Origin of the sequence: Thalassospira lucentensis (genome assembly GCF_032921865.1) — a bacterium.
GTDB lineage: Bacteria > Pseudomonadota > Alphaproteobacteria > Rhodospirillales > Thalassospiraceae > Thalassospira > Thalassospira lucentensis_A.
Map to the genome: position 1 here is coordinate 1,445,057 of NZ_CP136684.1, position 115,343 is coordinate 1,560,399.

General features: G+C 53.2%; 113 protein-coding genes and 1 tRNA gene (1 of these 114 cut by a window edge). 49 read left to right on the plus strand and 65 right to left on the minus strand.

What is annotated here, in order from left to right:
- Together accD and R1T41_RS07190 are read left to right on the plus strand one after the other, a co-directional pair.
- On the plus strand, positions 1 to 147 hold the 3' end of the coding sequence (gene accD, locus R1T41_RS07185; RefSeq protein ID WP_062950184.1) for an acetyl-CoA carboxylase, carboxyltransferase subunit beta. It extends 789 nt beyond the left edge of the window; only the last 147 of its 936 coding nucleotides appear in the window; its start codon lies beyond the left edge, outside the window; it ends in the stop codon at positions 145 to 147.
- Positions 128 to 1,423 (plus strand): folylpolyglutamate synthase/dihydrofolate synthase family protein, encoded by a 1,296-nt coding sequence (locus tag R1T41_RS07190; RefSeq protein ID WP_317340900.1) that lies wholly within the window; start codon positions 128 to 130, stop codon positions 1,421 to 1,423. The genes accD and R1T41_RS07190 overlap by 20 nt, the downstream gene beginning before the upstream one ends.
- A 17-nt stretch (positions 1,424 to 1,440) precedes the next feature.
- Here the strand turns inward: R1T41_RS07190 and R1T41_RS07195 are convergent, their stop codons facing one another.
- Positions 1,441 to 2,223: a hypothetical protein gene (locus R1T41_RS07195; RefSeq protein ID WP_317340902.1), complete on the minus strand. Its 783-nt coding sequence runs from the start codon at positions 2,221 to 2,223 to the stop codon at positions 1,441 to 1,443.
- A 315-nt stretch (positions 2,224 to 2,538) separates the two neighbouring features.
- Between R1T41_RS07195 and polA the strand changes: the two genes are divergently transcribed.
- Positions 2,539 to 5,364 carry a DNA polymerase I gene (gene polA / locus R1T41_RS07200; protein WP_317340904.1) on the plus strand — a complete coding sequence of 942 codons (2,826 nt, stop codon included), beginning with the start codon at positions 2,539 to 2,541 and terminating at the stop codon, positions 5,362 to 5,364.
- An 88-nt stretch (positions 5,365 to 5,452) separates the two neighbouring features.
- On the opposite strand, the gene dapB is transcribed toward polA, so the two are convergent.
- Entirely contained in the window at positions 5,453 to 6,253 is an 801-nt protein-coding gene (gene dapB / locus R1T41_RS07205) for a 4-hydroxy-tetrahydrodipicolinate reductase (protein ID WP_114123166.1), read from the minus strand.
- 104 nt (positions 6,254 to 6,357) lie between these two features.
- A complete protein-coding gene (locus R1T41_RS07210) occupies positions 6,358 to 7,242 on the minus strand; it encodes an aldo/keto reductase family oxidoreductase (protein ID WP_317340906.1) in 885 nt (294 codons plus the stop codon).
- Between the two features lie 108 nt (positions 7,243 to 7,350).
- Between R1T41_RS07210 and R1T41_RS07215 the strand changes: the two genes are divergently transcribed.
- Positions 7,351 to 8,289 carry a LysR substrate-binding domain-containing protein gene (locus tag R1T41_RS07215; protein WP_317340908.1) on the plus strand — a complete coding sequence of 313 codons (939 nt, stop codon included), beginning with the start codon at positions 7,351 to 7,353 and terminating at the stop codon, positions 8,287 to 8,289.
- Positions 8,290 to 8,344: 55 nt separating this feature from the next.
- On the opposite strand, the gene dnaJ is transcribed toward R1T41_RS07215, so the two are convergent.
- The 3 genes from dnaJ to R1T41_RS07230 form a co-directional block, all read right to left on the minus strand.
- A complete protein-coding gene (dnaJ, locus tag R1T41_RS07220) occupies positions 8,345 to 9,490 on the minus strand; it encodes a molecular chaperone DnaJ (protein ID WP_007088588.1) in 1,146 nt (381 codons plus the stop codon).
- A 104-nt stretch (positions 9,491 to 9,594) separates the two neighbouring features.
- A complete protein-coding gene (gene dnaK, locus R1T41_RS07225) occupies positions 9,595 to 11,508 on the minus strand; it encodes a molecular chaperone DnaK (protein ID WP_317340910.1) in 1,914 nt (637 codons plus the stop codon).
- 365 nt (positions 11,509 to 11,873) lie between these two features.
- The gene (locus R1T41_RS07230; RefSeq protein ID WP_317340912.1) at positions 11,874 to 12,383 is read right to left on the minus strand and encodes a DUF2244 domain-containing protein; all 510 of its coding nucleotides are present in this window, start codon (positions 12,381 to 12,383) and stop codon (positions 11,874 to 11,876) included.
- Positions 12,384 to 12,595: 212 nt separating this feature from the next.
- Between R1T41_RS07230 and nth the strand changes: the two genes are divergently transcribed.
- Positions 12,596 to 13,237: an endonuclease III gene (gene nth, locus R1T41_RS07235; RefSeq protein ID WP_317341568.1), complete on the plus strand. Its 642-nt coding sequence runs from the start codon at positions 12,596 to 12,598 to the stop codon at positions 13,235 to 13,237.
- 46 nt (positions 13,238 to 13,283) lie between these two features.
- Here the strand turns inward: nth and R1T41_RS07240 are convergent, their stop codons facing one another.
- Positions 13,284 to 14,729: a penicillin-binding protein activator gene (locus R1T41_RS07240; RefSeq protein WP_317340914.1), complete on the minus strand. Its 1,446-nt coding sequence runs from the start codon at positions 14,727 to 14,729 to the stop codon at positions 13,284 to 13,286.
- A gap of 74 nt (positions 14,730 to 14,803) precedes the next feature.
- On the opposite strand from R1T41_RS07240, the gene rsmI reads away from it, so the two are divergent.
- Together rsmI and R1T41_RS07250 are read left to right on the plus strand one after the other, a co-directional pair.
- Entirely contained in the window at positions 14,804 to 15,655 is an 852-nt protein-coding gene (rsmI, locus tag R1T41_RS07245; protein WP_317340916.1) for a 16S rRNA (cytidine(1402)-2'-O)-methyltransferase, read from the plus strand.
- Positions 15,656 to 15,657: 2 nt separating this feature from the next.
- Complete coding sequence (locus R1T41_RS07250) at positions 15,658 to 16,041, plus strand: YraN family protein (protein WP_317340917.1); 384 nt, start codon at positions 15,658 to 15,660, stop codon at positions 16,039 to 16,041.
- A gap of 24 nt (positions 16,042 to 16,065) precedes the next feature.
- Here R1T41_RS07250 and R1T41_RS07255 read toward each other — a convergent pair whose 3' ends face one another.
- Positions 16,066 to 16,473 (minus strand): DUF2000 family protein, encoded by a 408-nt coding sequence (locus tag R1T41_RS07255; RefSeq protein WP_062950163.1) that lies wholly within the window; start codon positions 16,471 to 16,473, stop codon positions 16,066 to 16,068.
- Positions 16,474 to 16,521: 48 nt separating this feature from the next.
- Between R1T41_RS07255 and R1T41_RS07260 the strand changes: the two genes are divergently transcribed.
- From R1T41_RS07260 to R1T41_RS07285, 6 genes are all read left to right on the plus strand, one after another.
- Complete coding sequence (locus R1T41_RS07260; protein ID WP_317340919.1) at positions 16,522 to 17,385, plus strand: AraC family transcriptional regulator; 864 nt, start codon at positions 16,522 to 16,524, stop codon at positions 17,383 to 17,385.
- Positions 17,386 to 17,480: 95 nt separating this feature from the next.
- The gene (locus R1T41_RS07265) at positions 17,481 to 18,137 is read left to right on the plus strand and encodes a BON domain-containing protein (RefSeq protein WP_114109292.1); all 657 of its coding nucleotides are present in this window, start codon (positions 17,481 to 17,483) and stop codon (positions 18,135 to 18,137) included.
- Between the two features lie 158 nt (positions 18,138 to 18,295).
- Positions 18,296 to 19,153 (plus strand): transglutaminase-like domain-containing protein, encoded by an 858-nt coding sequence (locus tag R1T41_RS07270; protein ID WP_317340922.1) that lies wholly within the window; start codon positions 18,296 to 18,298, stop codon positions 19,151 to 19,153.
- Positions 19,154 to 19,770: 617 nt separating this feature from the next.
- Positions 19,771 to 20,760, plus strand: a complete 990-nt coding sequence (locus tag R1T41_RS07275) for an adenosine kinase (RefSeq protein ID WP_317340923.1) — start codon at positions 19,771 to 19,773, stop codon at positions 20,758 to 20,760.
- 424 nt (positions 20,761 to 21,184) lie between these two features.
- Positions 21,185 to 23,005 carry a translational GTPase TypA gene (gene typA, locus R1T41_RS07280; protein WP_317340925.1) on the plus strand — a complete coding sequence of 607 codons (1,821 nt, stop codon included), beginning with the start codon at positions 21,185 to 21,187 and terminating at the stop codon, positions 23,003 to 23,005.
- 145 nt (positions 23,006 to 23,150) lie between these two features.
- Positions 23,151 to 24,716, plus strand: a complete 1,566-nt coding sequence (locus R1T41_RS07285; RefSeq protein ID WP_317340927.1) for an AmpG family muropeptide MFS transporter — start codon at positions 23,151 to 23,153, stop codon at positions 24,714 to 24,716.
- A gap of 116 nt (positions 24,717 to 24,832) precedes the next feature.
- Here R1T41_RS07285 and ptsN read toward each other — a convergent pair whose 3' ends face one another.
- The 14 genes from ptsN to rph all read right to left on the minus strand — a co-directional run bounded on the left by ptsN (position 24,833) and on the right by rph (position 37,421).
- Positions 24,833 to 25,297: a PTS IIA-like nitrogen regulatory protein PtsN gene (gene ptsN / locus R1T41_RS07290; protein WP_062950151.1), complete on the minus strand. Its 465-nt coding sequence runs from the start codon at positions 25,295 to 25,297 to the stop codon at positions 24,833 to 24,835.
- A gap of 41 nt (positions 25,298 to 25,338) precedes the next feature.
- Positions 25,339 to 25,938, minus strand: coding sequence for a ribosome hibernation-promoting factor, HPF/YfiA family (gene hpf / locus R1T41_RS07295; RefSeq protein ID WP_062950150.1), 600 nt, complete (start codon positions 25,936 to 25,938; stop codon positions 25,339 to 25,341).
- 162 nt (positions 25,939 to 26,100) lie between these two features.
- Positions 26,101 to 27,666 carry an RNA polymerase factor sigma-54 gene (gene rpoN / locus R1T41_RS07300; protein WP_317340929.1) on the minus strand — a complete coding sequence of 522 codons (1,566 nt, stop codon included), beginning with the start codon at positions 27,664 to 27,666 and terminating at the stop codon, positions 26,101 to 26,103.
- A 49-nt stretch (positions 27,667 to 27,715) separates the two neighbouring features.
- Entirely contained in the window at positions 27,716 to 28,543 is an 828-nt protein-coding gene (lptB, locus tag R1T41_RS07305; RefSeq protein WP_097051825.1) for an LPS export ABC transporter ATP-binding protein, read from the minus strand.
- A 15-nt stretch (positions 28,544 to 28,558) separates the two neighbouring features.
- The gene (locus R1T41_RS07310; protein ID WP_317340930.1) at positions 28,559 to 29,422 is read right to left on the minus strand and encodes an LptA/OstA family protein; all 864 of its coding nucleotides are present in this window, start codon (positions 29,420 to 29,422) and stop codon (positions 28,559 to 28,561) included.
- Positions 29,419 to 30,126: an LPS export ABC transporter periplasmic protein LptC gene (gene lptC, locus R1T41_RS07315; protein WP_114109286.1), complete on the minus strand. Its 708-nt coding sequence runs from the start codon at positions 30,124 to 30,126 to the stop codon at positions 29,419 to 29,421. The genes R1T41_RS07310 and lptC overlap by 4 nt, the downstream gene beginning before the upstream one ends.
- Before the next feature lie 3 nt (positions 30,127 to 30,129).
- Complete coding sequence (locus R1T41_RS07320; RefSeq protein WP_062950553.1) at positions 30,130 to 31,128, minus strand: SIS domain-containing protein; 999 nt, start codon at positions 31,126 to 31,128, stop codon at positions 30,130 to 30,132.
- Between the two features lie 215 nt (positions 31,129 to 31,343).
- Positions 31,344 to 31,955, minus strand: coding sequence for a ribonuclease D (locus R1T41_RS07325; RefSeq protein WP_317340933.1), 612 nt, complete (start codon positions 31,953 to 31,955; stop codon positions 31,344 to 31,346).
- Positions 31,956 to 32,093: 138 nt separating this feature from the next.
- Complete coding sequence (locus R1T41_RS07330; RefSeq protein WP_317340934.1) at positions 32,094 to 33,320, minus strand: O-antigen ligase family protein; 1,227 nt, start codon at positions 33,318 to 33,320, stop codon at positions 32,094 to 32,096.
- Positions 33,321 to 33,355: 35 nt separating this feature from the next.
- A complete protein-coding gene (locus R1T41_RS07335) occupies positions 33,356 to 34,306 on the minus strand; it encodes a glycosyltransferase family 2 protein (protein ID WP_317340936.1) in 951 nt (316 codons plus the stop codon).
- 139 nt (positions 34,307 to 34,445) lie between these two features.
- Positions 34,446 to 34,532: transfer RNA gene (locus R1T41_RS07340), tRNA-Leu, on the minus strand.
- A 171-nt stretch (positions 34,533 to 34,703) separates the two neighbouring features.
- The gene (hemW, locus tag R1T41_RS07345) at positions 34,704 to 35,897 is read right to left on the minus strand and encodes a radical SAM family heme chaperone HemW (protein ID WP_317340938.1); all 1,194 of its coding nucleotides are present in this window, start codon (positions 35,895 to 35,897) and stop codon (positions 34,704 to 34,706) included.
- 112 nt (positions 35,898 to 36,009) lie between these two features.
- Positions 36,010 to 36,606 (minus strand): RdgB/HAM1 family non-canonical purine NTP pyrophosphatase, encoded by a 597-nt coding sequence (gene rdgB, locus R1T41_RS07350; protein WP_317340940.1) that lies wholly within the window; start codon positions 36,604 to 36,606, stop codon positions 36,010 to 36,012.
- A gap of 98 nt (positions 36,607 to 36,704) precedes the next feature.
- The gene (rph, locus tag R1T41_RS07355) at positions 36,705 to 37,421 is read right to left on the minus strand and encodes a ribonuclease PH (RefSeq protein ID WP_317340941.1); all 717 of its coding nucleotides are present in this window, start codon (positions 37,419 to 37,421) and stop codon (positions 36,705 to 36,707) included.
- Between the two features lie 334 nt (positions 37,422 to 37,755).
- Here rph and hrcA point away from each other — a divergent pair, with 334 nt between their 5' ends.
- The 4 genes from hrcA to R1T41_RS07375 all read left to right on the plus strand — a co-directional run bounded on the left by hrcA (position 37,756) and on the right by R1T41_RS07375 (position 40,910).
- On the plus strand, positions 37,756 to 38,814 hold the full coding sequence (hrcA, locus tag R1T41_RS07360) for a heat-inducible transcriptional repressor HrcA (protein WP_062950135.1): 1,059 nt from the start codon (positions 37,756 to 37,758) through the stop codon (positions 38,812 to 38,814).
- 49 nt (positions 38,815 to 38,863) lie between these two features.
- Positions 38,864 to 39,514, plus strand: a complete 651-nt coding sequence (gene grpE, locus R1T41_RS07365) for a nucleotide exchange factor GrpE (RefSeq protein WP_317340943.1) — start codon at positions 38,864 to 38,866, stop codon at positions 39,512 to 39,514.
- A gap of 149 nt (positions 39,515 to 39,663) precedes the next feature.
- On the plus strand, positions 39,664 to 40,410 hold the full coding sequence (locus R1T41_RS07370; protein ID WP_317340944.1) for an NAD-dependent deacylase: 747 nt from the start codon (positions 39,664 to 39,666) through the stop codon (positions 40,408 to 40,410).
- A 32-nt stretch (positions 40,411 to 40,442) separates the two neighbouring features.
- Positions 40,443 to 40,910 (plus strand): SRPBCC family protein, encoded by a 468-nt coding sequence (locus R1T41_RS07375; protein WP_317340945.1) that lies wholly within the window; start codon positions 40,443 to 40,445, stop codon positions 40,908 to 40,910.
- A gap of 20 nt (positions 40,911 to 40,930) precedes the next feature.
- On the opposite strand, the gene R1T41_RS07380 is transcribed toward R1T41_RS07375, so the two are convergent.
- Positions 40,931 to 41,638: an ArsR/SmtB family transcription factor gene (locus R1T41_RS07380; RefSeq protein WP_114109279.1), complete on the minus strand. Its 708-nt coding sequence runs from the start codon at positions 41,636 to 41,638 to the stop codon at positions 40,931 to 40,933.
- Positions 41,639 to 41,713: 75 nt separating this feature from the next.
- Between R1T41_RS07380 and R1T41_RS07385 the strand changes: the two genes are divergently transcribed.
- Genes R1T41_RS07385 through R1T41_RS07395 form a run of 3 tightly spaced genes read left to right on the plus strand, consistent with a single transcriptional unit; the run spans position 41,714 to position 43,357 of the window.
- Positions 41,714 to 42,637, plus strand: a complete 924-nt coding sequence (locus tag R1T41_RS07385; RefSeq protein WP_317340947.1) for a DMT family transporter — start codon at positions 41,714 to 41,716, stop codon at positions 42,635 to 42,637.
- A gap of 28 nt (positions 42,638 to 42,665) precedes the next feature.
- Positions 42,666 to 42,995 (plus strand): NIPSNAP family protein, encoded by a 330-nt coding sequence (locus R1T41_RS07390; RefSeq protein ID WP_317340949.1) that lies wholly within the window; start codon positions 42,666 to 42,668, stop codon positions 42,993 to 42,995.
- On the plus strand, positions 42,992 to 43,357 hold the full coding sequence (locus R1T41_RS07395; RefSeq protein WP_317340951.1) for an antibiotic biosynthesis monooxygenase: 366 nt from the start codon (positions 42,992 to 42,994) through the stop codon (positions 43,355 to 43,357). The genes R1T41_RS07390 and R1T41_RS07395 overlap by 4 nt, the downstream gene beginning before the upstream one ends.
- Before the next feature lie 41 nt (positions 43,358 to 43,398).
- Here the strand turns inward: R1T41_RS07395 and R1T41_RS07400 are convergent, their stop codons facing one another.
- Complete coding sequence (locus R1T41_RS07400; RefSeq protein WP_317340952.1) at positions 43,399 to 44,343, minus strand: DMT family transporter; 945 nt, start codon at positions 44,341 to 44,343, stop codon at positions 43,399 to 43,401.
- A 246-nt stretch (positions 44,344 to 44,589) separates the two neighbouring features.
- Between R1T41_RS07400 and R1T41_RS07405 the strand changes: the two genes are divergently transcribed.
- From R1T41_RS07405 to R1T41_RS07440, 8 genes are all read left to right on the plus strand, one after another.
- Positions 44,590 to 45,531, plus strand: coding sequence for a LysR family transcriptional regulator (locus R1T41_RS07405; RefSeq protein WP_317340954.1), 942 nt, complete (start codon positions 44,590 to 44,592; stop codon positions 45,529 to 45,531).
- Positions 45,532 to 45,632: 101 nt separating this feature from the next.
- Positions 45,633 to 46,481, plus strand: a complete 849-nt coding sequence (locus R1T41_RS07410) for a glycosyltransferase family 2 protein (RefSeq protein WP_317340956.1) — start codon at positions 45,633 to 45,635, stop codon at positions 46,479 to 46,481.
- 163 nt (positions 46,482 to 46,644) lie between these two features.
- Entirely contained in the window at positions 46,645 to 47,169 is a 525-nt protein-coding gene (gene ppa, locus R1T41_RS07415) for an inorganic diphosphatase (RefSeq protein ID WP_062950116.1), read from the plus strand.
- Positions 47,170 to 47,184: 15 nt separating this feature from the next.
- On the plus strand, positions 47,185 to 47,868 hold the full coding sequence (locus R1T41_RS07420) for an O-acetyl-ADP-ribose deacetylase (RefSeq protein ID WP_317340960.1): 684 nt from the start codon (positions 47,185 to 47,187) through the stop codon (positions 47,866 to 47,868).
- A 57-nt stretch (positions 47,869 to 47,925) separates the two neighbouring features.
- Positions 47,926 to 48,423: a L,D-transpeptidase gene (locus R1T41_RS07425; protein WP_317341569.1), complete on the plus strand. Its 498-nt coding sequence runs from the start codon at positions 47,926 to 47,928 to the stop codon at positions 48,421 to 48,423.
- A gap of 69 nt (positions 48,424 to 48,492) precedes the next feature.
- Positions 48,493 to 49,467 (plus strand): DUF2333 family protein, encoded by a 975-nt coding sequence (locus R1T41_RS07430; protein WP_317340962.1) that lies wholly within the window; start codon positions 48,493 to 48,495, stop codon positions 49,465 to 49,467.
- 163 nt (positions 49,468 to 49,630) lie between these two features.
- Positions 49,631 to 50,200: a NifU family protein gene (locus R1T41_RS07435; protein ID WP_317340964.1), complete on the plus strand. Its 570-nt coding sequence runs from the start codon at positions 49,631 to 49,633 to the stop codon at positions 50,198 to 50,200.
- Positions 50,201 to 50,394: 194 nt separating this feature from the next.
- Positions 50,395 to 51,381 carry a glucosaminidase domain-containing protein gene (locus R1T41_RS07440; protein WP_317340966.1) on the plus strand — a complete coding sequence of 329 codons (987 nt, stop codon included), beginning with the start codon at positions 50,395 to 50,397 and terminating at the stop codon, positions 51,379 to 51,381.
- Positions 51,382 to 51,457: 76 nt separating this feature from the next.
- Here R1T41_RS07440 and R1T41_RS07445 read toward each other — a convergent pair whose 3' ends face one another.
- The 5 genes from R1T41_RS07445 to R1T41_RS07460 all read right to left on the minus strand — a co-directional run bounded on the left by R1T41_RS07445 (position 51,458) and on the right by R1T41_RS07460 (position 56,251).
- Positions 51,458 to 51,919, minus strand: coding sequence for a hypothetical protein (locus R1T41_RS07445; protein WP_317340969.1), 462 nt, complete (start codon positions 51,917 to 51,919; stop codon positions 51,458 to 51,460).
- A gap of 103 nt (positions 51,920 to 52,022) precedes the next feature.
- Positions 52,023 to 52,367 carry a hypothetical protein gene (locus R1T41_RS07450; protein ID WP_317340971.1) on the minus strand — a complete coding sequence of 115 codons (345 nt, stop codon included), beginning with the start codon at positions 52,365 to 52,367 and terminating at the stop codon, positions 52,023 to 52,025.
- A gap of 216 nt (positions 52,368 to 52,583) precedes the next feature.
- Positions 52,584 to 54,851 (minus strand): NADP-dependent malic enzyme, encoded by a 2,268-nt coding sequence (locus R1T41_RS07455; protein WP_317340973.1) that lies wholly within the window; start codon positions 54,849 to 54,851, stop codon positions 52,584 to 52,586.
- A 228-nt stretch (positions 54,852 to 55,079) separates the two neighbouring features.
- Complete coding sequence (locus R1T41_RS21955; RefSeq protein WP_411045553.1) at positions 55,080 to 55,385, minus strand: DUF3892 domain-containing protein; 306 nt, start codon at positions 55,383 to 55,385, stop codon at positions 55,080 to 55,082.
- A gap of 368 nt (positions 55,386 to 55,753) precedes the next feature.
- Positions 55,754 to 56,251, minus strand: a complete 498-nt coding sequence (locus R1T41_RS07460) for a hypothetical protein (RefSeq protein ID WP_317340975.1) — start codon at positions 56,249 to 56,251, stop codon at positions 55,754 to 55,756.
- A 184-nt stretch (positions 56,252 to 56,435) separates the two neighbouring features.
- Between R1T41_RS07460 and mutS the strand changes: the two genes are divergently transcribed.
- The 4 genes from mutS (at position 56,436) to trpS (ending at position 65,409) form a co-directional block, all read left to right on the plus strand.
- On the plus strand, positions 56,436 to 59,159 hold the full coding sequence (gene mutS, locus R1T41_RS07465) for a DNA mismatch repair protein MutS (protein WP_317340976.1): 2,724 nt from the start codon (positions 56,436 to 56,438) through the stop codon (positions 59,157 to 59,159).
- Between the two features lie 228 nt (positions 59,160 to 59,387).
- Complete coding sequence (locus R1T41_RS07470) at positions 59,388 to 62,141, plus strand: [protein-PII] uridylyltransferase (protein WP_317340978.1); 2,754 nt, start codon at positions 59,388 to 59,390, stop codon at positions 62,139 to 62,141.
- A gap of 545 nt (positions 62,142 to 62,686) precedes the next feature.
- Positions 62,687 to 64,237, plus strand: coding sequence for a murein biosynthesis integral membrane protein MurJ (murJ, locus tag R1T41_RS07475; RefSeq protein WP_317340979.1), 1,551 nt, complete (start codon positions 62,687 to 62,689; stop codon positions 64,235 to 64,237).
- A 173-nt stretch (positions 64,238 to 64,410) separates the two neighbouring features.
- Positions 64,411 to 65,409, plus strand: coding sequence for a tryptophan--tRNA ligase (trpS, locus tag R1T41_RS07480; protein WP_317340980.1), 999 nt, complete (start codon positions 64,411 to 64,413; stop codon positions 65,407 to 65,409).
- A gap of 75 nt (positions 65,410 to 65,484) precedes the next feature.
- On the opposite strand, the gene R1T41_RS07485 is transcribed toward trpS, so the two are convergent.
- Together R1T41_RS07485 and ribA are read right to left on the minus strand one after the other, a co-directional pair.
- Complete coding sequence (locus tag R1T41_RS07485) at positions 65,485 to 67,014, minus strand: hypothetical protein (protein WP_317340981.1); 1,530 nt, start codon at positions 67,012 to 67,014, stop codon at positions 65,485 to 65,487.
- Between the two features lie 195 nt (positions 67,015 to 67,209).
- On the minus strand, positions 67,210 to 68,358 hold the full coding sequence (gene ribA, locus R1T41_RS07490) for a GTP cyclohydrolase II (RefSeq protein ID WP_062950086.1): 1,149 nt from the start codon (positions 68,356 to 68,358) through the stop codon (positions 67,210 to 67,212).
- A gap of 236 nt (positions 68,359 to 68,594) precedes the next feature.
- On the opposite strand from ribA, the gene R1T41_RS07495 reads away from it, so the two are divergent.
- Positions 68,595 to 69,284 (plus strand): response regulator transcription factor, encoded by a 690-nt coding sequence (locus R1T41_RS07495; protein WP_062950084.1) that lies wholly within the window; start codon positions 68,595 to 68,597, stop codon positions 69,282 to 69,284.
- On the opposite strand, the gene R1T41_RS07500 is transcribed toward R1T41_RS07495, so the two are convergent.
- Both R1T41_RS07500 and R1T41_RS07505 read right to left on the minus strand, forming a co-directional pair.
- A complete protein-coding gene (locus R1T41_RS07500) occupies positions 69,266 to 69,526 on the minus strand; it encodes a hypothetical protein (RefSeq protein ID WP_317340985.1) in 261 nt (86 codons plus the stop codon). The two genes, R1T41_RS07495 and R1T41_RS07500, sit on opposite strands and share 19 nt — an antisense overlap.
- 33 nt (positions 69,527 to 69,559) lie before the next feature.
- The gene (locus R1T41_RS07505; protein ID WP_317340987.1) at positions 69,560 to 70,255 is read right to left on the minus strand and encodes a YggS family pyridoxal phosphate-dependent enzyme; all 696 of its coding nucleotides are present in this window, start codon (positions 70,253 to 70,255) and stop codon (positions 69,560 to 69,562) included.
- Between the two features lie 55 nt (positions 70,256 to 70,310).
- On the opposite strand from R1T41_RS07505, the gene R1T41_RS07510 reads away from it, so the two are divergent.
- Entirely contained in the window at positions 70,311 to 70,949 is a 639-nt protein-coding gene (locus R1T41_RS07510) for a thiamine phosphate synthase (protein WP_062950081.1), read from the plus strand.
- Between the two features lie 34 nt (positions 70,950 to 70,983).
- Positions 70,984 to 72,204 carry a glycosyltransferase family 9 protein gene (locus R1T41_RS07515; protein WP_317340989.1) on the plus strand — a complete coding sequence of 407 codons (1,221 nt, stop codon included), beginning with the start codon at positions 70,984 to 70,986 and terminating at the stop codon, positions 72,202 to 72,204.
- Between the two features lie 77 nt (positions 72,205 to 72,281).
- On the opposite strand, the gene R1T41_RS07520 is transcribed toward R1T41_RS07515, so the two are convergent.
- From R1T41_RS07520 to R1T41_RS07535, 4 genes are all read right to left on the minus strand, one after another.
- A complete protein-coding gene (locus R1T41_RS07520; RefSeq protein ID WP_317340991.1) occupies positions 72,282 to 73,286 on the minus strand; it encodes a porin in 1,005 nt (334 codons plus the stop codon).
- A gap of 311 nt (positions 73,287 to 73,597) precedes the next feature.
- Positions 73,598 to 74,620 (minus strand): porin, encoded by a 1,023-nt coding sequence (locus R1T41_RS07525; RefSeq protein WP_317340992.1) that lies wholly within the window; start codon positions 74,618 to 74,620, stop codon positions 73,598 to 73,600.
- Between the two features lie 513 nt (positions 74,621 to 75,133).
- Entirely contained in the window at positions 75,134 to 76,159 is a 1,026-nt protein-coding gene (locus tag R1T41_RS07530) for a porin (RefSeq protein WP_062960392.1), read from the minus strand.
- 433 nt (positions 76,160 to 76,592) lie between these two features.
- Positions 76,593 to 77,591, minus strand: a complete 999-nt coding sequence (locus R1T41_RS07535) for a porin (protein ID WP_317340994.1) — start codon at positions 77,589 to 77,591, stop codon at positions 76,593 to 76,595.
- Between the two features lie 293 nt (positions 77,592 to 77,884).
- Between R1T41_RS07535 and R1T41_RS07540 the strand changes: the two genes are divergently transcribed.
- Genes R1T41_RS07540 through holA form a run of 4 tightly spaced genes read left to right on the plus strand, consistent with a single transcriptional unit; the run spans position 77,885 to position 80,666 of the window.
- Positions 77,885 to 78,415, plus strand: a complete 531-nt coding sequence (locus tag R1T41_RS07540) for a DUF3576 domain-containing protein (protein ID WP_317340995.1) — start codon at positions 77,885 to 77,887, stop codon at positions 78,413 to 78,415.
- Positions 78,416 to 78,446: 31 nt separating this feature from the next.
- A complete protein-coding gene (locus tag R1T41_RS07545; protein ID WP_317340997.1) occupies positions 78,447 to 79,115 on the plus strand; it encodes a hypothetical protein in 669 nt (222 codons plus the stop codon).
- Entirely contained in the window at positions 79,112 to 79,621 is a 510-nt protein-coding gene (locus tag R1T41_RS07550) for a hypothetical protein (protein ID WP_114109255.1), read from the plus strand. The genes R1T41_RS07545 and R1T41_RS07550 overlap by 4 nt, the downstream gene beginning before the upstream one ends.
- 13 nt (positions 79,622 to 79,634) lie before the next feature.
- Positions 79,635 to 80,666 (plus strand): DNA polymerase III subunit delta, encoded by a 1,032-nt coding sequence (gene holA, locus R1T41_RS07555; protein ID WP_317341000.1) that lies wholly within the window; start codon positions 79,635 to 79,637, stop codon positions 80,664 to 80,666.
- Between the two features lie 89 nt (positions 80,667 to 80,755).
- On the opposite strand, the gene R1T41_RS07560 is transcribed toward holA, so the two are convergent.
- The 8 genes from R1T41_RS07560 to R1T41_RS07595 form a co-directional block, all read right to left on the minus strand.
- Positions 80,756 to 81,007: a hypothetical protein gene (locus R1T41_RS07560; RefSeq protein WP_317341001.1), complete on the minus strand. Its 252-nt coding sequence runs from the start codon at positions 81,005 to 81,007 to the stop codon at positions 80,756 to 80,758.
- 98 nt (positions 81,008 to 81,105) lie between these two features.
- Positions 81,106 to 81,999: a ParB/RepB/Spo0J family partition protein gene (locus R1T41_RS07565; RefSeq protein WP_317341002.1), complete on the minus strand. Its 894-nt coding sequence runs from the start codon at positions 81,997 to 81,999 to the stop codon at positions 81,106 to 81,108.
- Positions 81,996 to 82,820 carry a ParA family protein gene (locus R1T41_RS07570; RefSeq protein ID WP_062950071.1) on the minus strand — a complete coding sequence of 275 codons (825 nt, stop codon included), beginning with the start codon at positions 82,818 to 82,820 and terminating at the stop codon, positions 81,996 to 81,998. The genes R1T41_RS07565 and R1T41_RS07570 overlap by 4 nt, the downstream gene beginning before the upstream one ends.
- Positions 82,817 to 83,611 carry a 16S rRNA (guanine(527)-N(7))-methyltransferase RsmG gene (gene rsmG, locus R1T41_RS07575; protein WP_317341004.1) on the minus strand — a complete coding sequence of 265 codons (795 nt, stop codon included), beginning with the start codon at positions 83,609 to 83,611 and terminating at the stop codon, positions 82,817 to 82,819. The genes R1T41_RS07570 and rsmG overlap by 4 nt, the downstream gene beginning before the upstream one ends.
- A gap of 50 nt (positions 83,612 to 83,661) precedes the next feature.
- Positions 83,662 to 85,560, minus strand: a complete 1,899-nt coding sequence (gene mnmG, locus R1T41_RS07580; RefSeq protein ID WP_317341005.1) for a tRNA uridine-5-carboxymethylaminomethyl(34) synthesis enzyme MnmG — start codon at positions 85,558 to 85,560, stop codon at positions 83,662 to 83,664.
- Between the two features lie 146 nt (positions 85,561 to 85,706).
- Positions 85,707 to 87,116, minus strand: coding sequence for a tRNA uridine-5-carboxymethylaminomethyl(34) synthesis GTPase MnmE (mnmE, locus tag R1T41_RS07585; RefSeq protein ID WP_317341007.1), 1,410 nt, complete (start codon positions 87,114 to 87,116; stop codon positions 85,707 to 85,709).
- 250 nt (positions 87,117 to 87,366) lie between these two features.
- Entirely contained in the window at positions 87,367 to 87,696 is a 330-nt protein-coding gene (locus R1T41_RS07590; RefSeq protein ID WP_062950065.1) for a (2Fe-2S) ferredoxin domain-containing protein, read from the minus strand.
- A gap of 5 nt (positions 87,697 to 87,701) precedes the next feature.
- Positions 87,702 to 87,962: a DUF6489 family protein gene (locus R1T41_RS07595; RefSeq protein ID WP_062950063.1), complete on the minus strand. Its 261-nt coding sequence runs from the start codon at positions 87,960 to 87,962 to the stop codon at positions 87,702 to 87,704.
- Between the two features lie 287 nt (positions 87,963 to 88,249).
- Here R1T41_RS07595 and R1T41_RS07600 point away from each other — a divergent pair, with 287 nt between their 5' ends.
- The 3 genes from R1T41_RS07600 to R1T41_RS07610 all read left to right on the plus strand — a co-directional run bounded on the left by R1T41_RS07600 (position 88,250) and on the right by R1T41_RS07610 (position 91,998).
- A complete protein-coding gene (locus R1T41_RS07600; protein WP_317341010.1) occupies positions 88,250 to 90,301 on the plus strand; it encodes a thioredoxin domain-containing protein in 2,052 nt (683 codons plus the stop codon).
- Positions 90,302 to 90,437: 136 nt separating this feature from the next.
- Positions 90,438 to 90,923, plus strand: a complete 486-nt coding sequence (locus tag R1T41_RS07605) for a methylated-DNA--[protein]-cysteine S-methyltransferase (protein ID WP_062960381.1) — start codon at positions 90,438 to 90,440, stop codon at positions 90,921 to 90,923.
- A 100-nt stretch (positions 90,924 to 91,023) separates the two neighbouring features.
- Positions 91,024 to 91,998, plus strand: a complete 975-nt coding sequence (locus R1T41_RS07610; protein ID WP_317341012.1) for a quinone oxidoreductase — start codon at positions 91,024 to 91,026, stop codon at positions 91,996 to 91,998.
- A 68-nt stretch (positions 91,999 to 92,066) separates the two neighbouring features.
- Here R1T41_RS07610 and R1T41_RS07615 read toward each other — a convergent pair whose 3' ends face one another.
- On the minus strand, positions 92,067 to 92,618 hold the full coding sequence (locus R1T41_RS07615) for an HD domain-containing protein (RefSeq protein ID WP_317341014.1): 552 nt from the start codon (positions 92,616 to 92,618) through the stop codon (positions 92,067 to 92,069).
- A 137-nt stretch (positions 92,619 to 92,755) separates the two neighbouring features.
- Between R1T41_RS07615 and R1T41_RS07620 the strand changes: the two genes are divergently transcribed.
- A complete protein-coding gene (locus tag R1T41_RS07620; RefSeq protein ID WP_317341016.1) occupies positions 92,756 to 93,058 on the plus strand; it encodes a hypothetical protein in 303 nt (100 codons plus the stop codon).
- 14 nt (positions 93,059 to 93,072) lie between these two features.
- Here R1T41_RS07620 and R1T41_RS07625 read toward each other — a convergent pair whose 3' ends face one another.
- The 12 genes from R1T41_RS07625 to R1T41_RS07680 all read right to left on the minus strand — a co-directional run bounded on the left by R1T41_RS07625 (position 93,073) and on the right by R1T41_RS07680 (position 102,288).
- A complete protein-coding gene (locus tag R1T41_RS07625; RefSeq protein ID WP_062960378.1) occupies positions 93,073 to 93,726 on the minus strand; it encodes a LysE family translocator in 654 nt (217 codons plus the stop codon).
- Between the two features lie 103 nt (positions 93,727 to 93,829).
- Positions 93,830 to 94,405: a GNAT family protein gene (locus tag R1T41_RS07630; RefSeq protein WP_317341018.1), complete on the minus strand. Its 576-nt coding sequence runs from the start codon at positions 94,403 to 94,405 to the stop codon at positions 93,830 to 93,832.
- A 215-nt stretch (positions 94,406 to 94,620) separates the two neighbouring features.
- Complete coding sequence (gene rho, locus R1T41_RS07635) at positions 94,621 to 95,883, minus strand: transcription termination factor Rho (protein ID WP_007088512.1); 1,263 nt, start codon at positions 95,881 to 95,883, stop codon at positions 94,621 to 94,623.
- A 335-nt stretch (positions 95,884 to 96,218) separates the two neighbouring features.
- Complete coding sequence (locus R1T41_RS07640; RefSeq protein ID WP_062950047.1) at positions 96,219 to 96,578, minus strand: helix-turn-helix domain-containing protein; 360 nt, start codon at positions 96,576 to 96,578, stop codon at positions 96,219 to 96,221.
- Positions 96,575 to 97,222, minus strand: a complete 648-nt coding sequence (locus R1T41_RS07645) for a Smr/MutS family protein (RefSeq protein WP_317341022.1) — start codon at positions 97,220 to 97,222, stop codon at positions 96,575 to 96,577. Before R1T41_RS07645 ends, R1T41_RS07640 begins: the two co-directional genes overlap by 4 nt.
- Entirely contained in the window at positions 97,200 to 97,532 is a 333-nt protein-coding gene (locus R1T41_RS07650) for a lactate utilization protein C (RefSeq protein WP_317341024.1), read from the minus strand. Before R1T41_RS07650 ends, R1T41_RS07645 begins: the two co-directional genes overlap by 23 nt.
- 70 nt (positions 97,533 to 97,602) lie before the next feature.
- Positions 97,603 to 98,676 (minus strand): transporter substrate-binding domain-containing protein, encoded by a 1,074-nt coding sequence (locus R1T41_RS07655; RefSeq protein ID WP_317341026.1) that lies wholly within the window; start codon positions 98,674 to 98,676, stop codon positions 97,603 to 97,605.
- The gene (dnaQ, locus tag R1T41_RS07660; RefSeq protein WP_114109242.1) at positions 98,606 to 99,310 is read right to left on the minus strand and encodes a DNA polymerase III subunit epsilon; all 705 of its coding nucleotides are present in this window, start codon (positions 99,308 to 99,310) and stop codon (positions 98,606 to 98,608) included. Before dnaQ ends, R1T41_RS07655 begins: the two co-directional genes overlap by 71 nt.
- 1 nt (position 99,311) lies before the next feature.
- Entirely contained in the window at positions 99,312 to 99,905 is a 594-nt protein-coding gene (gene coaE / locus R1T41_RS07665) for a dephospho-CoA kinase (RefSeq protein WP_317341029.1), read from the minus strand.
- 31 nt (positions 99,906 to 99,936) lie between these two features.
- Positions 99,937 to 100,803 (minus strand): shikimate dehydrogenase, encoded by an 867-nt coding sequence (locus tag R1T41_RS07670; RefSeq protein WP_317341031.1) that lies wholly within the window; start codon positions 100,801 to 100,803, stop codon positions 99,937 to 99,939.
- Positions 100,804 to 100,833: 30 nt separating this feature from the next.
- Positions 100,834 to 101,430, minus strand: a complete 597-nt coding sequence (locus tag R1T41_RS07675; RefSeq protein WP_317341032.1) for a Maf family protein — start codon at positions 101,428 to 101,430, stop codon at positions 100,834 to 100,836.
- 33 nt (positions 101,431 to 101,463) lie between these two features.
- Positions 101,464 to 102,288, minus strand: a complete 825-nt coding sequence (locus R1T41_RS07680) for a pyruvate, water dikinase regulatory protein (RefSeq protein WP_037989244.1) — start codon at positions 102,286 to 102,288, stop codon at positions 101,464 to 101,466.
- Between the two features lie 666 nt (positions 102,289 to 102,954).
- Between R1T41_RS07680 and hemE the strand changes: the two genes are divergently transcribed.
- The 3 genes from hemE to hemJ all read left to right on the plus strand — a co-directional run bounded on the left by hemE (position 102,955) and on the right by hemJ (position 105,843).
- Complete coding sequence (gene hemE, locus R1T41_RS07685) at positions 102,955 to 103,992, plus strand: uroporphyrinogen decarboxylase (RefSeq protein ID WP_317341036.1); 1,038 nt, start codon at positions 102,955 to 102,957, stop codon at positions 103,990 to 103,992.
- Between the two features lie 179 nt (positions 103,993 to 104,171).
- Complete coding sequence (gene hemH, locus R1T41_RS07690) at positions 104,172 to 105,284, plus strand: ferrochelatase (RefSeq protein WP_317341038.1); 1,113 nt, start codon at positions 104,172 to 104,174, stop codon at positions 105,282 to 105,284.
- Between the two features lie 130 nt (positions 105,285 to 105,414).
- Positions 105,415 to 105,843, plus strand: coding sequence for a protoporphyrinogen oxidase HemJ (gene hemJ, locus R1T41_RS07695; protein ID WP_317341039.1), 429 nt, complete (start codon positions 105,415 to 105,417; stop codon positions 105,841 to 105,843).
- A gap of 111 nt (positions 105,844 to 105,954) precedes the next feature.
- Here the strand turns inward: hemJ and secB are convergent, their stop codons facing one another.
- Positions 105,955 to 106,449 carry a protein-export chaperone SecB gene (gene secB / locus R1T41_RS07700; protein ID WP_062950026.1) on the minus strand — a complete coding sequence of 165 codons (495 nt, stop codon included), beginning with the start codon at positions 106,447 to 106,449 and terminating at the stop codon, positions 105,955 to 105,957.
- Positions 106,450 to 106,838: 389 nt separating this feature from the next.
- Positions 106,839 to 107,417 (minus strand): FxsA family protein, encoded by a 579-nt coding sequence (locus R1T41_RS07705; RefSeq protein ID WP_062950024.1) that lies wholly within the window; start codon positions 107,415 to 107,417, stop codon positions 106,839 to 106,841.
- A 382-nt stretch (positions 107,418 to 107,799) separates the two neighbouring features.
- On the opposite strand from R1T41_RS07705, the gene R1T41_RS07710 reads away from it, so the two are divergent.
- The 3 genes from R1T41_RS07710 (at position 107,800) to R1T41_RS07720 (ending at position 110,389) form a co-directional block, all read left to right on the plus strand.
- A complete protein-coding gene (locus R1T41_RS07710; RefSeq protein ID WP_209220759.1) occupies positions 107,800 to 108,516 on the plus strand; it encodes a Tim44/TimA family putative adaptor protein in 717 nt (238 codons plus the stop codon).
- A gap of 236 nt (positions 108,517 to 108,752) precedes the next feature.
- Positions 108,753 to 110,024, plus strand: a complete 1,272-nt coding sequence (locus R1T41_RS07715; protein ID WP_317341043.1) for a murein transglycosylase A — start codon at positions 108,753 to 108,755, stop codon at positions 110,022 to 110,024.
- Entirely contained in the window at positions 110,024 to 110,389 is a 366-nt protein-coding gene (locus R1T41_RS07720; RefSeq protein ID WP_062960362.1) for a Dabb family protein, read from the plus strand. Before R1T41_RS07715 ends, R1T41_RS07720 begins: the two co-directional genes overlap by 1 nt.
- 153 nt (positions 110,390 to 110,542) lie before the next feature.
- Here R1T41_RS07720 and rlmN read toward each other — a convergent pair whose 3' ends face one another.
- The 5 genes from rlmN to R1T41_RS07745 form a co-directional block, all read right to left on the minus strand.
- Complete coding sequence (gene rlmN / locus R1T41_RS07725) at positions 110,543 to 111,787, minus strand: 23S rRNA (adenine(2503)-C(2))-methyltransferase RlmN (protein ID WP_317341045.1); 1,245 nt, start codon at positions 111,785 to 111,787, stop codon at positions 110,543 to 110,545.
- 289 nt (positions 111,788 to 112,076) lie between these two features.
- Positions 112,077 to 112,625: an invasion associated locus B family protein gene (locus R1T41_RS07730; RefSeq protein WP_062950014.1), complete on the minus strand. Its 549-nt coding sequence runs from the start codon at positions 112,623 to 112,625 to the stop codon at positions 112,077 to 112,079.
- Positions 112,626 to 112,822: 197 nt separating this feature from the next.
- Complete coding sequence (locus R1T41_RS07735) at positions 112,823 to 113,080, minus strand: hypothetical protein (protein ID WP_147253485.1); 258 nt, start codon at positions 113,078 to 113,080, stop codon at positions 112,823 to 112,825.
- Positions 113,081 to 113,461: 381 nt separating this feature from the next.
- Positions 113,462 to 113,959 carry a polymer-forming cytoskeletal protein gene (locus tag R1T41_RS07740; RefSeq protein ID WP_231858178.1) on the minus strand — a complete coding sequence of 166 codons (498 nt, stop codon included), beginning with the start codon at positions 113,957 to 113,959 and terminating at the stop codon, positions 113,462 to 113,464.
- A 303-nt stretch (positions 113,960 to 114,262) separates the two neighbouring features.
- Positions 114,263 to 114,943 (minus strand): EI24 domain-containing protein, encoded by a 681-nt coding sequence (locus R1T41_RS07745; RefSeq protein ID WP_209220762.1) that lies wholly within the window; start codon positions 114,941 to 114,943, stop codon positions 114,263 to 114,265.
- Positions 114,944 to 115,343: the final 400 nt, after the last annotated feature.

The window sequence follows — 115,343 nt, forward strand, 5'->3', positions numbered from 1 at the left end:
CCGCGCGGTGAACTGAATGAAACCATCGGTCACCTGATCGATATGATCCGCCGCACCAAGCCGGGTGCCGCGATCGTTCCGATCAAGGATGCGAAGAAGAAACCCGCGAAAAAGGCCGAGACCGAAGGTGACAACGCCAAGAAGTGACGCGATTCTTGCGCGTCTGGGCCAGCTTCATCCAAAAGTGATCGATCTTTCATTGGGTCGGATTACCCGCTTGCTCGCCAAGCTGGGTAATCCGCACCTGAATTTGCCACCCGTCATTCATCTGGCCGGAACCAATGGCAAGGGATCGACATTGGCCTACCTGCGTGCCATCTATGAGGCTGCGGGTCTTCGTGTTCATACATCGACTTCCCCCCATCTTGTTCGCTTTCACGAACGCATACGTCTGGCCGGTGAACTGATCACCGAAGACGTGCTGTGCGACCTTCTTGAAGAAGTCGAAGCAATCAATGACGGCGAACAGATAACATTTTTTGAAATCACCCAGGCAGCAGCTTTTCTGGCCTATTCACGGGTTCCGGCAGACGTTGTCCTGCTTGAAACCGGTCTTGGCGGGCGGGTTGATGCATCAAACGTGATTGATAAACCGGCTCTGACCGTTATTACACCAATCTCGCTTGATCATCAGGGCTTCCTTGGCGATACCATTGCCAAGATCGCCTTTGAAAAGGCCGGGATCATGAAGCCGGGTGTACCGTGTGTGCTTGCACCTCAAAGCCTTGAGGCCTTTGATACGCTTGCCCGCCACGCCAACGATATCGGCAGCTCCCTGATCACGAATTTCGGCATCACCGCCGAACGCGAGGACGGCTTTACGCTTCGCATTACCGAAGAAGAATTTGATTTGCCTTTGCCTGCCTTGCCGGGGCGCCATCAATTTATCAATGCCGCGACCGCCATTACCGCTGCACGCTACGCCGGTATTCCCGATGTCGCAGGGCCGGATTTGGCAATAGTAGCGCGTGGGATCAGCCAAGCCAGCTGGCCCGCACGCCTTCAGAAGCTATTCACCGGACCACTTTGTGATGCTCTGCCTGAGGGGTGCGAGCTTATTCTGGATGGGGGACACAATATCGCAGCTGCCGAAGTCATCGCAGACTGGCTGTCCCGGCAGCCCAAAGGCGATACCGTCGCGATCATGGGAATGCTTGATAACAGGGACCCGGTCGCATTTCTCCAACCGCTGGCCCCTCATATCACATCATTTGCCGGCATTCCGATCCCGGGAGATCACGAAGTCCACAGCGCCGATACGTTGCGTGATGCTGCCGCCACGGCAGGAATCGCAAATGCATATGCCTGCGAAACCCTGGATGATGCGTTGGCCGTTCTGAAGAACGCTGTTGCAAAACCCAAAAGAGTTTTGATTTTGGGGTCGCTATATCTGGCAGGTGTTGTACTGGAAAATCACACCTGATCTGGCCCGTCTCGCGATCAGATTTCCGGTAAACGCACTTTATTGTTTACTGCTGACGAACTGCCGCCCCCCGTGCCACTGCCGTTTGATGATCCGTCATCATCCTTGCGCAGGCGAAGACTGCCAGCTTTGTGCACCTTGCGCCGGTCTCCGGCCACACCGGGCGGCAATCCGGCAGAGGCACCCTCTTTCGAAATCTGGTTCCTTACATGCTCCATCCGGTCATAACGATCTGCTTCGCGCCGAACAGTGCGACCGGTAACCCATGTGTAACCCAACACATAAAGCAGAAATCCCCCTACGCCGATGGTAAGGGTCAGGAACTGCAAAACCGGCAGAAAACTACCGAATAGCTGCCCACCGCCATAAATCATGAAAATGCAAACCGCCGCCACGGGGGCGAGTGCAAGGAAGAATATCCCGCGCACCTTGTGGCGGATCGGCCCGTAATGCATCAGCATCGCGTAAAACAGGTACATCAGCGCGATGAACACCACGAGTTTGATCAGCAGCACGAAATGGTCGACCGCCGGAAGGCGCTGGTTACGGTCATAAACGCCAAAGACAACGAACAAACCGTGCAGGAAAAGCCCGAAAATTCCAAACGTAATAAGAAAGCGCATCCATGAGGACGCACTAAAGAACCTGCGCCATCCCGATCCGTTGGACCGCGCAACCCGTTCGGCTTTTTTGGCCTTCTTGCGCCGATTTACCAGCTTCATGTCGTCATGCAGCTCGCGCGTCGGTTCTGCGGTTTCAATGCCGATGCCTTGTGGCTTGAAAACCGGTTTATCTTCCATCGCCGGCAATGACCGGTTCTCCCGTTTCCCGAAGGGAAGTTGCACTGCGATAGACCATATCAATCCCTGTGCGTCCTGATAAGCCCAAAGCGACATCCTGACATAAATGGTCAGAATACGATCATGACCGAAGTTTTCATTTCGATATCGACACGATAGTCAAAATTCTTGCTCTCTCCTGACAGTCTCCTGTCAGTAGTAGAGCCGGAAACAGCCAATATATTCCCGCTTTCGGCGATGCCCCACTCGACTTAGCCCGCTGGATCGGGCATTCTGCGGGCCATCAAATCACACGAATGAATGAGCATTAGACGCATGACAGATTCTGCGCCATCCACCGGTAAATCCCCCCGTCGCGTTGTTCTGGTTGACGGATCGGGCTTTATTTTCCGGGCCTTCCATGCCTTGCCTCCGATGACCAGTCCGGATGGTACACCGGTGAATGCGGTGTATGGTTTCTGTACCATGCTGATGAAATTGCGCGAAGATACCAAGCCCGATCATATGGCGGTTATCTTCGATACCAAGGGTAAGTCGTTCAGAAACGACTTCTATCCCGAATACAAAGCGCACCGTCCGCCGCCGCCCGAAGAACTGGTCCCCCAGTTCGGGCTTATCCGCGATGCGACGCGTGCCTTCAACCTGCCTTCGATCGAACTCGAAGGATACGAGGCCGATGATCTGATCGCGACCTACGCCCGACAGGCTGAGGCCGAAGGTTCCGATGTGATTATCGTGTCTTCAGACAAGGACCTGATGCAACTTGTCACGGACCGGGTGCAAATGTTTGATGCGATGAAGAATCGCACCATTGGCGCACCAGAGGTTCTCGAAAAATTCGGCGTCACACCGGATAAGGTCATTGATATTCAGGCATTGGCTGGCGATTCCGTTGATAACGTACCCGGTGTACCAGGCATCGGTATCAAAACCGCAGCCCAACTGATTGATGAATATGGCGATCTGGATGGTTTGCTGGAACGTGCAGGAGAAATCAAGCAACCCAAACGCCGTGAGAAACTGATCGAGAATGCCGAACTGGCCCGCATTTCGCGCGATCTGGTGACCCTCAAAACCGACGTTCCGGTTGTCGAGAAACTTGATGGTTTCGAACTGCGCGAACCTGATCCGGATGTTCTTTTAAGCTTTGTTTCAACACACGGCTTTAAATCTTTGGTTTCTAAAATAAAGGCGAAATTCGGTGGTTCTGTTGATGCCGAGGGCATTGTCGAACCCGGAACCGGTGTCAATGATATCAGTGTTGAAAAGGCAGAATATGAACTTGTGCAGGATGAAGACCGCCTAAGACACTGGATTTCAATGGCTGAATATGCCGGTACGCTTGCTGTCGATACCGAAACCACATCACTTAATGCCCATCAGGCCAAGCTGGTTGGCATTTCGCTTTCGACCGAACCGGGCAATGGTTGTTATATCCCTGTCGGACACGGACAGGGTCACAGCGAAAGTGGCGAAGCGCAGGGTGGTTTCGATTTCGATGCCCCTGCCGAGGCACCGGCAAAAATAGATGTCCCAAAACAAATCCCGCTTGATCGCGCGATTGCCTTACTCAAACCTCTTCTGGAAGACCCGGGCGTTCTTAAGGTCGGCCAGAACCTGAAATACGATATGATCGTATTGTCCCGTCATGGCATCAATGTCGCCCCGATAGACGACACCATGGTGCTGTCCTATGTTCTGGACGGCACAAGCCACGGCCATGGCATGGATGAATTGGCCGAACTGCATCTGGATTACAAACCAATCAAGTTTTCCGATGTTTGCGGATCGGGCAAGACCCAGATCACGTTTGATCAGGTTCCGCTCGACAAGGCGCTTGAATACGCTGCCGAAGACGCCGATATCACATTGCGCCTGCACCGGCTTCTGAAGCCCCGCATTGCGCAGGAACATATGGCCAGCGTCTATGAAACGCTGGATCGGCCGCTTGTACCGGTACTGGCCAAAATGGAAAGCCTTGGCATCCGTATTGACGCGGACAAACTCAAAACCCTATCGAACGATTTTGCCAAACGGATGGCCGCCCTTGAAGAAACCATCCATGAAATGGCCGGTGAACCGTTCAATCTGGGCAGCCCCAAACAGCTTGGCGAAATCCTGTTTGAAAAGATGCGCCTGCCGGGCGGGAAAAAGACCAAAACCGGTGCGTGGCAGACCGGCGCGGATGTTCTTGAAGCATTGGCGGCCCAGGGACATGACCTGCCAACCAAAATCCTTGAATGGCGGCAGCTTTCAAAGCTTAAAAGCACTTATACCGACGCGCTTGCCCATCATATCAATCCGGAAACCGGCCGCGTCCACACAAGTTACGGCCAGACCAATGTGAATACCGGTCGTCTGTCGTCAAACGACCCAAACCTGCAAAACATTCCGATCAGAAGCGAGGAAGGCCGTAAAATCCGTACTGCCTTTATCTCGGAACCCGGTTGCAAACTGATTTCTGCCGACTATTCGCAGATTGAATTGCGTCTTCTGGCGCATGTCGCCGAAATCGACGCCCTACGCGATGCGTTCAAAGATGGCAAGGATATCCACGCCGCGACGGCATCCAAGGTATTCGGCGTACCAATCGAAGGCATGGATCCGATGGTCCGCCGCAAAGCCAAGGCCATCAATTTCGGCATCATTTACGGTATTTCGGCCTTTGGCCTCGCCAACCAGCTTGGTATCCCGCAAAAAGAAGCCAAAGCCTTTATCGAAGCCTATTTCGAAATCTATCCCGGCATTCGCGATTACATGGAACAGGCCAAAGATTTCGCCAAAAAGCATGGCTTTGTCAGAACCCTGTTTGGCCGCCAGATTCATATCAACGGCATCAATGATAAAAACGGCATGCGCCGAAGCTTTGGCGAACGTGCCGCGATCAACGCCCCGATTCAGGGCGGTGCTGCTGACATCATCAAACGCGCGATGATTGCCGTTCCGGGTGCGCTTCTTGATGCGGGGCTTAAAACCCGCATGCTGCTTCAGGTCCACGATGAATTGATATTTGAAGCCCCTGAAGACGAAACCGAAAAAGCCGTCAAGGTGATCCGTGAGGTCATGGAAAATGCCGCACAGCTGTCCGTACCGCTTATCGCGGATGCCGGTATCGGGGATAGCTGGGCGGATGCCCATTGATCGGATCAATATCCGGATACCTCAGCAAAACAAAAGCCCCGGCAGCACTGCCGGGGCTTTTGCATAAAATGACCCGATCAGGGCTGGTTTAAAGGCCCAGAACGTCGCGCATCGAATAAAGACCGGGCTTCTTGCCTTCGGCCCATTTCGCGGCACGTACCGCACCTTTGGCGAAAACCTCGCGTGATGATGCCTTGTGTGTAATTTCGATCCGCTCGCCCTCGCAGGCAAAAACAACCGTGTGATCGCCAACAACATCGCCACCACGCAGCGTTGCAAAGCCGATGGTGCCGTTTTCACGTGCGCCGGTATGCCCGTCGCGTGACCGCACCGAAACCGCATCCAGATCAACCCCACGACCCTTTGCCGCCGCTTCACCAAGGCCAAGTGCCGTGCCTGATGGTGCATCAACTTTATGTTTATGATGCATTTCGACGATTTCGATATCAGCCGTATCCTTATCAAGGACCGCAGCAACCTTCTCGACCAGTGCAAAGGCAAGGTTCACACCGACACTCATATTCGGTGCGAAAATGATGGTTGCAGTTTTGGCTGCAAGCTTAAGCTCCGCTTTCTGATCGTTTGAAAGCCCGGTCGTACCGATCACAAGGATTTTGCCGGTTTCAGCTGCCAGTTTGGCATGGTTCATGGTCGCAGCCGGTGCGGTGAAATCAATCACCGCATCAACAGCTTTAAACAATGCCTTGGGATCGTCACCGACCAGAACGCCACTTTCTTCCAGACCAGCAATCAGGGTGACGTCCTTGCCGACAAACGGACTGTCTGGCAGATCGGTACCACCGCCAACCTCGCAGCCGTTGGTTTTGAACGTTTCATTGACCAGCATGCGCCCCATACGGCCGGCACATCCGACAATCCCGATTTTCATTTCCGGTCTCCTCCGGCAAGCAATTTCAAACGTGTCATTGCTTTAGCACATGCCGCCCTGCGATGAAATCATCGGAAATGTCCAAATGTCGGACAAATCAACAATCAGCCTGTTGTCGCGGATTGCACTGCAATCCCGTCAAGTTCGGCAACGGCGTCAACCGGAAGCTTAAGGCTGGCAGCCGCAAGGTTCTGCGTCAAATGCTCGAACGATGACGTACCCGGAATCAACAGGATATTGGCCGAACGCTGCAACAACCAGGCAAGGGCAACCTGCATCGGCGTTGCGTCAAGGCGCCTGGCAACCTGTGAAAGGGTTTCTGACTGCAATGGCGAAAAACCGCCAAGCGGGAAAAACGGCACATAGGGAATGCCATCAGCCGCAAGGCTATCGATCAATCCGTCATCATCGCGATGCGCCAGATTGTACTGATTCTGCACACAGACGATGTCACAAATCTTGCGCCCTTCCTCGATCTGGGTCGGTGTCACATTCGACAATCCGATATGTCGGATCAATCCCTGCTGCTGTAATTTGGCCAAAACGCTAAGCTGTTCTTCAATTGAACCTTCCGCCGGTCCGTGCAACCCGTGCATCGATCGGAAATTGACAACATCAATCACATCAATCCCCAGATTGCGCAGATTATCATGCACTGCGGAGGTCAATTCAGCAGCCGACAGTGCTGGCAACCACGACCCGTCATCGCCTCGCTTTGCACTGATCTTTGTCACGATCACAAGATCATCCTGATAAGGATGAAGGGCTTCACGAATCAGCCGGTTGGTAATATGCGGGCCATAAAAGTCGCTGGTATCAATATGATTGACGCCTGCTTCGACCGCCTTGCGCAGCACCCTGATCGCACTGTCGCGATCTTTGGGTGGGCCAAAAACACCAGGCCCGGCCAACTGCATCGCGCCATAACCCATACGTTTAACGCTTAGATCACCGATCTTGAAATTCCCGGCTTGCTCGATATTGGACATGGAAATCTCCTTTCATGTCAGACATTCGATTTCTGTCCCGAAGCTAGACCCTACTGTTTTGATCAACAATCCGGTACAATCAGAACAAGCTGTACGGGACTCAAAACAATGAAAATTGATCTGCCCAATATCACCGCATTCGTCACCGTTGCCCGCGCGGGCGGTTTTCGCGAAGGTGCCCGTATCAGCGGTGGAAGCGCATCACGTCTAAGCGATCAGGTCAGACGACTGGAAGCCGAGCTTGGCGTAAGGCTGTTTAACCGCAGCACACGCAGTGTTGCGCTGACCGAAGCCGGTGAAGGATTGTTAAACCGGCTTTCTCCTGCCCTTGATGAAATGGAACTGGCTCTTGATGTGGTGAACAGCTTCCGCAGCCGTCCGGCAGGGACTCTGAAACTGAACGTGCCTGTAAGTGCGGCACGCCTTGTTCTACCGCACTTTATTCCACCTTTTCTTGCTGCCTATCCCGATATCCGCGTCGAGGTCATTACCGAGGAAAACTTCGTCGATGTTCTGGCCGAAGGATGCGATGCCGGTATTCGTTATGACGAAAGTCTGGAACTAGACATGATCGCAATTCCGATTGGCCCGCGCACCCAGCGTTTTGCTGCCGCGGCGTCACCGGGATATCTGGAAAAACACGGTATGCCAGAACATCCCCGCGATCTTCTGGAACATGCCTGCCTGCGCGGACGCTTTGCAAGCGGGACCATGATCTCATGGGAATTTGAGCGCGGTGATGAAACCATTGAACTAAACCCCGGCGGGCCGTTGCTTGTGCGCCCTGGCGGGGGAACTGACCTTGCGACTCACGCCGCCTGTATGGGCACGGGTATCGTTTACCTGTTTGAGGACTGGCTTCAGCCCTATTTTGATAGCGGTGCGCTCGTCCCGGTGCTTGCGGACTGGTGGCCGCGGTTTCCGGGTCCCAAACTGTATTATCCAGGGCGACGCCTTGTCCCCACACCGTTGCGGACCTTCATCGATTTCATCAAAAGTCGTCCGTGGCCAAACGATCAAGCCAAAGAGAAACCCCGCTCGGAATAACAGAGCGGGGTTAAAATATATTTCGTTCCGAAATCGGAACGATCTGGTGCAGCACCTAATCCGTCAGATCTTTCCAGATTTCCTTCATCTTGGAAAAGAACCCTTCGCTTTCCGGGTTACTGCCTTCTTCGCGCGAAATCTCGTCAAACTCTTTCAAAAGCTCTTTCTGCCGCTCGGTCAGTCTGACCGGGGTTTCGACACTGATTTCAACGAACATGTCACCACGTGCCTGCGACCGCAGGATGGTCATGCCCTTGCCACGCAGACGCAATTGCTGTCCCGATTGCGTACCTTCCGGGATGTTGATCCGGGTGCGAGTTCCCTCAATTGTCGGCACCTCAATGGTGCCGCCAAGGGCTGCCTTGCTCATCGGGATCGGAATCCGGCAATACAGGTTCGCCCCATCACGCTGGAAGAAGCGATGATTCTGGATATCAAGGAAGATATACAAATCACCTGCCGGTGCGCCATTGGCACCCGCTTCACCCTCGCCCGCAAGACGGATACGCGTGCCATCCTCAACCCCGGCCGGGATCGTCACCGACAGGGTCTTTTCCTGTTCGACACGACCGACACCATGGCAGGATTTGCACGGATTCTTGATGATTTTGCCTTTGCCATGACAGCTCGGGCAGGTACGCTCGATCGTAAAGAAGCCCTGCTGCGCGCGGACCTTGCCATGACCATTACAGGTCGGACAGGTTACCGGCTGCGAACCTGCCTCGGCACCGCTGCCATGGCATTCTTCGCAGGCAACCGAGCCCGGAATGGTGATCTCGGCCTTTTTGCCTTCAAACGCTTCTTCAAGCGAGATGGCCATATTGTAACGAAGGTCGGCGCCGCGCGACGATCCACCGCCACGGCGACCACCACCCATGGCCCCGAAAATCTCGTCGAAAACGTCGGCAAATCCGCCGCCTCCGAAACCACCGCCAAAGCCGCCACCGAAACCACCGGCACCGCCCGGTCCACCTTGCTCAAACGCAGCATGACCAAACCGGTCATAGGCAGCACGCTTTTCCTGATCTTTCAGGACTTCATAGGCTTCGTTGACTTGCTTGAATTTTACTTCGGCTTCGGTATCGCCCGGATTTTTATCCGGATGGTACTTCATCGCCTGTTTACGATAGGCGCTTTTGAGCGCGGCTGCGTCGGCATCTTTGCCAACACCCAACAGCTCGTAATAATCTTCTTTCGCCATCTGTAACTCCGAAACACGGTCGGGCCGTTCCCGCAATTATCTGCGTCCGGAACGGCCCGATTTTTATTTACAGGGCGTCGTTCAAGACGACCTCTGCGGTCGCCTTACTTGTCTTTTTTGCTGTCATCGACTTCTTCAAAGTCGGCGTCAACAACACCGTCATCGGCCTGTGCAGATGCGCCGGCAGTTTCACCTTCGCCACCTTCTTCGGCCTGCTGTGCCTGATACATGGCTTCGCCAAGTTTCATCGCAGCCTGCTGAAGTTCGTTGACCTTCGCGGTGATCGCTTCCGGATCTTCGCCGTCCTTGGCTTCTTTCAGCGCCGACAGAGCATCTTCGATCATTGATTTCGCACCGGCATCAACCTTGTCACCGTGTTCGGCAAGGTTTTTCTCGGTCGAATGGATAACTGCTTCTGCCTGGTTACGGGCTTCGACAAGCGCTTTACGCTTTTTATCGGATTCCGCGTTGGCTTCGGCATCCTTGACCATTTTTTCGATTTCGTCATCGCCAAGACCACCAGATGCCTGAATGCGGATCTGCTGTTCCTTGTTGGTCGCCTTGTCTTTGGCAGACACGTTGACGATACCGTTGGCATCAATGTCGAAAGTCACCTCAATCTGCGGAACACCGCGCGGTGCCGGCGGGATACCGACCAGATCGAACTGGCCAAGCATCTTGTTGTCGGCAGCCATTTCGCGTTCACCCTGGAAGACACGGATGGTAACAGCCGTCTGGTTGTCTTCCGCGGTCGAGAAAGTCTGCGACTTACGGGTCGGGATCGTGGTGTTGCGGTCGATCAGTCGGGTGAATACGCCACCAAGGGTTTCAATACCCAGCGACAGCGGAGTCACGTCAAGCAGAAGAACGTCTTTGACATCACCCTGCAGGACACCGCCCTGAATGGCGGCACCAAGTGCAACCACTTCATCCGGGTTCACACCCTTGTGCGGATCACGGCCAAAGAATTCCTTCACGCGTTCCTGAACCTTCGGCATACGGGTCATGCCGCCAACCAGGATCACGTCATCGATTTCACCTGCAGTGATACCGGCGTCTTTCAGGGCCGCTTTGCACGGGGTCATCGTGCGTTCGATCAGATCACCAACAAGGCTTTCAAGCTTCGCACGCGACAGCTTGATATTCAGGTGTTTCGGGCCTGATGCGTCAGCGGTGATAAACGGCAGGTTCACTTCGGTCTGCATCGACGAGGAAAGCTCGATCTTGGCTTTCTCTGCAGCTTCTTTCAGACGCTGCAGGGCCAGACGATCTTTACGCAGGTCGATCTGCTGTTCTTTTTTGAACTCTTCAGCAAGGTAATCGATGATGTTTTTATCGAAGTCTTCACCACCAAGGAAGGTATCGCCGTTGGTCGATTTAACTTCGAAGACACCGTCACCGATTTCAAGAACCGACACGTCAAAGGTACCGCCACCAAGGTCATAAACGACCACGGTGCCACCATCTTTCTTGTCCAGACCATAAGCCAGTGCGGCTGCGGTCGGCTCGTTGATGATGCGTTTGACTTCAAGACCGGCAATTTTACCGGCATCCTTGGTTGCCTGACGCTGGCTATCGTTGAAATATGCCGGAACGGTAATAACGGCTTCGGTTACCGGCTCACCCAGATGGGCTTCTGCGGTTTCCTTCATTTTCTGAAGCACCATGGCTGCGATCTGGCTCGGTGCCATTTTCTCACCATTAACTTCAACCCATGCGTCGCCATTCTCGCCGGCAACAATTTTGTACGGGACAAGGTCTTTGTCTTTTTCGACTTCCGGGTCGCCGTAACGACGGCCGATCAGACGTTTAATCGCAAACAGGGTGTTTTCCGGGTTGGTCACAGCCTGACGTTTCGCAGGCTGACCGACAAGGCGCTCACCGTCATTGGTGAAAGCGACCATCGACGGTGTGGTACGGGCACCTTCGCTGTTCTCGATCACGCGGCCTTCTTTGCCGTCCATGACTGCGACGCAGGAGTTGGTGGTGCCAAGGTCGATACCGATAATCTTGCCCATAGTAAGTTCCTCTTTTAGCGGCCGGTCCGTCCCGCAGCCTTCACGATCTAAGCGCTGCGCAGGACCTCCTGGGACCAATGGTTGTAATAGTCTCAAATTTCGTGGGGTAATTACCCCGCGCACCTATATATGAAAGTCATCAAAAACTCGCAAGCGGTGAAAACGGGGAATCTCGGGTGAATTTTACTCTGAAACGCGGAATCCGGTATCCGGAACCCGTTCCCGAAGCGATTTCACGGCCAAAATTGCATCTTTTCAGACTGTTTTCGCAATTAATTATGGGGGAATTCACCCAAAGCATATCGGGGATACCAAGACTGCAAAGCAGTCTGGAAATTGGGGAAAAGCACCGCCGCGCCTTGATTTCAGGATAATCCCGCGGGCTGTAGGTCAGGATGGCATCGTGCCTGACGCAGCAAACGATCAAGCTTTCCGGCCAGATCCGTCTTTTCCTCGGCCCCCAGGAACCCCGCGATCTCGAAACGCTTGCCGTGCGATCGCAAATAAAGTTCGCATTGATCATCCTCACCCCGTTCCAGCACCACCTGAAGCCAATAGGGCTGAAAATCAAATTCCTGCCGCGTACCCCGCGCAGAAATTCTGATGACACGCAAATTGCCCCGACGGAGTTCGATCCGCTCTTCTGCTCTTGCCGCGCGAAAACTGAAATGAAAAGCCAGCGCCAGCAATATCACATCAATGCCCAGAAATCCGATTACCGGCCACGCACCAACAGCCCAGAAAATCAAACCGATTGATGTCGTGACGCATGCAAGTATTACGACAATATTGCGCGCTGCCCGCCTGCTTAACGAACGTGGCGGGCGCAGATCGATGCGAAATATCGGTTTTTCGGTTCTTGGTACGGCTGGCATCGTAATCGACCGGTTTGCAGCGTTTCCAATCTGTCAATTCTGGAACGCTTCCATATCTGCCGCAATCAAAATTCGACCTTTGCAGAACGGCAGTTTATATATTTCGATGTCAGTAGATCAGACCGGCGATAGAGGAAGCCAAACTCTTAACATCCCGAAAATGACCGCAAAATGCGGCATCAACACAGAGATAAAGACCCATGTCCCGCCCGATGAGCAAAGCCGCCATAGAAGAATTTTTCCAGCGTCTTTCGGACGCCGACCCGGAACCGAGAGGGGAACTGGACTACTCCAATCCCTATACGCTTCTGGTGGCAGTCGCCCTGTCGGCACAGGCAACCGATGTTGGTGTCAACAAAGCCACCAAGAAGTTGTTCCAGATTGTCGAAACACCCCAGGACATGCTGGATCTTGGCGAAGAAGCCCTGATCGAACATATCAAAACCATCGGGCTCTATCGCGGCAAGGCCAAGAATGTAATGGCAGCGGCACGCATACTTGTTGAAAAGCATGGCGGGATTGTACCCAACGATCAGGATGCCCTTGAAGAACTGCCGGGTGTCGGTCGAAAAACCGCCAATGTTGTCCGCAACATTGCGTGGGGCGAACACACGATGGCTGTTGATACCCATATTTTCCGGCTCGGCAACCGGACGGGCATGGCAAACGGTAAAAACGTGCTTGCCGTCGAAAAGGGCCTTTTGAAAAAGGTGCCGTCACGCTTCATGACACATGCTCATCACTGGCTAATCCTGCATGGCCGTTATATCTGCAAGGCACGCAAACCGCGTTGTGGTGACTGCATTGTCAATGATCTGTGCAACTATAAAGACAAAACGCCCGCCGAAGCATAATCGGCGGGCATTCTGTATCAATTAAAGCCTTTGCTATCCTGTCGGCTCAGAAGACCTGATCAAATGCCGCGGGTGCCGGTGCAACAACTTTGGCACCGTCAGGCTGGATCTGCATCACAGCATAACCGCGTTCCGAACGCCCCTGTGCTGTGAGACGGAAAATGCCATCCACCCCGACAAAGCCATTGGCGTTGGTAACGGCATCGCGGGTCATGTCACCAGAATCGCGCGATAATACTGCGGCCAAGGCTGCGCTGTCATAGGCAAGGCTTGAAATGCGCGGCGGTTGTTCTCCAAATGTCCGCTCGAAACGGTCCGAGAACAGTTTCCAGTTTTCCGGATCCGGTGCAGCAAAGATACCGCCCTTAAGTGCCGGCTCCGAAAAAAGCCCCGGATCGTTCCAACCGAATGTTCCGATGAACTGTACTTCGGAACTATCGATATCGAAATACGCCAGAAGGGCAGAGACCTGCCTTAACTCTCCGCCGGTCGCCGGAAGGATCAACGCATCGAAGTCAAGTTCGCCCAGTGTGTCGACACCTTCGAGCCGCTTTAATGCACGCTGGGACGCTGCCGAACCATCTGCCTGCAATTCGCGCTTGCGTGCCCGCAAGTTTGCACGGCGTGCATCGTAATTGGCAAAATCGCGGATCGTCTGTTCCAGATTCTCGGAACCCGGTGCATAGAACGCGACCCGACCTAGGCTGCCCCCGACCCGCGAAACAATCCCCTGAAGGGCACCTGCGATTTGTCTGCCATAATCGTTTTGCGGTAACAAAGCCGCAAAACGATATTTGCCTTGCGTGGTTGCATACCCGGAAGCACGTGCGATCTGGTCTTCTGGGACAAATCCGTTAACCCACACACCGCTTTCGGCAACCCGCTGATTGTTTGAAAACGCAATCACCGGAACACCGGCAGCTTTGGCGATTTCACTGGCACCACTAACCGATTCGGCAAAGAGCGGCCCAAGGATCATTTTCGCACCGGCATTGATCGCCTGATGGGCTGCGGCCTGTCCGCCCTGATACGTTCCTGCCGTATCAATCGGCATAAGGACGAAATCGTCACCGGCAATGTCAAACATCGCCAGTTCTGCCGCATGACGCATGGCGCGCCCCAGTTCCTCGTTGGGACCTGATAATGGCAGCAAAAGCGCGACGCGCTTTTCATTCAATGCCGCCTCGTCGTTATAAAGTGTCAGTATTTCCTGACCCTCTCCCTCAGGCAGGGCAGAATCGCCCGGCCAAGGGTTTGCGTCCGTCAGAAGCCCCTGATCAGGGGCCCTGGTCGGGTCGTTTGCAGGGTTATTTGCCGTTTCTACAGGTGCCCCATCCCGTTGCATGCCCAACAGGTCCGTGATACTCGTGGTGCCACTGCATGCCGCAAGCCCCAGCGAAAGGACCACCACAGATGCCGTCCGGCGCGCGACCCGGCACCATGCCGAATTCCCGTCCAGATTCTGCAACGGATGACGTTTCGGAAAACCCACTCTCACCTCCCGATAGCTCGTTTCGCACGCAGGGTAATGCGCGCGACGGATCAAGTAAACCGGATGAACGACTCTTGCCACTTTCATCAGGTCTTTATCTTGTCGCTACTCCAATCGGTAATTTGGGCGATATTACGTTTCGTGCGCTCGATATCCTTAAACGTGCCGATATTATCCTGTGCGAAGACACCAGAACGTCTGGCAAATTACTGTCGCGATATGGCGTAAAAACCAAGCGGATCGCCTATCACGAACATAATGCAGCCAAAATGCGCCCCGAAATCATGGACCGCCTTGGCAAGGGACAGGCGCTTGCCCTGATTTCCGATGCAGGAACGCCGCTGATCAATGATCCCGGCTATAAACTGGTACGTGATTGCAAGACCGAGGGCTTTAACGTCACGGCAGCCCCTGGGGCTTCATCACCGATTGTCGCCCTTGTTTTATCCGGCCTGCCCAGTGACCACTTCTTTTACGCTGGCTTTCTGCCGCCCAAAACATCAGCCCGCAAAAAGGAACTGACACGCTTTTCCGGTATACCCGGGAGCCTGATCTTTCTTGAAAGTCCCAAACGGCTGGCTGGCAGTCTTGCCGATATGGCCGAAATGCTGGGTGATGCGCGCGAAGCCGCTGTCGCCCGTGAACTGACCAAGATGTTCGAGGAAGTCCGGACAGAAACACTTGGCAATCTGGCTGCTCATTACGCTGCCGAGGGTGCACCCAAGGGTGAAATCGTTGTGATCATCGGCCCGCAGAACGAACGGGATGCCGAGCCCGATGCTGACGACATTGATGCGCGTCTGGTCGAACTGTTGAAAACCTTGCGAACAAAAGAAGCTGCCGAACAGGTTGCCAAAGAGACCGGCTTGAAAAAGCGTGACCTTTATAATCGTGCGCTTGAGCTTTCCAAACCATCCGGAGCATAGCGATGAAATCCGGTCGGACTGCCCACAACGCAGGAATATATGAACGACGCAAGGCCGAAAGAGCCGGAAGACGCGCAGAATGGGTATGTACCTTGTGGCTCAGACTATGCGGTTACCGCATTCTTGCAACCCGGTTTCGCTGCCCGGTCGGGGAGATCGATATTATCGCCCAAAAGGGCAATCTGATCGCCGCTGTCGAGGTTAAAAATCGCCGCAACATTGACGATGCACTGAATGCATTGCGCCCCAAGCAGCAACAGCGCATCGCCCGTGCGCTTTCAACTTTCGCCAAACGAATCGACCATCATGGCGATCTGCGTTTTGACATCATTGCAATCAGCAACAGGTGGCGTCTCAAGCACCTCAAAAATGTGTGGATGTTGTAGGGGGAGGAAATGGCATATCGGTCGTCAGGGATGCATTTTCGCACCCTTGATGATTTTATCCGCCACCCGTTTTTCCGCCCGCAGAGCAATTCCCACAACCTTTGCATCATCTGGCGAAAACTGGCCAAAAACTTCCCGATTGGCGGCGTCGTGCCCGGTGGAAAACATTTCCTCTACATAAAGCGATGTGGTCACGCCGCGTTCCAGTGCGCGACGATGAACCTTTGCGATTGTATCCTGATCCGCTGTCAAAACGATGGCTGGCTGTCGGGACAAGGGATTATAAATATTCTTGTCGCGATCAATATAGGGTTCCCCGATAATATCGGGGTGCTGGGCAACGATGCCGCTCATCAAAAAGGCCGTGACATTCAGCAATTGCCAATTTTTCAGATCGTTGCGAAGAACAATGGCGACTTTGGTATCAAACATTTGTGCATCCGTTGATTTTGAAGAACCGGGGTTTTCGGGAAAACCGTCATGCAAAATGCTGTAGACCAAACCGTATCGGACGGTCTTGAACGTTTGTGCAAATCGCGCGAACGCTTCATTTCTGCAGCCCCGCTTCCGGGAATTGAACGAATGGAAGCCCTTTTTTTTGGCAATATGTTTGCGCCACACCGGCACGATACCTATGCATTGGGTATAACCATGCAGGGGGTTCAGACTTTCAATTATCGTGGTTCTTTCCGTGCCAGCCAGCCAGGCAACGTGATTGTCCTGCATCCCGACGAACTTCATGACGGGGGCGCAGGAACCGATGACGGCTTGCGTTACCGGATGCTTTATCTTGAACCATCATTGCTCCGTCAGGGACTTGGCGCTGAGACGGCTTCGCTGCCTTTTGTTTCAGATCCGGTGATTGCCGACCCGGAACTGGCTTCTACTCTGGCCTCAGTGCTGGCTCATCTTGATGAAGATGTCGATCCGCTGCTGATAGATCAATTTGTCTCTGACATTGCCTCCGGTCTCGCGCGTCATGCCAAAGGGCCCGTCAAGCCTGTGGGTCTTCTGGCGCTGGACCGTATGGAACGGGCCAGACGATATCTCGAAGATAATTTTGATCGAGCCGTGCAATCAGATGAGCTTGAAGAGGTCACCGGGCTTGATCGATATCGCCTGATCCGCCAATTCCGCGCCTGTTTTGCAACAACACCGTATCGGTATCTGATTATGCGTCGTCTGCAAAAAGCGCGCTCGCTGATTACCCTTTGCCATCCGTTGGTAGATATCGCGGGTGAAACGGGGTTTGCCGATCAAAGCCACCTTAACCGGCATTTCAAACGTGCCTTTGGTGTCACACCCGGTCGCTGGGCGGAACTCACATGCGAAAAAAGTCATTAATCGTCCAAACCCCGCTTTGAATTTAAAACTCCTTAACCGGCTACCCTCATATTGGCAGTTGAGACGACGGGGGAAGCGGGGCGAGAAACCGATTAATGACATCACTGTCACGCATATTGCGACGGTCAAAAGACCGTGTTGTTAAAGTCAGACATTATATCGCGCAAGCCGGACCGGCTCTGGTAATCGTTGCCATTTTGCCGCTTGCCGGATGCACATCACTTGCGATTGGTGCTGGCGCAACCGCCGGTGTGGCGGCCATGCAGGAACGGGGGTTTGGCGGGGCAGTCAGTGATACCGCCATCACTGCCGAAATCTGGCAAAAGTTTCTCGCAGAAGATGAAAACCTGTTTCGCCGGATCGAAATCGAAGTGGTCGAAGGTGAGGTGTTGCTGGCAGGTACAGTTGACAACACCGAGAGCGAATTGAAAGCCGTCGAACTGGCTTGGCAAGCCAACGGAGTAAACCGGGTCATCAATGAGATCACTGTTGGGCAAGGCAGCAGTCTGATGGACAATGCCAGCGATCTTCTGATCACGACCCGCATTAAAACCGCCCTGATGTTTGACACAGACGTCTATGCGATTAACTACAGTATCGAAACCATCAATGGTACTGTCCACATTATGGGCATTGCGCAAAGCGAACATGAACGGAATCTTGTTATCGCCCATGCTCGCGGTACCAGTTATGTCAGGCGCGTCGTCAGTCATGTGCGGCTGAAAGACGACCCGCAACGCCAGAGGACCTGAGCATTATTATCGATCGGGAAAAGGACATTACTGCGAATGATCGCCAATGGCTTACCGATTACGGTAACGGCCAGTACCCCGATGCAACCGCAGCCGAAGCTGCCCTGCGCTTTGCCCGGCTAAATGATCCCGATCGCAACATTTCGGCCTATCTTGATTTGCTTGATAGGATTTCTGACGATGTCCATGACCGAATCGCCGCCCTATGTGAAAAAGCCGGTGCGGATGATCAAAGCCATCCATCAGTCGATATTATCGTGCAGGCATTGCAGGACATTATTCCCGGCACTTATCAGTTTCAAGGCGACGCGGAAAATTATGACGATATCGCCAATGCCGATCTGATGGCGGTCATTGATCGCAAACGTGGTTTGCCGGTTGCACTCGCCCTGCTTTACATACATGCGGTAAAGCGCTGCCAGATCGAGATTACCGGTATTGATTTTCCCGGTCATTTTCTTCTTCGCCTGCAATCTGGTGGTGCCCGAAAAATGATCGATCCGTTCCACGGGGGCATTACGCTGGGATCGGCTGAACTGCGCGAATTGCTCAAAGCATTTCAGGGGCTGGACGCGGAATTGCAACCCGGCCATTACCGCGAAGCATCCGACATCGCAATATTGTTACGACTTCAAAACAACATAAAGGTTCGGGCGCTTCGGCAGGGCGAATTGGCCTTGGCAGCACGTGTTATCGACAGCAGCCTACTGATCGCACCCGACCATGACGGGCTTTGGCATCAGCTCGGTGCGCTTTATGCCCGGTTGCATGAAGATGAAAAAGCACTCCATGCCTTCACACAGTTCGTTGGGCTGTGCAAGGACCCGATGCATCGGGCGCGGATCAGTGCCGTTATCGAAGAATTGCGTGATCGTCTCGGTCATGGAACTTCAAACCAAAAAAACGATAGCAGGAACACGACGAATTCGGATGCACTGGTGCAACTGTATCCGGTTCGCCCGCAAAATGCGGACCACAAATATCCGTCAGACACCCCCGACCCCAGCCAGCCATAAGGCCCGATTTCACCTCTGAGATCACCTGAGGCTTACAGCGTTTCAAACATGTAAAACCTCAATATACGATTAGTCATAAAATCTTATATTGTGGATAATAGATATATTTAGAAACTCCTATATGAATACATAATAGTCTGTTTGAAGTTCTGACGAATTTGGGACTGCAGAAATCGTGAAATTAAGCCCATTCAAACAATCCTGAATGTAGATTTTCACCCTAATTTTGCAGCTATAGACCTTCTCGCCTGTGTCATTCATCTAAGCGAAGCCATCGCGTGTCCGGACAGCCCAAAAGCCCGCTTTTCTGCGCGTTACAGAATCACACTCCCAATTCGGGCCAATTGATTTTTCAAAACTCGAAACAATTCCGATTGGCAAAGATCAAAATTCTGTCCCATGACAACGAGAAAAACTACGAACGCAGTTTTTCTCGTTCTTAACGCAGGGTTAAAAGACCGGACACGAAACGGTCGCGATGCTTGCACCGGAATTTTCATTCTCTATACTCCGGCCAAACCATTTGGCCGGATATGGTATTGATCGCATGGCACTTTGATGGGCCTGCACTGTACCGGACTGCCCTCTATTCGAAAAAGCGCAGGAAATTCAAGTTCATGAGTGACACCAAATTCGACGTCGTCGGGATCGGCAATGCCATTGTCGACGTCCTTGCCCATTGCAAGGAAGAAGACCTTGGCCGTTTGAACCTCGTAAAGAACGCCATGACCCTGATCGATGCCGAAACTGCCGACAGCCTTTACGCCCAGATGGGCCCGGGCCTTGAAATGTCAGGTGGATCTGCGGGCAATACCATGGCAGGCATTGCTGCTCTTGGTGGCAAAGGTGCCTATATTGGTAAAGTACGTAACGATCAGCTTGGCGAAGTTTTCAGCCACGATATCCGCGCCATGGGGGTTTCCTTCAACTCGACCCCGGCCACATCCGGCTCACCGACGGCACGCTGCCTGATCTTCGTTACGCCGGACGGGCACCGCACCATGAACACCTTCCTCGGCGCATGCACGGAACTTGGTCCGGATGATATCGATGCCGAACTGATCGCATCGGCCAAGATTACCTATATGGAAGGTTATCTTTGGGATCGTCCGGAAGCCAAGGAAGCCTTTATCAAGGCAGCCAAGATTGCCCATGAAGCTGGCCGTCAGGTTTCAATCAGCCTGTCTGATTCCTTCTGCGTTGATCGCCATCGCAATTCATTCCGCGACCTAGTTCACAATCATATCGACGTGCTGTTTGCCAACGAAGACGAGATCAAATCGCTTTATGAAGTCGATACCTTTGAAGAGGCTCTCGCCGAAGTTCGCGTCCATTGCAAGGTCGCAGCCCTGACCCGCAGCGAAAAGGGTTCCGTCATCGTCTCGGGTGACGAAGTCATCGAAGTCCATGCCGAACCGGTTGCCCATGTCGTCGATACCACTGGCGCAGGTGACCTTTTTGCATCGGGTTTCCTCTATGGCTACACCCGCGGTGATGATCTCGCGACCTGTGGTCGCCTCGGTTCGATCTCCGCAGCCGAGGTAATTTCACACATGGGCGCACGCCCGGATGCGGACCTCAAGGAACTGGTCGCAAAGACTCTTTGATCATTGATCAGTCGGGCACGATAAAATTCACGGGACGGCAACATTTGATTGCTGTCCCGTTTTTTCTGCATCAATTGCCGGTATTCTGCGGTTTTGCAATGCACACAAAGATTGACTTTCTCCAGTTAATGGCGCAAGAACCCGGCATTGCATAAAAATCAACCCCGCATGTCATGCACGAGGCTGGTCTTTCGCCTCGACATTGGCTATGACAGGGCGGCTTTCGAGCCAGGCTGCAATTTGTCTTTTGGGCCAGTAAACATTCAGCATGTTCTGCACGACGCAAATTGCGCGGGTTTGACCTTGCCGACCGAACGACATCGGTCTTAGGCGGCTGAATATCTACTGGCCTTGAAACTTTTACTGACCGATGCGCAAGGGACGTATCCCGGCGCGCGGCATTTTTATTCTGGAGTCCGCGCCAATGAACTTGCGCAATATCGCCATTATCGCACACGTCGACCATGGCAAAACCACCCTCGTCGACGCGATGTTCCGTCAGTCCGGTGTTTATCGCGACAACCAGCGCGTTGATGAACGTGCGATGGACAGTAACGATCTGGAACGCGAACGCGGCATTACCATCATGGCAAAGCCTACCGCAATTCAGTGGGGCGATACGCGTATCAATATCGTCGATACTCCGGGCCACGCCGATTTCGGTGGTGAAGTCGAACGTATCCTGTCGATGGTTGACGGTGTTGTTCTGTTGGTTGACTCGGCTGAAGGTCCGATGCCGCAGACCAAATTCGTTCTTGGCAAGGCCCTCAAACTCGGTCTGAAGCCAATCGTGATTATCAACAAGATCGACCGTCCGGACCAGCGCGCCGAAGAAGTTCTCGACGAGATTTTCGATCTGTTCGTTTCGCTTGAAGCCAACGACGAACAGCTCGACTTCCCGGTTCTGTACGCATCCGGTCGTGATGGCTGGGCTGCAGAAGCACCGGAAGGCCCGAAAGAGAACCTGACGCCGCTGATGAACCTGGTTCTGAACTATGTTCCGGCGCCGAAGGCGGAAGTTGACGCACCGTTCGCAATGATTGCAACCATGCTGCATGCTGACAACTTCCTTGGCCGTATCCTGACTGGTCGTGTCGCGCAGGGTCGTGCAAAACTGAACATGCCGGTCAAGGTTCTGCGTGGTGATGGCACAGTCGAAACCGGTCGTCTTTCGAAACTGATGGGCTTCCGTGGCCTTGATCGTGTGCCGCAGGAAGAAGCTGTTGCCGGCGACATCATCGCGATTGCCGGCCTGACGGATGCCACCGTTGCCGACACCATCTGCTCGCCAGAAGTCACAAACCCGATCGCAAGCCAGCCGATTGATCCGCCGACCCTTGCGATGACCTTCTCGGTCAACAACTCGCCGCTTGCCGGTCAGGAAGGTGACAAGGTTACCTCGCGTATGATCCGTGCGCGTCTGGAACGTGAAGTCGAAGGCAACATCGCCATTCAGCTTTCCGAAACCGCCGACAAGGATGCCTTTGAGGTTGCCGGTCGTGGTGAACTTCAGCTTGGCGTTCTGATCGAAACCATGCGTCGCGAAGGCTATGAACTGTCGATCTCACGTCCGCGCGTTCTGATCAAGGAGATCGACGGCGTCCTGTCCGAGCCGTTCGAAGAAGTCCAGGTCGATGTTGACGAAGAATTTGCCGGTGCCGTCGTTGAAAAGATGAGCCTGCGCAAAGCCGAAATGACCGACATGCGCTCAAGCGGTGGCGGCAAGACCCGTATCATGTTCCTCGCCCCGTCGCGTGGCCTGATCGGTTATCATGGTGAATTTCTGACCGATACCCGCGGTACCGGCGTGATGAACCGTGTGTTCCATTCCTACGGACCGGTCAAAGGCTCGATCGCTGGTCGTCGTAATGGCGTTCTGATCTCGAACGATCAGGGCGATGCGGTTGCCTATGCTCTTTGGGGTCTGGAAGATCGTGGTTCGATGTTCATCAATCCGGGCGAACGTGTCTATGAAGGCATGATCATTGGCGAACACAACCGTAACAACGACCTTGAAGTCAACATTCTCAAGGGCAAAAAACTGACCAACGTCCGCGCATCGGGCAAGGATGATGCCATCACCCTGACCCCGCCACGTCGTATGTCGCTTGAAGAAGCGCTGGCTTATATCCAGAACGACGAACTGGTCGAAGTTACCCCGCAAAGCATCCGTATTCGCAAGCTGCACCTTGATCCGAACGTGCGCAAACGCGAAAGCCGCAAATCGGAATCCGAAACCGTCTAATCCGGTTTGTATCCAGATTGAAAAAGCCGACCCGCTTGGGTCGGCTTTTTTGTTTTTCCTCATATATTTGGCGCCAAGCGTTTCGGCATTCCTTAACCTGTTTTCCCTACCTTCAGACAAGGTGGCACTTAGACTGGGGAAATCCATGCACAACACCGCTTTGCGCAGTTGGGGTGATTCATTTCGCGCCTTTATCCATCCGCGCGTCATCACCATGCTGTTCATGGGCTTGTCAGCCGGGATTCCAATCCTGCTGATATTTTCCACCCTGTCGATCTGGTTGCGAGAAGCCGGGGTAGAACGTTCAACCGTCACTTATTTCAGTTGGGCGGCCCTTGGCTATTCCTTCAAATTTGTCTGGGCGCCGCTAATTGACCGGCTACCATTCCCTATTTTGTACGGAGTTCTGGGCCGCCGGCGAAGCTGGCTGATTGCTGCCCAATGCGCCATCATAAGTGCCATCCTTTGGATGGGCTTTACCGATCCGGCCCAAAACCTGACCATCATGGCCTTTGCTGCCGTTGCGCTTGGCTTTGCATCTGCAACACAGGATATCGTAATTGACGCTTATCGTATCGAGGCCGCAGACACTGACCTGCAAGCCATGATGAGTTCTGCCTATATCGGTGGCTACCGTATTGGGATGATTGTTGCCGGTGCCGGCGCATTGACCATTGCCGGGTTATTCGAGGCCGAAGGCAGTTATGAACCGTTGGCCTGGACAATTGCCTATGGCTGCATGGCACTCGCGATGGGGATCGGCGTGATCACCACCTTGCTCATTCGCGAACCCGCCGTAAATCGCACTGACAGCAAGTATTTTCATAGAACATCCGATTACGGCCGTTTCCTTTTGATGTTTGTGCTGACCGTGATCGCCTTCATCATCGCCAACATCTATGCCAGCGATCTGACCGATCCGTTGAAAACAGCTTTGGTTGAAAACGGAATGATCGACGAGCTGGCTAGTTTCATCGCAGGATTTCTCAAACTTGCTATCTCGGTCGCTGCCGCGATCCTTGTCGCATGGCTTACCACCAGTATCGGCTTAACCCCAACCGGTATGGTTCAGGAAACCTATATCGCGCCGGTCAAGGATTTTATCGACCGCTATGGCAAAGCCGCGATAGTTGTTCTGGCCCTTATTGGCCTCTATCGGATTGCCGATATCGTTATGGGGGTCATGGCCAATGTTTTCTATACCGATCTGGGGTTTTCCAAGGAAGAAATCGCGGCTGTTTCCAAAACATTTGGCCTGTTCATGACGATTGCCGGCAGCTTCCTTGGCGGCCTACTTTCGGTTCGCTACGGGGTCGTGCGTATCCTGTTCCTTGGTGCACTTCTGTCAGCCATAACCAACATCCTGTTCGCCGTTATGGCGCATCTGGGTCCTAACACCGTCATGTTTGCCGGTGTAATCATGGCAGACAACCTGTCAGGTGGTCTGGCAACTGCAGCCTTCATAGCCTACCTCTCTGGCCTGACCAATATTTCCTTTACCGCCATGCAATATGCGATCTTCAGCTCGATCATGACGCTCTTTCCCAAGATCCTTGCCGGATTCTCCGGCACTGTGGTCGATGCAGTCGGTTATAGCTGGTTCTTTGTAGGCACAGCCTTGATTGGCGTTCCTGTGCTGTATCTGGTGGTTCTGGCCAGTCGCATGACTGCGCTCAATGCAGCGGAAAAACCCGAACCAAAGCCAAAATAGACCACAGGTGCCGTACGCCCCTTTGTTCAGAAAAAGTAAAGCCGGGCACCGTTAAGACGGTGCCCGGCTTTTGATATCTTGCTATTTGCCGAACTTGCACCCGGTCAATTGCGCGTTCAAGCGGCCTGTTCGGCCTCATCCTGGGTCAGCAGTGCATAGATCGCATCGGCTGAACCAGCGCCGCGCAACTTGTCGCACATACCCTGATTACGCAGCAGACGGGAAATCCGCGCCAGTGCCTTCAGATGGTCGGCACCGGCTTCTTCCGGTGCTATCAACATGCAGAACAAATCGACAGGATGTTCGTCAACGGCATCGAACTCGATCGGGTTTTGCGCACGCGCAAAGATCATGTGTAATCGGTCGAGATCAGCCAGCTTGCCATGCGGAATCGCGACGCCGCCACCTACGCCGGTGCTGCCAAGTTTCTCGCGATCAAGCAGAACGGAAAAAATTTCGCCTGCTTCACGCCCGGTAACTTCCGCTGCCTTTTCGGCAAGTTCCTCAAGGACAGCTTTTTTCGCGCCGGACCGCAAGGCCGGTATCACCCCCGAAGGGGAAAGTATCGATGATATGTCCATTTTTCGCGTTGCGTTGTTTGGCTCGGAAGAATCTGTATCCGTCACGCTGCACCAGCCTCCTTATCGGATGGGTCAAGCCACCCGATATTGCCGTCAGCACGACGATATACAACATTCAATCCGCCATGTTTGCCATTCCGGAACATAAGCGCCGGAATGTCCCCCAAGTCGAGCCGCATAACAGCTTCTCCGACAGAGAGCGTGTCAATGCGATCCGGTGTTTCAGCGACGATCACCGGCTCAAAGCCGTTGAGATGTTCGTCCTCTGAATGGTCTTCATCTTCCTGTGCGATCACATAATGTGTCGCATCAATTCTTGCCTGCTCATACTGATCACGGTTGGCATTGTGGTGATCACGCAATCGCCGCTTGTAACGTCGCAACTGTTTGGCGACGCGATCACAGGCAGAATCGAAAGCAGGATACACCTCATTCGCCGATGCCTTCGCCTGAACCAACATGCCTTTGCCGACATGGACCGATATCTGCGCAATATAGAGATGAGCCTGTTTGGTGATGGTCACCGTGGCTTCGATCGCGTGATCGAAATATTTCTCTACCGCAGGGTCCAACGTCTCGACGACGTGTTGACGGAGTGCGTTACCAACGTCGAGTTGTTTACCAATAACCGTAATTTGCATGGATCGCCTATCCCCAGTTGAGTGACTTCCCAGTACATATGGACCTTCAGTGCCCCTCAATCAGGAGGCCGCACCATATTCCCTCGTTAATGCCAAGTCAACATTTGGGTATTATTGGTTAATATACAATACCTTAGGGTATATTTTGCAGTGTTTGACCGGCTAGGAAACCCGCGACTTTTTTTCGCGCCGTCGCTGGACCGACGAGGGAATTCTCATCGCTTCGCGGTATTTTGCCACTGTTCGGCGGGCGATGTCGATCCCTTCCTTTTGAAGCAGCTCGACAAGTTTGTCATCGGACAAAATCTTTTTCGGATCTTCCCCATCTATCAATGACTTGATGCGATGTCGAACAGATTCAGAAGAATGCGCATCCCCCCCGTCCGCAGACGAAATTGCAGTGGTGAAAAAATATTTCAATTCATAAACGCCACGCGGGGTCGCCATAAACTTGCCGTTGGTCACCCGTGATACCGTGCTTTCGTGCATCCCGATTGCTTCGGCGATGTCGCGCAGGATCAGCGGACGCAGATGCGATACGCCGTGATTGAAGAATCCGTCCTGCTGGCGCACGATCTCACTTGCGACCTTCATGATCGTAGTTGCACGTTGATGCAGGGCCTTTACCAGCCAGTTCGCATTCTGGAGCTTCTCGCTCAGGAAGCTGCGTTCCTCTCGGTTCCGCACCCCCTGCCCAATCTGTACGGCGTAATCCTCATTCACCAGAACACGCGGCAATGCCTCGCTGTTTAGTTCCAGATGCCAGTCGCCATTTCCGGCCGCACGCATCAAAACATCCGGGATTACCGGCGTTGCCGGTTCCCCATCAGCTGTTCGCCCCGGACGCGGGTCAAGTGTCCGGATTTCGGCAATCATATCCGCAAGATCGTCAGCATCGACCCCGCAAATCCGGCGCAGACGATCAAATTCACGCCGGGCCAGCAGATCCAGATTAGCAAGCAAAGCCGACATTGCCGGATCGAACCGGTTACGTTCACGGAGTTGCAACTCAAGGCATTCTGAAAGGTTACGGGCAAATATGCCGACCGGCTCGAATCCCTGCATGGCTGCGAGCACACGCAACACATCCTTCATATCGCATTCAAGGGACTCGGCAACTTCTTCCAGTGGCCCTGCCACATAACCGCTTTCATCAAGCATATCGATCAGATAACTGCCGATCATGCGTGATACGGGATCGGCAAAGGCAATGTTGAGCTGATCATCAAGCAACTGTCTCAGGGTCGCCTGATCGGCCAGAGTCTGTTCAAGCCCTGGTAAATCTTCGCTACTGCCGCCACCTGTTCCACCGCTGTAAGGTGCCGAATAATCACGATTTCCGGCAACAGGGGAACCATCAGAGCTGATATCACCTTCGCCATTATAAAGGGCGTCCGGGGCACAATCGAGCGGACCGGAATCGCCGTCACTCATGGTTTCACTGGATGTCAGCCGGTCGGTACCGAAACGGTCCTCGCGATCCGAAAAATCATCGTTTGTACGGGAATCGATGCCCTGATCGCCGTTGCCAACCGCGCCATCGCCTTCTTCGGCAAAAGTCTGACCGGGATCAACACGTTCCAGAAGCGGGTTTTCCAATAACTCGCTATCGATGAAATTGGAAAGCTCGATATTGTTAAATTGCAGCAGTTTGATCGCCTGCTGCAATTGAGGCGTCATAACAAGAGACTGGGACTGACGAAGATCAAGCCGCGCCTTCAGGGCCATTATGAACTACCCCGTGTCAATCCGAACTCCCCAAGAAGCAGGTGTTTCATCAAAGGCTGAAACGATCGCCCAGATAAACCCTTCTGACATCGTCATTCCTGACGATTTCATCGGGACCACCTTCCATCAAAACCCGACCGTCATGCAAGATATATGCCCGGTCAATGATGTCCAGAGTCTCGCGCACATTGTGGTCGGTAATCAAGACCCCAATGCCACGATCTTTCAGATGACGTACAAGATCGCGAATATCACCGACTGCAATCGGGTCAATCCCGGCCAGCGGTTCGTCCAACAGAACGAAATTCGGATGGGCTGCAAGGGCACGTGCGATTTCGCAACGGCGGCGTTCCCCACCCGACAGGGCAAGGGCCGGAGTCCGGCGCAAATGCTCGATGGCAAATTCGGCCAGAAGATCTTCGAGATTCTGCTCGCGCTTGATCCGGTCATCCTCGACAACCTCAAGCACGGCCATGATGTTTTGCTCGACGGTCATACCGCGGAAGATGGATGCTTCCTGGGGCAAATAGCCGATTCCCATGCGGGCACGCTGATACATCGGCATCATGGTGATATCCCGCCCGTCCAGCGAAATATTACCCCGATCCGGGGAAATCAGGCCGGTAATGATGTAAAAACTGGTGGTCTTGCCTGCTCCATTCGGCCCCAAAAGACCAACAGCCTCACCACGCTGAACCGACATCGAAACATCTTTCAGCACCGGGCGCTTCTTGAAACTTTTACCAAGATTGTGCGCAACCAGCCCCTTGTTGGCTGTTACCAGTCGCGGGCCGGTGCCGGAAGATGCATTACTGCCACTGCCAGCCTTGTTTGCATGTGTGCTGTCGGATTTTCCGCTTTTGCGCGACCAGAACAAATTCCCGACCCTTCGTCAGTTGCCATTCCCGGATTGACCCGGGCTGTTTTCTTCGTCTTTTTCCGGCACAAGCAGGCCGCGAACGCGACTTTTGCCATCGCCATTTCCGTTGGCGGTCAATCGGCTGACACCCGTATTCAGGTCAACAACAGCACGGTCACCGTTCAATTGGTTCTCGCCGCGTGTGATCTTAACCGATCCAACAAGGGTTGCGATACCCGTTTTCGCATCGTAAACGCCTTGATTGCCAACCACAAAGTCCGTTGGTGTGCGAATGGTAACGTTTCCGTTGCCATCAATCCGGCTCAGCTCGTTTTCGCCGTTCTCGCCCATCTCGAACCGTGCTGTCAGCACATCCCCCCGAAGAGTGCGGTCATCAGCAACAGCAACCGCATTGCCACGGGCGACTGCCATTCGTTCAGTTTCCCAATATTCAAGGCTTTCTTCAGCTGTCAGCGTCTCGGTCGGCGTTTTGTACTGCAGATCTTCACCCGTCAACACGACGACCGCATCGTCAATATCATAAATTGCCTGATCACCGGTCGCGACGTCGGTTTCCGATGACAGTTTGACGTTTCCGGTCGCGATAATGCGGTAAATCTCGCTTTGTCCGTCACGATCACGATAAAGCGCGCGCAGCTCGTCGGCATCAACACGCGAATTGCCGCGTTTGGCAACTGCATTGCCACGTGCGATCAAAACCTGCTCGTTGCGACGCCACTCAATACCATTGTCGGACTCGACCTCAAGCCCGCCACCGCCGCTTTGAGCAAGACCAAGCGGATCGGCATAGGCGCCCCCGCACGGAACCATCATCGCACCACCCAAAACTGCTGCCAGCAAAAAACGACGCATTGCAAAAGGCGCAATTGCGATCATGACTTCCCTTTCAATGCACTATCGAAAATCACCAGTCGAGCATTTCCCAAAAAGCGGATTATCGCCCCCTTGTCTTCAAGCTCGAAACCGGTGTCTGATTTAATCGTTCCAAACGGCCCCTGCCCGTCGACCGGTTCATTGCCTTTCGCACTTCCATTACCTAATTCAATCTCTGCCTGCTCGGTATGAATTTCAAACCCCTGATCGTGATACATATTCACGGTTCCGACCAGATCGAGGAGCTCGTCGCTTTCGGTATAGAACCCCGTATCGGCGGTCAGTGCAATCCAGGAGCCGTCCTCAAGCGTGATATCAGCCTGCGGTGCATCCAGCCGCACATGCGCAAGACGATCTTCGTTTTCGGGCTGTTCGACGGCTTCATTAGCCGTCACGGTAAAGGGCTGCCGGTTGCTGTCCACGCCAAAAAAGCGTGGATTGCTCATGGTGACATTTTCCATCAGATCGTCGGGCGTGGTCGAAAAACCAAGCCGAAAACCGCTTTCCTGAACTTTTTCGATCTGAGGCCACAACACGACAAGGGCGACAAGCGTTGCCGCAATCAGCGGCAGAACCAGCTTGAGCATATTAACAATCGTTCGGCGGAACGGATTGATCTGCACATCGCGCCTACCGGACGGCAGGCGATCGTTCATGCGCGCCGTGCGCGCCGCCCGTTCGACCTCTGCCTTCCGATCCTCGCTCATGGATTACGCAACCCCCAGACGCAGAAGGTCATGGATATGAACAAGCCCTACCGGTTTGCCGATATCGTCAACAACAAACAGGGCAGTGATGCTGCGATCATTCATAACGGCAAGCGCCTCGACCGCCAGAAGATCGGATCTGGTTGCTTTGGGGTTGCGCGTCATAACGTCAGCAACCCGCATCGCCACCAGATTGTCCGCCATATGCCGGCGTAAATCGCCATCGGTCACGATACCGGTCATCTTGCCGTCACCATCAAGCACACCGACACAGCCAAACGATTTTCCGGTCATGATCACCAATGCTTCGGACATCAGGGCGTCTTCGCCGATCAACGGAATATCGGCAACACCATGCATGACGTCGCTTACATGCAGCAACCGCTGCCCCAGCTTGCCGCCGGGATGGAATGTGCGGAAATCATCGGCACTAAAGCCGCGGCGCTCCATCAGCGTAACGGCAAGTGCATCGGCAAACGCCAGCATCGCTGTAGTTGATGTTGTCGGCGCCTGTTTGTTGGGGCATGCTTCCGGACTGTTGGGTAGAATCAGTGGATAATCGGACTGCATTGCCAACGAACTTTCCGGGCGACGGGTCATCCCGATCAGCGGAACGTTAAAGCGTCTGGTATAGGCAATGATGTCGGACAATTCCGGCGTTTCACCTGAATTCGACAGGGCAAGCACCGCATCGTCCTTGCCGATCATGCCCAGATCGCCATGGCTGGCTTCGGCCGGATGGACAAAGAAGGATGGCGTCCCGGTCGAAGCGAAGGTCGCAGCAATTTTCTTTGCGATATGACCGCTTTTTCCCATGCCAGTCACGACCAGACGTCCTGCAAGACTTTCAATCAGATCAATTGCCTTGCAGAAATCACCATTCAGCGATTCCGAGAGATCGCGCAGCGCATCGGCTTCAATCGCCAAAACCCGGCGGGCGACTTCAAGATCCTTTTCCGTTGCCGGTTCGGGTGTGTTTTGCAGTTTGGGGGTCACTGTCATCGGTTTCTTTTTCATTTCCCTGCAAAAGCATTCCAGAAATATTCACAGGGAAGAGATGGGCGGGAATATCTGTGCTGGCAAGCCATGAAAACCAATATGTACCTGCGCTTCAACATGGTCAATTCCCATACCCGAAGCCTGTTTACACAGAATTAACACCGCAGGCCTGCAACGCAAAAATTTGACGGACAAAATCGGCTGGAAAAGGGGTGGGTTTAGTGCGCGAAAATATCCGTCTCTTCCCAACCCAACAGATCCAGCGTCGCCCGTGTCGGCAAGAACTCAAAGCAGGCCTGTGCCAGTTCGGTGCGACCTTCCCGGGCCAAACGACGATCAAGCTCTTCCTTGGCCTTATGCAGATACAGCACATCGGATGCAGCATAGGTAATCTGTTCGTCTGAAAGATCAGCCGATCCCCAGTCAGAACTTTGCTGCTGCTTGTCCAGATTAACGTCAACCAGTTCGCGCACCAGATCCTTCAGGCCATGCCGGTCGGTATAGGTACGCACCAGTTTCGATGCGATCTTGGTGCAATAGACAGGTGCGCACCGCACACCGAGATATTTGTCCATCACGGCGATATCGAACCGCCCAAAGTGAAACAGCTTCAGAACCGACGGATCAGCCAAAAGCTTCTTAAGGTTAGGTGCCTCATAATTTTCCCCGTCAAACTTCACCAGATGGGCATCCCCATCACCAGCCGAAAGCTGAACAACGCACAGACGATCGCGGTGCGGATTAAGGCCCATCGTTTCGCTGTCAACGGCAACGACTTTGCCAAGATCAAGCCCGTCGGGCAAATCTCCGTGATAGAGGAAATTGGTCATCGAAATTCTCCAGAATGCTGGTTTGGCCCTGTCTTAACACAGCATCTGCAGCCTCGCGACGCAAAAGACGCGCCGTTAATGGCTTTTCTGCCGCCCCGACTTCCAATGATTGAACATCAAGTTGCAGGGATATATCGGTCAAGCGGCGGACTTATCGACTTTTCCCTGCGACAACCGCAAAGCAGCAACAGCAACAGCAATCGAATTCCATGCCATGATTGCTGGCCAGTTTGAAAATGCACTTTGGGTTGCCGCCAGTGGAAACAATGAAAGAACCATGGTGCCCAGATACAGACCCGCAACAAGGCTTTGGCTATGACCATTACGGAAATGACGCAGGCCAGCCCACACGATCATACCCACAAAAACCAACCAGGGGAGCGTGCCGAGCAAACCAGTATCGGATAACCATTCAACATAAAAGTTATGGGGGTGTGGGTGGCATTCGCTGATCAGGCCTCGCGCCTGATATTCAGGGCAAACCAAGCCAAAATTTCCCATGCCTGTTCCAACAATCGGGTTTTCCGTGAACAACCGCCAACCAAGTGATGTCAATTCTCCATAGATCGAACCACTATAATCGCTGACAACGTCCCCAAGTGCCATCACACGTGCAAGAATGCGGTCACTGATCGTCAGAAGGGCCCCGATCCCTCCAAAAACAAAAACAGCTATACCCGCAGCAGCGAGGCGACTTTTGCCCCCCACAAGAAACAGCCCAACCAGACTGCAACCAATTGCCAAAAGGCTCAGAACACTTGCTGTACGCTCCCCACTCAGGAACACGATCATTAGCGCAAAGGGAGAAACAACTAACCCGATACGAAAGGCATTCTGTTTCATCATGTCTGACAGATATAGGGCCAAAGCCAGTGTGAACGTCGCAAAGCCTGTCTTGGCAAGGTAAATGCCGATATTGGGTCGATCAAGCGGCCCCGTCAGGCGACCTGTCATCGGTTGCCCGCCCAAAAGGGAATAACCGGCAAAGAACTGATAAAACGCGTCGGCTGCGGCAACCATAATTGTTGTCAGAGAAGCGATCAAAACCCAGCGAACCGCCTTCTGGTCGACCAGAATCCAGCGCGTTACCGCTGCATAAAAAACGACAAACCGTAACCAGCTTGCGGATCGCCCAAAACTTTTGCCACTAAATTCAGCAAAGGGAGATACCAACAAATTCATGATCAGCCAGATCACCAGCAAGATTGCGATATCGCTCTGCCGCACCCAAGACCAGTCCCGATGAACAGCACTGCGGACGAGGAACAATAACGTAATCAATACCACCGCCCCATCCGCGGCACCGCGCGCAAATAAAAGGAAGGCTGGAATCGTTGACAGGAAAAAAGTCGCAGCAAGATGCATCCGGGACTCGAATGCATCTGAAAATTGGGCGGAAGTCACGGTTTGATCGGCCTCCTGATGCCGGAAAGATTTTGAAAAACAAACGCAAAACGGCTCAAGCCCACCGGGTCATTCCGACCAAGGCCAATTTTATGTGCCAGATAACGAAGCTCGAGATCAAGTGTGTTGAAGGGAGCGCCATCGCGTTTCGCCTTGCGTGCCGCCGAGATGCACTTGCCAAATATTTTGCGACGCTTGTCAGATGCTATCTCTGGATGCTCGCACAAAAAATTCGCATAGGTTAAAAAGCGGTCATGATGCTGCTGCATTTTATTCACCGAAAGATGACTTCCCGCATCGGGAATGCTGGTCACGACCATGTTGGCATCAATCACACGGCGTGCATGTAACGACAAGCGCAACGGCAGAGATTCATCCTGAATAAACACATCGGGATCGCATCCTCCCGCCTGGTTGAACAACACTCGTTCCACCAGCCATGTCATCCGAACCATACCCCGCCCCAAAATGCGGTCCAAGGCATCATCAAATGTCTTTACATCAATATCACTGCCGATCATCCCGGCTTTTGCCTGCTCGATTGATGCGTCGGTTTTTCGTCCCTTGCCATGCACCATATCGGCGTCATGATCGCGTGCCAGTTCTAGCATCACCGCAATCGCATCGGGGGCCAGCAACTCATCACAATCAAATAGTGCAAGGTATTTTCCCTGCGCCTGTGCCGCTCCCTGATTAAGCCGGATTGCAGGGCCTGCATTGTTATCATTGGAAATCACCCGGACAAAATCATGCTTTGCCGCAAAGCTGTCCAGTATTGAGCGGGATGCATCCGTTGATGCATCATCAATAAATATTACCTCACACGAAAACTGTCCCTGCTGTGCAAGCAGACTCGTGAAAAAATACGGCAAGGCGGTCGCCTTGTTATAGACCGGCAGAATGAAACTAACGTCAGGTGCCATGCCATCAGGGCGAGAAGAAAACATCTCAACTCTCTGTTATGCGGGTGTTCAGCCGTCTTAACACAGCCATCCGCCAGCCGCGACGCAAAAGTCATGTGCAGCAAGGCTTTTGCCAAAGCCCGAAACGACAATACCCCAGCACACCGTCGGGTGTACTGGGGTATGGTGCCCAGGAGAAGACTCGAACTTCCACGACCTTGCGGCCACTGGCACCTGAAGCCAGCGCGTCTACCAATTCCGCCACCTGGGCATAGGGGCTTGTGGTGTTTGCCCAGCGGAACCCGCCGGAACGGGGCGCAATATACGCTGCCAAATTCCAGTGTCAACAACCTTTTTGAAGGTTTTGCGAAACGATTCCGCTAAAATCGGTCACCGCAACGACACACAGGAAAATTCCTGAAATTCACACCTGTCCCACACATCACGCCGAATGGTCGAACAAGTATCGAAGAACCCCGTTCAAACGGTTTCGCCCCTGATCGGTTGCGCGCAAACCGGACAGGTCACAAACCAGGTCGCCAGAAACGATCAGGGTCTCAAGCCTCTCCGAATCCAGTGCTTCACGCGGACCTTTGCCAATAATCCGTTCAAAGCGCAAGGTTGGAATGGCTTCATTAAGGCGCAGCCCCATCATCACCATTTCGATCAAACGTTCATCGGCTGCCAACGCCATTTCTTCCTGCGTGCCATGCCCCTGTTTTTCCACCCGGTCCAGCCAGATGTCCGGCGCGCGATGACGGCGTACCGCCATCGGTTTAGTACTGCCATCAGGCTGGATAACCGCTTCGCGACCATGTGCCCCTGGCCCAATACCAAGATAGTCACCGTAACGCCAATACACCAGATTATGGCGGCTTTCCTGTCCCGGACGGGCATGGTTGGAAATCTCGTAGCAACCATAACCGGCGGCGCTGGTTTCTTCTTGGGTGATTTCATAAAGATCGGTCGCAAGATCTTCGTCGGGTACCACAAGATCACCACGCTGATGCAGAGTATAGAACTGCGTACCCGGTTCGATGGTCAGCTGATAAAGCGAGATATGACCGCGCGCGATATCAAGTGCCTCGCGCAGTTCCCGACGCCATGCTTTCCGATCATGTTCGGGCCGGGCATAAATCAGATCAAACGAAAAACGGTCAAACACATTGGCCGCAACATCAAGGGCACGCATGGCTTCCGCCGAATTGTGCACCCGCCCCAGAAATTTAAGATCGCGGTCATTCAGCGCCTGAATACCAATCGACACCCGGTTGATGCCATTGGCCGCAAAAGCGGAAAACCGGTTGATTTCAACTGTTCCCGGATTGGCTTCCAGCGTAATTTCGATGTCATCGGTTACCGGCCAGAAAGTTTTGATATCGGCAATCAATGCCCCTGCCGTTTCCGGATCCATAAGCGATGGCGTACCACCACCAAAGAACACCGACCCAACAGTGCGTCCAGGATGACGTGCCGCTCCCGCCGCCAGTTCGGCCCGAAGGGCAGCCCGCCAACGCGCATGATCAACCTTGTCCGCAACGTGACTGTTGAAATCACAATAGGGACATTTCGACAGGCAAAACGGCCAATGGATATAGATGCCAAAAGGGACAGCTTCTGCGTTTGCTTGGGACACGCGGTTCTCGATCTTCGACTGCGGGAAAGACGGATAAAGTAACACGCACCGCCGATGGTTACATCAGCCATGCGTGCATAGGTTCGATGCAGGCAGCTTAACCGCCAAATCCTTACTCGAAGCAAGCCCTGACCAACTGGCGGAACGCGTCCGCCCGATGGCTCATTTCATGCTTCTTTGCCGGGTCCATTTCGCCAAAGGTCTGATCATAACCCTTCGGCTGGAAAATCGGGTCATAGCCAAAACCATGTCCGCCACGTTTCGGCCAGACAATTTCACCTTCGACCCGACCTTCAAAATTCTCGACATGGCCATCGGGCCAGGCCAGCGACAGGGCGCAGATAAAAGCCGCCCGTCGATCAGGGTGGTTGCCAATGCCATTCTGGACCTTTTCCATCGCCATGTCGAAATCCTTGTCCGGCCCGGCCCAGCGGGCCGAATAGATCCCCGGTGCCCCGTCAAGAGCCGAAACAGCCATGCCGCTATCATCGGACAAAGCCGGCAAATTCGCAGCCCGGGTCGCGGCAAGCGACTTTAACTGCGCATTGCCGATAAAGCTGTTTTCGGTTTCTTCGGGTTCGGGAAGGTTCAAATCACCAGCTGAAATCACTTCGATCCCGAACGAATCGAGCAATTCGACGATTTCCTTGATCTTGCCTTTGTTATGGCTGGCGATGACGAGTTTTTTTTCCGTAAAGCGACGGGCCATGATGCTGCCTGAGATAGTCGGGTCGTTAAGACGGGGACGGGTGGGAAACACAGATGCAGTTCCGGGCGAGACAGCAAATGCCCCACCCGAGGAAATCCTTAAAGACCTATGGCCGCACGCTGTTTGGCAAACAGTTCTTTGCAACCTTTTTCAGCCAGTTCAAACATCCTGTCATAAGCAGAACGATAAAACGGCACATCTTCGGCTGTCGCCTGAACTTCGACAATGCCGCCATTGCCCGCCAGGACGAAATTGGCATCTGCGCCGGCATTGCTGTCCTCGGCATAATCAAGATCAAGCACCGCTTCGCCCTGATAAATCCCGCAGGAAATTGCTGCAACCGGCTGGGTCAACGGGATTTCTTTGATCAAACCCAGGCGACGCACACCCTGAAACGCCAGATGGGCCGCAACATAGGCCCCGGTGATTGATGCGGTGCGCGTACCGCCATCGGCCTGAATGACGTCGCAATCAAGGCGCATCTGCATTTCGCCCATGCCCTTGAGGTCTGCCACCGCACGGATCGAACGACCGATCAAACGCTGGATTTCCTGAGTACGTCCTGACTGACCACCGCGCGCGGCCTCGCGCTGCATACGACTGTCGGTTGCGCGCGGCAGCATGCCGTATTCGGCAGTGATCCAGCCCTTGCCGGAATTACGCATCCAGCCCGGCACCTTATCCTCAACCGTCGCGGTACAAATCACATGGGTATCCCCAAATTTGATCAGGCAGGAGCCTTCAGCATATTTGGAAACACCGGTTTCGATGGAAACGTCGCGAAGCTGATCGAAATTACGGCCGGATGGACGCATGGGGTCTAAACCTCTTTGTTCTGGATCGGATCGGCCTTTACGGCTGATCAACGATAGCTGAAATTGCGGCCAAAGCTACTGAGCATCGCCGCAAAGGTCCAGCAGTTTCCCGGAAAATAACGGCAAAAACCCGGCAGGAACATCTCCCGTCTGTGATCGAAAAAACCGTGACCAAGCCCGATTCGAGACGAATTCAACGGGTTTCAAGATCAAGTTGCTGATCCGTGTCCAACTTTGGATATCGGATGAGCCATTCCAATCTGCCAGCTTCATTGACGCCTGCCTGACACCTCACTAAATTCCACGCAGCACATTTGGTTTTGACAGGTTGGACATGGCGCTGTTTGACGACACATTATTGGGCGATATGAATGCGCGGTCCCGCGAAGTCTTTCGCCAGATCGTCGATGCCTATGTCGAAACCGGCGAACCGATTGGCTCGCGGTCGATTGCACGCCGCATGTCGGAAAATCTTTCGGCGGCAACCATCCGCAATGTGATGTCCGATCTTGAAGAAATGGGACTTCTGGTCGCTCCCCATATTTCGGCGGGTCGGTTACCCAGCGAAAAAGGCCTGCGTCTTTTCGTCAATGCCCTGATGGAAGTTGGCGATTTGCCGAATGCCGAACGCGATCAATTGACCAAGAATTGTGAACAGGCGGGCTATTCGCTTGATCAGATGCTGGGCGAAGCCACCAGCATGCTATCGGGCCTGTCACGATGTGCCGGGCTTGTCGTTGCTCCTAAAACCGATGGCATCCGTTTAAAGCAGATTGAATTTGTTGCCCTTTCACCGGGCAAGGTTCTTGCCGTTCTGGTGTCGCAAACTGGCAATGTCGAGAATCGTATCCTTGATGTTCCGCCCGATTTGCCGACCTCGGCATTGACAGAAGCGTCGAACTATCTAAATACCCGGTTGGCCGGAAAGACACTTGATGACGCCCGGCAATTGATGAGTCTCGAACGCGACCGCATCAAACAGGAACTTGACGAATTATCGGCAGGCCTGATTGATGCGGGGCTTGCGACATGGGCAGGCGGGGTCAAGGGTTCGTCCCTGATCGTCAAGGGCCAGTCGCAGTTGCTTGAAAATATCGACACGATCGAACAGCTCGAAACTGTCAGACGGCTGTTTAATGTGCTCGAAGCACGCGATCAGATGATTGAATTGCTTGATGTCACCACGATTGCCCAAGGGGTGCAGATTTTCATCGGATCCGAGAATAAATTGTTCGGCGGATCGGGACTTTCGATGGTGATTTCGCCTTATCAGAATGCCGAAGGCAGCATTGTGGGCGCAATCGGGGTTGTCGGACCGACCCGGATCAATTATGCCCGGATCATTCCGCTGGTCGATTACACCGCCAAGCTGGTCGGGCGACTGATTGGATAAACGTTGGCGCTGCGTGTCAGGCCACACAAATTGAAGGTACAGGTTAGCCATGTCGGAAACCGCAAAGAATAACCCGGAAGATCTGAGCGGCGCTGCTCGCGCAGACGAAGCTGCCGTTGAAGATGTCGCAGCAGAGGCGATGGATGCCGAAGCAGAAGGCGGCGAAACTGCGAATGCTGATCCCGTTGCCGTACTTGAGGCCGAAGTTGCCGAATTGAAGGATCGTCTGTTGCGCGCCGCCGCCGAGGTGGAAAACACCCGTCGCCGCGCCAAAAAAGACGTCGAAGACGCCAGCAACTATGCCGTCACAAAATTCGCCCGTGATCTTCTTGATGTTGGCGATAACCTTCGCCGTGCTCTTGAAGCCGCGGGCAACGATGCCAATGCCGACCCGGCAATGAAGACCCTGATTGACGGTGTCGAAATGACCGAAAAGTCCCTGCTCAAGGCGTTCGAGCAGAATGGCATCGAAAAGCTGGAACCGCTGGGTGAAAAGCTTGATCCGAACCAGCATCAGGCCGTGTTCGAAATGCCGAATCCCGCCTATCCCGATGGCTATGTCGCCCAGGTAATGCAGGCGGGTTATGTGCTCAAAGGACGCCTGCTACGGCCGGCAATGGTCGGGGTTACCAAAAACCCGGCTGGTCAGGAAACCGCAAAAAGCGATGAACCGGGCAGCAACATCGACACATCCGCCTGATCAGTTGGCGGATTAAAAAGCAGAATACAAAACGGTTTTAGCGGATCGGGTTTTACAAACGGCCCTGCCACAGACGCGGCGGGGCCGTTTCATTTTGTGCGATCTGGCGCTAGGCTGAGCCAATTGCAACATTGCAAATGGAAACCACCATGCCACTTCGCCCTGATATTATCGATATTCTGCGCGCTGATGCTGCCGCGATTGTCATTCTGACCGGAGCCGGGATATCAAAGGAAAGCGGCCTGCATACCTTTCGCGATCCCGATGGCATATGGGCACGGTATGACATTTCCGAGGTCGCAACCCCCGAGGCGTTCATCAATAATCCCGATCTGGTGCATCATTTCTATAATGACCGGCGCGCAGGCTTGCTTGATCCGGCCGTTCAACCCAATGCGGCACATCTGGCTCTTGCCCGGCTCGAAGCAGAATGGCCGGGTGATGTGCTTCTGGTAACCCAGAATATTGACGATCTGCATGACCGGGCCGGGTCAAAAAACCTGATCCATATGCATGGCGAGTTACTGAAAATCCGCTGCAATCATTGTGATCTTTTGACCAACTGGTCCAAGCCGCTCGATCTGGGCATCCCCTGCCCGTCCTGCGCCAAGCCGGGCGGACTGCGCCCGCATGTTGTCTGGTTCGGGGAAATGCCGCTGGAAATGGAACGCATTTATACTGCCTTGGCCGATTGCGGCCTGTTCATCTCGATCGGGACATCGGGAAATGTTTATCCGGCAGCCGGTTTTGTGCAGATGGCCGGCAAGGAATCAGGTGCCGAAACCGTAGAACTCAATCTGGAGCCAAGCAATGGTGCAACATTGTTTGAATACAGCCACTACGGGGCTGCCAGTGAAATCGTTCCATCATTTGTCTCGTCACTGATCGGCTGTTAAATTACCTCCTCAATCAGAAGAGGAGCGCCATCATGAATTTTAAACCGGAAACACATGAACTGAGCCTGACCCGACTGCTTGATGCCCCGCGCGAAAAACTTTTCCGCTGCTGGACCGATGCCGAATTGCTCAAACAATGGTTTGTTCCCAAACCCTGGACTATTGCCCGGGTCGACTTGGATGTTCGCCCCGGTGGATCAACCCTGATTGTTATGAAAAACCCCGAAGGCGATGAATTCCCCAATCCGGGTATCTATCTTGAAATCGTTGAAAATGAAAAAATCGTCCTGACCGACGCCTATACAAGTGCGTGGGTCCCGTCGGCAAAGCCATTCATGACCGCAATCGTCACCTTTGCCGATGAAGGCGATAAAACCCGTTACACCGCAATCGCCCGCCATTGGTCCGAAGAAGACCGAAAGGCGCACGAGGAAATGGGCTTTCATGAAGGTTGGGGCATTTGTGCCGATCAGCTTGAAAAACTCGCCCAAAGCCTTTGAGGCAGGGTTAGGGGATCATCTCAACTGATTCTTCCTGCCGCGGGCTCCTGACCGTCACAAAGCGTGTGGAACTGCTTTTCGCCTTCCGGGCTGAAGCGGACCACACGCGAGTCCCGGCTGCGCTGCGCCCAACCCAATTCATAGAACCGGTTCAATAATGCCGCCCCGAATGCCCCGGCCAGATGTGATTGCCGTGCACTCCAATCCAGACATTCTCGGCATAGCGGCCGACGCGTATTGCGCAACGCCATAAGATCAATGCCAAACCCGGCGGCAAAATCCGCCCCTGCATCGGTCAGCATCACACCATTATGATCAATGGCGATCAGTTCACGTTCTTCAAGTGCGGCAAAAAGGGCGACTCCCATTTCGCCAGCCAGATGATCGTAACAGACTCGCGCCTTGCGCAATTCCGGGTCCTTCGGGCCAGTTCGCACCCGGTTATGGCCAACTCGGCTGGCAATCCCCATCAGGACTTCCAGTGCCTCGACAATATCTGGGCCTGAAAGCGTGAAATAACGATGCCGCCCCTGTTTGCGCGGGGTAACGATCTGCCCGGCTTCAAGCTTTGCCAGATGCGAACTTGCCGTTTGGGGCGTCACACCAGCCTCTTGTGCAAGTTCGGCAGCAGTCAGGGCGCGGCCACTCATCAGAGCGGTCAGCATGTTCGCGCGCGCCGGATCGCCAAGCAATGCAGCCACGCGGGCAATATCGGGTCCTTCTTTCATAGTTCGATGTTAATCGAAGCATTGACTACCAGCAATCGGTTATCTGTTCGGAATTGCCCCTGCCCGGAGATCCGAATGACACCGTCCAAAATATCGCTGCCCCTTGAAATTGGTTTGCTGGTTGTGCTCGCCCTGCTTTGGGGGTCGTCGTATCTGTTTATCAAAATCGCGCTGACAGATATCCCGCCGGTCACCCTGATCGCAATCAGGGTAGGCATCGCATCGTTGTTTCTTTTTGCCATCATGTCCTGGCGTGGCGAACATTTTCCACGTGATGGCAAGGTTATCGGCATGTTGCTGATACAGTCGGTTTTCAACAGCCTCGGCGCATGGACCGTCCTAGCCTGGGGACAGCAACATGTCGAAAGCGGCCTCGCCAGTGTGCTGAATTCGACGTCACCGGTTTTTGTATTCCTGATCACGGCCCTTCTGACACGGCATGAGCGGATTGACCGGTTTCGTCTTGCCGGTGCGTGCCTTGGCATTGCAGGTGTGGTGCTGATTGTCGGCCCCGGTGCGCTTACCGGGCTTGGGCTACATCTCGGCGGGCAAATCGCCATTATTACCGGGGCGATCCTTTATGCCGGGGCTGCGATCTATGGCAAACGCTTCAATACCCTGCCAGCGACGGTAACCGCCGCAGCAACCATGATCTGGGCCAGCATCTTTCTGGTCCCAGCAAGTCTGGTGCTGGATCAACCCTGGGCCATAACACCTTCAATACCCGCCATTCTGGCAACGCTTGCCCTGTCGGTCTTTTGTACCGCAATTGCCTTGCTGATCTATTTTCGGCTGTTGCGCACGCTCGGATCAATCGGGGTTGCCAGTCAAAGCTATCTGCGTGCCGGGATCGGCGTAGTGCTTGGCAGCCTGTTGCTTGGTGAAACCATAAGCCCGCCGGTTCTTGCCGGTATCCTCTGCACGCTCGTCGGCGTCGCCATCATCAATCTGCCGCGCACATTCTGGCAGGCATCCACATCACCTTCTGCGAAATCGTAAAACGATCAACTATCCAGGGAAATTGAAAATGATCACCTGTTTCATCCGCTATGAAATCGATCCTTACAAAAAGAACGCCTTTGTCGAATATGCCCGTAACTGGGGCGAGGCAATCCCGCGTTGCGGGGCTGATCTGGTCGGCTATTTCGCCCCGCATGAAGGATCGATCTCGACCGCATATGGTGTCTACCATTTGCCCGATCTGGCATCATATGAAGCTTATCGTGCACGCCTGTCGCAAGATCCGTTGGGCCGTGAAAACTATGAGTTCGCCCAACGCGAAAAGTTCATCCTGCGCGAAGAACGCCAGTTCTTCAAAATCGCTTCCACCCCGCATGCGGAGCTGATCAAGCCATGATTGCCGTCATTTTCGAAGTCCTGCCCCACAAACAACACCGTGACGAATATTTCTCGATCGCCGGTGACCTGCGTCCGATCCTTGAAACCATCGACGGGTTCATCTCGATTGAACGGTTTGAAAGCCTTACCGAACCGGGAAAAGTTTTATCTCTGTCCTTCTGGCGCGACGAAAAGACCGTCATGGCCTGGCGCAATGTCGGGGAACACCGCATTGCCCAAGGCAAAGGCCGCAACCGGATTTTCGATGATTATCGGCTGCGTGTCGCCCATGTCATACGTGACTACGGAATGCATGAACGTGCGCAAACACCGGACGATTCCCGCAAATTGCATGGCGATACATCTTCAGGAATCAACTGAGAAAATCGCGCATACCCGCATTGGACATAACCGGGTGTGCGCTAAACCTTTGCCGTCGCGACCTTGCTATCATCATCGTCATTGTCATGCCCTGCGAGAGCAACAGGTACCGGTTTTGCGCCGCCTTTATAGTCAAGCAATGCAACCGCCAGCACAACAATCCCTGCACCGATAAAAATGACGGGCACGGGCAACATGTCAAAAAAGATCAGATCCATCGCCACTGAAAACGGCAAGGCCGTATAAGCCGCCGGTGAAATGACACTGGCATCAGCCACCCGGACAGCACGCAGGACCATATAATTGGTCAGAATGGCAAAAAAACCTGCCCCGGCGGAATAAAGCCAGTCAGCAAGGGCGGCTGGTTGCCACATGATAACCGCGACCGGCACCCAGATGACAATGGCAACAATCTGTGGCCAGAACAGCATTGAAAAATTCGTCTCTGTCCGGGTCATCACTTTGGCAAAAAGCGTCTGGGCGGAAAAACAGAATGCCCCGATCAGGGCGGCCGCAACGCCGAGCGGCACGCCAAACCCGTCCATCTTCGGCACACACATCACCCAGACACCGACAAGGCCAAGCACGGTGGCAGTCACTTTGCGCGCTGTCAGCTTTTCACCCAGTATCACAACCGCCAGCATCACGGTCAGCAATGCCTCAATAAACAGATAGGCATTAACCTCGGCAATGCTCATCTGCCGAAGTGCAAAGAACACAAAAAACAGCGATCCATACCACAACATCCCGCGCGCCAGATGGGCATAGGGCCGCTTGGTCCGGATTGACCGGGTACCGATAAACGTCAGGATGACCAAGAATACAGCCACTGTGGTTACCGCACGCATGGCTAGGATCTGTGCGGTCGGCACATCATGGGATACCAGCTTGGCACAGACATCGACAAAAACGCCCGATGCCATCGCCGCTGTCATCCATAAAACGCCGCGAAAATTACCGCTGAGGCGCAAAAGCGTCCCGGTCATTACCTTTGATCCTGATCACTGAAGTAAAAAGGGGGTTTCCGACAACGGGGAGACTGCTGCGGGGTGGCGCAAGGAGACTATCTATTGATCAGCCGGAAACCCTTTTCATTCATCAGTGTGCCCGCAAAAATTGAAAAATACGAATGAGGACTTTTCAGCGATTGATGAGAATTTTTTGCCCCAAACCACTTTCAGGCCTGCTACACAGGAACGAACCATAAAAACCTTGTCCTACGGAAATGTTCGATGCGCCGCAAACTGCCCCCATTACGCGCGCTTGTCGCCTTTGAAGCCACCGCCCGCCACCAAAGTGTTAAGGCGGCAGCCGAAGAACTGCATGTCACGCAAAGTGCGATCAGTCACCAGCTTCGACAACTCGAAGAATGCCTCGGCGTTGTCCTGTTTGTCCGTAAGGGACGTGGTTTAAGTCTGACGAAATCGGCAATACAGCTACTGCCCCGCCTCACCGAGGCACTGGACGGCATTGCAGACATAACCGGGGAAGTTGGCCCGGACAAGGGAAAGGCAATCCGCATCGGTGCACTGGCAACCCCTGCCTTGACGATTTTGCTGAACGAGCTTGGCGGCCTGCAGGCCCGCATGCCCTCCGACATCCCTGTCCAGTTTCGCAAAATCGAATTTGATGATGATCTCGATCCGCTGGAAATTGATATCGCGCTTCAGATCGCGCCAAAAGATTTGCCGGGTCTGGATGGCTGGGTCACGGAACTTCTCACACCCGAAATTTACAATGCTTTTGCCGCGCCGGAATGGCTGGAAAAGCGCGGGCTTGATCCTTGCAATATCAATGTCGGTTCACTCGGCCCACGCGATATCCTGCTGATCGACAGCGATAGCGAACAATTTTCCCAAATTGCAAACTGGTTTGATCAGGCAACTTTCTCGCTCGATGATTGCTGGACCTTCAGCCATCACATCTGGGCACTCGAAGCCGCTCGCGCTGGTCAGGGGATCGTCGCCAGCACTGATGTCGTTGCGCGCAACTTTGTTGACCGCGGCGAACTGGTACCGCTTAATTTCCCCGATTTCGTATCGCATTGGTGGTACCGGCTACTCATACGCCCGGCAAGGGAAAAGGACCCCGCCGTAATTGCGACCGCCAACTGGATCCGCGAATTGATCAACCCGCATACGGCATCACTGTCGAGAGAAAAAAGCTTTAACTGACTTGTCCATTGTCCTGCTTGAGTAGTCACGTTAATAAGTAAGAAAATAACAGTTGGGACAAGTTGTTTTAGCAAAACAGACGTTGGGGAATTTCGGGGGAAATGACTTCATTGGTGTCGGTCGTAGTAACGACCTACAATTGGCCTAACGCGTTGCGTTTGGTCCTATATTCACTTGCTGATCAATCAGATCGCAATTTTGAAATCATTATCGCAGATGACGGATCAAGCTTCGAAACACGTCAGGTTATTGAAGACTTTGCAGCTAATTGCCCTTTACCTATTAAACATTTCTGGCAAGAAGACGCAGGCTTTCGCGTTGCGCGCGCGCGCAATGGTGCGATTTCCATGTCCGAAGGTGAACTTGTCATCTTTATCGATGGCGATTGCTGTGTGATGCCCGACTTTGTCGCCCGACACCGTAATGCAGCAGAAGAAGGCTGTCTGGTCGCGGGCAAACGAGTCTTTATCAAAAAGCGACTAACCAAATACCTGATGGCCAAAAATATTGCATTCCATAAATGGCCGCGGTCGGCTTTGTTCTTAATCGCGCTATTCGGGTTTTGTAATCGCCCGTTCCAGTTTGTAAGACTACCTCATAAAGGGCCATGGTTATGGAAACATATGGCTTGCTGGCGCAAGGCGCAGACCTGCAATCTGGCGGTTTTCCGTAAAGATATTGAACGTGTTGGTGGCTTCGACGAGGCCTATGAAGGCCACGGCCTTGAGGATTCAGATTTTGTTCTTCGTCTACTGCGGTCCGGTCTGAAGCGTAAAAATGTAGAGTATTGTTCACCAGTTCTGCATCTTTATCATGGTCGTAAAATTGCCTCACGGCATACGGGATCACAAAACAATAACCATCACTTCCAACAGCTTATAAACGATGAAAATCGCTATCTTCCTCGTTCCGACACATTGCAACCCATTCCGGAATCGGCTACCGCATGAATTTCGACCAATGATGCATGTGCGAAGCCTTGGAACTGCCGAATTTTCGAGATAAAAGAGGCTGCACCATTCATCTTCGGTAATTTGGTCTTGGTACCACCGAAGGCTGCAAATTCAGTCTGTACCCTAGGGCACAGTAAAAAAGCGAAAGGGATTTTCCCAAATGGATCTCAGCAAGATTGCCGTTGGCAAAGATGTTCCTTGGGACGTTAACGTCGTCATCGAAATCCCGCAGGGCGGGCCGATCAAGTACGAAGTCGACAAAGACTCCGGCGCTGTCTTCGTTGACCGTTTCCTGCATACCTCGATGTATTACCCGGTCAATTACGGTTTCATCCCGAACACTCTTGGCCTTGACGGAGATCCGGTCGATGCCATGGTCATGTTCCGCGAGCCTGTCGTCGCCGGTTCGGTTATCCGCGCCCGTCCGATTGGCGTGCTGATGATGGAAGATGAAGCCGGTCAGGATGAAAAACTGATCTGTGTACCGCACGATAAAATCGATCCATATTACACCGATATCAAATCCCATGAAGATCTTCCGCAAATTCTGCGCGATCAGATTCAGCACTTCTTCGAGCGTTACAAAGACCTTGAGAAAGGCAAATGGGTTAAAGTCACCGGCTGGGAAGGCGCTGAAAAAGCAGCCAAACTGATTGAAGAAGGTGTGACGCGTCTCGGCAAATAAGCCGGTTGATGTGTAATGGCTTTAACCGCCCCGCCCGGTTCTTCCGGTGCGGGGCGTCCTTATTTTGACACGAAACCAAAAAAATACATAATCTCAATTGGTGGGGGATCTATCAGGCAAAGGATTTGTTCCGTGTCTATGTCTTCTGACAAGCGATCATATCGAACTCCATCCGCTACGATACATATCGTCGAAGCCGATATTACCGGCCTTGAAGTCGATGCCATCGTAAATGCTGCGAACGAGGTTCTTTTGCCAGGTGGCGGTGTTTGTGGTGCCATACATCGTGCTGCCGGGCCGGAACTAACGCACGCATGTAAACCCTTGGCCCCCTGTCCAACCGGCCATGCCCGTCTGACGCCAGCATTCAACCTTCCAGCCCAATATGTGATCCACACAGTCGGGCCTGTCTGGCACGGCGGAGATCAGGGTGAGGCCGAACTTCTCGCATCCTGTTACCGGAATTCCATTCTCCTCGCCCGGCAGGACGGACTGCGATCCATTGCCTTTCCCGCCATTTCCACAGGTATTTTTGGTTACCCCGAGGACCTGGCCGCAAATATTACCGTATCAACCTTGCGTAACCTGATTGCCGCTGAGACTGCGTTGCCACAAATTTACCTTTGTTGTTTTTCAGCATCTTCCCGCGATTTTCTCCAAAGCGCCCTGAGATCAATACGTAATGTATCCGGGATTTAGAGTTTCGAACCGATGCAAAGTAACCTGCTACTCACTACCCCGTTCGAACCTGTCGAAATGATTGTCTCGACAGATGGATTGCTGCACTTTGAAGACAGGGAATTTTGCTGTGCGCTTGGGAAAAACGGCATGGTATCTTCCCATGCCAAGACTGAAGGAGACGGCAAAACTCCAGCAGGAATCTGGCGGTTGCATTATGTCATGTATCGTTCGGATCGTCGGCCCTGCCCACACACCGATCTTCCGGTAACGACGATTTCCTTTTCAGACGGCTGGTGCGATGATCCAGCCCATCCCGATTACAACCGACCTGTAAAGCTGCCGTTTGATGCCAGCCACGAAAAGCTGTTTCGTAAAGACGGGCTTTACAACATCATTGTCGTGCTTGGACACAATGACAATCCACCTGTCCCCGGCAAGGGTTCGGCAATCTTCATGCATATTGCCCGACCGGACTACAGCGGTACCGAGGGCTGCATCGCCCTATCAGAACGCGATCTTGAGACCGTGTTGTCAATGTGCACCGCAGAAAGCTATATCCGGATCGATATGTAAAATCATGGACTTGCCGTCACGGCAATGACAACCTAGTTTCATGCGGTAAGACATTGACCGGGACGGATCATGATTGAAGACGATTATCTCTACAAAAAAGACGGCATTTCCGGCTTCGGAGCACGCATGAGAAGTGTTTTCGGATCGCGCAAGCTCTGGCTGCGTGGCCTTGCTGTTATTGTATTGGTTGCTGTCGTTTATTATCCGGTCGGCATGGCCATCGTGCACAAGGTCGATGATAATCCTGATTTCACAGGTAACTATCAAGGTGGCAGTCATTCGGTCAGCACCGCGTCCGCCCTGATTAACCGGGAAATCAATCAGAACCGCTGGACGGCAAACGATCCCTTCTTCCTACCAAGTGCCGCATTGGACAACATGCCGAACTTTCAGACCGGTATTGTCTATGCCCTGTCGCGCTTTGCCATTGAACTGTCCGATCAGATCGGTCGTACTCGCGGATCCAGTCAGGTCGATCCGGATCTGGATGATGCCGCTGGGCTCCTGAAATTCCGCGGCGACAAATGGGTTTTTGATCCCAGCATATCCCTATTGCCCGGGGTTACCTCCGAACAGCAATACCGTCAGGCAATTGCCGCACTTGACCGTTACAACCAGCGCCTGGCAGACGGTCAGGCCGTTTTTGAACGCCGTGCCGACAATCTGCAGGAAACCCTGAATCGTTTTGCCAATGACCTTGGGTCCGCCTCGGCCCTGATTGATGACAAGGTCGAAGACCCGTCATTGTTTGATCGCACGGCAGATGACGTATTCTACGCCACCAAGGGGCGTCTTTACGCTTACAGCCTGATCCTGCGTGATCTGGGTACGGATTTCGAACAGGTCATCAATGAACGTCAGGTTGCGCCAGCTTGGGCAGAAATGATCGGATCGCTTCAGGCTGCTGCCGCACTTGATCCGATGGTAGTCGTCAACGGTTCGGCTGATGGCATTATTTTTCCCAATCATCTGGCCGGGCTTGGCTTTTACCTGCTTCGCGCCCGCACCCAGATGCGTGAAATCAGCTCTATCCTGCAGCGATAAAACTGGCTCCCTAACATCGGGTATCAGATCACGAATACCTGAGTTGCGCGCTCAGACTTGATCTTTTCCTGTTTTTGCCCCATTTAGGGCCTAACCAGATGAAATAGGGAACGCCGTGCGGGCAGGTTTTGCCCCGGCACCCAGAGTGAGAGGACAAGCCGACATGTTCATTCAAACCGAACCGACACCGAACCCGGCGACACTGAAATTCCTACCCGGCGAGGATGTCATGGGCCGTCAGGGCACCGCCAACTTCACGGTAACCGATGCTGATGTGAAATCACCGCTGGCCCGAAAGCTGTTTGAAGTTGAAGGCATCACCGGGGTGTTTCTGGGTGGTGATTTCATCACCATTACCAAGGATGATGCCAAGGACTGGCAGACGCTGAAGCCACAAATCCTTGGCGGTATCATGGAGCATTACACCTCGGGACAGCCAGTTCTGGATCAGAATTCCGGGGCGGCCACAGGTGCAAGCACTGCGTCCGATGGCGACGATGAACTGGTCAGTCAGATCAAGGAACTGCTTGATACCCGTGTGCGCCCGGCCGTGGCACAGGATGGTGGCGATATCGTCTTCCACAAGTTCGAAGATGGCGTTGTCTTCCTTGAAATGCATGGCGCATGTGCCGGTTGCCCCAGCAGCACCGCGACGCTGAAAATGGGTATCGAAAACATGCTACGTTATTACGTGCCTGAAGTTCAGGCCGTTGAACCAGTCATGGCTGACTGATTTCCCGATTCGCAAAATTTTTTTCCGCCCGGCGCGCACAAAACGCGATGCCGGGCGTTGTCATTCCGCGCCCAACGCAAACGTGGTTAAGGGAAAATTAACCTTTGTGATATTGCAGGTTGCGATTAAACCTGCGGACGGGCATAGATAACGGCTCTTTTGAACCGACAGTTTTACTGATCTGGAGAAACATAATGAATAGCGCAAAAGAAGGCAGTTACCGTAAAATTGCGCTTGCTTCAGTGTTTGGAGCAGTAGGATTACTGTATGTTGGTATTATTGGCGGATGGGATGTGACCCCTCCCCCAAAAGGAATGAGCTTTGATGAAGTGGCTGCAACCACCGTTGCGCCGGAAAAGAAAAACGTCAAATCGCTCTACCGCCGCGATCCGGAAGTGATCGCGCTTAACCAGTATTATCAAAGCATCGGTTACAGCCTGTCGGGTGTACAGGAAATTCCGCGCGTCTATATTAAACGCGTCCCGAAAGGCCTGCGAGATCTGGCATCGGTTGACGAACGCAAACAGATTTTCCTGCGTATCATGTTGCCTCTTTCTCTGCGCGTGAACGAGGAAATCATGGCACGTCGCGAACGCCTGATGGCCATCCAGAGCAAGAAATATTCCGGTGACCCGATCAGCTCGGCTGAAAAAGAATGGGTCGACCAGATGCTCAAACGCTATCGCGTAACCGACGGTGGTGTGACTGCACTGCTTGAGCGCATCGATATCATTCCGCCATCGCTGATGCTTGCACAATCAGCGGAAGAAAGCGGCTGGGGCACCTCCCGGTTCGTGCGTAAGGGTAATGCCCTGTTCGGTCAGTGGGCCTGGGATGAAGAAGGCATCGTTCCCGAGGACCGTGCCGAAGGCAAAACCCATGTGATCAAGTCGTTCAACAGCCTGATCGATAGTGTTCGTGCCTATGCACGCAACATCAACTCGCATCCGGCATATGCCGAATTGCGGGCCGAGCGCGCCAAGCTTCGCGAAGGTGGTGAAGTGGTGCTTGGTTGGGACCTCGCGGATACCCTGACTAAATATTCCGAGCGCGGTGCAGAATATGTCGACTCGCTGCATGCGATCATGCGCGTAAACGGTCTGGAGGCATTTGACGGGATCGGATTTGCATCCGGTGACATTCCGCCACCGCCAAATCTCTTGGCTCTGCTGTCAGACTGATTGCACAGACCATGTATAAAAGAAGGGGCCGCGCATAAGCGGGTCCCTTTTTTATTTGACGAAGGATATTGCGGATTTAAGGCCTGTAAATCCAGCCCTTCTCGGATTTGACCAGCCTGATTTCACTTTCAACGATACGTCGGTCACCGGCTTTGAAATAGCCTTCCTTCAGGGCCAGCATCTTGGTCTTCACGAGGTCGATCGCCTCGCTGACCGTATTGCCAACCGTATCAAGATCACCGGCCGACTTACCCTTTTCCGTCACATCATCTGCGAAATCGGCAATCGAACGATCAAATACCAGCTCGTAACGCACCATGACGGTCGTTTCATCATTTGCTTCTTTGATGCTGTTGGTCTTGGTCACATTTTCAACGTGGCCGACTTTGGCATACGGATCATCACGAAACCGTTCGATCACTGCTGTGGTGATTTCATCCCCGGTTGGCCCTTCCGTCGTCGCATCATCACAGGCAGACAATATCGCCAGCGACGGCAAAATCAGGAAAAATGCAAAAAAACGGCTGATGCGCTGCATCTATAAGTTCCTTGTACCTGAATGCGGTCTATGGCGCTGACCTATTACAGTCCGATGTGGCAGAAATCGGGTCGATATGCCGGTAACGAACCAGTATCAATCGTCAGGGTTGCCCAACCCATTTCCCTTTTATCTTAACGAAATCGATCTCGCGGATCACGTTAAAGCGCTGACCTTTTTCAAATTCACCATAAAAACTGGTTAGCCCTGTCAATTCGACAGTTCCAATAATACCAAGATGATCCCGAAACCGTTCACGTTCACCCCCGGAAACCGAACCCGGATCGGCCAATATGCGGATGGCTCGGGAGAAATCCATGTCAAACACAAGTTCATACCGAACCGATACCCGACTGCGATCACTGGCAATCGGTTCGATCCCCGAAATCGTGACATCTTCAAGATGCGATACTAACCCGATCAGGGTTTCTTCATGAGACTCTTTCAAGCTGGCTGTAACGATCTCCGGCAATGGCCCGGATTCATTGCAAGCAACCAGCATCAATAGAACGGCACAAAATCCGATGCGCCATTTGTGTATAAATTCCAACGTCTCGTTCCCACGATTAACGGTTGTTTTTTGTTATATAACAGCCTCTTAAAGTAAAATGGCGGAGATTGCATCCGCAATTCCGCCATTTCAAAAATATTGTTTTGCTGAGGTTTAGCCGTGTTCGGCCTCGTGTGCGGCCAATGCAGCCAGATTGACAAGGTCGTTGACCGTACTGCCCATCTGGGTGATCTGTGCCGGCTTCTCGAGCCCGATCATCACCGGACCAACAACCGTACCACCGCCGAGCTTATCCAGAAGCTTTGATGCTGTTGTCGCCGCATGAAGGGCCGGCATTACAAGCACGTTGGCCGGGCCGGAAAGGCGGCAGAATGGATAAAGCTTCAACAGTTCGGTATCAAGCGCCACATCCACCGCAATATCACCATCGAACTCAAAGTCGACATTGCTGCGTTCAAGGATGCCAACCGCCTCGCGGATACGGTCCGTATCAGCACTCCAGGGGTTGCCAAACGTCGAATGCGACACCATCGCCACGCGTGGCTCATGACCAAGCTGACGGGCTTTCTCGGCCGCCTGGATCGCAATCTCGGCAAGCTGCTCGGCATCAGGCATGTTATGCACGCGCGTATCCGCAATAAACACGGTGCGGCCTTTGGCAATTGCAATCGAAAGACCCATCGGGATTTCACCCGGCTTGGCATCAATTACCGAACTGATATCGGTAAAGCTGCGATGGAAGTTGCGCGTCAATCCGGTAATCAGGCCGTCCGCATCACCTTTTGCCACCATAACAGCGGCAAAGACGTTGCGCTTCTGGTTGACCATGCGCTGGCAATCACGCCACAGGAAACCTTTACGTTGCAGGCGGCCATACAGGAACTCGGCATATTCCTTGTTCTTGTGCGAAAGTGCCGCGTTGCTGATTTCAACGCCCTCAAGGCTTTCAATACCAAGCGATTTGGCCGATTCCGCGATCCGGTCCTCACGCCCGATCAGGATCGGGGTACCATAACCGGAATTGCGATACGCCACAGCTGCCCGAATAACCGTTTCTTCTTCGCCCTCGGCAAAGGCGATACGTTTCGGATGCGCCCGTACATAGTCGGAAATCAGCTGCAGATGTGCCGCCGTCGGGTCAAGACGCCCGCGCAGCTGATTTTCATATTCGGCCATATCGATGATCGGGCGACGTGCCACACCGCTATCCATCGCGGCTTGCGCAACGGCCTTGGGCACCGCAATGATCAGACGCGGGTCAAACGGTGCAGGAATGATATATTCCGGACCATATTGCAGGCGACGACCGGAATAAGCCGCCGCAACCTCGTCAGGAACATCTTCACGCGCCAGCGACGCCACCGCGTGGGCCGCGGCAATTTTCATGTCTTCGTTGATTGTCGATGCCTGCACATCAAGTGCACCGCGGAAGATATAGGGGAAACCAAGCACGTTATTGATCTGGTTGGCATAGTCCGAACGCCCGGTGGCACAGATCGCGTCATTGCGGATCGCAGCGACTTCTTCCGGGCTGATTTCCGGGTCCGGGTTTGCCATGGCAAAGATGATCGGCTGTTTGGCCATGCTTTTGACCATGGCTGCGGTAACCGCGCCCTTGACCGACAGGCCAAAGAACGCATCCGCCCCGTCCATTGCTTCTTCCAACGTGCGGGCATCTGTTTCGGCCGCGTGCGCCGATTTCCACTGGTTCATGCCGTCTTCACGGCCCTTGTAAATCACCCCGCGCGAATCGCACATGATGACGTTATCGGGGGTCACCCCCATGCTTTTGACCAGTTCGCAACATGCGATGGCCGCAGCACCCGCACCGTTGATGACCAACTTGATGTCTTTAAGCTTGCGCCCTGTCAGGTCACAGGCATTGATCAGGCCGGATGCGGCAATAATTGCTGTACCATGCTGGTCATCATGGAAGACCGGAATATCCATCAGTTCGCGCAGACGTTGCTCGATGATGAAGCATTCCGGGGCCTTGATGTCTTCAAGGTTGATCCCGCCAAACGACGCGCCAAGGAAGCGCACGCAATTGACGAACTCGTCGACGTCTTCGGTAGATACCTCTAGGTCAAAACCGTCAACATCGGCAAAACGCTTGAACAGGACCGCCTTGCCTTCCATTACCGGCTTGGATGCCAGCGCACCCAGATTGCCAAGTCCCAGAACGGCCGTACCGTTCGAGATTACGGCGACAATATTGCCCTTGGACGTATAGTCATAGGCCGTCGCCGGGTTCTTGGCAATTTCGAGGCATGGCACCGCCACACCTGGTGAATAGGCAAGTGAAAGATCGCGCTGTGTGGTCAGCGGCTTCGACGGAGTGATTTCGATTTTTCCGGGGCGGCCACTTGAATGAAACAGCAGCGCTTCACGGTCACGAACCTTGATTTCTGAATCTGACATGTATTTTCACTGACGCTTGCGTGGTGGGTTGGAAAGCGGTGAGGACCTGTATTCTGTGTTCCGGCAATCAGGTGTGGAGCCATCCCGCCGGACCGCCCAATAAATCAGGCTTCGCGCCCCGGGTCAAAGGTGACGTTAACGGTAACCGAAAAATTACGTAGCGTTTTCCGTATGTTGCAGCGCAAAAAAGCCCCTGACAGTGGTCAGGGGCTTAATCAGTTGTCAGTTTCAAGGGCAAGTAGGCAAACTCAGAAGATTGTTAGGTTGGTCGCCGTCTGCCTCAGTCTTAAGGTATTTGTTACCATATCGACTTGTCGCGATGACTACGTTCACTGATCGACCAGATTGGTGAACATAAAAACGGTATTTCCCGCTTTCGATGCCAGAAATTGCATCAACTTGTGTCAACTTCCATCGCGTACCATTTGGGTTAATGCCACCCACATGTGTGATCCTCTCATGAGGATCATACCGATCTGTTTTCACGATGCACTGTACTTGAGCTGTTATTGTACTAGCCTTACTCATAGTCATGACAAAACTCCTGTTGCCTAAAACCAGAGACAGCCTTGACCAAGGTAAATAAGATTCCTAGTATGAACCTTGTTAGTACATACCTTGCCGTGCGGCAGTCTCAGCTGTTGCACGGATTATGTCAAAGAGCCGAGATGCCGCCAGCATTTCGGCTCTTTTCATTTACAGGATTCCACTGCAAACCATCTACATCAAGTTATTTTTGATTCAAGTCGATACTACATGTTGTATGCAACGAAAATCGTTGCTTTTTTGTGCATTAACAGGAATAAGATCCTTTATTTTAGAACAAAACATGATCAACATGCATGGTGGAATCAGCTATCCTTCCTGTGCGCTCTGACATAAATCGAGCCGACTCGAAATCTTCATGATTGGTGCAGGTGGATATTTTCCGCACCATGTTTTTTCAGGATTGCGGTCGCCTTGGCTTCTGCATCGTCCTTGTCGGGATCAATCCGCACCCAAAGGATTACAGAACCGGCATTGATCGCACGTGCGAAATCCTCGGTATGCGGAGTGGATGTCACTTCTTCGATAAATTCTCGCAGTGCTACTGCGCCCACACCGGCACCAATCGCAAGTGCCACCGGCGCGGTTGCCGCCCCGCCAAACAGCGCAATGGCTCCCGATGCCACCAGCGGCACCTCATATTTCGCTTCACCGACCAGTGCGGTCAGCACATCGGACCAGGACCGACCATCCGCCCCGGCAACATCGATCGATTCATGGGAACTTAAAACCGACAGATCCGTGCGCGAAAATCCGCTGTCGCGCAATTCCCGAACCGCGGCATCAAAGCTGTCTTTTGTTTCGAACAATCCAACCAGTTCCGGTGCCTGACGGGTCGCTTGGTCTGCTGCCATCTTCTTAGTCTCCTTGGTCACTGGTCAAAGGACGGCAAATCAGCGATGATCGCGCTGCTTTGCTGCCTGCGTATCTTAACATATTTTACAGAAAATCAGGCATTGCAATGGCATAGGTCAAAAACGGCTACCGGGCCGTTTCATCCCCTCGTCAATGCCTTCAGGGTTTGCTATCACACTCGTCATGAACAATATTGCCGATCCTTCCGATACCAAAACCGTCCCACTTTCGTTCGATACCGAAGGTGCGACCCCGATGATGATGCAGTTCCTTGAAATAAAGGAACAGTATCAGGACTGCCTTCTGTTTTACCGGATGGGCGACTTTTACGAGCTGTTCTTCGACGATGCCGTGAAAGCGGCCGAGGCGCTCGATATCGCACTGACAAAACGCGGCAAGCACCAGGGTAACGAAATTCCCATGGCCGGTGTTCCGGTCCACAGTCACGAAACCTATTTGCAGCGTCTGATCCGCAAAGGTTTCCGTGTGGCTGTTTGCGAACAGATGGAAGACCCGGCCGAAGCTAAAAAACGCGGTGCCAAATCCGTTGTCAAACGCGGTGTCGTTCGTTTGATCACGCCTGGTACCCTTACCGAAGACAGTCTTCTGGATGCGCGACGCCATAACTATCTGGCCGCTGTATCTGAGGTCCGCGGTAAAGTCGGTCTGGCGTGGCTTGATATGTCGACTGGCGATTTTTACGTTCAACCCTGCGATATGGGGGGGCTTCCGGCTGCACTGGCACGTCTTGACGCGGGTGAACTTCTGATATCGGACAAACTTCTGAACCGTTCGGAAATGTTCGATATCTATGCTGAATATAAAAACATTATTACCCCGCAGCCCGCATCGCGCTTTGATGCCGAAAATGCCCAGTTGCGCCTGAAGAAACTTTATGAAGTCGCCGCACTTGATGCATTTGGCGGCTTTGAAGTTGCCGAACTTTCCGCTGCCGGTGCCCTGATCGATTATGTCGATCTGACCCAGAAGGGCCAGATGCCGCGCCTTTCCCCGCCGCAACGCATGGCTGCGGGTGCCGCGATGGAAATCGATGCCGCCACCCGGCGGTCGCTGGAACTGACCCAGACCCAATCAGGCGAACGCAAGGGATCGCTTCTTTCGGTCATCGACCGTACCCGGACTGGCGCCGGGGCTCGCTTGCTGGCTGCCCGCCTGTCCGCACCGCTGACCGATGCGAGCACGATCAATAAACGTCTTGATCTGGTTTCATATTTCCATGATCGCGATGCCCTGCGGTCCGATTTGCGGTCCGCCCTCGGCGAATGCCCCGATATTGAACGTGCGCTGTCGCGTCTTTCGGTAGGCCGTGGCGGCCCGCGCGACCTTGCTGCGATGCGCGATGGCCTGGCCTGTGCCTTTGCAATTGGCAACCTTCTGCACAAGCCCGATGGCGGCAATGACGGGCTAACGACCCAGCCTGCTGCACTTGTCGATCATCTGACCGATATGGGCCATCACGGCGATCTGGTTGATTTGCTGCGCCGGTCGCTCAGCGAGAATCTGCCGCTGCTGGCACGTGACGGCGGCTTTATAGCGGGCGGCTATCACCCACCGCTTGATGAACTGCGCATGCTTTCAAGCGAAAGCAAAAAGCTGATCGCCAATCTTCAAGCCCGCTATACCGAACAAACGGCCATCACCAGCCTTAAGGTCAAGCACAACAACGTCCTTGGCTACTTCATCGAAGTACCGGCCAAGCAGGCCGACCGGATGATGGAAATCGATGAATTTATTCATCGCCAGACCATGGCTAATGCGGTCCGTTTTACCACAGTCGAGTTATCCGAACTCGAAAGCAAGGTTTCCAAGGCCGGGGATCAGGCGCTTGCGCTTGAACTTGAACTGTTTGACACACTGGTCTCAAATGTACTTGAACATGCCGATGCCATTGCCCTCTGCGCGCAGGCGCTGGCCGGACTTGATGTGTCGGCCGCCTTGGCCGAACTGGCGCGTGATCAGGGATGCATCCGCCCGACCATTGATGACAGCCTTGCCTTTGATATTCGTGGTGGTCGCCATCCGGTGGTGGAAGCCGCCCTGCGCGAAAATGGCGACAGCCCCTTTGTCGCCAATGACTGCCGCCTTGAAGGCGAACAAAGCCTGTGGCTGATTACTGGCCCTAACATGGCCGGTAAATCGACTTTCCTGCGGCAGAATGCCCTGATCGCGGTTCTGGCCCAAATCGGTGCCTTTGTGCCCGCTGAAACCGCCCATATCGGTGTGATTGACCGGCTGTTTTCGCGCGTCGGGGCAGCGGATGATCTGGCGCGTGGCCGGTCGACCTTCATGGTTGAAATGGTCGAAACCGCCGCCATCCTTAATCAGGCATCCGATCGTTCACTGGTGATCCTTGATGAAATCGGGCGCGGCACGGCAACATTTGATGGTTTGTCGATTGCCTGGGCGGTTGTCGAAAATCTGCATGAGGTCAATAAATGTCGCGGCCTTTTCGCAACTCACTATCATGAACTGACAGCCCTTGCCGCCAAGCTCGCCCATCTGTCCTGTCACACAATGCTGATCAAGGAATGGCAGGGCGAAGTCGTCTTCCTCCACGAAGTTGGCGCGGGCAGTGCGGATCGGTCTTATGGCATTCATGTCGCCCAGCTTGCTGGCCTGCCCAAACCGGTAATCAAACGCGCCGAACAGGTGCTTAAGACCCTTGAAAAGGGCGAACAGGGCGGTGCCGTTTCAAAACTGGCTGACGATCTGCCGCTTTTTGCTGCCGCGATTGAGCAGGTTAAACAGGAAGAAAAAGTCAAAACCCCGGCATTATCGCCGGTACAGAAGGCTCTTCTGGACGCGGTGGGTGAAATCGATCCCGACAACATGACCCCACGCGAAGCCCTTGACGCGCTATATCGTTTGCGTGCCATGCGCGATTGATTCCGGGTCGCCCGAAAATAACGGTCGGTCATCGCATTAAAAGCAGGCACTTTGCCCTTATATCAGGCAAGTGCCTGTTTGCTTTTTGATGCTACACTCTCTGGAGGGCCGCTTGCGACTGGCATTGGCAATACGGCATGCCATATGCATTGGGACATGCCCAAAGGGCAACCTGCCTATTAAGATCTAACTGGCCAAACCAGACCCGACCCAAGGAAACCGCTTCAAGTGACGTATAGAATCAAGAAACAGCGCGAAATCATCGACCGCCGCAAAATCTTTGCCGAGCTTGAGTCCATCGCTGCCAATGCAGAGCTGACATCCTTCAAACAGCGTGCAGAAATCCTCAAACGCCTCAAAACCGTTCTTGAAGAAGGCCGTAAGGTCATTCGTGCCCGCTTCGAAGAAACCAATTCCGGGCAGGACGCGGTATTCTCCAACAGCTTCCTGATCGATCAGATCGTGCGTTTGATCCACGATTTCGCCCTGAAATTCGTCTATCCTCTGCACAATCCAACCAATGAACAACGCATGGCGGTTGTCGCAGTTGGCGGTTACGGTCGCGGCGATATGGCGCCGCAATCCGATGTCGATATCTTGTTTCTGTTTCCCTACAAACAAACCGCGCATGGCGAACAGGTTGTCGAATACATCCTTTATATGCTTTGGGATCTGGGGCTTAAGGTCGGTCATGCCACCCGTTCGATCGATGATTGCCTGCGCATGGGCAAACAGGACATCACCATCCGCACAAACCTGCTTGAAAGCCGGTTCGTGTGGGCGGATGAGGATGTCTATAAAACCTTCCGCACCCGATTCATGGAAGAACTGGTCAAGGGCACCGGGCTTGAATTCATCGAAGGCAAACTGAACGAGCGCGATGAACGCCATATCCGCATGGGTGACTCACGTTATGTCGTTGAACCCAATGTCAAGGATGGGAAGGGTGGCCTTCGCGATCTTCATACACTGTTCTGGATTGGCAAATACCTTTACCGCGTCAGCAACCCGCTTGAACTGGTCGACCTCAAGGTGCTGACCCGCAAGGAAGCACAAGGATTTCTGAAAGCACAAAACTTCCTGTGGTCGGTGCGCTGCTGGCTGCACTACCTGACCGGGCGTGAAGAAGACCGCCTGACATTTGATATGCAGCGCGATATTGCCGATAAGCTTGGCTATACCGATCATGCCGGCGCGTCAGGCGTCGAACGCTTCATGAAACACTATTATCTGATGGTGAAGCATGTCGGCAACCTAACCCGCATCTTCTGTGCTGCCCTTGAAGAACGTCATCAACGCAAACCCCTGATTCGCTTTCCGGCCCGCTTCTTTGGCAGCAAGGAAGTCGACGGTTTTCAGCTACGCAATGATCGCCTGACGGTCGATAGCCTCGAAACCCTTCAAAATGATCCGATCCAGATTTTGCGCCTGTTTCTTGTCGCCCATCAGAACGGGGTTGGCATTCACCCCGAAACACTGCGATGGGTGACGCAAAGTCTGAAACTAGTTGATCACAAGCTGCAAAAAGATCCGGCCGCAAACGAGGTCTTCCTTGAAATCCTCACCCACCGCGATACCCCGGATATCCCGCTTCGCAAAATGAACGAGGCTGGATTGCTGGGCCGCTTCATCCCGGATTTCGGTCGTGTCGTTGCCCAGATGCAATATGACATGTACCACACCTATACGGTGGACGAGCATACCATCCGTGCGATTGGCATATTGAACCAGATCGAACGTGGCGAGCTGGCCGAAGAAGCCCCGGTTGCAACCCGCATCATGGAAAAGGTGATTTCACGTCGCGTACTTTATGTCGCGGTATTACTCCATGATATAGCCAAAGGCCGGGGCGGTGATCATTCCGAACTCGGTGCCGAAGTCGCCGAAAAGCTTTGCCCGCGTCTTGGTCTGTCGCCTGCTGATACCGAAACCGTCGCATGGCTGGTTAAGGCCCATCTGTGGATGAGCCTGACCGCATTCAAGCGCGATCTGAACGATCCGACTACCATTCGCGCCTTTGCCGATCTGGTCCAGTCACAGGAACGGTTGCGTTTGTTGCTGTGCCTCACGGTTGCCGATATCCGAGCAGTAGGTCCGAATGTCTGGAATGGGTGGAAAGCGACGCTCCTACGCGAACTTTTCTATGCCACCGATGATCTGCTTTCGGGTGGCCTGAATGCCGACAGTCGCGATTCGCGCGTCGCGCGCGCCCAGCAGGAATTGCGTGATGCCCTTACCGCACCCGGTTCTGACTGGTCAGAACAGGATGTCGAGGATTTCATTGATCGCGGCTATCCTTCCTACTGGCTCAGTTTTGATACCGAAACCCATGTGCGTCATGCCCATCTGACCCGTGATGCCAAAGCAAGCGGGGCGGACATCACCGTCGATATGCGTATCGAAACCGACATCGACGCCACCGAAATTATTGTTCACACCACCGACCATCCTGGCCTGTTTTCCCAGATTGCCGGGTCGATGGCGCTTTGCGGGGCCAACGTTGTCGATGCCAAAATCCTGACCCTTGCCGATGGCATGGCACTTGATACCTTCTTTATTCAGGATACCAATGGCGAGGCATTTAACGACAAAGCCAAGCTCGAAAAACTGCGCGAAACGCTTGAACAGGTGATTTCGGGTCGTCTGCGTCCCAGTCAGGAAATCGAACGCCGCCAGATCAAGGATAACAAGCACCGCACGGCAGTCTTCAAGGTCGAGCCAAATGTCATCATCGATAACAAGGCCAGCCGCACCCACACCGTGATCGAAATCACCGCGCGTGACCGGCAAGGTCTGCTTTACGATGTCACCCGCACATTGCGCGATTTGTCGCTGCAAATCGCTTCAGCCCGTATTTCAACCTTTGGCGAACGCGCGGTTGACGTTTTCTACGTCAAGGATGTGTTTGGTTTGAAAATTGACAGCCGCACCAAGTTTCTGCAGGTCAAGGAAACCCTGACACAGACATTGGAAAACGGCTGAACACGATCCCGAAAACACAAAACCCCCGCCCCTGCGATTGGCCAAACGCCAAATCGCCCCGGCGGGGATCCGTGTTCAATGGCGCAAGCGCCATGATCGAATTCTGTTTTGTATCGGAAGTTTGAACGGACGAGGGCTGGTCGGTCCTGAAACCTGATGTTATGGCCTGTTGTCCCGTAACATCATATTCCTCGGAGTGCAGCAGGTTGAGGTGGAGCGCCTTTATCCCTCGTCCGGTCAGAATAGCGAGGCTCGCGTCCCAACGAATCCTCAGCGAGATGCAATGTATGAGGAATGCGACATGTTTTCTGTGACGGCTATCACAACCAGCTGAATTTTTTTACAAAAACACGCGCCATTTCACAAAAGTTCAACGTTCGGACGTCACTGTGCATAGAAATGATCCCGCTTTAACCACCGCCAATCCGCCGTCATTACGAGTTATTCACTTTCGACTGGCAGATTTCATACCTGCCGAGCTGGCTGCATCTTTGCTGCCATAAAAACATACTCTGGTTCATAATCTAATTCGGATTTGATCGCGAATGTCGCTTGTACGTTCCATTGCCACGGTCAGTGGTTTTACCCTGATCTCGCGTCTTCTGGGCTTTGCCCGTGACATCATGATTGCCGCGATGCTCGGTGCCGGCGGCATGGCCGATGCCTTTTTCGTGGCGTTCAAATTCCCCAACCTGTTTCGCCGCCTGTTTGGCGAAGGCGCGTTTAACGCTGCCTTTGTGCCCATGCTGGCCGGTGATATCGAAAAACGCGGCATTGATGTGGCGCGCGAATTTGCCGCACGCGCCATGTCGATGCTAGTCCTGATTACCGGCTTTCTGGTCGCGATCATCGAAATCACCATGCCCTGGGCAATGCATGTCTTTGCACCAGGCTTTGCCGAAGACCCGGAAAAATTCTCCCTTGCTGTCGAACTGTCACGCATTACCTTCCCCTATCTCGCGTTCATTTCGGCTGTTGCCCTGATGTCAGGGGTTCTGAACACCCTGCACCGCTACGCCGCTGCCGCTGGTGCCCCGATCATCCTTAATATCTGTCTGATTGGTGCCCTTCTGGGGCTGACACCCATGACCGAAACCCCGGCCCATGCCCTGTCATGGGGGGTTGCGATTGCCGGTGTCGCTCAGTTCATCTGTCTGGTGATTGCCTGCAAGCGCGCCGGCTTTGCCATCAAATGGCAATTGCCCAAAATTGATGACCGCGTGAAACTGCTGGGCAAACGAATGATCCCGGGCATGATCGGTGCAGGCGTCTATCAGTTGAACCTTCTGATTGATACCATGCTGGCATCTCTTGTTTCGGATGGTGCGGTATCCTGGCTTTACTACGCTGACCGCGTCCATCAATTACCGCTTGGCGTCATAGGCATTGCAATTGGCACTGCACTGCTGCCTACCCTGTCGCGCCAGCTTCAGGGTTCAGACCCGAAAATCGCAATGTATAGCCAGAATCGCGGTATCGAAATCGCCTTGCTGCTGACGCTGCCTTCTGCCGTCGCACTTGGTGTGATGGGGATTCCGATTATCAATGTCCTGTTTGAGCGCGGCGCCTTTGGCACCAGTGAAACACTGATGACCGGAATGGCCCTGACCATTTTTGCCTTTGGCCTGCCGGCGTCGGTTCTGGTCAAAGTTCTGGCCCCCGGCTTTTTCGCACGCGAAGACACCAAAACCCCGATCCGCATCGGCATTACCGCCATGGTGATCAATATCGTGCTGATTGTCGCCCTGATGCCGGCATTTGGCCATCTTGGCATCGCAGCCGCGACCTCGACTTCGGTCTGGATCAATGCCCTGTCACTGGGATGGATTTTGCACAAACGCGGCGATCTTGTTTTTGACGACCGACTCAAACGCCGCGTTCCGCGCATCCTGCTATCATCGGTATTGATGGGGGTGGCGCTATGGTTTGCCATCACCTGGCTTTGGCAGAATGATGCTCTGTCGATCACGCGCATCATCACCATGGCCGGTCTGGTCTGTGGCGGATTACTGGTTTACGCCATTACCGCCCAGCTTTGCGGTGCCACCAGTTTTTCCGAACTCAAGACCACGCTGAAACGCGGCAAAACCGTCTGAGTACGGATATTGCATGTTATTTCGGTCATTTCGGGACAAGCCGCTTGACCAAATCCGGTCCGGCGGCTTAACTCCCGCCCGAAGATTTGCAGGCTCGTCCGCCGGCGGGTGTCCAAAACCTGGCGGAGCATGCAGGTCACTCAACATATTTTTTGGAAATGGACGACATCGTTATGGAACGTGTTTTTTCAGGTGCTCAGCCCACCGGTAATCTTCATCTTGGCAACTATCTTGGCGCGATCCGCAACTGGGTCACCCTTCAGAAGGATTTCGAATGCATCTTCTGCGTCGTTGACCTTCATGCCATCACCGTCTGGCAAGAGCCCAATGAACTGCGTTCCAATATCCGCGAACTTGCTGCCAGTATGATTGCATCTGGCATCGATCCGGAAAAACATGTCCTGTTCAATCAAAGCCAGGTTTCGGCCCATGCTGAACTGGCTTGGATTTTCAACTGTGTCGCGCGCATCGGCTGGCTCAATCGCATGACCCAGTTCAAGGAAAAGGCTGGCAAGAATCGTGAAAACGCATCACTTGGTCTTTATGCCTATCCGAGTCTGATGGCAGCCGACATTCTGGCTTACAAGGCCACCCATGTGCCAGTTGGCGAAGACCAGAAGCAGCATCTTGAACTGACCCGCGACATCGCGATCAAATTCAACAACGATTTCGGTGTCGAGTTTTTCCCCCAGCCGGATCCGCTAATCCTTGGTCCGGCAACACGTGTGATGTCACTGCGTGACGGTTCGAAAAAGATGTCGAAATCCGATGCATCGGACATGTCGCGCATCAACATGACGGATGATGCCGATACGCTGGCCAAAAAAATCCGCAAGGCCAAAACCGATCCGGAACCGCTACCAAGCGAAGCCGCCGGTCTTGAGGGCCGCCCCGAAGCCAAGAATCTGATCACCATCTATGCGGCCTTGACCGATGCAAATGTCGCTGACGTTTTGGCCGAACATGGTGGAACCCAATTCTCGGGCTTCAAGCAGGCTCTGACCGATGTCGTTGTCGAAAAACTGGCCCCGATCACCGAAGAAATGGCACGTCTCAAGGCCGATAACACCTATATCGACGCAATTCTGGCAAAGGGTGCAGAACGTGCCAATGCAATTGCCCAGCCGATCCTCAAAGAGGTCAAGGAAATCGTTGGTTTCCTGAACAGCTAGAATTTTATTGCCAAATCAAAACAAAAACCGGCAATCATATGACTGCCGGTTTTTTTATGCCTCGAGATCTGATGATCAGATCGAATTGCCCACAGGCTGCTGGCGGCTTTGCTGCATTGCCTGATATTTTTTCAATCCGTCCATCATGGTCTGGCTGAACCAGACACCGACCGGCTCGTCATTCTGCACATGGGTTTGCGCCTGCTCCATCAGGGGATGGACGGTTTCGACCTCGGCTGCACTATCGTTGCGCGCAACTTGCCGGGTATTGATAGCGCCATCATTGCGGTTGGCCTGATTGCTAACCGTGGGTTTATCCTGCGCAACTGCATTGGTCGACGCAACAGCATCATTTGCCATCGTCTGCGCGCGGTCACGGCCAAGGGCCGCATTAAAGCGTGCCGCCATTTCCGCAGCACTCAACGGGCCTTGTTGCCCCTGCTGTGCTGATAGTCCTGTATTGGGCTTCTGCGATGCCGCCTGTTTGGTCACGTCATCCTGATTAAGCTTGGCATATTTTGCGTCGCGCGCGGCGATTTCCGGGGACACACCAAATTGCGAAGGACCACGGCTCAGACGGCCGGAACTTTGTGCACGTGCCCAGACCGTATCGCCATTATCGCTGTTAAAGGAGGCGCGCTGGATCATGCCCTGATGACCATTCCGGCTGGCTTCTGCAGCGCGCATGGTCATGTTTGATGCAATATCGGTCTGTCCAGCACGGGCTATCGCCACGGCCAGTTCGGCCGGATCGGCATCCTGTGCATTGATATTCGTGCCAGCAACATCATCGCCTGCCTGCGCCAAAAGGCGCTGGGCAGCCTGGATTGCCGGATCATCGGAAGGTGCTGCTGGTTGCGGGGCAACCGACTGCGCCACGGTTTGCGCTGTGGTCGGGCTGGTTACCAGTTTGGTACCGGTATTACTTTCTACACCACCCCACGGCGTCACCAGATCAGCCGCATTGTATGCGTTCGTACCGGATTTGGCTGCCGCGGCTGACGCGCCGTTCATTGCCAGCGTTTCAACACCGGCCACTGGGGCGACATTGGTAATAGTTGCCTGTTCGGCCGGATCGACCGGCACGCCATTGATACCCGCCATTGATGTATCACCAGCCGCCCATGGCAGAACAAGATCGCCTGCACCACCGGTGGCGACACCGGCACCGGATGCATCAGCCATCACAGGCAGGTCTGCCGGGGCTTGGTCGTCCTCGAACATTGCCATGATGTGCGAACCGGTATCCTCTCCGGTCGTCAGATCGACAACCGCATCAACGGCTGCACCGGCCAGACCGAAAATACCGCCAAACAAACCACCGCCGACAACCCGCGCACCATTCCCCAGCTCGTCACCGGTGATGCTGCGGTAAATCATGCCCACGCCGGGGATATGCTGCAAAGGATTGATCACGTCGAGGAAATCGGTGAATTCAAAGCCGTCATCGCCGAATACATATTCGGAAAAGCTTCGTTCTTCCGGCTCACCATCGACAAGCTGCTTGGCCGCACTTGATCCGGCAGAAGCGCTACCAGCCGTTCCGCTTGCAATGCTTGCCCCGTTGCCGGGCGATATTTGCCGCCAATCTGCACCAATCGACATGTCTGTCCTCCTCTTGCCGACTATTTTGCAAAAGGAGTGCCAGTTTTGGAATTTATCAATTCGTTGATTTTAAAAGGATTTTTATAATTCAGACATGACGTAAAACTGCCCGTCGGAATCTTCTGCCGGGTGGCAATCAGGAAGGTCATGATAATGCCTCCCTGCTGTTAACCCACGCGAGCCGTCATGCAAGGATTAAAACAGGTGACCGGCCCGATCCTTCTTGGTCTGAAGGTAAAATTCGTTATGACCGTTGGAAGGAAATTTGTGCGGTACGCGTTCAACCACGGTCACGCCCCAGCTTTCAAGTCCGGTAAGCTTTTCGGGGTTGTTGGTCAAAAGCCGAACGGTTTCAAAGCCCATCTGGCGCAGCATTTCAGCCGCCGGACGATAAACACGTTCATCGGCATCAAAGCCAAGTTCCTCGTTGGCATCAAGCGTATCAAATCCGCGGTCCTGCAACGCATAGGCACGCAGCTTGTTCACAAGCCCGATACCGCGCCCTTCCTGTCGCAGATAAAGGATAATCCCGCCCTGCCCGCTTTTGGCAATTTCGGCAATTGCCCCGCGCAATTGCGGCCCACAATCGCACCTGAGCGATCCGATCAAATCCCCGGTAAAGCATTCCGAATGCAAGCGGATCAAAACCGGCTGATCATGTGCCGGTTCATCGATCACAATCGCCAGATGTTCCTGGCCGCCATCTTCGGGACGAAACGCAATCACCGTGGCATTTTCGGCATTTTCCAGCGGCACGCGCGCTTCACTGACCTGACGCAGGGTCGCAGCGGATGCGTCTTCGTATCCGTTGATGCTCTCAGACTGCAGCACCAGAAGGTTCTGCGCCTTCGACAACATTTCAAGCTGCTCAGGTTCAACCGGCGCGATCACGACAGCTGGCAACAACCTTGCCAGCTTGGCAAGCCGTATGGCTGCACTTTCGGCCATAGTAACCGGGCGCCATGCACCAGCAGGCATGCTTTCAAGGTCCAGCAACGGATTGGCGATCTCGGCCAGGGTCTGTGCATCAACGCCGGACTTTTTTGCACTTACAAAAGCAATGAAATGATCGTTCTTGCAGGCCTGTCCCAGTGACTTGGCCCGCACGCGCGGCAAAACAATCGCGGTATTTCCGCTTTTACCGGCAATGTCATGAAGCCTTGCAAGCCCTTGATCCGAAAGCGGTTCGGCGGCAATAACTGCAACACAATGGGCAATGCCGTTTGCCTGTCCCTGAACCAGAACGATTTCACCGCGCCGCAAATCGGCAACAGCACGCGATACGGTCACCAGATCGGTCGCGGAAACATTGGCTTTCGATGGCACGGCAGCAGATTGGGTCATTGCAGTCTTTGTTTCTTCAGGGTCTGTCACGGATGATCACAACATCGCGATCCGGTCGGTATGGGGCTGGATAAGATGCACGTCAATGGGCTAAAGCGAAAACAGTTTGTTCTTGAAAACGCAGTATGAGACTCTAATCCTAAGTATATGGCGGGCCTACGAGAACAATGCCACAAAAAGAACCGTCGGCAGGCTCAGAATATAGACGGGATTTAGCAAGCAGCAAGGGATGGCGAATGTCGACAGGTAAACAGGTTCTGGTGGTTGAAGATGACGCGGCACTGAGCCAGTCTCTCACCGAACAACTCCGGCTTCATGAGGAATTCGAATGTGTCGTTGCCAATAGCGGCCAAAACGCCCTCGAAGTCGCCAAAGAAAATTACTACGACATTATCCTTCTTGATGTCGGTCTGCCCGATATGGATGGCCGCGATGTCTGCAAGCTGATGCGGCGCGCCGGGGTCAAATCCCCGATCATCATGCTGACCGGTGCCGATAGCGATTCCGACACGATCCTAGGCCTTGAATCGGGTGCCAACGACTATGTTACCAAACCGTTCCGCCTGAACGTGCTGCTGGCACGCATTCGTGCCCATATCCGCCAGCACGAACAAAGCGAAGACGCTGTTTTCGTGATCGGCCCCTACAGCTTTCAGCCCAGCGCCAAACTTCTGATCGAAACAGCGACCGAGAAAAAAGTTCGCCTGACGGAAAAGGAAACCTCGATCCTGAAATTCTTGTTCCGGGCTGGCGACAAGCCGGTCACACGCGAAACCCTGCTTGATGAGGTTTGGGGCTATAACGCAGGGGTGACGACCCACACGCTGGAAACCCACGTCTATCGCCTGCGCCAGAAAATTGAAAAGGATCCATCAAACGCGACGATTCTGGTGACCGAACCGGGTGGTTATAAACTGGTTCCCTGATCCGCACGCGTGCTCCCCCTTGAAATCATGCCGATTTGCAAGAAACCCGCCGGACCAAACCGTCCGGCGGGATTTTTTTTGATTTTTTTCGTCACAAAACGGCTTTGAATGCGTCCTATACTTCTGGCCAAGTTATCCACATTTTTTGCCAGATTCCGGATTTTGCTCAAAAACAACGCTTTAATGGTCTTAAACCGGCCTAAACAGCACTTTATTTGCAATAAGATCGGCTGAAATTGCATTTTTGGTGCCCCTGAATGGCACCTTCTGGCAATTTAATAGCCCCGCGACCCAAAAATGGCTGTCCCGACACGGATATGTGTCGCGCCAAGCCGGATTGCCGCCTCGTAATCACCACTCATTCCCATGCTGCGAATGGTCAGGCCATGACGGTCGGCGATTTTACCCAATAGCGCAAAATGCTGTGCCGGTTCCTCATCCACCGGCGGTATGCACATTAGTCCCTTGATCGGCAATTTCAGGCGTTCGATGCAATCGGTGATAAACGGGTCGGCATCCGCCGGGTCTATGCCTGCCTTTTGCGGTTCTTCACCGATATTGATCTGGATATAAAGGTCAGGGCATTCACCGGTATTGTCCCGGTGTTTTGCCAGCGCATTGGCAAGTTTTGGCCGGTCAACGGTCTCAATCACATCAAACAGGGCAACGGCATCCTTCAGCTTGTTGGTCTGAAGCGGCCCGATAAGGTGCAGCTCGATATCGGGGAACTGTTCGCGCAAGCCCGGCCACTTTCCTGCGGCTTCCTGCACCCGGTTTTCACCAAACACCCGACGCCCGGCGACAAGTGCAGGGCGCACATGATCTGCATCATGGTTCTTGCTGACGCAGATCAGGGTCACATCGCTGTTTTCGCGGCCAACCACCGCACAGGCTGTGTCGATATTTTGCTGAATTTTGGCAAGATTGGCCGCGATATCGGCATTGCCGGATGACAGAATATGATCGCTCATGGATGATGGCCTAAATCGGAACAGGAATCGGTTGAACAGAATCGGGATACTATCAATGGATGCCACACTGGCAAAGCAGGCACGCCAACTCAATTTACGCAATGGCGGCCCGAACTGCCCGATCCCGTCGATCGTGCTGATGACCGATGAAAAGCGCCTGCCCGATCCGATCCCAGCTATCATCGGCCTGCCATCCCGAAGTATGGTGATCTTTCGTCATTACGACCTCGCGCCTGCGGACCGCAGCAAACTAGCCTACCGGGTCCGACGCACCTGTCGCCAATACGGCCATCTCTGTCTGATCGCCGATGATCTGGCATTGGCATTGCACCTTGATGCCGACGGTATCCATTTGCCGGAATACCGCATTAGGAAAACACCGCATGCCTATCGGCAAATTCCACGCGACATGCTTGTGACGTCTGCCTGCCACAGATTGCAAACGCTGCACCTGCTGGCACTTCTTACCCCCGATCAACGCCCGGACGGGGTTCTGATCTCGCCGGTTTTTGCCACCGAAAGCCATCCTGACCAACCGGGTATGGCATTTTCGGCCTTTCTGCAACGAACCGCCCTTTGCCGGAGTCTTGGCCTCATCCCCATTGCCCTTGGCGGCATAAACCCTGACAATGTTGCCATGTTAAGGGGATCTGGCGTTGCATCTTTGGCCGGGATCGGGTTCTCTGCCACATAACACCGAGTAAAAGGTGACCGGAGATCGCCCGCCAATGCCTGCACATCACCATCCCGCCCGGAAAAAATTTACCCGGTTCGCGTCAAAACAGCCGTTCCGGTTCGGTCTGCCCAATGTCAGTGCGGAGCTCACACAAGCATCCGACAACAGCCCTGCATATCTGACGCGTACAACATCGCTTTTGCGGCAACAAGTTCTGGCCAATGCCCCGTCGGTAAAGATCATTTCAGACACTGTTCATCCTGATGTGTTGGCACGCGATGCATGGGCCGATACTGATTTTGATCGCAAACGGGTTCTGTTCCTGATCCCCGATGATGCGATTGGCGATTGTGTTGGCATGGCCCTGTTTTTGCGGGCTTTTGCGGTAAAATATCCTCGTGCAAAGATTGCCGTGCTTAACAGTGGTAGCGCATCGGACATATTTGCAACCCTTTCCGATGTCACGGTTTTTCAGCTTTTTATTTCGGTCAAACGACTGAAGACATTTGATTACCTGATCGACTTCAGCGAGATGGAAGGTTGGAAAGATATCGCGACCATGCCGGTAAACCCGGAAGAGGCACTTTGCGAGGCTTTCGACATTTCCCCAATCCCGCTTGCATCGAAGCGTTCGCCGAAGCTGGCACCGGGTGCCAGGATCGGCATTCTGCCAATGGCATCTTCGCCGCTTCGCACCCTGCCGCCTGCACTGGTACGCGAAATCGCAGAATTTCTTGCAAAAGCCGGATTTGACATCACCCTGATCCTTAACGCCTATCAGGGTGTGATGAAGAAGTACAAGGATACGATAGGACCGTTTGACCAGCCGAATATCCGGATTGTCGATGGCTTCAAAACCATCGGAAATCTTGTGTCTTTCATCAGCGAACAGGATTATGTCGTGCTGGCCGATAGCGGCCCGGCCCACATCACAAAACTGTTTCAGACACCGGGAATTGGTATTTATAGTTCAGCCTCTGCAGCCATCTTGCAAGGCCGTCACCAGAACCTTCTGCCTTGGCAAAGTACTTACAGGGGAGATTTCTGCGAAGCACCCTGTGGACTTGCCAAATTACGCGCAACAGTGTCCGGTACAATCGGCTGCATGGGCAGCCTTGGAGTCCCTGTGTCGGAACTGATTAACCTGCCCGTCAATTCGGACAAGTCACTGGCAGAACGGCTCGTCACTGAAAAACCGGTGCCCTGTGTCGCCGATCTTATCGCGAAAAAAGAACCCTTGTTCACCTTCCTGCGCAAGGATCTCGGGATTTAAACCGGAATTCGACAGAACAATAATAAGTAAGGGGGCGGAAATCCGCCCCCTTTAATCCTATGTTTCACCTGATCAGATCAGAAATCAAGGCGAATACCGGTTACAGCGCCATAACCGTCATTATCCGGATCGGTGTCATTTTTTTCGTCAAACCAGAAGACGGATGACTGCCAAGCCACCCCGGCACCCAGTTCATAGGCCAAGCCAAGATCGACAGCCTGAACGTCACCAGTCCCAAAATCTTCATAGCCATAACTCAGCGAGACAGATGCTGCATCGATGGCATAGGAAACACCGACATCAAACGCGTCGAGGTCCTGACCATCTTCATTCAGACCGTAATCGTCTTCGGTATGACCATAGGAACCACCAACGGTAAAGTTGCCAACCCCGACATTGGCACCAAAGCCGTACCAGGCACCGTCCCCCGATTCTTCACCGGTTGCCGATAGGCCAAGCGACCAGCCATCAAAATCGCTCAGATATTCAAGACCGGCGGAAGCAATATTGTCGCCTGCACCATTGATACCGTTATAGGTTTCATCGTTTGCCTGACTATCGTCGGCAAAAGATACACCTGCACGGAAACCGCTCAGTATAGGAGTATAGTAGGTTACACGATTCTGGGTCCCGCTCGAACGAACGGTGTCAATCAGATATACATCAACCCAGTTCGACATATCACCATCGTTGACACCGACCGGACCTACAGCCGGTGCAATGATTCCCATTGCGTCGGCAGCACTGTCGTTTTTACCCATCTCGAAACGGCCAAATCCGCCATTCACATACAGATATTGCGCATCAATCTGGTCGTCAGAGGTTTCACCTTCAAGCTGAACAGTTGCACCGATTTCGATGCCGTTATCAAGGGTGGTCGAACCGTCAAAGTGAACTTCTGTATCTGACTGGAAGGCATTCGGGCGACCTTCGCTGTCAATACCTGCACCATCTTCGTCAGAAAAGCCAGCCCATTGTTCCATGAAGCCGCCGACCGATAGCTTAATCGGTTCGGATGCAGAAGCCTGACCCGCAAAAGCAACAGCAGCAAGCGCAGTAGACGCAACAAGAATCTTCTTCATTTTACCCCCGCACAAAAATGACTGATTGAGATCAAGATCGGGTCATCTCGTTTTCGTTGATGAGCCCTCCACTATGATGGAGCCACTTTCCCGATTACGGGGCAATTACAATTGTGTGTAAATGTTACTTATTCGCAACCATGTTGCACTGCAGCAACACTTGTGCCTATGTTATTCAATAAAACTGCTGGCAAGACCTGAAATGCAGTTCCAGAACGCTTTCTGATATGACGCTCCACCGCACATTTTAACTCAATAATAAAAGGGGACGAAAAATCCGCCCCCTTTTGAATCATGCCAATTCAGAAGAGCTAGAAGGTCAGTGCAAAACCGGTCACAACACCGTAACCGTCGTTGTCTTCCGCGCCGTCAACTTCGTCGTCGAACCAAAAGATTGACGATTTCCATTCAACACCGGCACCAAGGGTGTAGGCCAGACCGAGATCAGCTGTACTGATTTCGCCGGTACCATCACCACGGCTGCCGTTACCATATTCTGCATAGCCATAGGTCAGGGAAACAGCGGCTGCATCCATTTCATAGGAAACGCCGATGTCGAACTGATCGGTGTCATCCGGGTCGCTGTCACCTTCGCTGAAGCCATAATCATCATCGGTATGGGAATAGGAACCACCGACGGTGAAGTTGCCAAAGCCGACATTCAAGCCACCGCCAACGAGGTTGCCTTCACCCCAGTTTTCGCCAATCGCAGAAACACCAAGGGAAATGCCGTTCAGATCAGCTTCGTATTCCAAACCGCCAGAGACAATATTGTCGCCCGAACCATCTTGGTTGTTATAACCGTTTGCACCGTTGCGATTGCTGTCATCAGCAAAGGACACACCGGCACGGAAACCACCAAAGCTTGGCGTGTAATAGGTCACGCGGTTCTGGTCACCGGTCGGGATTGTCGTGTCGATCAGGTAGGAATCGACCCAGATATCCAGATCCCCATCGTTGATGCCAACCGGACCAACCGCAGGAGCAACAAGTTGCATTGAATCGGCAGCACTATCGTTTTTGCCCATTTCAATACGACCAAAGCCGCCGTTAACGAACAGGTATTGCTCGTCGATCTGGTCGCCAGAGGTTTCACCCTCAAGCTCGACAACCGCACCAACCTCAATCCCGTTGTCAAGGGTGGTTGAACCCTTGAAGTGGATTTCAGTATCGGATTGGAAGGCATTGTTGCGATCACCGACTTCCTGATCGGCAAAACCAGCCCACTGGTTCATGTAACCGCCAACCGATAGTTTGATCGGTTCGGAGGCCTGCGCCTGGCCTGTGAAAGCAACAGCTACGAGCGCGCTCGTAGCAATCAGAATCTTTTTCATCTTACCCTCTTGGATTCATGTGTGAATCGAACATACCCAACCCCGATATGTCCGAACTCTCCAAAGCAAGAGAACAATTAAAATGACCGATGGTCAACTAACTTAACGCGGAGGATGTCTTTTCCTGATACGAGTGTTGCATATTGATCACTTTCATGTCGGAATATGCTGGTTATTCTGTTATACAGAACGTTCAAAAAGGACCTTGCAAAACTTCGACACATAAAATATATGACCATTGGTCATTTAACTTCCAAGCCTGAAGCAACAGTATCAAAAACGCGGCTGCCACACACAGCCAAAGGTGGCAATCGCGCAGACATACCCTCATGCCTGCGCGAACTTTTATCCGAACACAAATTTCTAGCCGCCCAAAGAAATCCCAGAATGTTATTTGAAATCAGGCAAGAAAGCCAAAAAATCCAGCACTTTCAATAAGATAACGGGATCTCCAGAACAAAAAAAGAAGGGGACGGTAAACCGCCCCCTTCCAGTTGTACCAATCCAAATGGATTAGAAGTCGAGACGAATACCAGTAACTACACCGTAGCCGTCATTGTCGCCGTCGAGGTCGGTTACACCGGTATTGGTGCTATCCGCACTCTGGTCGAACCAGTAAACAGAAGATTTCCAAGTCACGCCTGCGCCAAGAGCATAGGCAAGACCGAGATCAACAGCACTGATGTCGCCTTCGCCGTCAACTTCTTCGTAACCATAGGTCAGGGAGACAGTTGCCGCATCCAGAGCATAAGAAACACCGATGTCATACGCATCAAGTTCGCGACCATCAGACAGACCGTAATCGTCTTCGGTGTGACCATAGGAACCACCAACCGTGAAGTTGCCGAAACCAACATTCACACCGGCACCGTACCATGCGCCATCACCAGACTCTTCACCGGTTGCCGACAGACCAAGCGACCAGCCATCGAAGTCATTCAGATATTCAAGACCACCCGAAACGATGTTGTCACCCGAACCAGACTGGTTGTCATAGCCGTTTGCACCATTACGGTTGCTATCGTCAGCAAAGGACACACCCGCGCGGAAACCGCTGATCGACGGGGTGTAGTAGGTCAGACGGTTCTGATCGCCGCTCGAACGAACGGTGTCGATCAGATACGCATTGACCCAGTTGGACATGTCGCCATCGTTGACGCCAACCGGACCAACGGACGGTGCGGTGATGCCCATATCGTCTGCTGCACTGTCGTCTTTACCAAGTTTGACCTGACCGAAGCCACCATTGATATACAGGTACTGTTCATCAACCTGGTCACCAGAGGTCTCGCCTTCGAGTTCTACAGTCGCACCAACTTCGATGCCGTTATCAAGGGTGGTCGAACCTTTGAAGTGGATTTCGGTGTCGGACTGGAATGCGTTTGTGCGACCGCCAGCAGCAGTATTGTCTTCGTCAGCGAAGCCAGCCCACTGCTCCATGTAACCGCCGACCGACAGTTTGATTTTTTCGGAAGCATTTGCCTGACCGGCAAAAGCGACAGCGACGAGCGCGGTAGAAGCAACAAGAATCTTTTTCATCTTACCCTCTTGATGATTTGTAGCCGATCGGTAACACCGCAGACCACACATCGCGGCGACCGATCACTGAAAGAGAGTAAAACGGATATAATGACTTATGGTCAATTGATTTAAATGACCATAAACCAGTTATACGGTTAAGTGTGATAATTAAGTCACTAATTTTGGCATATTTTTGCCATTATTCCTGACCGAACGTCGGTAATATAAATAAGTCAGCCGAACATCTGATAAAAATTTAAAATTAATAATATACATGACCAAAATTCATTAAAATGGCCTGCTCCTGTCGAGGAGCTTGATTGATTGTCTAAGGGCTCGTGTTCGATGACGCCGCCAACAAACGCCCACCGAAAAAACCACACATATCCGCAGACAAAAAAGAAGGGGATGGAAAACCATCCCCTTCTCGCTTTAGCTAATCCTGAATGGATTAGAAGTCGAGGCGAATACCGGTAACAACGCCGTAACCGTCGTTGTCTACGGTATCTTCTTCGTCGAACCAGAAGACCGACGATTTCCAAGCAACGCCAGCACCAAGGGTGTATGCAAAGCCAAGGTCAACAGCCTGAACTTCATTGTCGCCGGTTTCTTCATAACCATAGGTCAAGGAAACAGCAGCAGCATCCATTGCGTAGGAAACACCGATGTCGAAGGCTTCGGTATCATCAGCATTCGGAGCAGCATTGTTGGCAAGGTTATAGTCGTCTTCGGTGAGACCGTAAGAACCACCAACGGTGAAGTTGCCGAAGCCAACATTTACGCCTGCGCCATACCAGTTGCCTTCGTTGTTGTTTTCGCCTTCAGCCGAGAGGCCGAGCGAGAAACCATCGAAGTCACCTTTGTATTCGAGGCCAACAGAAACAACGTTTTCACCGTTATTGGCTTTTTCGTTGTCGTTGGTTGAAGTATCCTGATCGGCATAGGAAATGCCTGCACGGAAACCACCAAGAACCGGTGAATAGTAGGTAACGCGTTTCTGGTCACTGCTCGACGGAACAGTATCGATCAGCTCGACATTTGCCCAGTTAGACATGTCGCCATCGTTAACACCAACCGGGCCAACTGCTGGTGCGGTAACGCCCATCGCGTCAGCTGCACTGTCGTTTTTGCCCATTTCAACGCGACCGAAGCCGCCATTAACGAACATATACTGTTCATCAATCTGATCGGTTGAGGTCTCACCTTCAAGCTCGATTACGGCACCGATTTCAATGCCGTTATCAAGGGTGGTCGAACCACGGAAATAAACTTCGGTATCGGACTGGAATGCGTTGTAACGACCACCAGAAACGGTGTTGTCTTCATCAGCAAAGCCAGCCCACTGTTCCATGTAACCGCCAACGGCGAGTTTGATTTTCTCGGAAGCCGAAGCCTGGCCTGCGAAAGCAACAGCGACGATTGCGCTGGAAGCAAACAGAATCTTTTTCATCTTTTCCCTCAACGTCTTTGCAAGTGCGGAAAACCGCCTAACAAAAATAGGTGAACGACTTTTCCGCCGTTCGGTTCGTGGTGAATGGAGCCAGCAAAAGAGCGTCCCGTCAACAACACTGTGATCCAAAAGCGACATTTACGCAGGAAAGTTGCAAATTTAGCACACATGTTTTTGTTTGCTGAAAGCCATGTCGGCCCTATAGTGCGGGCACGTATATATGTCGTCTTCTATTCAAGGAACGGACCGTGCGATTGTCTCTCGTAAAACTATTAGCCTCAACGATGATCTGTATGTTCGTGGCAGCCTGTGCTGGCTCCCAATCAGATTATGACAGTTATCCCGGATCTGCCCCCGGCGACAAACGTGTAGGGACAACAGGACGCTCACAAACACTTGCCGACCAGAAAAGAGAAGGTACGCTTTTTGGACCGGACGGCTTCAGCTTCCTCGGCGAGGACAATAATCAACAGCAAGGCGGCGGCACTGGTATTGGCGTCAACAGCTTCCTTTGGCGCGCGTCGCTTGATACACTGTCCTTTATGCCACTCAACTCGGCCGATCCATTTGGCGGTGTAATCATTACCGACTGGTACAGCCCGCCGGAAACACCAAACGAGCGTTTCAAGATTACAGGCTATATCCTTGGTACTGCCCTTCGCTCTGACGCAATCAAGGTATCTGTCTTCAGGCAGGTCCGTGTTGGGACAGATCAGTGGGCCGATGCAGTGGTTGAACCTGGCACCGTGACCGCAATGGAAGATTCGATACTGACTCGTGCACGTCAACTGCGCATCGACAGCGCAACGGCACAGTCTCAGTAAGAATCATCTTCTGATAATGCCCGGCAAAAGCATGACGGACACAACTGTGTATGTGTCACAAAATTACAACCCCCATTCGCTTACTCGTGAATGGGGGTTTGTGTTGGCTGATATTCGTCCGGTATTCACTTTTCAAAATGGCGATTTGCGCACCGCTCGCCTAGATATTGCGAAGGATATACAGGCCCGTCTGCCGAAACCTGTAACGAATCTTCCGCTCCATGCTGGCATAGTATCAACAGACTCCATCGAGAATGATCCGGCATCCCTGCACCGACAGGTGGGCAGCGATATTCTCTGCCTAACGCTGCTCGCCGATGTACCGCTTGATCACCCGCTTCATATTACCCAAAGCAGCCTGATTGGCCATTGGCGCTGGCTACGTCAGGTATGGACGCATTTGAGCACCCAAAAGGTATCTAAGGCATCAAGGTTAGAATCACCTGAATTGCAGAGAAGCCCGAAGAACGACGTGATCGATGAAATATGCAGAGGCCGCTTTAATACTGCGATTGCAGCCTTGCGCTCCGAGTTCAAAAGCTTACGGCTTTCGCAAGATGCATCTTGGGATCTCGATTCCAGACTTTCTTTCATCCGGAACCTAACTCTGTTTTGCCCTTTGATCGGAACGGAACTATTGTACCGTCTTGGTTATGAACCTTACGGCACAAACCATCACGCAAAAGACAGCGAGGAATGACGTTGCGCTCTCTGATATCGATTATTGCCCTGCTTGCCCTCACCGGCCTCACAGCCTGTGGTTTCCGCCCGCTATATGCCGAGGATAAGGGTGGTGACAGCACGGCCGCCGATATGGCCAAGGTTAAAATATCGATGATGGAAGACCGAATTGGTCAACTGACACGCAGCGTTTTGGTCGAAACATTAACTCCGCGCGGTCAGACGTCCCGCCCTGAATATTCCCTCGATATTGGCTTAAGTGAAGCAGTCTCCGAGTTGGGCTATACCAAGGACAACGAAGCGACCATCGCGGACTATATCCTGAGTGCCAATTATCGGCTTTCTCGTATTTCTGATTCCAAAGTCCTCCGTACGGGTACGCTGCGCGCACGCACCACTTACAACCTCGTCGAGTCCGACTTTGCCTCTCTGGAAGCCGAATCCGCCGCGCGGTCTGACGCCGCCCGCAACCTTGCCCGTCAACTAGCCAACCAAGTCGCAGTCGGCCTGCGCAGCGGGCGTTAGGTAACATTTCGTTATGAAGCTCAAGGCAGCACAGGTTGAAAATTTCCTTCGCGCTCCTGATGCCAAGGCGCAACTCATCATGATCTATGGTGAGGATGAAGGGCTTGTACGCGAACGTGCAGTCAGGCTTGCCAAAACCGTGGTCGAGGACCTTAAGGACCCGTTTCGCGTTGTTGAGCTTGGCACATCCCAGCTTAAGGAAGACGCTAGCCGTCTGCGCGATGAAGCAGCCGCCATCAGTTTCGGCGGTGGGCGTCGTGTCATTCGCATCCGCGACATTGGCGAGGCACAGGCCCCAGTGATTGCCGATTTCCTTGCCGATCCGGCTGGTGATGCGCTGATCGTGATAGAAGCTGGAATCCTTCCGTCCAAATCAAAGTTGCGTCAGGCGGTTGAAAAAGCCGGCAATGGCATGGCACTGCCCTGCTACGCGGATAGCGGTAGGGATATCGAGACCCTCATCAATTCCGTGATGGAAGATCACAAGCTGCGTATTGACCGCGATGCTATTCGGTATCTGGTCGGAAATCTCGGCTCCGACCGTATGATTTCCCGAAGCGAGCTTGAAAAGCTGGCTCTTTACGCCCTGAAAGAAGGTCAGATCACATTGGCTGATGCCATGGCCTGTGTGGGCGATAGTTCTGCCCGCCACTATGATGAAGTTGTCCAGGCCGTATCACAGGGCAATGTCACAAACCTTGATAGCGCCCTGACCCGGCTGGTAGAAGAAGGCCTAAATCCGGTTGGCGCGCTTCGCATGATGATCGGCTATTTCCAGAAACTGCATCTGGTCAAAGGCCAGATGGCACAGGGCACCAATGCCGAACAGGCAATGAAATCGCTACGCCCACCCCTGTTTTTCAAAGCTGCAGATCAGTTTCGCGCCAATTTGAACAATTGGGCTCTTAACAATCTGCAACGCGCCCTGCAAATCCTGCTCGAAGCAGAAAAGGACTGCAAAAGCGGTCTTGCCATCCCGGAAACCATCGCACACCGCGCCATGATCAAGGTCGCCGTCGCCCGTCAAAAACAGGGCAGACGTTAACAAACCCGAATATTTTGCAAAGAAAAACAGCCCCGGCAATCGAGTCGCACAGGGCCATTTAACGTGAACGAAATATCGATAAAACCTAGTCAGCTTCCTCGCGTTTGCGCTTTCTTTTCTGCTAGGCGATTGTTTTGCACAATTTCCGCATCCGACAATGTCTCAAGCGCCTCTTCACCGACTTCGTCTTGCTCGATTGGCATGTCACCTTCCGGCTCATCGGAAAACGCACTTTCGGCATCCTCATCCACGTCAAACACTATGTCGGTTGCATCGGCAATCGATTCGAGCTCGTCGGTAAGAAGATCACCATCGCTATCATCTTCATCATCGATGAACATCGAGTCGAATTCATTGTCACCTTCATTCTGTGGAACGAGCGGATCATCATCATCGGAGCTTTGCGCCGTTTCGCCTAACCGTCCCTGACTAAGCCGTTTCAGAATATCGTCAAGCTGCTCCAGCGTTTCATACCGGACAGAGATTTTCCCCCCGCCCCGTCAAAATCGATATTTACCGCTAACCCCAACATATTGCTAAGATCGCGTTCCAAAGCCACTGTATCTGGATCTTTTTCGATCCCACGTGTCGATGAAGACTTCTTCTGGCGTGCAGTTTTACCACCATCAGTCTTCACCAGTTTTTCGGTCTGGCGAACGTTCAGGCCCTTCCTGACGATATGGGTCGCTAGCTCGACCGCATTGTCCGCCCCCAAAAGCGCACGTGCATGACCTGGGCTTAACACCCGATCCGACAACATCTGTTTGATCGGTGCCGGCAGGGTCAACAAACGCAGGCTGTTGGCAATATGACTACGGCTTTTGCCAAGCGCCTGAGCCAGTGCTTCCTGAGTATGCGAGAAATCGCTCATCAGACGGCTGTAACCTTCGGACTCCTCAAGCGGCGACAGATCCTGCCGTTGCAGGTTTTCGATCAGGGCAATCTCGGCGGTCTCCCGGTCGTCAAAATCACGCACCAGAACCGGTACTTCGTGCAATTGTGCCCGCTGTGCCGCGCGCCAGCGCCGTTCGCCAGCAATGATTTCGTATGTTGTTTCGCCAGTAGAGGATGCACGCACCAAAATGGGCTGAATAATGCCTTTCTGGCGGATTGATGCCGCCAGATCGTCAATCGCCTCATCATCGAAATTGCTACGAGGCTGGAATGGTGACGGTTTCAGGTCGGTGATAGCAATGAGCTGTGTAGTACCACCCGGGCCGGGATGAGCTGCATTCTCGTTGCCACCGGCAACCACTGCGCCGACATCCTCGTCTTCCTCGCCCAGCAGGGCCGAAAGTCCACGTCCCAAACCGCGCTTCTTTGCCTCGCTCATGCCTTCACCCCTTCGCGTTTCAGAACTTCGCTTGCCAGATTAAGATATGCCCGTGACCCTGGACATTTCATGTCATAAACCAGCACCGGCGTTCCATGGCTCGGCGCCTCGGACACACGAACATTGCGTGGGATCACCGTGCGGTAAACGACATCACCAAAATAATCGCGCACGTCATTGGCAACCTGTGCCGACAGATTATTGCGTTTGTCATACATCGTCAAAACGATGCCCTGGATTTCGAGCGCAGGATTAAACGCCTTTTTCACCCGCTTGATGGTGCGCACGAGGTGGCTGATTCCTTCAAGGGCAAAGAATTCGCACTGCAACGGCACCAATACCGCGTCACTCGCCACCAGCGCATTCAACGTCAGCAACCCAAGCGATGGCGGACAATCAATCAGCACGTAATCAACATCATGCGGTAAGCGACCCAGCGATTCCTTAAGCTGCATTTCGCGGCGGTCAAAATCGACAAGCTCAATCTCCGCGCCCGACAGATCCATACCCGAAGGCACGATACTCAACCGCGGAATGGCGGTCGGCTTGCGCGCCTCTTCAAGAGTATTGCCATTGATCAATACGTCATAGGAACTGATCTGCCGTTCCGATGGACGTAGGCCCAAACCGGTACTTGCATTGCCCTGCGGATCAAGATCGACGATCAGAACCCGCTGGTTTACAGCCGCCAGCGCGGTCGCCAAATTGATCGTGGTCGTGGTCTTGCCGACTCCGCCCTTCTGATTGGCAACGGCAATGATCCGCGGCCGGTGACCGGCCTCGGAAGAGATTGAAAGCGGCAGATCAATAACGTCGGTCACCGGTCAACTCCTTGCAAAATCATCACCACGCCTTCGGGATCAACCAGACTGGCATGGGTGGTTACAGTGAATGTCCAACCGGCCGCACGTGCTTCAGCCAGTTCATCCTCAAAGGCACGTCCCTTAAGCAGTACATAATACCCGTCCGGTTTCAGATGACGCTGACCAAGTTCCAGAAGCCTTGGCAGTGGCGCAAACGCACGGGCCGTAATAACGTCCGCTTCACGCGGTGCAGCGGTTTCGATCCGTTCGCGGGCAATCTTTGTCTGCTCCAGCACACCACAAACCCGCGCAGCTTCCAGCAAAAACACGGTTTTTTTGGTGTTTGATTCCATTAAAGTCACGTCATTTGCGCCCAAGATAGCCAAAACGATGCCCGGGAACCCTGCCCCGGAGCCGAAATCAACGACCTTCCCGCTACCGACTACTTCATTCAGATATGGCCAAAGCTGCGCTGAGTCCTGCAAATGGCGCGCCCAAACGTCTTCCGCTGTGCTGGCACCAACGATATTGATCCTCGGCTGCCATTTGACAACGAGATCAGCATAAAGGCTGAGTCGATCCAATGTTTCACGTGAAACATTCAAATCGGTCTCAAACCATGTTTTTACGGGTTCTGAAATGGATTGCATGTTCGAGTTATAATCCGCGTTAACGAATCGCACCAGACTTGATTTTTCTAACAAACACTTTTTCCTGCGTCGAAAACGGAAAACTTTGGCAAAAGAAAGAAAATGTTTCACGTGAAACATTTCACCGGCTTCAACAGACAATAAAAAAGCAGCACACATATATGTGTGCTGCCCTAACCTTATGACTAACCCAATTGTCTGATAGAGTCTCAGGCGCTACGAACAATCTTGTGTTTGTGGCTTTTGATATGACCAAGCAAAGCGGTCACTGCCGCCGGAGTCACACCCGGAATACGTGATGCCGCACCGATGGTTTCAGGCTGAATTTCTTTGAGCTTCAACCGGATTTCCGCTGACAGGCTACCAACGCTGTCGAAGTCAAGATCGCGCGGCAGGCGCAATTCCTCGTCCCGACGGAAGGCCGCAACATCGGCCGACTGTCGTTCGAGGTAACCTTTATACTGAGCATCAATTGACACCTGGTCGCGGATTTCCGGAGTAATTTCCGAAAGCTGCGGCCAGACACGAGTCAGCGTATCGAAATCAATGTCCGGATACGCCAGCAGATCATAGGCAGAGCGCCGCACCCCATCCTGATTGATCTTGATATCGTGCTTGGCGAGACCATTCGGCGTCTCCGTCAGATCAGAAACCGTCCGCTTGGCCGCCTCAAGGGCAAGCTTCTTGTCACCCCAAACTTGCGCGCGGTGCGAGGCAACACAACCGATTTCAAGACCGCGACCAGTCAGACGCTGATCAGCATTATCAGCACGCAGCATCAGGCGATACTCAGCGCGCGACGTAAACATGCGATAGGGTTCACGCGTACCGAGCGTCACCAGATCGTCGATCATCACACCGATATAGGCATCGGCACGATCCAGAACAAACTCACGATCAACCGCCCCTGCAGTACTGCCCGCAACCAACGCCGCGTTGACACCGGCAACAAGTCCCTGCCCGGCAGCTTCTTCATAACCTGTCGTGCCATTGATCTGCCCGGCAAAGAACAGCGCACCGACTTTCTTGGTTTCCAGCGTATGGCGCAGCTCGCGCGGATCAACGAAATCATATTCGACGGCATAGCCAGGGCGGAAAATCTCGACCTTCTCAAGCCCCGGAATAGTGGCGAGCATCGCAAGCTGAACTTCCTCAGGCAATGAGGTCGAAATACCGTTCGGATAAACCGTCGGATCATCAAGCCCTTCCGGCTCCAGGAAAATCTGGTGCTGATTCTTTTCGGCGAAACGCACGACCTTGTCTTCAATGGACGGGCAATAACGCGGGCCGCTGCTCTTGATCTGGCCGCTATACATCGGTGCGCGATGCAGGTTCGCGCGAATAATTTCGTGCGTCGCCTCGGTCGTCCAGGTCATGTGACACGGGATTTGCGGCACGGTGATTTCGCTGTTCAGGAATGAAAACGGATCTGGCGGATTATCCCCCGGCTGTTCCTGCAGGCTCGCCCAATCAATGGTGCGGCCATCAAGCCGTGCCGGAGTGCCGGTTTTCAGGCGCCCCAAACGGAAGCCGAATTTTTCCAGCGTCTCCGAAAGACCAAGAGCCGGCGCATCGCCGATGCGGCCCGCCGGTGTGGTTTTTTCGCCAATATGAATAAGACCGCGCAGGAACGTGCCCGTTGTCAGAACCACCGCCCCGGCGTCATATTCGCGTCCATTTTCGGTGATGACACCGGTCACACGGTTGTCCTCGCCTTCGACAATTTTAAGGTCGTGAACCGCACCTTCGATGATCGTCAGGTTTTCCTGATGAGCCAGAATGTCCTGCACGGCTTCGCGATATAGCTTGCGATCTGCCTGTGCCCGCGGGCCACGCACAGCCGGCCCCTTGGACCGGTTAAGCATCCGGAACTGGATACCGGCCCGGTCAATCGCCCGCCCCATCACACCGTCAAGCGCGTCGACCTCCCGGACCATATGGCCCTTGCCCAACCCGCCAATTGCCGGGTTGCACGACATTTCGCCAATGCGATCGGCGCGATGTGTGATCAGTGCCGTTTTAGCCCCCATGCGCGCAGCCGCAGCCGCGGCCTCGCACCCGGCATGGCCACCACCAACAACAATCACATCAAAACGGTTATCCGACATCGAATTCCTCGTTGAATTCCTTGATCGCGCAAAAGCTGTAATATCAGGCCAAAGCCACACAGCTTGCGCGTCTTGTTCAGGTCTTAATTCACAATCACGCGCCATCGACAGTGCCAATGTTTCACGTGAAACAATTTTTGATAATCTTATTTGCCAATACAGAAGTCGCCGAAGATAATATCAAGCAGGTCTTCCACATCGACGCGTCCGGTGATCTTGCCGATTTCACGCACGGCGAGGCGAATATCCTCGGCCGCCAGTTCGGCAATATCAGTCTGCAATCCGCGATCCAGATGATCACTGGCACGTTCAAGTGCCTGTCGGTGCCGCAGCCGTGTCAGGGGTACCGGTCCCGCAAAATCGAGCCCCTCTTTTACGCGAGTCTCCAGCAGTTGCAAGAGGCTTTCCATCCCCTGCCCGGTCATGGCCGATATGGGCAAAACGGGAAGCTCAAGCTGATCACCACCTAGCGATTGCCCGGACCAGACCGTCGGAACATCCCCCGCATCCGCCCCGTCAACCTTGTTGACCAACAGGATCGTATTCCCATCAATTAGGCGCGCGGCCTCTGCATCAATGCGCGGCCAATCGCCCCGATCCACGACAACAAGACGCAGATCGGCATCCTCTGCCCGCGCCGTTGCACGCCGAACCCCTTCGGTTTCGATAACATCGCCGCTTTCTCGAAGGCCAGCGGTATCCACCATGGTGACCGGGAAACCACCAAGGTCAAGATGGACCTCGATCATATCGCGGGTGGTTCCGGCAATCTCGGATACGATCGCCGCTTCGCGCCGTGCCAGCCGGTTCAGAAGGCTCGATTTCCCTGCATTGGGCGCGCCGAGAATGACGATCTGGAACCCTTCACGCAGCCGTTCACCGCGGCGATTATCAGCCAGATGCTTGGTCATTTCGCCATAAACAGATGCAAGATCACCGCGCACCACCGGTACAATACCACCGGGTAAATCCTCGTCAGGGAAATCGATATCGGCCTCAATATAGGCCAATGACTTCATCAAACGCGCGCGCCAGTCTTCGTAAAGCGCGCCCAACTCGCCCGCCATCTGCCGCACGGCCTGCCTACGCTGGGCGGCGGTTTCGGCGTCAATCAGATCAGCAATGCCTTCGGCCGCAGTCAAATCCATCTTGCCGTTTTCAAAGGCACGTCTGGTATATTCGCCCGGCTCGGCAATGCGCAGACCGGGCTGTACGGCCAGACATTCCAGAACACCATCAATTACCGCACGCCCACCATGGGTATGAAGCTCGACAACATCCTCCCCGGTAAAGCTAGCCGGTCCAGCGAAATAGATCGCCACCGCATCGTCAAGCCGTTCGTCCGTTTTCGGATCACAGATCGGCGCATAGATCGCATGGCGCGCCTTTGGCAGGTTATCGCGCCCCAGAAGCGCACAGAGCGTCGGCCCCGCCATTGGCCCGGATAACCGGATTACCGCCACCCCGGCCCGCCCCGCGCCGCTGGAAAGGGCAAAGATGGTATCTGTCTGGCCCCCTTGGATCGGGGTTCCAATGTGGGTCACGTTAATCGTCATCCGTCCTGCCTAATCCGTCCGCCATCCAAAGGAAAATGCTGTTGGCTGTCCATATCGGTCAGCATCCCGCACAGGTCAACATATAGCTGCAATTGCAAACAGTGCTTTAAGGCCACAAAAGAATATCAAAGCGGTATATCCGCCCCTTCCGGCCCCGGTTTCCGAAAAACACAAAACGGCCCCTGCTGGAGCCGTTTGGAGTCATCATTCTATTGAAGAGGTAGTGAGTAATTACGCCCATCTGCCAGAGTTATTGATCCGGGCTTAGCCGCAGCCGTTCAACCACCTTCCCACCGACGAGATGATCGTTGAGGATGGCATCGACATCCTCCATTGTCTCGTAACGATACCAGGTCCCTTCAGGATAGATCACCATCACCGGGCCCAATTCGCAGCGATCAAGGCACCCGGCGGTATTAATCCGGGTCATCGGCAAACCAAGTTCTTTGGCGCGGATTTTCATGTAATTGCGAAGCTTTGTCGCGCCTTTGGTATTGCAGCATCCGCGTTCGTGTCCCACGGGACGCTCGTTCTGGCACACGAAAACATGCGCCTGATAAAAATGTGCCTCGGTGGTCAAGCTGATCAGTCCTTGGTGTTCTTGCCAGTGCTGTTGCCGGCAGCGTTAAACTGGCTCCAGAAGGCTTTCTGGAGCTGTTCCCAGTTCTGCATGCCTTGCGGCAGCCACGTATTGAGCATGGTTTCGGGATCCATCGCCGCAAGATTGGCTTTCATACGGTCCTCGATATCTTTCATTAAGGCCTGCTGCATGGGTTGCACATCAGGCAGACCAAAAAAGGTGCGCAGTTCTTCCGGTGTGCAATCGATATCCACGGAAACTTTCATCGCCCTGATCTCCTCGGTTTGATTTTATGGTTTTTGTTACGCCCATTATGGACGCCCCTGCGTTGCTTTCTCAATCACTATCGCCCCCCATTCCGCTCCAATCGGTTAAAATCCGATAAAATCGTAATATTTTGCCATTCCCATCCATTTGGCCCCCTTGCCTTTCCATTCAGGGTCTTTACCCTTACATCCATAAAAGATGAGAAATGGGAACGCCACCCCTCCCGCAACCCATAAAAAGCTCGCCACCCACATAGTAAAACCGGACGGGCACAGGACACGATGCCATGAAACTCGCACAGAACAATCTCGGTTCGGAAACCAGCCCCTATCTTTTGCAGCACCGCGACAATCCGGTGCATTGGCAGCCCTGGAGTTCCGAAGTTCTGGCCGCCGCCAAGGCAGCAAACAAACCGGTTCTTCTGTCGGTCGGTTATGCGGCATGTCACTGGTGCCACGTCATGGCGCATGAAAGTTTCGAGGATGATGGCATCGCAGCCCTGATGAATGAGCTGTTCGTCAATATCAAGCTCGACCGCGAAGAACGCCCCGACCTTGATAGCGTCTATCAAAATGCGCTGGCCTTGCTAGGCCAGCAGGGCGGATGGCCATTGACCATGTTCCTGACGCCGGACGCCGAGCCCTTCTGGGGGGGGACCTATTTCCCCAAGGAAGCACGCTATGGCCGCCCGGGATTTGGCGATGTTTTGAAATCGGTAGCAGAAATCTATGCCGAACAGCCCGAAAATATCCGCCATAACGTCACGCAAATCGGTCAGGCCCTGCTTAAAATGAATAGCGGTGCCACCGGCTCGGTGCCATCGCTTGCAATGATCGATCAGTGCGGGCATGGCTGTTTGCAGATTATGGACGGGGAAAATGGCGGCACCAATGGCGCACCGAAATTCCCACAACCAAGCCTTCTGGCCTTTATTTGGCGTACGGGTGTTCGCACCAACAATACGGAGCTTAAACGCATTGTCCGCCATAGTCTTGATCGCATGTGTCAGGGCGGTATCTATGACCATGTCGGCGGCGGTTTTGCGCGTTATGCCGTCGATGACCAATGGCTGGTGCCGCATTTTGAAAAGATGCTGTATGACAATGCGCAGCTGATTGATCTTCTGTGCGATGTCTGGCGTGAAACCGGCAACCCGCTTTATGAAGCCCGCATTTCCGAAACCATCGACTGGATCCTGCGCGATATGAGGATCCCCGGCGGAGCCTTTGCCGCCAGCCTTGATGCCGACAGCGAGGGTATAGAAGGCAAGTTCTATGTCTGGGACGAAGCCGAAATTAACGCCATTCTTGGTAATGATGCCGCCCTGTTCAAGGATATCTATGACATCAGTCCCACGGGAAACTGGGAACATAAAAATATCCTGAATCGCACGCAATCGGGCCTTGGCCTTGCGGACCGGACGACGGAAAAGAAACTTTCGGAAATACGAACAAAGCTTTTGGCAGTGCGCAACAAACGCATCTGGCCGGGATGGGATGACAAGGCTCTGACCGACTGGAACGCAATGACCATCGCAGCTTTGGCTGAAGCCGCAATGGTGTTCAAGAGCGCAGACTGGCTTGATTATGCAAAGCTTGCCTATAATTTTGTGATCAACAGCCTGATGACTGGCGAAAGCAATGACCGGCGCTTTCTGCACAGTTATCGCAATGGCAAGGCACAACATGCCGGGATGCTTGAAGATTACGCCCATATGATCCGGGCAGCGCTTCGGCTGTACGAATGCTTTGGCGAGGATGCATATCTTCGCGAAGCCATCGAGTGGTGCGAAACGGTCGAAACCCTGTTTGCCGATGCCAAGGGGGGTTATTTCCAATCGGCCTCGGATGCCGACGATCTGGTGGTTCGGCAGAAACCACATATGGATAATGCGGTTCCGGCTGGCAATTCGGTGATGGCGCAAAATCTGGCGCGGCTTTATGCGCTGACCGGCGAGACCAGATATCGCGACCGAGCGGAAGTCACCATTTCCGCCTTTTCGGGGCGATTAAACGAACAATTCCCCAATATGCCGGGACTGCTTCTGGCAGCCGAAATGCTGCAAAACCCACTTCAAATCGTACTGGTTGCGAAGGAACGCAGCCAGATTTACCTGGAAATGCGCCACGCAATCTTTGCCGCCTATTTGCCGAACCGGGCGATTACCATCCTTGCCGATACCGATGCCCTGCCCGATCTTCACCCGGCCAAGGGCAAAACGGCGATCGATGGCCATGAAACCGCCTATGTCTGTCAGGGACCTGTCTGTTCTGCGCCAGTAACCAATGCCCCGGACCTTGCCAAACTGCTTGCCGATCTGCCGACCAGCGCGGCATAAAGAACCGGTGATGTGGCGCCTGTCCATTTCCGATGTTTCACGTGAAACATCGGATGGATGAGGCCTACCCCGCCCGCCTTACGCCCCGCTATCTCTATTTTACCTTTTGCCCCGCACGAACCGCAGGATTTCGCCAATGCCCCAGATTTCGATGAACAGCCCGGTCGGGGCGATTACGGTTTTCGAGTTTGACGACAAAATTGTCGCGGTCGACTGGGGCTTTGTCGAGGATATGGAACCAAGTCCCGTCCTGAACGAAGCGAAGGCGCAGCTTAACGCCTATTTCACCGGCAAGCTCGATACCTTTGACCTGCCGCTGGCCCCTGATGGCACCGATTTCCACAAGGCTGTATGGGAGGCGATGTGCAAAATCCCGCTGGGCAAAACCGCGACCTATAAGGATCTGGCGATTGCAGCCGGGGCACCAACGGCCTATCAGGCTGTTGGTACGGCCTGCGGGCTTAATCCAATCCCCATAATCATTCCATGCCACCGTGTTCTGGCGAGCGGCGGCAAACCGGGCGGCTATTCCGGCGATGGCGGACTTGAAACCAAACGCGCGCTTTTGAAAATCGAAGGCGTCGATCTGGTTATCCCAAGCGATCAGGGCAACCTGTTCTGAACAAAGCAGCACCTGCCGGATAGCAAAATGCCGTTTTCTGACATAGACTTGGTCCATTGATCAGACAAGCGCCAAAATGGCGCATTAACGGGAGGTCTCCATGACCAAAGCTTTCCGATTTTATGAAACCGGCGGCAGCGATGTCCTGCGTTTTGAAGATGTCGAGGTTGGTGCACCAGGTACCGGTGAAGTTCGCCTGCGACAGGAAGCCATCGGACTGAACTATATCGATATCTATTTCCGTTCCGGGGTTTATCCGGCCCCGTCCCTGCCATCGGGCCTAGGGCTTGAAGGGTCGGGCGTGATCGAGGCGGTTGGTGACGGCGTAACCGACCTTGCAGTTGGTGATCGGGTTGCCTATGCCGCACAGCCGCTTGGCGCCTATGCCGAGGCACGTGTAATGTCGGCCAAGGGTTTGGTTAAGATCCCCGACGGGATCACCTTTGATCTTGCAGCCGCCGCCATGTTGCAGGGTATGACGGCACAATATCTGCTGCGCCGAACCTATCACGTCAATAAAGGCGATACGATCCTCATCCATGCGGCAGCAGGCGGGGTTGGCCAGATTGTCTGCCAGTGGGCCAAACATCTGGGTGCCACCGTGATCGGCACCGTCGGATCGAAGGAAAAGGCCGAGATCGCCAAATCCAAGGGCTGCGATTATCCGATCCTCTATCGGGAGGAGAAGGTATCCGAGCGTGTCAAAGAGATCACAAACGGCCAAGGCGTTGAAGTTGTTTATGATTCCGTCGGTAAGGATACTTTTGACGACTCGCTGGATTGCCTGAAACGTCTTGGCATGATGGTCAGTTTCGGCCAGTCATCAGGCGCCGTCCCTCCCGTCCCGCTTAAAGCTCTTGCACCCGGAGCCTATTTCCTGACCCGTCCGAGCGTCTTTCAATATACCGCCACTCGCGAAGAGCTTCTGGCAACCGCGAACGAGCTATTTGACGTGCTGAAATCCGGTGTGGTGAAGATCGACATCGGTGCGACCTATGCCTTGGCGGACGCCAAACAGGCCCATGACGATCTTGAAGGCCGCAAAACCACCGGCTCGGTGATTTTGAAGCCGTAAGACAGAATGCCATTGAAAACATGGGTTCCTGCCCTCGCGGGAATGACCGTTTGCAGCCAGAGGTAGGGTTAAACCCCTGCCTCTTCTTCTTCGGTGTGCCAGGCGCGGACATCACGTGCGATGGCATCGAAACGATCCGACAGACTAGCACTAGCAATGCGGCAGGGTGCAATTACGGCCTCGGCCCAATCGACATAGCGCAGGATCTGCTCACGGTCCCAGCCGACCGGCGTATCGGTCAGCATCGCGCCGACATTGGCGACCTTATCCGCCAGACGCACCAGTTTTGCGCCGTCGCTGAGATGCGGAGCGGTTTCGATCTGGCGGGCTTTACGGTCATCGCGTGGCAGGGCTTTGTCGTCACTGACCTCAAGCACGATATCGGCAATCATTTCGTTGAAACAGGCGGCAATTTCATCACGCGTCGCACCGCAATCCTCAATCACGTCATGCAGAACCGCGGCACACAGCACATATTCGTCCGTGCCCGGTTCGCATTCGACGATCAGGCGCGAAACCTCGATCGGATGATTGATATAGGGTTCATTAGCCGGGCCCTTGCGGCGCTGGTCACGATGCGCTCGGGCGGCAAAATCGACGGATTTCAGTAAAAGCTGCATCAGCCTTGAAAACGTAGTGGAAGAACAGCACCAGAGTCACATGTGATTGCGGCCACTGCAAGCATTGATGGCTATCGACATCGAAAATCTGCGCCTTACATACAGGAAAGAGCCAAAATCAAGGAGGTGAGCGAGACATGCCCGGGGAAATGAACCTTAAGCTGATCCTGCAAAATACCGGCACCGAACCCCTGCATCTGACCAGTCTGGCACCGCAAACCGGCTGGAAATCCGCCCCACCCCATCATCTGGCTGCCAACAGCCAATCCGATTGCGAAATCGTTGCGGCTGACGAACTCACCATCACCCTGCGATACGGGATACATCATATCGGGCTTCATCTTGGCAATGGAAAGCTTCAGGTCGAACCAGGTGACAGCAAACTGATCCGGCAGAAGCTTGACGGTCACATTGCCGAATTGACATTGGCTTTAGCTTAGGGAAAGCAATCAGCTTAACTACGCAGATCGCGCATGCCATCAATCAAAATCTTGCTGCCGATTACGCCGAATACTGCGCCAAAAATCCCGTCAACAACGCGGAAAAACCGCTGGTAGGCCCGAACGGCAACACCAGTGGAAAACAGCAGAGCATAGATGCCGTAAATAACCATTGCCGAACACGACGCAAGTACCCCGATAACGATCAATGCAGGATGCGTGCCCTGGGCAGAGGCCAGAAACATCGAAACCGCCACCCACATCAATGCAGCCTTGGGATTGGTCAGAACAACGAGTAAGCCGGTGCGATAGGCAGTGAAACCAATCTTTGACGCAGGGCTATACAGATTATCGCGCGCGCTACCAACCGAACCAGAACCTTTCAAGCAAGACCACAACGATTTCAGCGCGAGATAAAGGAAATATCCCCCGCCCACCAGCTTCATCGCCGTCAGGCTCTGGGGGAAAGCATCAATGACCGCGCCAATGCCAAAGGAAAACAGCACCGACCATATGAAAACGCCGGTGGCAACTCCCACAGCACTCAGCAATCCGGGCTGCCGCCCGCCGGAAAGTGCGGCTGATGATACTGCCATCATGTTTGGCCCCGGCGATATCTGTGCCAAGGCAATCCCGACCATCACCGTCCCGAGTTCCATCATATACATGACGCCAAAGTCCTTTGCTGTTGATAGGAAACCCTATCACCGCGCAAAAGGAATTTTCAAACGCCAATGTTTGACATGAAACATTCCACGAAGAAGTAGCCGATCAAGCCCGGTTGCGGCTGCGTGACTGCCATTCGGCGGCCAGAACCGCATAGATATATTCATCACCCCAGACACCGTTGAAGCGATCATTTTCGATCAGATGCGCCTCGCATCGCAGGCCAAGCCGTTCAACAATGCCGACCGATCCGATATTTTCGGTGTCAAGGCGAGCAAAAATTCGGTGAAAACCGAAATGATTGAAACCAAGATCAATCATCGCCGATACGGCCTCGGTCGCATAGCCGTGGCCTGAAAAATCCGGATTGAAGATATAACCGACTTCAGCCTGAAGGGCTGCAATGCTGGCAAGTTTCAAAAGAACCTCTCCTAGGAGGGTATCATCGTCCCGGTTAATTACCGCCAAACGAAATACATCGCCTTCAGCATCAAAGGGCGCGGTCAGCACAACGGAAAACTGTTCTGTCAGCACATTTGCCGCTGGAGGTGCAGCGTAAAGATAGCGATAGACCGATGGCTGGGAATGATAGGCAGCATATTGGTCAAAATCGCACGCCATGAAGGGGCGAAGCGACAGGCGATTTGTCTGAATCGGTGTAGAGGGAAACGTAATTTTCATTGCAAAACAATATGTTATTTATGCTTTGCGCTATGTAGGCAGGTACTAGTCCCGCTTCAAGCGAAGTAAATCACAGTGGTTTGGCACGCCTACACAATGGACCCGCTTGTAGCAGACGCAGACTGCTTTACCGAGGCGAGCCAGAACCAAACAAAAACCCCCGGCAGATTGCCGGGGGTTTTCAATGATAGTTCGATTACAGGATCGAACTACGATTAACCATTCATTGAATCGAAGAAATCGTCATTGTTCTTCGTCGATTTGAGTTTGCCAAGCAGGAATTCCATCGCGTCCTGCGGACCCATCGGGTTGAGAATACGGCGCAGAACCCACATTTTGGAAAGCGCGCTTTTCTCGACCAGCAATTCCTCCTTACGGGTACCCGATTTAAGGATATCGATCGCCGGGAAGATACGCTTGTCAGACAGTTTACGATCCAGAATAAGCTCAGAGTTACCGGTCCCTTTGAATTCTTCAAAGATGACCTCGTCCATGCGCGAGCCGGTATCGATCAGCGCGGTTGCGATAATGGTCAGCGAGCCGCCTTCTTCAATGTTACGCGCGGCACCGAAGAAGCGTTTCGGGCGCTGCAGGGCGTTGGCATCGACACCACCGGTCAGAACCTTGCCTGAGCTCGGAACAACGGTGTTGTAAGCGCGTGCAAGGCGGGTGATCGAGTCCAGCAGGATGACGACATCATGCTTGTGCTCGACCAAGCGTTTTGCCTTTTCCAGAACCATTTCAGTAACCTGGACGTGACGCTGTGCCGGTTCGTCAAAGGTCGAACTGATGACCTCACCTTTCACCGAACGATCCATGTCGGTCACTTCTTCCGGACGTTCATCGATCAGAAGAACGATCAGATAGGCTTCCGGATGGTTTTCCTCAATCGCATGCGCAATGTTTTGCAGCATCACGGTTTTACCGGTGCGCGGCGGCGCGACGATCAGGGCACGCTGACCTTTGCCCAAAGGCGATACAAGTTCGATCACACGGTTGGTGATGTCCTTGTTGCCTTCCTGATCGAGGTGACGCTCCATCTTGAGCGGCTCGTCCGGGTAAAGCGGGGTCAGGTTATCGAAATTGATGCGATGGCGGACTTTTTCGGGCGCATCAAAGTTGACTTTGTCGACCTTGAGCAGCGCGAAATAACGCTCACCTTCCTTGGGCGAACGAATCTGGCCTTCAACCGTGTCACCCGTGCGCAGACCAAAGCGGCGCACCTGGCTTGGCGAGACATAGATATCGTCCGGACCGGCAAGGTAGTTTGCCTCGGGACTGCGCAGGAAGCCGAAGCCGTCCGGCAGAACCTCCAACACGCCTTCGCCGAAAATAGCATGATCGTTTTCAGCCAGCTGTTTGAGAATTGCAAACATCAATTCCTGTTTACGGAGCGTGCTGGCGTTTTCGATTTCGAGTTCCTCGGACAGGGCAAGAAGCTCCGTCGGGGATTTCTTTTTGAGTTCCTGAAGATGCATATGTGCGTTTAATGATCTTGTGATTGCCGGGAAGGGCGATGATTGAAGGAGGAGGTGTAAAGAAAGGAATGCGGTTGACGGTCAGGCAGATCATAGTTTCTGCGGACCGGTCGTAACCTTGTAGTTGTGAAGCAGGCAGGACTGTTTCATGTTTCAGGTGTGAAACACCACAGATTGATAACTCCGATTGAACCAATAGTCAAACCGTGTTTCACGCCATTAAGGCAATATCACCTGTACCTGTTGCAGAACTGCCATCCCTACGCCGTCTGCCCGGCTCGAAGCGGCGAAAGATATCCTTCAACCAACCGGCGAACCGATTATGTGCATTCTGCTTAACCGACCCGTTCGCTGATGATAGCCAGCATTCGGGCAAGCTGATCATCGCTTAAACCGGCAATCCGTTCCGACAAAAGATTGGCCAGTTCGGTTGCCTCCGGTTCAAGCCCCGCTGTATCGACTGTTACCTTCGGATGGGAAAGCTGTGCCAGACGTTTGATTTCGTCAACTTCATCCCAGACGAGATTGAAATAACCGCAGATTTGCTGCACCAGACCAGGGCTTGGCCGACCGCGATGCCCGTGTTCAAGGGCAGAAAGATAAGCCGGCGAAAGCTGCAAGGCGTTTGCCATATCTGTCAGGGTGACATTGTGCCGCGCCCGTAATTCGCGAATACGATTGCCAAAGGGTGTCACGGGCGTCTCCGTTTCAGCAGAACATAAAAAGCGCCCGATCCGCCGTGCTGGATACGGGCTTCGCTGATGGCAAGAATGCGGGTACGCAGGCGTGGCGCGCTAAGCCATTGCGGGGTGCGTTGTCGTAAAAGACCGGTGCGGCCATATTCATCGGCACGCGATCCCTTACCGGTGATCACCAGAACGCAACGTTTCCCGGCCCGCCAGCTATCTTCAATAAACGCGTTCAGCGCATGATGGGCTACATCCTGGGTCATACCGTGCAGATCAATACGACCATCAATTGACATCTGGCCTTTCTGGAATTTTTTGGCCGTCGATTTATCGATATTGTCGGTAACACCCGGTTCAAGTTCGACCAAGGCGCGGTTTTTGATCTGCGGTCCGCGATCAGCATTACGCGCGGACGGCAGGTTTCGCACGGCCCGGACTTCTTCAGCCTTGTTGATTTCACCCTGCAGATCGTCAGGAAGCGGCATCGCCGTATCGCTTTTGGGATGATCGTTGTCCAGCTCGAACACGGTGTCACTGCCCTTTCGCTGTTTGGAACGCAGGGGTTTGACATCACGCGTGAAGATTTCCCAAAGGGCTTTTTCTTCGTCGCTAACGGAGCGCCGTCTTTTATGGGTTTTCTTTTGTGTCATCCACCAGAACGATATGCAAACGGCGCGGTCCGTGCGCACCCAGCTGTATCGTCTGTTCGATATCGCCTGTTCGCGACGGGCCTGTCACCCAAAGGAATGTTCGCGGCATATTGCCGTTTCCTTCCCGTTCGCGCAACCGCGGCCATACTTCTTCATAAGTTCCAACGATATCGCTGGCTTTCAAAACCGCAATATGGGTATCGGGAAGCGTATAAGGCATATCCGCCCCCCTTCGCAGCATCAGGCTGCCGGTTTCAGAAACCCCGCCAGAGCTTGGTGTGGCGGAAACCGTTTTGCCCGCCATATTCATAAGGGTTCTGCTTAGCACACAGGGTCCAGAACTTGATGATTGCAGGATGTCCGCGTCTTCACAAACTGTGTCAGTCATCCCGCCCGAAAAGATCAAGACAGGCGACACCGTTATTATCGAGATTCAACATTGCCCTCAAAAAGGCGCTGTCGATATCCGAAGATAGGCCATGTTTTTCGCGTAATTCGATGAATTGACCACTTTTCTTATTCTTATCAAGGGAATTTTGTAGGGTTTCTACTTCATCAATCGGAGCAGCGTTGCTGATCGCCATATAGAGGAAACAGCTGCGATACGGCAAAATGCCGTCAATGTCGCGTTGCTGTGCGCTAGGATCAACAATGTCGCGATAGTGTCGCAATACAGAACCACCAATCGCAATCAGATCAACTCGGTCGGCCTGCAGCATCGGCAGTAGAAGGTCTTCACGCGGCACCAGAACAAGCTGCTGTGCGCCACGTCTGCGCAAATAGGGTTCACGGGCCGATCCCAGCAAAACCCCGATACGAGCCGAAGCAAGGATTTCCTCGAGCGGCATGTTTTGCCATTTCGCATCCGCGTAACCATACAGGTTCCAGATCGTGCGGCTTATCGGGCCAACCCATTTAAAGCTGTCCTCACGGTCAGCCGTGCGAGTTGTCGGATAGATAACATGCCGGGCTCCCTGCATTGCCTGTTCCATGACGCGTTTCCAAGGCGCTTGCTCGGCAATGACATAAGGCAGACAGGCATCCTGAAAGACTGAGACGACAAGATCATCGAAATAACCAGGTTCGGGGCGAATGGGATCACCACCACCTTCTGACCGGTGGATGGTATAAGCAAGTTTTCCATTGATAAAACTGTCTGTTGTCTGCTGCTGAACCGGAATTTCGGGTTCGGGCAGGTATTGCGCTCGAACATCCTGTACCGCAAATGCCAACACCAGCAGAGCAATCACCGAACAGCCGATAATGTCCGACCCTTTAAAAACCGACCGGCCCAAGAATAGACGTTGAAAAAGTGGAGAGAGGATTTGGCGAAGAGAGCTAAATTTCAAAAAAGCGGCATATCGGAAAAACATGCCGGTCACATCAAACTTCTTCGCGCTTGAGCCAGATGGCAGCAGAGAACTTTTTCTCAATATAGGTCTGGTGCGCCGCAAGCTCATCTTCACTGAGAATATGTGGTCTTGGTTCCAGGTAGTTTTCTTTTGGCCCCACAATACGCGGCGTATCAATGACAACCTTTTTAGTAACCTTGGAATCAAGCGAAAGGCCGTGCTGCCGACCACCCAGCAGTTCAAGATAAACCAATGCAAGAAGGTCGGAATCGAGTAGCGCCCCGTGCAAAGTACGGTTCGAGTTATCAATTTTGAAGCGGCGGCATAGCGCATCAAGACTGACCGGGGATCCGGGGAATTTTTTGCGCGCCATCTGCACGGTATCAATCGCGCGGTCCATCGCTATTTTCGGCTTGCTCAGCCATTCAAGTTCCGCATTCAAGAATTTCATATCGAACGCGGCATTATGGATCACGAGTTGTGAGTCATCGCCGATAAATTCGAGAAAATCGTCTACCACCTCCGCGAAGACCGGCTGGTCTTTGAGGAAATCGTCGCCAAGGCCGTGGACATCGAATGCCTCTTTGGGCATTGGACGCTGCGGATTGATATATTGATGATATTGCCGCCCGGTCGGCATGTGATTGAAAAGCTCGATACACCCGATTTCCACAAGGCGATGGTCAGCATAGGGATCAAGGCCTGTGGTTTCCGTATCAAGGACAATTTCACGCATATCAGGTCCGATTTTCCAGTTGGTCAACGATGGTTCGTATCGTAGCGAAAGTTACAGCCCGACCCAAGCCTGTCGGAATAATAAAATCAGCTTTGCGACGTTTTTCGCGATCCGGCATCTGTTTGGCAAGAATGGCGGAAAATTTGGCGTCCGTCATCCCTGATCGCGCCATAACACGTTGGCGTTGAATGAATTTCGGTGCCGATACTACCGCAACGTCGTCACAGCGTTTTTCACCTGCTGTTTCAAACAAAAGTGGAATATCCAGCACAACCAGTGATCTTTGCGCCAGACGGTTAAGTTTGAGAAATCTGTTTTCTTCAGCCCGAACCAGCGGGTGCAGGACGGCTTCAAGACGTTTCAGCGCATCGGAATCGGCAAAAACGATTGCCCCCAGTATCTGGCGATCAATCCGGCCGTCTTTCAGAACATCGGGGAATACGGAGATGATAGGATCAAACGCCGCCCCGCCCGGTACCATCAAACGATGAACGCTCTCGTCGGCATCATGGACCGGCACGCCAAGATAACGAAACATCCCCGCCGCGGTCGATTTACCCATGCCGATGGACCCGGTCAGTCCCAAAATAACCATAATAAATAGTGCCTTGTGATCTTAATTCGGATTAATCCGGCGAAAGAACAAATTCGCGAAGCTCTGGCGTGACTTCCGGATCAATCCCGAACCAGCGATGGAATCCCGGACGTGCCTGATGCAACAGCATGCCCAGCCCATCAACCACCGGATTGCCACGTTTTTTGGCCTGTGCCAGCAGATCAGTGATCAGCGGCACGTAAACGATATCGGTCACAAGGGCGGTTTTTGGCAAACCTTCAAGATCGATTTCAAGTTTCGGCTGCCCGACCATACCAAGGCTTGTGGTATTAACCACAAGCGACGCATCGGCCAAATCCGCCGGATCAAGCGGCCAGTTCACCACTTTGATGCGCGGATCGTTAATCTCGGCCGCCAGATCATCGGCACGTTTGCGTGTCCGGTTGGCGATGCGGATTTCAAGGATTCCTTCGTCAAGCAAGGCAACCAAAACCGCCCGTGACGCCCCGCCCGCCCCCAACACCACCGCAGGACCTGGTGCAAAATCGATATCCGGAGCTTCCTGGCGAAGGTTTTCGATAAAGCCGAACCCATCGGTGTTATCGCCCAATACGCGGCCGTCCTTGGCAAAGGTCACGGTATTGACTGCCCCAATGCGACGGGCACGGTCGGACAGTTCATCACATTCGGGCATCGCCATTTCCTTTTGCGGAATGGTGACATTGACCCCGGAAAAACCCAGATTACGCAAGGATTTCAGGGCATCCTGAAAATTCTTCGGTTCGACTGGAAGCGGCATATAGGAACCGTCGATCCCGTATTTTGCCAGCCAGTAGCCATGCAATCGCGGCGATTTGGAATGTGACACCGGCCAGCCCATCACACCGGCAAGGCGCGAGGTACCCGACAGCGTTCGATAAGGAATCCGCGAAGTCATGATGAAAATTTCCTGCCTTAATGTCGTTTATTATGCTTTGAGAATACCGTGATCGCGCAAGAAGCCAATCAGCGGCAAAAGCGGCAAACCAAGCACAGTGAAATAATCACCGCGGACTTCGGTAAAAAGCTGTGCGCCGATACCTTCAAGCTGATAACCGCCAACACAGTTATAAATCTCTTCCCCGGCAGCATCGAGATAGTCTTCGAGCCATTCATCAGTGAAGTTGCGGACAGTCAGATGGGCGGTATCGATGGTACCCCAGATGCGCGAACCTTCCTTGTAAATCACCGCTGCTGAAACCAGCTGATGGGTTTTACCACGAAGGGCGTGCAGCTGGGCGCGGGTATTATCGCGGTCGCGCGGCTTGTCAAACCAGATCCCGTTGCATTCCAGCATCTGATCGGCGGCAATAACGATGCCATCGGGTTGCTGCCGATACATGCGCAACGCCTTCATTTCGGCAAGCGTTTCGGCAGCTTCGGCAGCACTGGCACCTTCGGCCTTCATCGATTGCTTGTAACCGTCTTCGTCGATCATCGAGGCAATTGCCTCACAATCCACACCGGCATTTGTCAACATGGAATGTCGGGCTTTGCTGCTAGACGCCAGAATCAGTCTGGTCATGTATTGGTACCCTGTAATTACGTGATGTCTTAATTAATGACCGCGCCGGTCATACATGGTCGACAGAATGATAGCAGCCGTTTCTTCGATCGAACGCCTTGTGACATTGATAATCTTCCAGCTGCGATCAGTAAAATAACGGCGTGCCTGATGGACTTCGTTTCGCACGGCAACCGGGTCGACATAATCCCCGCCCTCACCCCGTTCGATCTGGCGCAAGCGGTTTTTGCGGATCGATACCAGTTGATCTACATCCTTGATCAGGCCAACCACCAGCGGATTTTTGAGTTTGTCGAGTTCCGGTGGTAACGGGCAACCCGGAACAAACGGCACATTCGCGGTTTTGATACCGCGATTGGCCAGATAGACCGAGGTCGGGGTTTTTGACGTGCGCGATACACCGACAATCACGACATCGGCTTCTTCAAGATCCCAGGTCGATTGCCCATCATCATGGGACAAGGTGTAATCAATGGCTTCGATCCGGTTGAAGTAATCCTCGTCCATTTTATGGAGAGCCCCGGTACGGCCGCGCGATTGCTGCCCCAGATAACCCGCCATCATGGTGATGGTGTTATCAAGCACATGGCTGTGCGGAACCTGCAGACGGCGACAGCCTTCTTCGAGCTTGCGACGAATATCCATATCGAAAACCGTATAAAGCACAATGCCCGGGTTGCGTTCAATATCGGCCAGAACACGGGCAAGCTGTGCATCAGTGCGGATCAGTGACCAGACATGTTCATGTGCGCGTACATCGGGAAATTGCGCGATGCAGGCACGCGCAACCCCGTCAACGGTTTCACCGGTGGAATCCGATACCAGATGAAGGTGAAAGATATTGTCGTCGTCAATCATCGCAGTCCTGCAATCTGCCAGCGTTTCACATCACTTAACCGAAATCCGGTGTTCGATATTTCGATCATCTGTCATCTGACAGGGCACTGCAATCCCAACCACAAATTAAACCGATGGAGTCGGGCCTGTGGATAATTGTGGATAACGGGGGCGACTCCGGCCAAATTTTTTCCACAGATTTTATCCTGCACGTCATACAAAATTTCTCAAAGCAACCATCCCACGGGGGATAGTCGGAAAATTTTTTCCCTAATAGCAGGGATAACAAGGCAAAAACCAGATTAATCCCCGTTATCCCCATTATTCAAAAACGGCTTTTCCCAAGCTTACCTTTGGGAGTTGTTCGGAGTCGTCCCCAGTTTTCCCCAAGATAGTTTGAGATGAATCATTTTTCCCGAGTCGCAATGTGGATAAACTGTGCACCAAATTTGATCCCCGTTATCCACAGGTAACCACTAACAAACAACATCCTTTTTTATTAAAGAAGGTTTTGTTAGAGACACGGTGGAAAAACGGCCTGGACAGGCTTCAGGACACAATTCATGGGTCAGGAATAGGAAACCGGACATAAACGTCAGGCTATCGTGCCTGACAAAAAGGATCGGGACTAGCATACCCGGAAACGCCCCTTGAAAGGCAGTTCCGGGCAGTCAAACAGGAAACGTCATGCCCAAACCAACCAAGACCTTTTTGCGTGCCCTTGCCGGTGAAACATTGCCGGTACCGCCGATCTGGCTGATGCGCCAGGCGGGTCGCTATCTTCCGGAATATCGCGCAACACGGTCCGAGGCAGGTTCATTCCTCGATCTTTGCTATAATCCTGATCTTGCCTGCGAAGTTACCTTGCAGCCGCTCAGGCGCTATGACTTCGATGCGGCAATTCTGTTTTCCGATATCCTCGTCATACCACAGGCACTTGGACAGCATTTGGCCTTCAAGCAGGGAGAAGGACCGCAGCTTGACGCCATTCGCGATGCATCTGGCCTTGGTATACTAAATGTTGATCGCATTCACGATACGCTGGGCCCCGTTTACGAGACAGTGGCAAAGCTTTCGACATCCATTCCGTCACATATTTCCCTGATCGGCTTTGCCGGGGCGCCATGGACCGTGGCAACCTATATGGTTGAGGGCAAAGGCAGTAAGGATTTTGCCAATATCAGGCGATTTGCCTATGGCGATCCGGACGGATTTTCACGTTTGATCGACATTCTTGTAGAAGCCACGACGCAATATCTGCTGAAACAGGTCGAAGCTGGTGCAGAGTGCATCCAGCTGTTTGAAACTTGGGGCGGAGTACTCTCGGAAAACGGGTTCAGACGCTGGGTGATCGAACCGACTAAAAAAATCGTCACAAATCTCAAGGCAGTACATCCGGATTTGCCGGTGATTGGCTTCCCAAGGGGTGCTGGTTTGCATCTGATCGACTTCAAACAGCATACCGGTGTGGATGCGGTTGGTCTTGATAGTGGCGTTCCATTGAAATGGGTGGCGGAAAACCTTCAGCCGCTGGGACCGGTACAGGGAAATCTTGATCCGATGTATCTGATTACCGGCGGGGACGAGATGATTGAAGAGACCCGCCGTATTCTTGATACGCTGCGCAATGGTCCGTTCATTTTCAATCTGGGCCATGGCATCACGCCGGAAACATCGCCTGAAAATGTCGGCAAACTGGTCGAATTTATTCGAAATTATCGGTGATAATTGAAATCGATCAAATCGATTGAAAAATTCAATGCGTAAAATGGCTTAAACCCGTTGCGCTTATATCCTGTTTGGCCATTATGACCGCGGGATCAAAGGAAGCGGGACGGGTTTATCCAAAAACGAGGCTTCCGGAATGAACCGGACAGTTTCAAAACGCCATGAAGGATATGCCGATGTCCGAGACGAAGCGTAAAAAACGCGCGATAATTCTTTTCAATCTGGGCGGGCCGGATGGGCCGGATGCGGTAAAACCGTTCCTCTTCAATCTGTTTAATGATCCGGCGATTATCAGTTTGCCCAATCCGTTCCGGTATTTTCTGGCAAAGCTTATTTCCAGCCGCCGCGCGCCTATTGCGCGCGAGATTTATGATCATATCGGCGGAAAATCGCCGTTGTTGGAACTCACCCAGGATCAGGCAGATGCGCTTGAAACAGCGCTTAACGGGCTTGATGACGGTTATGAAAACCGCTGTTTCATTGCGATGCGTTACTGGAAACCGTTTGCCGATGACAGTGCGGCTGCGGTAAAGGCATGGGGTGCGGATGAACAGATTTTGCTGCCGCTTTATCCGCAATTTTCAACGACCACCAGCGGCTCATCGGTCAAGGACTGGAAACGGGCTTGCCATAAGGTTGGTTTGAATACGCCGATAAAAACCGCATGCTGTTATCCGACCAATCCGGGTTTTGTTGAAGCATCTGCCGAAATGGTCAAGGACGGATATGAAAATGCCCTGAAAAAGTCGGTCGAGCTTGGCGTTGGTAAGCCGCGCCTGCTGTTTTCCGCCCACGGGGTACCAAAGGCCGTGATTACCAAACGCGGCGATCCCTATCAGTTGCAGATTGAAAAATCGGCCCAGGCCGTGGTCGACAAGATGGCGATTGCGGATTTGGACTGGCTGGTCTGCTATCAAAGCCGGGTTGGTCCGATGGAATGGATTGGCCCCTCGACCGAGCACGAGATTGAACGTGCCGGCAAGGATGGTGTACCGCTCGTGATCGTTCCGATTGCCTTTGTCACCGAGCATTCCGAAACGCTGGTCGAGCTCGATATCGAATATCGCGAGATTGCCGACGAGCTGAAAATCCCGGTTTATGAACGGGTTCGTACCGTGTGTTCGCATCCGCGCTTTATCAGCGGACTGGTTGAAGTGGTCAACGAGACGCAGCAGACACTTGATCAGAACGGACCCGATGATTACGCGGTGGAAACGCGTGGTTGGTGGTGCCCGGACGAACATAGCTGTGCCGTTGCCAAGCAGCCGCTGGGTGCTGGCAAAGCGTGATAGAATCCTGATCCCAGGCGCGATGCGGCAGGCGGTTATGTGTTTGGGCATTTCCGCATGCCGTTCAAGAGGTTATTCTGTTTGAAATCGCCTGATATCGATGATCCCGGATCGACCAGAAGAGAGAGACATGGATACCTATAGCGTCATAAAATCCCTGCATGTCATCAGCATCATTGCTTGGATGGCAGGAATTTTGTATTTGCCGCGGCTTTTTGTTTATCACTGCGAAGTAGCGCCAGGTTCGGAAGCGGCCGAGAAGTTCAAGATCATGGAACGCCGATTGCTGCGTGCGATCATGAATCCCGCGATGATTGCGGCCTGGATTTTCGGGGGCTACCTGATTCATGCCAGCGGTGCGATGACCGAAGGATGGTTCCACGTAAAGCTTTTGTGCGTTGTGATCATGACCGGCATCCACATGATGCTGGCGCGATGCCGTCGCCAGTTTGAAGCGGACAATAATACGAAACCGCAAAAATTTTATCGTATTATCAATGAAGTACCGGCAGTTTTAATGGTGATCATTGTCTTTATGGTGATCGCGCGGCCGTTCTGAGCCAGAATCATCCAAGCTTGATCACGAATATCATTTCGTTATTAAAATAAAAAGGCCGCCCGTTTGGCGGCCTTTGTTTTGATATCGTACCAAAACGCTCAAAGCAGGAAATCAGGCGTTGCCTGCAGGCTGGCCTTCCATCTGTTTGGCGAATTTCTTGCGGAAAAGATCAGCAAAATCAATCTGCTGCATCATCAACGGTGGGAATCCGCCATCGGCCGTCAGGTCAGAGATGATTTTGCGGACATAGGGGAACAGCATACGCGGAACTTCGATCAGAAGAACCGGAAGGCGGTGTTCGTCGGCAACATTAAGCGTTACGACCGCGCCATATTGAAGTTCGGCAATGAAGGCGACCTTGTCGGCAACATCGGCCTTGACGTTGATCTTGACGGTAACTTCGTGAAGTTTCTGGTCCTGCGTGGTGCGCGCCTCAACATCGACGTCGATGTTGATTTTCGGCTGCTGCTGCAGGGCTACGCTTTCCGGTGCATTCGGATTTTCAAAGGAAAGATCCTTTATGTACTGGGTATGGATCGTGATCGGGTTGCCAGCCGGCTTCTGTTCTTCGCCGCCCTGTGCTGCACCGGTGGTGTTTTCGGCCATTAAAGTCTAACTCCCTTAAATCTTGGTCTTGATCAGAAACAAGCCGTTCAGAATGTATCTGCCAAGGCATTGGCTACATGGTCAGATAATCTGAAACTGGCTGATATGCTTGTTTCTGACGCCGCAACCCTGCGGCATGTCTTCTCATGGCCTAGCATGTCTTCCGGGTACGGGCAAGAAAATCGCCGTAACATCCCGCAACGTCATAAATGGCGCAACATGGGCATTTCGTATGTGATTTCCTGTGGTCTGTTTGGTCAGGTTTAAAGAACGTCTTGCAAGGCATTGAACATGCCACCAAAACGAAAACAGGACCCGGCGTATGGCCAAAGGTCCTGTCGATATCGATCAATGCAAACGGTTACGCCAAACGAGGCGGAAGATCGATATTACAAATTTTTGGGTGGCAGATTGCGGGGATCATCATCATTGGTGTCGTGACCCGTTCCATCTCGGCCCTCGCCATTTCCGTTGGCTGGACTGACATTTTCGAAATCACCATCAATGATCGGACCACTGCCTGGACGTCGCCCGGGGCGAGCAGAAGCACCGCCTGATGACGAGCCCGGATTGCCATAGGTTCGGCGCGAGAAATTGGTGCGGATATTACCTGACTGAACCAGTTTCATAATGACGCCGGCACCAACCGCCCTGCGTAGTGGTGGGACCAACAACAGGAAGCCCATGGTGTCGGTGACAAAACCCGGAGTCAGAAGCAGCACACCGGCAACCAGAATGCAGATGCCGTCAAACAGCTCGCCAATCGGCATTTCGCCCTGATCCATCTGGGCCTGTGCACGTGCAAGGGTTTGCAAACCCTGGGCGCGCATCAGCGAGGTTCCGACCACGGCGGTCAGGATGACGATGCCAATCGTCGGCCACAGGCCAATCAGTTCGCCCGCCTGAATGAAGACGGCAATTTCGATGATCGGCATGGCCACGAAGATGGCCAGAAAATAAAAGCCCATTTTTGCTCCGCTCGGCTTTGCATTTGGTCGATATGATCAGGTTTGATCACAGCCTGTCAGGCAAACATACTTTGACAGGACCGGTCCGCAAAGCGCAGTATTGCATAAACATGTTGGTTTTCAGGTATTTCGCTTTAATCTTGCCTGAAATACTTTCTGAATTTGGCGGCAAACTACCGGTATAACTGGACGAAAATGCGGCAGTTTACCACCGTGTTCGCGACAATATGATGATTGTGCGAATGAACATGGTGAAACCGATCACATTTTAAATGCGATCGGGAGTTGCCCTTGCATTCGCTTCGGTCCATACCATTTCTCGACCACGGCAGTTTTGCTGTTTTTGGCGTTTTTCGAAACCTTACAGATCAAGAGTCCGGGCTTGCAGTATTTCGACATCATTCTTTTCGCATTGATCGCTGTTTTTCTGGTTTTGCGCCTGCGCAGTACCCTTGGGCGCCGCAATGGCGAGGAAAAGCAGGGGCCAACGGATGTTTTTGGCCGTCGTTCACACGAGGATGACAGCAAAGGTGCCAAAAATGGCGCACCGCAACCGACGGATAATGTATATCGCCTGCCCGATGCCGATAAGGCAGCCGGAAAGGCTGACGGAACGGTCGCAGCCGACAGCAGCACCTTTGGCGTATTGCAGCAAATCCAGAAAGCCGATCCCGACTTTACCCAGCAGGATTTCCTGAACGGGGCGCGAATGGCATTCGAAATGATTGTCGAATATTTTGCCAAGGGCGACAAGGATGGTTTGAGCCCGCTTCTTTCAGCCGAGGTTTACAAGAATTTTGCCGCAGCCATTGATGCCCGCGCCGAAAAGGGCGAGCGCGAGGAAACCACCCTGGTCGGTATCAAGAGTGCTACCATCCACGACGCCACGCTTGAAGGCCGAACCGCCTATATTACGATCAAGTTCGTGTCCGAGGAAGTATCGGTCATTCGCAACAATGACGGCGATGTGGTTTCGGGCGATCCGAATCAGGTGATCGAGGCCGAAGACCTTTGGACATTTGCGCGCAATATCGAAAGCCGCGATCCCAACTGGCAGCTGGTTGCGACCGAAACGCCGGAAGAAGAAACCACGCAGTAGGTTTCACTAGGATTTTGCAATGGCTTGGCGCATTGCGGGACAAAAAGACAAAGGCGATCCATACGGATCGCCTTTTTTATTGCCTGATTTTACCGGTTTGATGGCCTCCGGCAGGTTTCGATTATCGGCTTGTTAAACATGTTTTTGGACAATCGCGGCAAATAATCGAAATATTCGAGTATTGATCAAACAATCATGCCGATTTTGATCCGAATTTGCAGATAACGGGTTTTGCCTTGAAAAGACGTCTGGTTTTGTCGCGCCTTCTTTCATTTTTTGCGGTTTTTATCGGGGCGGCTGGTGCCCTTGTCTGGCTGTTTTGGACCGATATCGCCGGTCTTCTCGGACTGGGCGACGTGGTTGAAAAACCTGCTGATACGCTGACGCTTAACGCAACTGATTTCAGCCAGCTTGATGGTTGGCAGACAGACGATATGCGTGGCAGCCTGAAAGCGTTTCAGCGGTCCTGTGCGGCAATGATCAAACGAGGCGATGAACGCGATATCGGCCCGGACCCGCGGATGGGAACGGTTGGCGACTGGCGCAGATTATGTGAAACCGCATTGGCGCTGGAGCCCGATACTATCCGCAAGGAAGATGCACGAACTTTTTTCCAAAGTGGGTTCAAGCCATATCTGGTCGGAAATAACAATGATCCCGAAGGATTGTTTACCGGTTATTTCGAACCGGAACTGCGTGGTAACCTGACGCGCGAAGGACCATTTCAGACGGCGATCTACCTGAAACCCGAAGATATGGTTTCCATTGATCTTGGTGCGTTTCGCGAGGACCTTAAGGGCACAACGCTGGTTGGCCGGATCGAGGGTAAAAGCGTTAAGCCGTATTATGACCGAGAAGCGATTGAAAATGGTGCTCTTGCCGGGCGTGATCTTGAACTTGTCTGGGTTGATGACGCGGTGGATGCATTTTTCCTTCAAATCCAGGGATCAGGCCGGGTTGTGTTGCCAGATGGCAGTGTATTGCGCATCGGATATGCCGCCACCAACGGCCATCCCTATTTCGCCATTGGTCGGGAATTGATTGAACGGGGTGAACTGACGCGCGAAACCGTATCGCTGCAAACCATTCGGCAATGGTTATCCACCCATCCGGATCAGGCCGATGATGTGATGAATACCAACGCATCCTTTGTGTTTTTCAATCCGCTGAAAACCGATCCGGATGACCCTGATGCCGGGCCGCTTGGATCGCAGGGCGTACCGCTGGAACCAGGGCGGTCATTGGCCGTTGATCGGCGTTTCCATGCCATGGGAGTTCCGATCTGGCTTGAAACCGATGATGCGATGAATGCCGATGCCAGATTTCATCGTCTGATGGTTGCGCAAGATACGGGCGGCGCCATTCGTGGCCCGGTACGCGGGGATATCTTCTTTGGTCCAGGCGAAGATGCCGTCCTGCATGCCGGTCATATGAACCGCATGGGACGTAAATTTGTTTTGCTGCCGGCGTCTGTTGATCCGGCCAAACTGGCGGAGGCCAAACCCTGATGTTGCGTCACATCGTGCTGTTACAGATCGGAGACGGTGTTTTGGCAGCACAGATCACGGACCTTCTTGAAGAATTATCGCAAGTTGCCCTTGAAACGCCGGGAATTCTGGCCTTTGCTGCGGGTCCCAAAACATTGGGGAGCGGGCTTAGTCAGGGTTTCACCCATGTATTGACCATTGATTTCGTCGATGGGGCGGCCCGTGATGCGTATCTTTCCGGTCTGGACAAGGACGGGGTCGGTCGCCGTATTTCAGAAATGACGGTCGGTGGGCTAGGCGGAGTCCTGGCAATCAATCTCGATATTTCGGATATGAAAACGCCCGACGACTTACCTCCGAAGAAACTTCAGGCGAAATGGATATAATTATCAATCAGATATAAATGATTGATTTTATTTTTATAAAAGATGTTTCTTCTTGGCAGTAACAAAGGTGGATATTTTCCACCAAAAAAGAAAACGGGCAGGATGAACCTGCCCGTTTGTAATTCCAGATGTTTACCGTGTTCTGCGCGGTAGTTACTGTGCGGCAACCACATTGGTACTATCGTCGCCGGAAGCATTGCCACAGCCGCCGACACGCGATTTACGCTGGCGCTGGCTTTCGGATTTCAACTGGCCACAGGCGGCCAGAATATCGCGGCCACGCGGCCAGCGGATCGGTGCTTCGTAGCCAAGTTCAAGCAGCGTATGGGCGAATTTCTTGATATCGTTGGTCGGCGTGCACTCATAGTCCGAACCCGGCCATTTATTGAACGGGATCAGGTTGAATTTGCAATGGACGCCCTTGACCAGCTTTGCCAGCGCACGCGCATGTTCCGGTTTGTCATTCACGCCTTTAAGCATCACATATTCCATGGTGATCGGGCGCGAATTGGACATGCCGGGATAATGACGGCAGGCAGCCATCAGTTCCTTGAGAGGATATTTCTTGTTGATCGGCATGATTTCGTTGCGCAGATCATCATCGGGCGCATGCAGAGAAATCGCCAGACCAACACCAAGTTCCTCGCCGCAACGTACGATTTCCGGCACCACACCCGATGTGGACAGGGTGACGCGACGGCGCGAGATTGAAATACCTTCGCCATCCATGGCGATTTTCAGCGCTTCGCGGACATTTTCATAGTTAAACAGCGGCTCACCCATGCCCATCATAACGATGTTCGACAGGCGACGGATGCCGTTTGCCGGGGTTGGCCATTCGCCGTAACTGTCACGAGCAACCATGAACTGGCTGATGATTTCACCGGGTGTCAGGTTACGAACCAGAAGCTGGGTACCGGTATGGCAAAACTTGCATGTTAGTGTACAGCCGACCTGCGAGGAAATGCAGACAGCCCCGCGATCTTCGTTGCGATCCGGGATATAGACGGTTTCGGCTTCGTTGCCGTCGTGGAACTTCATCAGCCATTTATGAGTATCGTCCGAGCTTTTCTGATCGGCTGTCAGAGCCGGGCGGCCGATATAGAAGTCCTGTGACAGGCGATCGCGCAGCTTTTTGGAAATGTTGGTCATATCCTCGATATCTTTGACACCGCGGTTGTAGATCCAGTTCCACATCTGTTTGACGCGAAACTTGCTTTCGCCCATTTCGCCAAGCAGTTCGGTCAGCTGATCACGCGACAGTCCCACGAGATCACGACGTCCGTCGGCAGCCTGCCCGTTTGCGGCGCGCGTTACGAAGTCGGTCAACGTCGGGCCGCTCTGGCTGGTGGCGGCTGCGGCATTTGTGGTCGCGTTCTCGGTCAGGACGTCGGTCATCCCGGGCTCTCTCTTTGGTTCTGGCAGTTTTATCGGCGTTTGTTCTTGGTCATCAGGCGGCATCAGCACCGTTTCCGGCTTTGTGCATCCGATGCGCGCCGGATTTGCAACGGTGCGGGACTATAACAGATTTTCCCGCGAAATGCTTTTGGCGCACAAACCATGGCCCCGCATATAGCGGGGCCGGGGCAATTTACAAACGATAAAATTCACATTGCAGCTATTTGCCGGACGCGATGCAGGTTTACAAGCGCCTCAAACCGCAGGGATTTATCGGTTCGTCGTTCGCTCAGCTAACCGGTTTGGCGTCGCAAGCCTTTGAAATCGCGTTATAGGCTGCGGTAAACCCGGAAAGTGAATAAGTATCGGTAGTTTTCGTCCCTCGCGATGAATTGCCGACGACAACCATATTGCTGCCGGCCTTCATGGCGCTAACCAGTTTGCGATCTTCCTCGCCATTCACGGCCCAGGCTGAGTCCTCGTAGGTAAACAGCTTGAAGCTTTTGGAATCGATTCGAAGGTCAACATCGCTATCTTTTTCATAGGTATAGCCGGTAATGAAGCTGACTTCGTTGAACAGTTTTAGCGCCGGGCGGTGCGTAACCATGACATAGATTTTGCCGCGCTGGGTATAATCGCCTTTGGCGGAGGTCGGCTGGCTACCGATATAGCAAACTTTTTTGCCTTTTTCGGAATAGCTATAAGCTTCCCATTTTCCATATACATCAATCAGTTGCGGCGCATTTTGCGCAATCGCAGCCTGAGAGACCAAAGCGACGAGGGCGGCAGCTGCACCTGCCAGCGAATTTCTGACAAGACGATGGGCGTGTTTTTTCATGGGCTCGCGTATCGTGTCTGAAGTTTCGGAACGATGACTTTAAACCCGCCCGATGTGGCGGATTTATGAGGAACTTTCACCCGAGAGTGCCGGTAAAAGGTAAATATTCGACCAAGGAAATCCCGCCATATCGCGAAACTTGAAAAAATCGACAGCGATATGGGAAAATGGTGCAAATAGCTGTTCCTTCTGGGGTTTTAACCTTTGTTGTCCGCGGCAATTCGGGCCTTGACCACCTGATCAAGGCAATCCTGGACAGAGATTTTATCGGCACTTTTGCGTTTGCGGGCCAGCATATGGGTCATCTTGCGTGTTTCCCCTTCTGCTGCCGGGAAAAAGAACGCATCAAAAGAACATTCCTCGGAACGGTATTGCCAGACCCGTGCAGGACCCTCGCCGCGGGTCATTTCGGGTTCGCCGATTTTTTGCTCTACCGCATCCTCCGAGAGACCCATCAGGGTTTCAGCCCTGATCGACTTAAAGGGAACGGGCGGAATGGCAACCGTTATGCGGGGGGATTGCGATTTGGCAGTGCCGGTCGGGTTTACAGCAGATTTAGTTGAAGTGTTGGTCGGTTTCGTTGTTGCGGTCCCTGTACCGCCAGAAAGAGAATTCCCGGATTTTTTCGGGATATCTTGGGTCACGCGTGGTGAACTGGTTGACTTGGCCTTGCCATAGTTCTGATTTGTGCTGCCAGGCGGGACAGCATTCCCACCACATGCCACCAGCGACGTCGCGATCAGTATCATCGCGCAGAGAAGCCCGGCGGGGTGTTTACCGCGCCGGGGCTGTATCGGGGTTGTTTGGGTCAGTGAGCGGTTTATGCCGGTCACGGATCAGATATCGTCGCTTTTGCGTGGAATGGTGATTGCAGCAGAATGGCCGGTACGGCTGGTACCGTCGTCGCTGCCTTCAACATATTCCAGCGAGCCCTTGATGCGGGCACCGTTTTCAATCTGAAGCGCACCATAGGTGATCTTGCCATTGATATCTGCCGAGCCGATGACAATGACACGACGTGCCGTCAGGTCGCCTTCGAAAGTGCCGCTGATTTCGGCTTCGTCGACCTGCGCGGTACCAACGAAGGTGCCGCCTTGGGAAACTTCAAGACGGGTGCATTCCTTGATCTGGGCTTCGACATGGCCCTCAACGACGAGGACGTCGCAGGAACCGATTTCACCAGCCAGACGAATATCGCGGCCAACCGTCAGTTTTTTGCCCTCGGTGTGGCTTGGGGTGGCACTTGGACGACCAGCACTGCCGCGGGTCGGAATTTCAAGCGGGCGCTTCGGGATTTCCGGACGGAAGCTGGTGGAATGCGGTTTGCTGGACATTTTCGGTTCTTCCTTTGTGCGCGGCTGAGTAAACAGCTGCGGCTCACTACGTTTTTCTGTTTTTGTGGCGGTATCGTTGCTGGCACTCGCACTTTCGCTCGAAGCCGGTTTGATCGGCGAGGAAGCTGCGCTGTCGGAAAGACCGCCGGAATTCAATCTGGAAGAAGATGTATCTGACGAAGCCGGGCTGCTGTCGACTGTTTTGTTGGCTTTTTTCTTTCCGAACATGGGGATGACCAAATCCTTGTCTTGCAGTTTCGTTTCAGGTTTCCGCCATTCTATCCGATGCCCACCGGAATGGCGTCAGACGGTGATCCGGTTTTCGAATGCACCCAGACGGACGGAGTAATGCACCATAAAGGCAGTCGCGATAATCGGCGCCACAAGGTTGACCAGCGGCACGGTCATCAGGAATGTCAGGCCGATTCCGGCAAACCAAAGTTTCGTCTGGCAACTTTTGCGAATGGCATTCACCGTGCGAACATCATAACGACGTGCGGCGACCAGTTCAAAATATTCGCGCGACAGCAGATAGCCATTCATCGCATAAAACGCGATAACATATACTGGACCTGCTAAAAGAAGCGGCAGGATCAGGATGTTAAGGGCCAGCGCCGTCAGCGCAAATTTAAGGCCACTGATCAGGGCCTCGGAAATCGGTTGCGGGCGTGTTTCAGGCAGGGTCGGGTAATATTTGTCTTCGACCGCATCGGCGATCTGATCAAGCAGCAGGCTCGAGATCAGGACAGTGGTAGCCGGAAACATTAGCAGCACCAGAAACGCAAGACCCACGCCAAGCAGCCAGTCAGCCGCCGTTTCCATCCAGCCACCATCGGCAAAGAAGGTGATCGAGTTCAACCCGAATCCGATCAGCATCCAAAGCCCGACTATTATCGCCAGGGCGCCGGCAACACCGATCAACACAACCTTGCGAAATCGCGGGTCGGAAAACTGGGAAACGGATTTCAGAAAATCATTGATCATTGGCGGTTTTATCCTGCTGGCACGGTCACGATTGCGCACAAGGGAATCATGTCAAACATTACTAGGCAATCAAAATTAACAGGCCGTGAAATCAGAGGAGAATTTGACAAATTTTTAGCCCGAAGCGTCGGATAACCTACGCTTTAGGCAGAAAAAAGGCGTCCGGCCAGGGGGGAGAACCGGACGCCAGCGCTCCGATGATCTGGAGCGTGAGGAAAGGTAGGGGAGACCTGTTCCTCACACTTGGCTCCCACATCAAAATTCGGGAACCTTGTGACAGATTTTTATATAGGGACTGAAAGCCGCGTCTGCCATAGATCAGAGCCGCATATCGGCCATAAATTTCATGCATGCAGGTGAAAAATTACAATCTGATTGATCGTTGCGAAACGACAATATT

Bases quoted from the DNA above. Each gene is read 5' to 3' on its own strand.
- mnmE (WP_317341007.1), bottom strand. From the start codon at position 87,116: ATGACGATTAACGTGACCCACATTGGAACCCCGATCCAAGGGGGCCAG.
- hrcA (WP_062950135.1), top strand. From the start codon at position 37,756: ATGGCGCTGTTTGACGACACATTATTGGGCGATATGAATGCGCGGTCC.
- R1T41_RS07630 (WP_317341018.1), bottom strand. From the start codon at position 94,405: ATGAAAATTACGTTTCCCTCTACACCGATTCAGACAAATCGCCTGTCG.
- coaE (WP_317341029.1), bottom strand. From the start codon at position 99,905: ATGGTTATTTTGGGACTGACCGGGTCCATCGGCATGGGTAAATCGACC.
- R1T41_RS07525 (WP_317340992.1), bottom strand. From the start codon at position 74,620: ATGAAAAAGATTCTGATTGCTACGAGCGCGCTCGTAGCTGTTGCTTTC.
- dnaQ (WP_114109242.1), bottom strand. From the start codon at position 99,310: ATGCGTGAAATTGTCCTTGATACGGAAACCACAGGCCTTGATCCCTAT.
- R1T41_RS07250 (WP_317340917.1), top strand. From the start codon at position 15,658: ATGAAATCCGGTCGGACTGCCCACAACGCAGGAATATATGAACGACGC.
- R1T41_RS07670 (WP_317341031.1), bottom strand. From the start codon at position 100,803: ATGACTTCGCGGATTCCTTATCGAACGCTGTCGGGTACCTCGCGCCTT.
- R1T41_RS07210 (WP_317340906.1), bottom strand. From the start codon at position 7,242: ATGTCCAATATCGAGCAAGCCGGGAATTTCAAGATCGGTGATCTAAGC.
- R1T41_RS07740 (WP_231858178.1), bottom strand. From the start codon at position 113,959: ATGTCCAGCAAACCGCATTCCACCAGCTTCCGTCCGGAAATCCCGAAG.
- R1T41_RS07720 (WP_062960362.1), top strand. From the start codon at position 110,024: ATGTTGCGTCACATCGTGCTGTTACAGATCGGAGACGGTGTTTTGGCA.
- R1T41_RS07320 (WP_062950553.1), bottom strand. From the start codon at position 31,128: ATGACAGTGACCCCCAAACTGCAAAACACACCCGAACCGGCAACGGAA.
- R1T41_RS07400 (WP_317340952.1), bottom strand. From the start codon at position 44,343: ATGACCGGGACGCTTTTGCGCCTCAGCGGTAATTTTCGCGGCGTTTTA.
- R1T41_RS07560 (WP_317341001.1), bottom strand. From the start codon at position 81,007: ATGTTCATCGATGATGAAGATGATAGCGATGGTGATCTTCTTACCGAC.
- rph (WP_317340941.1), bottom strand. From the start codon at position 37,421: ATGCGTCCATCCGGCCGTAATTTCGATCAGCTTCGCGACGTTTCCATC.
- hpf (WP_062950150.1), bottom strand. From the start codon at position 25,938: ATGCAAATTACGGTTATTGGTAAACAACTCGACGTTGGTAACGCACTC.
- R1T41_RS07375 (WP_317340945.1), top strand. From the start codon at position 40,443: ATGAATTTTAAACCGGAAACACATGAACTGAGCCTGACCCGACTGCTT.
- R1T41_RS07500 (WP_317340985.1), bottom strand. From the start codon at position 69,526: ATGCAATTTCAGCCGATCTTATTGCAAATAAAGTGCTGTTTAGGCCGG.
- R1T41_RS07410 (WP_317340956.1), top strand. From the start codon at position 45,633: ATGACTTCATTGGTGTCGGTCGTAGTAACGACCTACAATTGGCCTAAC.
- hemE (WP_317341036.1), top strand. From the start codon at position 102,955: ATGCCCAAACCAACCAAGACCTTTTTGCGTGCCCTTGCCGGTGAAACA.
- R1T41_RS07335 (WP_317340936.1), bottom strand. From the start codon at position 34,306: ATGTTTTCTTCTCGCCCTGATGGCATGGCACCTGACGTTAGTTTCATT.
- mnmG (WP_317341005.1), bottom strand. From the start codon at position 85,560: ATGTCGGATAACCGTTTTGATGTGATTGTTGTTGGTGGTGGCCATGCC.
- R1T41_RS07535 (WP_317340994.1), bottom strand. From the start codon at position 77,591: ATGAAAAAGATTCTGTTTGCTTCCAGCGCAATCGTCGCTGTTGCTTTC.
- ppa (WP_062950116.1), top strand. From the start codon at position 46,645: ATGGATCTCAGCAAGATTGCCGTTGGCAAAGATGTTCCTTGGGACGTT.
- R1T41_RS07735 (WP_147253485.1), bottom strand. From the start codon at position 113,080: ATGGGTCTCTCGGAGGATGCGGTAGAGCAAAAAATCGGCGAACCCGAA.
- R1T41_RS07420 (WP_317340960.1), top strand. From the start codon at position 47,185: ATGGCTTTAACCGCCCCGCCCGGTTCTTCCGGTGCGGGGCGTCCTTAT.
- murJ (WP_317340979.1), top strand. From the start codon at position 62,687: ATGTCGCTTGTACGTTCCATTGCCACGGTCAGTGGTTTTACCCTGATC.
- rlmN (WP_317341045.1), bottom strand. From the start codon at position 111,787: ATGACCGACGTCCTGACCGAGAACGCGACCACAAATGCCGCAGCCGCC.
- R1T41_RS07455 (WP_317340973.1), bottom strand. From the start codon at position 54,851: ATGTCAGATTCAGAAATCAAGGTTCGTGACCGTGAAGCGCTGCTGTTT.
- polA (WP_317340904.1), top strand. From the start codon at position 2,539: ATGACAGATTCTGCGCCATCCACCGGTAAATCCCCCCGTCGCGTTGTT.
- R1T41_RS07265 (WP_114109292.1), top strand. From the start codon at position 17,481: ATGACATCACTGTCACGCATATTGCGACGGTCAAAAGACCGTGTTGTT.
- R1T41_RS07645 (WP_317341022.1), bottom strand. From the start codon at position 97,222: ATGACACAAAAGAAAACCCATAAAAGACGGCGCTCCGTTAGCGACGAA.
- R1T41_RS07625 (WP_062960378.1), bottom strand. From the start codon at position 93,726: ATGTATATGATGGAACTCGGGACGGTGATGGTCGGGATTGCCTTGGCA.
- R1T41_RS07310 (WP_317340930.1), bottom strand. From the start codon at position 29,422: ATGATCGCAATTGCGCCTTTTGCAATGCGTCGTTTTTTGCTGGCAGCA.
- R1T41_RS21955 (WP_411045553.1), bottom strand. From the start codon at position 55,385: ATGACTATGAGTAAGGCTAGTACAATAACAGCTCAAGTACAGTGCATC.
- R1T41_RS07330 (WP_317340934.1), bottom strand. From the start codon at position 33,320: ATGCATCTTGCTGCGACTTTTTTCCTGTCAACGATTCCAGCCTTCCTT.
- R1T41_RS07275 (WP_317340923.1), top strand. From the start codon at position 19,771: ATGAGTGACACCAAATTCGACGTCGTCGGGATCGGCAATGCCATTGTC.
- R1T41_RS07530 (WP_062960392.1), bottom strand. From the start codon at position 76,159: ATGAAAAAGATTCTTGTTGCTTCTACCGCGCTCGTCGCTGTCGCTTTT.
- R1T41_RS07650 (WP_317341024.1), bottom strand. From the start codon at position 97,532: ATGAATATGGCGGGCAAAACGGTTTCCGCCACACCAAGCTCTGGCGGG.
- holA (WP_317341000.1), top strand. From the start codon at position 79,635: ATGAAGCTCAAGGCAGCACAGGTTGAAAATTTCCTTCGCGCTCCTGAT.
- R1T41_RS07615 (WP_317341014.1), bottom strand. From the start codon at position 92,618: ATGCAGCTTTTACTGAAATCCGTCGATTTTGCCGCCCGAGCGCATCGT.
- trpS (WP_317340980.1), top strand. From the start codon at position 64,411: ATGGAACGTGTTTTTTCAGGTGCTCAGCCCACCGGTAATCTTCATCTT.
- R1T41_RS07380 (WP_114109279.1), bottom strand. From the start codon at position 41,638: ATGAAAGAAGGACCCGATATTGCCCGCGTGGCTGCATTGCTTGGCGAT.
- R1T41_RS07440 (WP_317340966.1), top strand. From the start codon at position 50,395: ATGAATAGCGCAAAAGAAGGCAGTTACCGTAAAATTGCGCTTGCTTCA.
- rho (WP_007088512.1), bottom strand. From the start codon at position 95,883: ATGCATCTTCAGGAACTCAAAAAGAAATCCCCGACGGAGCTTCTTGCC.
- R1T41_RS07505 (WP_317340987.1), bottom strand. From the start codon at position 70,255: ATGAGCGATCATATTCTGTCATCCGGCAATGCCGATATCGCGGCCAAT.
- R1T41_RS07565 (WP_317341002.1), bottom strand. From the start codon at position 81,999: ATGAGCGAGGCAAAGAAGCGCGGTTTGGGACGTGGACTTTCGGCCCTG.
- R1T41_RS07515 (WP_317340989.1), top strand. From the start codon at position 70,984: ATGCCTGCACATCACCATCCCGCCCGGAAAAAATTTACCCGGTTCGCG.
- hemH (WP_317341038.1), top strand. From the start codon at position 104,172: ATGTCCGAGACGAAGCGTAAAAAACGCGCGATAATTCTTTTCAATCTG.
- lptC (WP_114109286.1), bottom strand. From the start codon at position 30,126: ATGAGCGAGGATCGGAAGGCAGAGGTCGAACGGGCGGCGCGCACGGCG.
- ribA (WP_062950086.1), bottom strand. From the start codon at position 68,358: ATGACCCAATCTGCTGCCGTGCCATCGAAAGCCAATGTTTCCGCGACC.
- dnaK (WP_317340910.1), bottom strand. From the start codon at position 11,508: ATGGGCAAGATTATCGGTATCGACCTTGGCACCACCAACTCCTGCGTC.
- R1T41_RS07680 (WP_037989244.1), bottom strand. From the start codon at position 102,288: ATGATTGACGACGACAATATCTTTCACCTTCATCTGGTATCGGATTCC.
- R1T41_RS07460 (WP_317340975.1), bottom strand. From the start codon at position 56,251: ATGGCAGCAGACCAAGCGACCCGTCAGGCACCGGAACTGGTTGGATTG.
- R1T41_RS07260 (WP_317340919.1), top strand. From the start codon at position 16,522: ATGCAAAATGCTGTAGACCAAACCGTATCGGACGGTCTTGAACGTTTG.
- R1T41_RS07435 (WP_317340964.1), top strand. From the start codon at position 49,631: ATGTTCATTCAAACCGAACCGACACCGAACCCGGCGACACTGAAATTC.
- R1T41_RS07385 (WP_317340947.1), top strand. From the start codon at position 41,714: ATGACACCGTCCAAAATATCGCTGCCCCTTGAAATTGGTTTGCTGGTT.
- R1T41_RS07425 (WP_317341569.1), top strand. From the start codon at position 47,926: ATGATTGTCTCGACAGATGGATTGCTGCACTTTGAAGACAGGGAATTT.
- R1T41_RS07605 (WP_062960381.1), top strand. From the start codon at position 90,438: ATGCCCCAGATTTCGATGAACAGCCCGGTCGGGGCGATTACGGTTTTC.
- rpoN (WP_317340929.1), bottom strand. From the start codon at position 27,666: ATGGCCCTGAAGGCGCGGCTTGATCTTCGTCAGTCCCAGTCTCTTGTT.
- R1T41_RS07730 (WP_062950014.1), bottom strand. From the start codon at position 112,625: ATGAAAAAACACGCCCATCGTCTTGTCAGAAATTCGCTGGCAGGTGCA.
- R1T41_RS07745 (WP_209220762.1), bottom strand. From the start codon at position 114,943: ATGATCAATGATTTTCTGAAATCCGTTTCCCAGTTTTCCGACCCGCGA.
- R1T41_RS07600 (WP_317341010.1), top strand. From the start codon at position 88,250: ATGAAACTCGCACAGAACAATCTCGGTTCGGAAACCAGCCCCTATCTT.
- R1T41_RS07370 (WP_317340944.1), top strand. From the start codon at position 39,664: ATGCCACTTCGCCCTGATATTATCGATATTCTGCGCGCTGATGCTGCC.
- rsmG (WP_317341004.1), bottom strand. From the start codon at position 83,611: ATGTGTGCTGCTTTTTTATTGTCTGTTGAAGCCGGTGAAATGTTTCAC.
- R1T41_RS07675 (WP_317341032.1), bottom strand. From the start codon at position 101,430: ATGACCAGACTGATTCTGGCGTCTAGCAGCAAAGCCCGACATTCCATG.
- R1T41_RS07620 (WP_317341016.1), top strand. From the start codon at position 92,756: ATGCCCGGGGAAATGAACCTTAAGCTGATCCTGCAAAATACCGGCACC.
- nth (WP_317341568.1), top strand. From the start codon at position 12,596: ATGAGCAAAGCCGCCATAGAAGAATTTTTCCAGCGTCTTTCGGACGCC.
- R1T41_RS07230 (WP_317340912.1), bottom strand. From the start codon at position 12,383: ATGCCAGCCGTACCAAGAACCGAAAAACCGATATTTCGCATCGATCTG.
- R1T41_RS07550 (WP_114109255.1), top strand. From the start codon at position 79,112: ATGACGTTGCGCTCTCTGATATCGATTATTGCCCTGCTTGCCCTCACC.
- dnaJ (WP_007088588.1), bottom strand. From the start codon at position 9,490: ATGGCGAAAGAAGATTATTACGAGCTGTTGGGTGTTGGCAAAGATGCC.
- R1T41_RS07325 (WP_317340933.1), bottom strand. From the start codon at position 31,955: ATGACCAATTTCCTCTATCACGGAGATTTGCCCGACGGGCTTGATCTT.
- R1T41_RS07705 (WP_062950024.1), bottom strand. From the start codon at position 107,417: ATGGGCTTTTATTTTCTGGCCATCTTCGTGGCCATGCCGATCATCGAA.
- R1T41_RS07445 (WP_317340969.1), bottom strand. From the start codon at position 51,919: ATGCAGCGCATCAGCCGTTTTTTTGCATTTTTCCTGATTTTGCCGTCG.
- R1T41_RS07405 (WP_317340954.1), top strand. From the start codon at position 44,590: ATGCGCCGCAAACTGCCCCCATTACGCGCGCTTGTCGCCTTTGAAGCC.
- R1T41_RS07285 (WP_317340927.1), top strand. From the start codon at position 23,151: ATGCACAACACCGCTTTGCGCAGTTGGGGTGATTCATTTCGCGCCTTT.
- grpE (WP_317340943.1), top strand. From the start codon at position 38,864: ATGTCGGAAACCGCAAAGAATAACCCGGAAGATCTGAGCGGCGCTGCT.
- R1T41_RS07390 (WP_317340949.1), top strand. From the start codon at position 42,666: ATGATCACCTGTTTCATCCGCTATGAAATCGATCCTTACAAAAAGAAC.
- R1T41_RS07195 (WP_317340902.1), bottom strand. From the start codon at position 2,223: ATGGAAGATAAACCGGTTTTCAAGCCACAAGGCATCGGCATTGAAACC.
- R1T41_RS07430 (WP_317340962.1), top strand. From the start codon at position 48,493: ATGATTGAAGACGATTATCTCTACAAAAAAGACGGCATTTCCGGCTTC.
- typA (WP_317340925.1), top strand. From the start codon at position 21,185: ATGAACTTGCGCAATATCGCCATTATCGCACACGTCGACCATGGCAAA.
- ptsN (WP_062950151.1), bottom strand. From the start codon at position 25,297: ATGGACATATCATCGATACTTTCCCCTTCGGGGGTGATACCGGCCTTG.
- R1T41_RS07610 (WP_317341012.1), top strand. From the start codon at position 91,024: ATGACCAAAGCTTTCCGATTTTATGAAACCGGCGGCAGCGATGTCCTG.
- R1T41_RS07540 (WP_317340995.1), top strand. From the start codon at position 77,885: ATGTTCGTGGCAGCCTGTGCTGGCTCCCAATCAGATTATGACAGTTAT.
- R1T41_RS07255 (WP_062950163.1), bottom strand. From the start codon at position 16,473: ATGTTTGATACCAAAGTCGCCATTGTTCTTCGCAACGATCTGAAAAAT.
- R1T41_RS07545 (WP_317340997.1), top strand. From the start codon at position 78,447: ATGACGGACACAACTGTGTATGTGTCACAAAATTACAACCCCCATTCG.
- secB (WP_062950026.1), bottom strand. From the start codon at position 106,449: ATGGCCGAAAACACCACCGGTGCAGCACAGGGCGGCGAAGAACAGAAG.
- R1T41_RS07485 (WP_317340981.1), bottom strand. From the start codon at position 67,014: ATGTCGATTGGTGCAGATTGGCGGCAAATATCGCCCGGCAACGGGGCA.
- hemJ (WP_317341039.1), top strand. From the start codon at position 105,415: ATGGATACCTATAGCGTCATAAAATCCCTGCATGTCATCAGCATCATT.
- dapB (WP_114123166.1), bottom strand. From the start codon at position 6,253: ATGAAAATCGGGATTGTCGGATGTGCCGGCCGTATGGGGCGCATGCTG.
- R1T41_RS07215 (WP_317340908.1), top strand. From the start codon at position 7,351: ATGAAAATTGATCTGCCCAATATCACCGCATTCGTCACCGTTGCCCGC.
- mutS (WP_317340976.1), top strand. From the start codon at position 56,436: ATGAACAATATTGCCGATCCTTCCGATACCAAAACCGTCCCACTTTCG.
- R1T41_RS07495 (WP_062950084.1), top strand. From the start codon at position 68,595: ATGTCGACAGGTAAACAGGTTCTGGTGGTTGAAGATGACGCGGCACTG.
- R1T41_RS07520 (WP_317340991.1), bottom strand. From the start codon at position 73,286: ATGAAGAAGATTCTTGTTGCGTCTACTGCGCTTGCTGCTGTTGCTTTT.
- R1T41_RS07510 (WP_062950081.1), top strand. From the start codon at position 70,311: ATGGATGCCACACTGGCAAAGCAGGCACGCCAACTCAATTTACGCAAT.
- rdgB (WP_317340940.1), bottom strand. From the start codon at position 36,606: ATGGCCCGTCGCTTTACGGAAAAAAAACTCGTCATCGCCAGCCATAAC.
- R1T41_RS07395 (WP_317340951.1), top strand. From the start codon at position 42,992: ATGATTGCCGTCATTTTCGAAGTCCTGCCCCACAAACAACACCGTGAC.
- R1T41_RS07595 (WP_062950063.1), bottom strand. From the start codon at position 87,962: ATGAAAGTTTCCGTGGATATCGATTGCACACCGGAAGAACTGCGCACC.